General features: G+C 44.8%; 97 protein-coding genes, 1 tRNA gene, 1 pseudogene and 3 riboswitches. Of the genes and pseudogenes, 63 read left to right on the top strand and 36 right to left on the bottom strand.

Going from position 1 to position 115,343, the window contains the following annotated elements; translation table 11 throughout:
• Positions 1–65: 65 nt before the first annotated feature.
• Complete coding sequence (gene infC / locus PAENI_RS18250; RefSeq protein ID WP_149646245.1) at positions 66–584, bottom strand: translation initiation factor IF-3; 519 nt, start codon at positions 582–584, stop codon at positions 66–68.
• Between the two features lie 60 nt (positions 585–644).
• Positions 645–1,550 (bottom strand): LysR family transcriptional regulator, encoded by a 906-nt coding sequence (locus tag PAENI_RS18245; RefSeq protein ID WP_149646244.1) that lies wholly within the window; start codon positions 1,548–1,550, stop codon positions 645–647.
• A gap of 111 nt (positions 1,551–1,661) precedes the next feature.
• Here PAENI_RS18245 and PAENI_RS18240 point away from each other — a divergent pair, with 111 nt between their 5' ends.
• The 3 genes from PAENI_RS18240 to PAENI_RS18230 all read left to right on the top strand — a co-directional run bounded on the left by PAENI_RS18240 (position 1,662) and on the right by PAENI_RS18230 (position 4,040).
• A complete protein-coding gene (locus PAENI_RS18240) occupies positions 1,662–2,066 on the top strand; it encodes a tautomerase family protein (protein WP_149646243.1) in 405 nt (134 codons plus the stop codon).
• A 1-nt stretch (position 2,067) separates the two neighbouring features.
• Positions 2,068–2,397, top strand: coding sequence for a carboxymuconolactone decarboxylase family protein (locus tag PAENI_RS18235; RefSeq protein ID WP_149646242.1), 330 nt, complete (start codon positions 2,068–2,070; stop codon positions 2,395–2,397).
• Between the two features lie 86 nt (positions 2,398–2,483).
• A complete protein-coding gene (locus tag PAENI_RS18230) occupies positions 2,484–4,040 on the top strand; it encodes a sigma-70 family RNA polymerase sigma factor (RefSeq protein WP_149646241.1) in 1,557 nt (518 codons plus the stop codon).
• Positions 4,041–4,418: 378 nt separating this feature from the next.
• On the opposite strand, the gene PAENI_RS18225 is transcribed toward PAENI_RS18230, so the two are convergent.
• On the bottom strand, positions 4,419–5,312 hold the full coding sequence (locus tag PAENI_RS18225) for a helix-turn-helix transcriptional regulator (RefSeq protein WP_149646240.1): 894 nt from the start codon (positions 5,310–5,312) through the stop codon (positions 4,419–4,421).
• A gap of 145 nt (positions 5,313–5,457) precedes the next feature.
• Between PAENI_RS18225 and PAENI_RS18220 the strand changes: the two genes are divergently transcribed.
• The 3 genes from PAENI_RS18220 to PAENI_RS18210 all read left to right on the top strand — a co-directional run bounded on the left by PAENI_RS18220 (position 5,458) and on the right by PAENI_RS18210 (position 10,252).
• Complete coding sequence (locus tag PAENI_RS18220) at positions 5,458–7,710, top strand: glycoside hydrolase family 127 protein (RefSeq protein WP_149646239.1); 2,253 nt, start codon at positions 5,458–5,460, stop codon at positions 7,708–7,710.
• A gap of 310 nt (positions 7,711–8,020) precedes the next feature.
• Positions 8,021–9,736: an ABC transporter ATP-binding protein gene (locus PAENI_RS18215; RefSeq protein WP_149646238.1), complete on the top strand. Its 1,716-nt coding sequence runs from the start codon at positions 8,021–8,023 to the stop codon at positions 9,734–9,736.
• A 33-nt stretch (positions 9,737–9,769) separates the two neighbouring features.
• Positions 9,770–10,252 (top strand): NUDIX hydrolase, encoded by a 483-nt coding sequence (locus PAENI_RS18210; RefSeq protein ID WP_149646237.1) that lies wholly within the window; start codon positions 9,770–9,772, stop codon positions 10,250–10,252.
• An 86-nt stretch (positions 10,253–10,338) separates the two neighbouring features.
• Here PAENI_RS18210 and PAENI_RS18205 read toward each other — a convergent pair whose 3' ends face one another.
• Positions 10,339–10,914, bottom strand: coding sequence for a TetR/AcrR family transcriptional regulator (locus PAENI_RS18205; RefSeq protein WP_042184333.1), 576 nt, complete (start codon positions 10,912–10,914; stop codon positions 10,339–10,341).
• Positions 10,915–11,157: 243 nt separating this feature from the next.
• Here PAENI_RS18205 and PAENI_RS18200 point away from each other — a divergent pair, with 243 nt between their 5' ends.
• Positions 11,158–12,342, top strand: coding sequence for an MFS transporter (locus tag PAENI_RS18200; protein WP_262495652.1), 1,185 nt, complete (start codon positions 11,158–11,160; stop codon positions 12,340–12,342).
• Between the two features lie 85 nt (positions 12,343–12,427).
• On the opposite strand, the gene PAENI_RS18195 is transcribed toward PAENI_RS18200, so the two are convergent.
• Positions 12,428–13,324, bottom strand: coding sequence for a LysR family transcriptional regulator (locus PAENI_RS18195; RefSeq protein WP_149646236.1), 897 nt, complete (start codon positions 13,322–13,324; stop codon positions 12,428–12,430).
• Positions 13,325–13,667: 343 nt separating this feature from the next.
• Here PAENI_RS18195 and PAENI_RS18190 point away from each other — a divergent pair, with 343 nt between their 5' ends.
• Together PAENI_RS18190 and PAENI_RS18185 are read left to right on the top strand one after the other, a co-directional pair.
• Positions 13,668–14,339, top strand: coding sequence for an O-methyltransferase (locus PAENI_RS18190; RefSeq protein ID WP_149646235.1), 672 nt, complete (start codon positions 13,668–13,670; stop codon positions 14,337–14,339).
• 69 nt (positions 14,340–14,408) lie between these two features.
• Positions 14,409–14,954 carry a GNAT family N-acetyltransferase gene (locus tag PAENI_RS18185; protein WP_149646234.1) on the top strand — a complete coding sequence of 182 codons (546 nt, stop codon included), beginning with the start codon at positions 14,409–14,411 and terminating at the stop codon, positions 14,952–14,954.
• A 58-nt stretch (positions 14,955–15,012) separates the two neighbouring features.
• Here the strand turns inward: PAENI_RS18185 and PAENI_RS18180 are convergent, their stop codons facing one another.
• The 5 genes from PAENI_RS18180 to PAENI_RS18160 form a co-directional block, all read right to left on the bottom strand.
• On the bottom strand, positions 15,013–16,959 hold the full coding sequence (locus tag PAENI_RS18180) for an FtsX-like permease family protein (RefSeq protein ID WP_149646233.1): 1,947 nt from the start codon (positions 16,957–16,959) through the stop codon (positions 15,013–15,015).
• The gene (locus PAENI_RS18175) at positions 16,949–17,710 is read right to left on the bottom strand and encodes an ABC transporter ATP-binding protein (RefSeq protein ID WP_149646232.1); all 762 of its coding nucleotides are present in this window, start codon (positions 17,708–17,710) and stop codon (positions 16,949–16,951) included. Before PAENI_RS18175 ends, PAENI_RS18180 begins: the two co-directional genes overlap by 11 nt.
• 114 nt (positions 17,711–17,824) lie before the next feature.
• Entirely contained in the window at positions 17,825–18,829 is a 1,005-nt protein-coding gene (locus tag PAENI_RS18170) for a sensor histidine kinase (protein ID WP_149646231.1), read from the bottom strand.
• Positions 18,826–19,515, bottom strand: coding sequence for a response regulator transcription factor (locus PAENI_RS18165; protein WP_042193184.1), 690 nt, complete (start codon positions 19,513–19,515; stop codon positions 18,826–18,828). Before PAENI_RS18165 ends, PAENI_RS18170 begins: the two co-directional genes overlap by 4 nt.
• A gap of 26 nt (positions 19,516–19,541) precedes the next feature.
• Positions 19,542–20,432: a TetR/AcrR family transcriptional regulator gene (locus PAENI_RS18160; protein WP_256716355.1), complete on the bottom strand. Its 891-nt coding sequence runs from the start codon at positions 20,430–20,432 to the stop codon at positions 19,542–19,544.
• A 192-nt stretch (positions 20,433–20,624) separates the two neighbouring features.
• Between PAENI_RS18160 and PAENI_RS18155 the strand changes: the two genes are divergently transcribed.
• Positions 20,625–22,148, top strand: a complete 1,524-nt coding sequence (locus tag PAENI_RS18155) for a DHA2 family efflux MFS transporter permease subunit (RefSeq protein WP_076285163.1) — start codon at positions 20,625–20,627, stop codon at positions 22,146–22,148.
• 67 nt (positions 22,149–22,215) lie between these two features.
• Here PAENI_RS18155 and PAENI_RS18150 read toward each other — a convergent pair whose 3' ends face one another.
• Positions 22,216–23,259 (bottom strand): YncE family protein, encoded by a 1,044-nt coding sequence (locus PAENI_RS18150; RefSeq protein ID WP_149646230.1) that lies wholly within the window; start codon positions 23,257–23,259, stop codon positions 22,216–22,218.
• 182 nt (positions 23,260–23,441) lie between these two features.
• On the opposite strand from PAENI_RS18150, the gene PAENI_RS18145 reads away from it, so the two are divergent.
• The 7 genes from PAENI_RS18145 (at position 23,442) to PAENI_RS18115 (ending at position 31,082) form a co-directional block, all read left to right on the top strand.
• Positions 23,442–24,326, top strand: coding sequence for a nucleotidyltransferase domain-containing protein (locus PAENI_RS18145; protein WP_188114612.1), 885 nt, complete (start codon positions 23,442–23,444; stop codon positions 24,324–24,326).
• A gap of 78 nt (positions 24,327–24,404) precedes the next feature.
• Complete coding sequence (locus PAENI_RS18140) at positions 24,405–25,154, top strand: WecB/TagA/CpsF family glycosyltransferase (RefSeq protein ID WP_149646228.1); 750 nt, start codon at positions 24,405–24,407, stop codon at positions 25,152–25,154.
• A 237-nt stretch (positions 25,155–25,391) separates the two neighbouring features.
• Positions 25,392–26,069 (top strand): helix-turn-helix transcriptional regulator, encoded by a 678-nt coding sequence (locus PAENI_RS18135; protein ID WP_042184354.1) that lies wholly within the window; start codon positions 25,392–25,394, stop codon positions 26,067–26,069.
• Positions 26,070–26,105: 36 nt separating this feature from the next.
• Positions 26,106–27,281, top strand: a complete 1,176-nt coding sequence (locus tag PAENI_RS32270; protein ID WP_149646227.1) for a MalY/PatB family protein — start codon at positions 26,106–26,108, stop codon at positions 27,279–27,281.
• 78 nt (positions 27,282–27,359) lie between these two features.
• Entirely contained in the window at positions 27,360–28,847 is a 1,488-nt protein-coding gene (gene nhaC, locus PAENI_RS32265) for a Na+/H+ antiporter NhaC (protein ID WP_149646226.1), read from the top strand.
• A 14-nt stretch (positions 28,848–28,861) separates the two neighbouring features.
• Positions 28,862–29,251, top strand: coding sequence for a RidA family protein (locus PAENI_RS18120; protein WP_410477476.1), 390 nt, complete (start codon positions 28,862–28,864; stop codon positions 29,249–29,251).
• Positions 29,252–29,531: 280 nt separating this feature from the next.
• Positions 29,532–31,082, top strand: coding sequence for a flavocytochrome c (locus PAENI_RS18115; RefSeq protein ID WP_149646225.1), 1,551 nt, complete (start codon positions 29,532–29,534; stop codon positions 31,080–31,082).
• A gap of 114 nt (positions 31,083–31,196) precedes the next feature.
• Here PAENI_RS18115 and PAENI_RS18110 read toward each other — a convergent pair whose 3' ends face one another.
• From PAENI_RS18110 to PAENI_RS18085, 6 genes are all read right to left on the bottom strand, one after another.
• Entirely contained in the window at positions 31,197–32,039 is an 843-nt protein-coding gene (locus PAENI_RS18110) for an ABC transporter ATP-binding protein (protein WP_149646224.1), read from the bottom strand.
• 16 nt (positions 32,040–32,055) lie between these two features.
• Positions 32,056–32,817 carry an ABC transporter permease gene (locus tag PAENI_RS18105; protein ID WP_076300092.1) on the bottom strand — a complete coding sequence of 254 codons (762 nt, stop codon included), beginning with the start codon at positions 32,815–32,817 and terminating at the stop codon, positions 32,056–32,058.
• Entirely contained in the window at positions 32,814–33,107 is a 294-nt protein-coding gene (locus tag PAENI_RS18100) for a thiamine-binding protein (RefSeq protein ID WP_036682688.1), read from the bottom strand. The genes PAENI_RS18105 and PAENI_RS18100 overlap by 4 nt, the downstream gene beginning before the upstream one ends.
• An 80-nt stretch (positions 33,108–33,187) precedes the next feature.
• Positions 33,188–34,237 carry an ABC transporter substrate-binding protein gene (locus PAENI_RS18095; protein ID WP_149646223.1) on the bottom strand — a complete coding sequence of 350 codons (1,050 nt, stop codon included), beginning with the start codon at positions 34,235–34,237 and terminating at the stop codon, positions 33,188–33,190.
• A 160-nt stretch (positions 34,238–34,397) separates the two neighbouring features.
• Positions 34,398–34,508: riboswitch (TPP riboswitch) on the bottom strand.
• A 149-nt stretch (positions 34,509–34,657) separates the two neighbouring features.
• Positions 34,658–36,109: a hypothetical protein gene (locus PAENI_RS18090; protein WP_149646222.1), complete on the bottom strand. Its 1,452-nt coding sequence runs from the start codon at positions 36,107–36,109 to the stop codon at positions 34,658–34,660.
• A gap of 80 nt (positions 36,110–36,189) precedes the next feature.
• A complete protein-coding gene (locus PAENI_RS18085; RefSeq protein ID WP_042184370.1) occupies positions 36,190–37,404 on the bottom strand; it encodes an MFS transporter in 1,215 nt (404 codons plus the stop codon).
• Between the two features lie 161 nt (positions 37,405–37,565).
• Between PAENI_RS18085 and PAENI_RS18080 the strand changes: the two genes are divergently transcribed.
• The 5 genes from PAENI_RS18080 (at position 37,566) to PAENI_RS18055 (ending at position 42,705) form a co-directional block, all read left to right on the top strand.
• A complete protein-coding gene (locus PAENI_RS18080) occupies positions 37,566–37,985 on the top strand; it encodes a pyridoxamine 5'-phosphate oxidase family protein (protein WP_042123646.1) in 420 nt (139 codons plus the stop codon).
• Positions 37,986–38,133: 148 nt separating this feature from the next.
• Complete coding sequence (locus tag PAENI_RS18075; protein ID WP_042184374.1) at positions 38,134–38,808, top strand: response regulator transcription factor; 675 nt, start codon at positions 38,134–38,136, stop codon at positions 38,806–38,808.
• Positions 38,805–40,220 (top strand): HAMP domain-containing sensor histidine kinase, encoded by a 1,416-nt coding sequence (locus PAENI_RS18070; protein ID WP_149646221.1) that lies wholly within the window; start codon positions 38,805–38,807, stop codon positions 40,218–40,220. Before PAENI_RS18075 ends, PAENI_RS18070 begins: the two co-directional genes overlap by 4 nt.
• 864 nt (positions 40,221–41,084) lie before the next feature.
• Positions 41,085–41,660: a sigma-70 family RNA polymerase sigma factor gene (locus PAENI_RS18060; protein ID WP_149646220.1), complete on the top strand. Its 576-nt coding sequence runs from the start codon at positions 41,085–41,087 to the stop codon at positions 41,658–41,660.
• Positions 41,650–42,705 (top strand): hypothetical protein, encoded by a 1,056-nt coding sequence (locus PAENI_RS18055; RefSeq protein ID WP_188114611.1) that lies wholly within the window; start codon positions 41,650–41,652, stop codon positions 42,703–42,705. Before PAENI_RS18060 ends, PAENI_RS18055 begins: the two co-directional genes overlap by 11 nt.
• Before the next feature lie 393 nt (positions 42,706–43,098).
• On the opposite strand, the pseudogene PAENI_RS32960 reads toward PAENI_RS18055, so the two are convergent.
• Positions 43,099–43,592: pseudogene (locus PAENI_RS32960) on the bottom strand (Rossmann-fold NAD(P)-binding domain-containing protein); the annotation flags it as partial.
• Positions 43,593–43,706: 114 nt separating this feature from the next.
• Between PAENI_RS32960 and PAENI_RS18045 the strand changes: the two are divergent.
• The 4 genes from PAENI_RS18045 (at position 43,707) to PAENI_RS18030 (ending at position 46,543) form a co-directional block, all read left to right on the top strand.
• On the top strand, positions 43,707–44,618 hold the full coding sequence (locus tag PAENI_RS18045) for an ABC transporter ATP-binding protein (RefSeq protein ID WP_042184378.1): 912 nt from the start codon (positions 43,707–43,709) through the stop codon (positions 44,616–44,618).
• Positions 44,615–45,331, top strand: coding sequence for an ABC transporter permease (locus tag PAENI_RS18040; protein ID WP_076285176.1), 717 nt, complete (start codon positions 44,615–44,617; stop codon positions 45,329–45,331). Before PAENI_RS18045 ends, PAENI_RS18040 begins: the two co-directional genes overlap by 4 nt.
• A 2-nt stretch (positions 45,332–45,333) precedes the next feature.
• Positions 45,334–46,068 carry an ABC transporter permease gene (locus PAENI_RS18035; protein ID WP_149646219.1) on the top strand — a complete coding sequence of 245 codons (735 nt, stop codon included), beginning with the start codon at positions 45,334–45,336 and terminating at the stop codon, positions 46,066–46,068.
• A gap of 109 nt (positions 46,069–46,177) precedes the next feature.
• Entirely contained in the window at positions 46,178–46,543 is a 366-nt protein-coding gene (locus PAENI_RS18030; protein ID WP_042184384.1) for an ArsR/SmtB family transcription factor, read from the top strand.
• Between the two features lie 57 nt (positions 46,544–46,600).
• Here the strand turns inward: PAENI_RS18030 and PAENI_RS18025 are convergent, their stop codons facing one another.
• On the bottom strand, positions 46,601–47,362 hold the full coding sequence (locus tag PAENI_RS18025; protein WP_149646218.1) for a CPBP family intramembrane glutamic endopeptidase: 762 nt from the start codon (positions 47,360–47,362) through the stop codon (positions 46,601–46,603).
• Positions 47,363–47,594: 232 nt separating this feature from the next.
• On the opposite strand from PAENI_RS18025, the gene PAENI_RS18020 reads away from it, so the two are divergent.
• Positions 47,595–49,841, top strand: coding sequence for a heavy metal translocating P-type ATPase (locus PAENI_RS18020; RefSeq protein ID WP_149646217.1), 2,247 nt, complete (start codon positions 47,595–47,597; stop codon positions 49,839–49,841).
• Between the two features lie 71 nt (positions 49,842–49,912).
• On the opposite strand, the gene PAENI_RS18015 is transcribed toward PAENI_RS18020, so the two are convergent.
• The 3 genes from PAENI_RS18015 to PAENI_RS18005 all read right to left on the bottom strand — a co-directional run bounded on the left by PAENI_RS18015 (position 49,913) and on the right by PAENI_RS18005 (position 52,041).
• On the bottom strand, positions 49,913–50,875 hold the full coding sequence (locus PAENI_RS18015; RefSeq protein WP_149646216.1) for an L-lactate dehydrogenase: 963 nt from the start codon (positions 50,873–50,875) through the stop codon (positions 49,913–49,915).
• Positions 50,876–51,044: 169 nt separating this feature from the next.
• A complete protein-coding gene (locus PAENI_RS18010; RefSeq protein ID WP_149646215.1) occupies positions 51,045–51,545 on the bottom strand; it encodes a CcdC family protein in 501 nt (166 codons plus the stop codon).
• A 235-nt stretch (positions 51,546–51,780) separates the two neighbouring features.
• Complete coding sequence (locus PAENI_RS18005) at positions 51,781–52,041, bottom strand: GlsB/YeaQ/YmgE family stress response membrane protein (RefSeq protein ID WP_042123669.1); 261 nt, start codon at positions 52,039–52,041, stop codon at positions 51,781–51,783.
• 249 nt (positions 52,042–52,290) lie between these two features.
• Between PAENI_RS18005 and PAENI_RS18000 the strand changes: the two genes are divergently transcribed.
• The gene (locus tag PAENI_RS18000; RefSeq protein WP_149646214.1) at positions 52,291–53,340 is read left to right on the top strand and encodes a lactonase family protein; all 1,050 of its coding nucleotides are present in this window, start codon (positions 52,291–52,293) and stop codon (positions 53,338–53,340) included.
• A gap of 129 nt (positions 53,341–53,469) precedes the next feature.
• Here PAENI_RS18000 and PAENI_RS17995 read toward each other — a convergent pair whose 3' ends face one another.
• Positions 53,470–55,737 (bottom strand): alpha/beta hydrolase family protein, encoded by a 2,268-nt coding sequence (locus PAENI_RS17995; protein WP_188114610.1) that lies wholly within the window; start codon positions 55,735–55,737, stop codon positions 53,470–53,472.
• Positions 55,738–56,125: 388 nt separating this feature from the next.
• Between PAENI_RS17995 and PAENI_RS17990 the strand changes: the two genes are divergently transcribed.
• The 5 genes from PAENI_RS17990 (at position 56,126) to PAENI_RS17975 (ending at position 59,932) form a co-directional block, all read left to right on the top strand.
• A complete protein-coding gene (locus PAENI_RS17990) occupies positions 56,126–57,253 on the top strand; it encodes a sulfate ABC transporter substrate-binding protein (RefSeq protein ID WP_149646212.1) in 1,128 nt (375 codons plus the stop codon).
• Positions 57,254–57,354: 101 nt separating this feature from the next.
• A complete protein-coding gene (cysT, locus tag PAENI_RS17985) occupies positions 57,355–58,209 on the top strand; it encodes a sulfate ABC transporter permease subunit CysT (protein ID WP_076285184.1) in 855 nt (284 codons plus the stop codon).
• 222 nt (positions 58,210–58,431) lie between these two features.
• Positions 58,432–58,608 (top strand): hypothetical protein, encoded by a 177-nt coding sequence (locus PAENI_RS32260; protein ID WP_223178968.1) that lies wholly within the window; start codon positions 58,432–58,434, stop codon positions 58,606–58,608.
• Positions 58,609–58,732: 124 nt separating this feature from the next.
• Positions 58,733–59,596 carry a sulfate ABC transporter permease subunit CysW gene (gene cysW, locus PAENI_RS17980; protein WP_149646211.1) on the top strand — a complete coding sequence of 288 codons (864 nt, stop codon included), beginning with the start codon at positions 58,733–58,735 and terminating at the stop codon, positions 59,594–59,596.
• A gap of 111 nt (positions 59,597–59,707) precedes the next feature.
• On the top strand, positions 59,708–59,932 hold the full coding sequence (locus PAENI_RS17975; protein ID WP_042184406.1) for a YezD family protein: 225 nt from the start codon (positions 59,708–59,710) through the stop codon (positions 59,930–59,932).
• A gap of 107 nt (positions 59,933–60,039) precedes the next feature.
• On the opposite strand, the gene PAENI_RS17970 is transcribed toward PAENI_RS17975, so the two are convergent.
• Positions 60,040–60,348: a hypothetical protein gene (locus tag PAENI_RS17970; RefSeq protein WP_076285185.1), complete on the bottom strand. Its 309-nt coding sequence runs from the start codon at positions 60,346–60,348 to the stop codon at positions 60,040–60,042.
• A gap of 401 nt (positions 60,349–60,749) precedes the next feature.
• On the opposite strand from PAENI_RS17970, the gene PAENI_RS17965 reads away from it, so the two are divergent.
• The 9 genes from PAENI_RS17965 to PAENI_RS17925 all read left to right on the top strand — a co-directional run bounded on the left by PAENI_RS17965 (position 60,750) and on the right by PAENI_RS17925 (position 73,015).
• Positions 60,750–62,867, top strand: coding sequence for a helix-turn-helix domain-containing protein (locus PAENI_RS17965; protein WP_188114609.1), 2,118 nt, complete (start codon positions 60,750–60,752; stop codon positions 62,865–62,867).
• Positions 62,868–63,148: 281 nt separating this feature from the next.
• Complete coding sequence (locus PAENI_RS17960; RefSeq protein WP_262495641.1) at positions 63,149–64,069, top strand: ABC transporter permease; 921 nt, start codon at positions 63,149–63,151, stop codon at positions 64,067–64,069.
• A 10-nt stretch (positions 64,070–64,079) separates the two neighbouring features.
• A complete protein-coding gene (locus tag PAENI_RS17955) occupies positions 64,080–64,940 on the top strand; it encodes a carbohydrate ABC transporter permease (RefSeq protein WP_149646208.1) in 861 nt (286 codons plus the stop codon).
• A gap of 58 nt (positions 64,941–64,998) precedes the next feature.
• Positions 64,999–66,621, top strand: coding sequence for an extracellular solute-binding protein (locus PAENI_RS17950; protein WP_188114608.1), 1,623 nt, complete (start codon positions 64,999–65,001; stop codon positions 66,619–66,621).
• A 79-nt stretch (positions 66,622–66,700) separates the two neighbouring features.
• Complete coding sequence (locus PAENI_RS17945) at positions 66,701–68,656, top strand: alginate lyase family protein (RefSeq protein ID WP_149646206.1); 1,956 nt, start codon at positions 66,701–66,703, stop codon at positions 68,654–68,656.
• 42 nt (positions 68,657–68,698) lie between these two features.
• Positions 68,699–69,838 carry a glycoside hydrolase family 88 protein gene (locus PAENI_RS17940; protein ID WP_410477475.1) on the top strand — a complete coding sequence of 380 codons (1,140 nt, stop codon included), beginning with the start codon at positions 68,699–68,701 and terminating at the stop codon, positions 69,836–69,838.
• A 245-nt stretch (positions 69,839–70,083) separates the two neighbouring features.
• Positions 70,084–70,497 carry a GNAT family N-acetyltransferase gene (locus PAENI_RS17935; protein WP_149646205.1) on the top strand — a complete coding sequence of 138 codons (414 nt, stop codon included), beginning with the start codon at positions 70,084–70,086 and terminating at the stop codon, positions 70,495–70,497.
• Positions 70,498–70,713: 216 nt separating this feature from the next.
• Positions 70,714–71,346, top strand: a complete 633-nt coding sequence (locus PAENI_RS17930; protein WP_149646204.1) for an NAD(P)-dependent oxidoreductase — start codon at positions 70,714–70,716, stop codon at positions 71,344–71,346.
• Between the two features lie 46 nt (positions 71,347–71,392).
• Positions 71,393–73,015, top strand: coding sequence for an NAD(P)H-hydrate dehydratase (locus PAENI_RS17925; protein ID WP_149646203.1), 1,623 nt, complete (start codon positions 71,393–71,395; stop codon positions 73,013–73,015).
• A gap of 7 nt (positions 73,016–73,022) precedes the next feature.
• Here the strand turns inward: PAENI_RS17925 and PAENI_RS17920 are convergent, their stop codons facing one another.
• Together PAENI_RS17920 and PAENI_RS17915 are read right to left on the bottom strand one after the other, a co-directional pair.
• Positions 73,023–73,478 carry a hypothetical protein gene (locus tag PAENI_RS17920; protein ID WP_076300113.1) on the bottom strand — a complete coding sequence of 152 codons (456 nt, stop codon included), beginning with the start codon at positions 73,476–73,478 and terminating at the stop codon, positions 73,023–73,025.
• A 32-nt stretch (positions 73,479–73,510) separates the two neighbouring features.
• Positions 73,511–74,410, bottom strand: a complete 900-nt coding sequence (locus PAENI_RS17915; RefSeq protein ID WP_149646202.1) for an SDR family oxidoreductase — start codon at positions 74,408–74,410, stop codon at positions 73,511–73,513.
• A gap of 129 nt (positions 74,411–74,539) precedes the next feature.
• On the opposite strand from PAENI_RS17915, the gene PAENI_RS17910 reads away from it, so the two are divergent.
• The 3 genes from PAENI_RS17910 to sdaAA all read left to right on the top strand — a co-directional run bounded on the left by PAENI_RS17910 (position 74,540) and on the right by sdaAA (position 77,007).
• Positions 74,540–75,121: a DUF4269 domain-containing protein gene (locus PAENI_RS17910; RefSeq protein ID WP_149646201.1), complete on the top strand. Its 582-nt coding sequence runs from the start codon at positions 74,540–74,542 to the stop codon at positions 75,119–75,121.
• 300 nt (positions 75,122–75,421) lie between these two features.
• A complete protein-coding gene (gene sdaAB / locus PAENI_RS17905; protein ID WP_076285196.1) occupies positions 75,422–76,132 on the top strand; it encodes an L-serine ammonia-lyase, iron-sulfur-dependent subunit beta in 711 nt (236 codons plus the stop codon).
• A complete protein-coding gene (gene sdaAA / locus PAENI_RS17900; protein ID WP_042184434.1) occupies positions 76,129–77,007 on the top strand; it encodes an L-serine ammonia-lyase, iron-sulfur-dependent, subunit alpha in 879 nt (292 codons plus the stop codon). The genes sdaAB and sdaAA overlap by 4 nt, the downstream gene beginning before the upstream one ends.
• A 28-nt stretch (positions 77,008–77,035) precedes the next feature.
• On the opposite strand, the gene PAENI_RS17895 is transcribed toward sdaAA, so the two are convergent.
• Entirely contained in the window at positions 77,036–77,338 is a 303-nt protein-coding gene (locus PAENI_RS17895; protein WP_042184436.1) for a hypothetical protein, read from the bottom strand.
• A 61-nt stretch (positions 77,339–77,399) separates the two neighbouring features.
• On the opposite strand from PAENI_RS17895, the gene PAENI_RS17890 reads away from it, so the two are divergent.
• Positions 77,400–77,597 carry a YwbE family protein gene (locus PAENI_RS17890; RefSeq protein WP_042184438.1) on the top strand — a complete coding sequence of 66 codons (198 nt, stop codon included), beginning with the start codon at positions 77,400–77,402 and terminating at the stop codon, positions 77,595–77,597.
• A 104-nt stretch (positions 77,598–77,701) separates the two neighbouring features.
• Here PAENI_RS17890 and PAENI_RS17885 read toward each other — a convergent pair whose 3' ends face one another.
• Positions 77,702–78,427: an HNH endonuclease gene (locus PAENI_RS17885; protein ID WP_149646200.1), complete on the bottom strand. Its 726-nt coding sequence runs from the start codon at positions 78,425–78,427 to the stop codon at positions 77,702–77,704.
• 364 nt (positions 78,428–78,791) lie between these two features.
• Here PAENI_RS17885 and PAENI_RS17880 point away from each other — a divergent pair, with 364 nt between their 5' ends.
• The 11 genes from PAENI_RS17880 to PAENI_RS17830 all read left to right on the top strand — a co-directional run bounded on the left by PAENI_RS17880 (position 78,792) and on the right by PAENI_RS17830 (position 94,394).
• Positions 78,792–79,274 carry a hypothetical protein gene (locus PAENI_RS17880; RefSeq protein WP_149646199.1) on the top strand — a complete coding sequence of 161 codons (483 nt, stop codon included), beginning with the start codon at positions 78,792–78,794 and terminating at the stop codon, positions 79,272–79,274.
• A gap of 52 nt (positions 79,275–79,326) precedes the next feature.
• Positions 79,327–80,346: a LacI family DNA-binding transcriptional regulator gene (locus PAENI_RS17875; protein WP_149646198.1), complete on the top strand. Its 1,020-nt coding sequence runs from the start codon at positions 79,327–79,329 to the stop codon at positions 80,344–80,346.
• A 311-nt stretch (positions 80,347–80,657) separates the two neighbouring features.
• On the top strand, positions 80,658–81,995 hold the full coding sequence (locus PAENI_RS17870) for a glycoside hydrolase family 30 protein (protein WP_149646197.1): 1,338 nt from the start codon (positions 80,658–80,660) through the stop codon (positions 81,993–81,995).
• A gap of 28 nt (positions 81,996–82,023) precedes the next feature.
• Entirely contained in the window at positions 82,024–85,251 is a 3,228-nt protein-coding gene (locus PAENI_RS17865) for a cellobiose phosphorylase (protein WP_149646196.1), read from the top strand.
• 217 nt (positions 85,252–85,468) lie between these two features.
• Positions 85,469–86,455, top strand: a complete 987-nt coding sequence (locus PAENI_RS17860; RefSeq protein ID WP_081382970.1) for an ABC transporter permease — start codon at positions 85,469–85,471, stop codon at positions 86,453–86,455.
• 18 nt (positions 86,456–86,473) lie between these two features.
• Positions 86,474–87,364 (top strand): carbohydrate ABC transporter permease, encoded by an 891-nt coding sequence (locus tag PAENI_RS17855; protein WP_076285202.1) that lies wholly within the window; start codon positions 86,474–86,476, stop codon positions 87,362–87,364.
• Between the two features lie 110 nt (positions 87,365–87,474).
• Complete coding sequence (locus PAENI_RS17850; protein WP_076285203.1) at positions 87,475–89,175, top strand: type 2 periplasmic-binding domain-containing protein; 1,701 nt, start codon at positions 87,475–87,477, stop codon at positions 89,173–89,175.
• A gap of 105 nt (positions 89,176–89,280) precedes the next feature.
• Positions 89,281–91,206: a cache domain-containing sensor histidine kinase gene (locus PAENI_RS17845; protein WP_262495640.1), complete on the top strand. Its 1,926-nt coding sequence runs from the start codon at positions 89,281–89,283 to the stop codon at positions 91,204–91,206.
• A complete protein-coding gene (locus PAENI_RS17840; RefSeq protein ID WP_149646194.1) occupies positions 91,203–92,765 on the top strand; it encodes a response regulator in 1,563 nt (520 codons plus the stop codon). The genes PAENI_RS17845 and PAENI_RS17840 overlap by 4 nt, the downstream gene beginning before the upstream one ends.
• Positions 92,766–92,913: 148 nt before the next feature.
• Positions 92,914–93,717 (top strand): AAC(3) family N-acetyltransferase, encoded by an 804-nt coding sequence (locus PAENI_RS17835; protein ID WP_149646193.1) that lies wholly within the window; start codon positions 92,914–92,916, stop codon positions 93,715–93,717.
• A 38-nt stretch (positions 93,718–93,755) separates the two neighbouring features.
• Complete coding sequence (locus tag PAENI_RS17830) at positions 93,756–94,394, top strand: histidine phosphatase family protein (protein ID WP_149646192.1); 639 nt, start codon at positions 93,756–93,758, stop codon at positions 94,392–94,394.
• An 83-nt stretch (positions 94,395–94,477) separates the two neighbouring features.
• Here PAENI_RS17830 and PAENI_RS17825 read toward each other — a convergent pair whose 3' ends face one another.
• A complete protein-coding gene (locus PAENI_RS17825) occupies positions 94,478–100,735 on the bottom strand; it encodes a 5'-nucleotidase C-terminal domain-containing protein (RefSeq protein WP_149646191.1) in 6,258 nt (2,085 codons plus the stop codon).
• A 435-nt stretch (positions 100,736–101,170) separates the two neighbouring features.
• On the bottom strand, positions 101,171–102,457 hold the full coding sequence (serS, locus tag PAENI_RS17820; protein ID WP_149646190.1) for a serine--tRNA ligase: 1,287 nt from the start codon (positions 102,455–102,457) through the stop codon (positions 101,171–101,173).
• A 147-nt stretch (positions 102,458–102,604) separates the two neighbouring features.
• Between serS and PAENI_RS32255 the strand changes: the two genes are divergently transcribed.
• Both PAENI_RS32255 and ssuE read left to right on the top strand, forming a co-directional pair.
• Positions 102,605–102,808, top strand: coding sequence for a hypothetical protein (locus PAENI_RS32255; RefSeq protein ID WP_143759521.1), 204 nt, complete (start codon positions 102,605–102,607; stop codon positions 102,806–102,808).
• A gap of 146 nt (positions 102,809–102,954) precedes the next feature.
• Positions 102,955–103,503, top strand: coding sequence for an NADPH-dependent FMN reductase (ssuE, locus tag PAENI_RS17815; protein WP_042184465.1), 549 nt, complete (start codon positions 102,955–102,957; stop codon positions 103,501–103,503).
• A gap of 171 nt (positions 103,504–103,674) precedes the next feature.
• Here ssuE and PAENI_RS17810 read toward each other — a convergent pair whose 3' ends face one another.
• The 4 genes from PAENI_RS17810 to PAENI_RS17795 form a co-directional block, all read right to left on the bottom strand.
• Positions 103,675–104,706 carry a ribonucleotide-diphosphate reductase subunit beta gene (locus PAENI_RS17810; RefSeq protein WP_036682584.1) on the bottom strand — a complete coding sequence of 344 codons (1,032 nt, stop codon included), beginning with the start codon at positions 104,704–104,706 and terminating at the stop codon, positions 103,675–103,677.
• A 278-nt stretch (positions 104,707–104,984) separates the two neighbouring features.
• Positions 104,985–107,318, bottom strand: coding sequence for a ribonucleoside-diphosphate reductase subunit alpha (locus PAENI_RS17805; protein ID WP_042184468.1), 2,334 nt, complete (start codon positions 107,316–107,318; stop codon positions 104,985–104,987).
• 55 nt (positions 107,319–107,373) lie between these two features.
• Entirely contained in the window at positions 107,374–107,889 is a 516-nt protein-coding gene (gene nrdG / locus PAENI_RS17800; RefSeq protein ID WP_149646189.1) for an anaerobic ribonucleoside-triphosphate reductase activating protein, read from the bottom strand.
• Positions 107,886–109,871: an anaerobic ribonucleoside triphosphate reductase gene (locus PAENI_RS17795; protein WP_149646188.1), complete on the bottom strand. Its 1,986-nt coding sequence runs from the start codon at positions 109,869–109,871 to the stop codon at positions 107,886–107,888. The genes nrdG and PAENI_RS17795 overlap by 4 nt, the downstream gene beginning before the upstream one ends.
• Before the next feature lie 217 nt (positions 109,872–110,088).
• Positions 110,089–110,322, bottom strand: a riboswitch (cobalamin riboswitch).
• A gap of 374 nt (positions 110,323–110,696) precedes the next feature.
• Between PAENI_RS17795 and PAENI_RS17790 the strand changes: the two genes are divergently transcribed.
• The 3 genes from PAENI_RS17790 (at position 110,697) to PAENI_RS17780 (ending at position 112,030) form a co-directional block, all read left to right on the top strand.
• Positions 110,697–111,005: an MTH1187 family thiamine-binding protein gene (locus PAENI_RS17790; protein WP_076285946.1), complete on the top strand. Its 309-nt coding sequence runs from the start codon at positions 110,697–110,699 to the stop codon at positions 111,003–111,005.
• A 95-nt stretch (positions 111,006–111,100) separates the two neighbouring features.
• Positions 111,101–111,172 (top strand) — tRNA-Thr (locus tag PAENI_RS17785).
• Positions 111,173–111,487: 315 nt separating this feature from the next.
• Positions 111,488–112,030 (top strand): NAD(P)H-dependent oxidoreductase, encoded by a 543-nt coding sequence (locus PAENI_RS17780; protein ID WP_149646187.1) that lies wholly within the window; start codon positions 111,488–111,490, stop codon positions 112,028–112,030.
• Positions 112,031–112,094: 64 nt separating this feature from the next.
• Here the strand turns inward: PAENI_RS17780 and PAENI_RS17775 are convergent, their stop codons facing one another.
• Together PAENI_RS17775 and PAENI_RS17770 are read right to left on the bottom strand one after the other, a co-directional pair.
• Positions 112,095–112,469: a winged helix-turn-helix transcriptional regulator gene (locus tag PAENI_RS17775; protein WP_149646186.1), complete on the bottom strand. Its 375-nt coding sequence runs from the start codon at positions 112,467–112,469 to the stop codon at positions 112,095–112,097.
• Positions 112,470–112,913: 444 nt separating this feature from the next.
• The gene (locus tag PAENI_RS17770; RefSeq protein ID WP_042184484.1) at positions 112,914–113,306 is read right to left on the bottom strand and encodes a YhjD family protein; all 393 of its coding nucleotides are present in this window, start codon (positions 113,304–113,306) and stop codon (positions 112,914–112,916) included.
• Positions 113,307–113,798: 492 nt separating this feature from the next.
• Positions 113,799–113,889, top strand: a riboswitch (cyclic di-GMP riboswitch).
• Positions 113,890–113,999: 110 nt separating this feature from the next.
• Here PAENI_RS17770 and PAENI_RS17765 point away from each other — a divergent pair.
• A partial coding sequence (locus tag PAENI_RS17765; protein ID WP_149646185.1) for a choice-of-anchor A family protein occupies positions 114,000–115,343 on the top strand: 1,344 nt, incomplete at its 3' end.

Genomic DNA, 115,343 nt, shown 5'->3' with positions numbered 1-115,343 from the left:
AAGGCCATCCCACAGAGGATGGCCTTTTTACTAGCTCTATATGATCGGAACGAATAGAGCACTCTTCAACGTGGATTTAATTTCACCTGAGACCCTTTACCACCTGTCTGGATGCCAGTGTCCTTCGTTCCAACTTCCTTCAAGTCAGTCACTAGTCGCTCCAATACGGCCTTGGAAGCCGCAGCTTCTTTGGCACCGGATGCCTTCACGACTAATTGGACTGGCTTGCCAGAGCGGAGATGCTTCTCTGCCTGGCGAAGCTTTGTATCGTAATCATGCTCTTCAATATGAGCCGTGAAGCGGAGCTCTTTAACCTTTTCCTTGCTGCCTCCCTTTGCTGCCGAGCCTGCGCTCGCCTTGCGTGTTGCTGCTGCTTCCTTCTGTGCAGCTGCTTTTGCCTTGCCCTTTGCGGTCAGGCTGCAGGGTGGAGGGCTACTCATTAGTGAGGTGCATACCAGATCAGCACCTGCTGAACGAGCCATGGCCAGCGCCTCTTCTCTGGACACAATCCCCAGCTGCTCACCTCTAAGTCCAGTAAGTACTACTTCGGATGCTCTAATTTGTTCGTTAATTAATACGGCCACTTGGGTGAATCCTCCCTGAGAACAATGATATAGCTATCATATATGGAACTAGCTTGAGGTTCAAATATGGAGCGTAGGATTAGCGTTGCTAATCCTCTCAATTTCCCCTTTTATGATTTGTATGAATAGTTTTTTAGATGATGTTGCTAAATATTCTCGGTTGCGCCGCTGCAATAAACCCACTTGAATGAACGGCTCGCTTAGTTCAACATCGATTTTTACGATATCTGTCATTAAAGATGTCGAATCAAGCACTACCCCCACCCCAGGGTTCTTTCTTATAAAATGAGGAATAGCAGAAATTTGACTTATGGTGGATAGAGTGGGCTTTGATTCGAATCTCGAAAATTGCTTAGCTAACCGAAGGTAATATAAGCAGGTGCGTCCTCCAGCTATAATTGGATATTCAAGAATTTCTCGAAATGAAATATCGTCTCGTCCGCTTAAAGGATGATTGTGATCTACTATAAAAGCTATTTTCTCGTGATAGAGCGGTTCGAAATAAAAGAAAGACAGGTCGGACGGCTCACCGCAGATGGCGAAATCCAGTTCACTTTGTAGAACAAGTTGTGAGAGCGAATCAGTGTTACCCTGAATGAAGTTACATGCCATCTTTGGTTTTTGCTCATGAAACTTTCGCAAGGCGTTCGGTAGGACGGATTCCATCATGGATTCAATGCCTCCGATATGAAGTGTGCCAATTTCGTCATGTTGTAAAGCCTTGGTGAGTTCTGATACATAGTTCCAATGTTGAATAAGGTCATCGATTTCCGCTGCAAAAACTTGCCCAGCACTTGTCAGTTCTACTTCCCAGCCTCTGTGAAAGAGTTGTATGCCAAGTTCTTTTTCAAGACGTTGAATTTGGTTTGTAATGGTAGACTGCGCATAATTCAACTTCTCGGCAGCGCGTGAGAAAGTGCCTTCTTGAAGGATGGTCTTAAAGGCCATCAGTTCTTTTAGATCCATCGATTGTCACCTCCATCGGTATAATTGATTAAGATTATTATCTTATTCAATTATATAAATCAAAATACTGAGAGTACAATAAAAAGAATTCCAAAGAAGGAGTGAATTAAAATGCCATTCATTAGAGTCAGTTATCTGGAGCAACAATACGACATTCATCAGCTAGAAGGAATATGCAGAGCGATTATGAGCGCGTTAATTCAGCATTTCCATGTACCGGAGGATGATATGTTTCAGGTTTTTCATGCGCATAAAGCGGGGGAGTTTTTTTATAGTAAAGATTATTTAAATATTGAACGAAGCGACGGACTGATATATATCCAAGTTACGCTAAAATCGGGAAGATCAACAGAGCAGAAAACAAGCTTTTACGCGATGCTAGCCGAGGAATTATCGATGACGCTAAACATCAGAAAAGAAGATATATTCATTGTGCTCGTCGACACGGAATTCGAAGATTGGTCGTTTGGTAACGGTGTTGCTCAAATGCTACAACCTCCGCTTAGGGAGGTGTAATATGGCGCATCGGAAAATCGTCACAAATGTACGGGAATCGTTAGGGGAGTTCGCTCCAGCATTCGTCGACTACTCGGAAAATGTGTTATTTGGGGACTTATGGAAACGGGAGCAATTATCACTTCGGGATCGTAGCATGATTACGATTTCTGCTTTGGTGATGGGGGGCATGACCGAACAACTCCCCTATCATTTGCGCTTGGCTTTAGAGAACGGATTACAACTTGAAGAAATCGTGGAGGCCATTACCCACCTTGCTTATTATGTAGGCTGGCCGCGAGCCTCTTCAGCTTTAGAGGTTGCAAAGGATGTAATAGGAAAAAATAAATAACGTCTGACTTTTTTAATCTCATCCGTAACCTTTGGGAACTTCATTGGCACTTGTATATAATACGGAAGAAGGGAGCGAGCGAAGGTATGCTTCAGTATATTGAAGAGGCAGGGCGAGGAGATCGTCAAGCTTTTGAACAGATCGTTAGGCACTTTACACCGATGGCAAATGCAGTTGCGTTCGAAAAGCTGCGTGACTATCAATTAGCGGAAGATGCTGTGCAAGAAGCCTTCACAGAAGCCTTCCTGCATTTGAATAAATTAAGAGAAGTAGAGGCATTTCCAGGCTGGTTTAAAGCGATTGTGGCAAGGCAATGTTATCGTATTTTGCGAAGAAAGCAGCATCCTGCAGTACCTTACGATGAAGCAGTGGAATCGAGAGAATCTTCATTTAATGTGACAGACATTATTGAGAAAAAAGAAGCGCGGCGACTGCTTCACGAGTCTATAGCTGCATTGACATCCAATATGCGGATCGCCGTTCAATTATATTATTTTCAAGGCTACTCACTACAAGAGATTGCTGACTTTCTGGGGACTTCGGTTTCGGTATTGAAGAAGCGACTTTTTGATGCCCGCCGCAAACTGAAAGGTGCATTGCCTGTGGCAGATGTTCTTTCCGTATTCAACCATTTGTACGAAGGGGGAAAAGATGTGCTTCACATTGTAAATGGAGATGTAGTGGGAGAGAAGCTGCGGCAAGGAATCGTGAAAGGTGATGTACTAGTGTGGAGAGAGGTCTACTCTCATGGGCCGGTCTTTTTAGAGCCTGCGGAACAGAATAACCGCTTAGTAAGAGCGCATTATTTAGAACAAACGATGGGGATTCCGCAGAAGGAATTTATACAGATCAGTAAGGAACAGGAAAAGATCTTAGCTGATTTTCATAAATATGATGAAGTTGTATTATGGTTCGAGCATGATCTATTCGACCAGACGATGCTGTGCTATTTGCTCCATTGGTTCTCGAAGCAAAAGAAGGGATCCACGAAGCTGAGTTTATTGTGCATTGGAGAATATCCCGGTATTGAGCTGTTTCGAGGACTTGGACAACTATCTGTAGAGCAAATGGAGACTTTATCAGGAACGTGGAAGTTAATCGGCGACAAGGAGCTAAAGGTAGGCCAAGAACTCTGGGAAGCCTATGCTTCGCCTAATCCAGAATTGTTGCAGCAACGATTAACTACAGATACATCCGCTTTACCATTTGCACATGACGCCTTCATAGCGCATTTATCACGTTTCCCATCGACCTATAATGGACTTGGGATTGTGGAACAGATGACTCTGGAAATGATTCATGAGGGAATAAACTCACCCTATGAGCTGTTCAAAAATGTGGGAGATAAGCTTCATATACTAGGCATGGGCGATTTGCAATATTGGCATATTCTAAGACAGATGGCACAACGCCCGTACCCTTTGCTGCAAACCCATGGGTTCAATGATTTTCCTGGTTATAACGATCCAGTAATGCCATTCAAAGACTGCGAGCTTGCATTAACCGAGCTAGGCAAAAGTGTATTGGCTGGAAATGAAGACTGGGTTCAGAAAAAAGGAATCGATGAATGGTATGGAGGGGTGCATCTGCAAGGATCGACTCCGCGCTGGCGATGGAATTCGTCTTCGCAAGCGATTCAATAATTTAAAGATTGTAAGTTAGAGAAGGGGCTGTCTCAAAAGTAGTGAATGCTACTTAGAGGCAGCTTCTTTTTTTGAGAATAATTAGGGAAAAAATCCCTGAAAAATACTGATTTTTGCTTTAAACGAATGGAATTAGGGAATTTTTCCCTAAAATCGAGGTAATATCTATACTTTTCAACAAATTGGTCGAATTTTAGGGAGATATTCCCTAATCACTAGACAAATGAACAGAATATCAGATTTTTTAGGGAGAAATTCCCTGATTATCTATCGGAGGATCCGCTTCCCCCTTCTTCAACCCATGGCGAGGGGGCTCCGCGGACGGAGTGTTGTTTCAAACTCTTTTCAAAACGTTGAAGCCTGCCGCAGTTTTTTACTTCAATCATTATTCATAAACGTCTTATGATAGGCGTTACGATATTGGGTCGGTGTCATGTTTTCGTATTTTCGGAAGAGGCGCATGAAATATTTATCGTCGGTGAACCCCGTCTCTGTCGCGATTTCCCTCACGCTGAGGGCGGTTCTGGTTAGCAGCTCCTTCGCTTTAGTCACACGTACTGAATGAATATACTCCAAGGGTCCCATCGAGGTGTGCTGTTTAAATAGCCGAGCTAAATAATCCTTGTTGTAATTGAATTTCTCCGCGATGATTGCCACCGTAAGAGGTTCGCTTGCATGTATTCTTGTCCACTCGGCTATTTTTACAAAGGTGACATCTTGCTGCGCACGGATTAGCTTACTGGCGAACGGCTGAAGTGCATGCTCAGATAGCTCAATTAAGAGTGAGGTCAACAAATAATTAACACTGGAATAGGTCAAATATCCCGAGTTGGCTACATGGAGGATTTGATTCGCCAGAATATGAATCCGGTCACTGTGCTCGATCTTTATGAACTGTGGTAGATATAGATCATGTACGGACCATAAGCGCTGTGTGCGCGATAAGATTTTTTCCGCCTCAGGCTTCATTTCCTCCTCACTCAGCAATACCCCTTCGCTTTTCAGCTCGAAATGAAACCAATAAAACTTAACCCCGGGTCGTGACTCTCTATAGCCGACATGTGTGCGATTAGGCATAAGCAAAAGAGCTTCGTCAGGACCTACTTCAAATTGTTTGTTTTCCTCACTCAAATATACCGTTTCGTTCACGCCAATGATTAGTTCGTAGTTCCCCATAACACGCTCCACATGTTTCCATGGCGTTTCTGAGATGAATTCACCTGCCGCAGTAAAATGAACAGGTATATCTGCATTTATTTTCAAATAGGTCATGCGGTCCTCCTAGCAATTAATAAGTCGGATTTGTCCACCATTTGTATGGCTGATCTACCGACAAATCAACGTTCCGATGTTATCTTATGGATACAAATATACACTTGTCATATCACCCTGACAAGATTGCGAGGGAGCGATTTCATTGAAGACGCAAGCTTTTGATTTGCAGAATGTACACATTGATTCAGGTCCACTTCTCCATGCGATGGAGTTAAATACGGATTATTTACTCAAGCTTGAGGCAGATCGGCTTCTGTCGCGTTTTCGCCAATATGCTGGCTTAGAGCCTAAGGCTGCTCACTATGAAGGCTGGGAATCCCAAGGCATTAGCGGCCATACGCTAGGCCATTATATCTCTGGATGTGCGTTAATGTATGCCTCGACAGGGAATGAAGAGCTGCTCACCCGCGTGAATTATGTAGTAGACGAATTGGAGCATTGTCAGGATGCGCATGGTAATGGCTTCATTTCCGGTATTCCTCGTGGCAAAGAGCTGTTTGAGGAAGTGAAGGTAGGCGACATTCGCTCACAGGGCTTTGACCTTAACGGTGGCTGGGTACCGCTGTACACGATGCATAAGCTGTTTGCGGGTCTTCGTGATGCTTATCGATTGGCCGGAAATCAGAAGGCGCTCGTTATTGAAACGAAGCTTGGAATGTGGCTTGAAGATATTTTTGCAGGGCTGAATAAAGATCAGATCCAAGAGGTGCTGCGTTGTGAATTCGGCGGTATGAATGAAGTCCTCACAGATTTGGCAGAGGATTCTGGCGATGACCGTTTCCTCACCTTAGCCGAAAGCTTTTACCATGGAGAAGTCCTTAATGATCTTGCCGAAGAAAAAGACACATTAGCAGGAAGACACGCCAATACTCAGATTCCGAAGATTATTGGAGCGGCAAGACAGTATGAGGTAACGGGACAGGAGCATTACGCAGGCATCTCTCGCTTCTTCTGGGATCGGGTCGTGAATCATCATTCATACGTGATTGGCGGCAACAGCTATAATGAGCATTTCGGCGAGCCGGATAAGCTGAACGACCGATTGGGAGAGGGGGCATGTGAGACGTGTAATACCTACAATATGCTGAAGCTGACCAAGCATATGTTCCAGTGGGATGCTTATGCCGCATATGCGGATTACTACGAACGTGCAATGTATAACCATATCCTAGCTTCTCAGGAGCCGGTTGATGGACGTGTGTGTTATTTTGTATCCCTCGAAATGGGTGGACATAAGTCGTTCAACTCCCAGTTTGAGAGCTTTACATGCTGTGTAGGCTCAGGAATGGAAAGCCATTCTATGTATGGCTCGGCGATTTACTTCCATAGTGAAGATGAGCTGTATGTGAATCAGTACGTACCTTCAACAGTGACTTGGAAAGAGCAAGGCATTAGTTTGAAGCAAGAGACCAAGTTCCCTGAAGAGGGACTAGGCACCCTGCGTATCAGCACGGAGAAACCAACTAAATTCACATTGAAGCTAAGATACCCCTACTGGGCTGAGCAAGGCATGAGCGTTAAAGTAAATGGTGAAGACATTCAAGTGAATGTGGGCAAATCCAGCTACCTAGCTTTGGATAGAGTATGGCAGGATGGAGACGTTGTCGAATATGATATTCCGATGTCGGTAAGAATCGAGTCCATGCCGGATAATCCAAACCGAATTGCATTCCTCTATGGACCGCTTGTGCTTGCAGGTGATTTTGGACCTATAAATGCTGAGCTAGGCAGTGATCGCGCCCTTGCTTCTGTATTAATTGGAGATCGCGAGACGCTAACGGATAGCCTGATTCAGTCTAACGTTAGCAAAAATGTGTTCCGGATGAAAGGTTTAGGATATGCAGGAGACCATGAGCTTCGTCCATTCTACCCTATGCATGATCATCGTTATTCCGTGTATTGGGATTTGTTCACGCCGGAGGAATGGAAGCTGATAGAAGTTGAATATCGCGAAGCCGTGGAGAATAACTTGCTGCTTGAACAGCTAACCGTCGATTCGGTACAACCTGCTGAAATGCAACCTGAACGTGACCATAACTTCGAAGGAGAGTATGTAGGCTTAGGCAAAATCTACAATCGCAAGTATCGCGATAGCTGGATCAATGGCTGGTTCTCCTTCACGATGGAAGTCTTGCCAGAGGAGCAAGTGGATCTGGTGGTAACGTATTTGAAGTCCAACGATACTTCGGTGGCTTTCGATATTACGGCAGATGGGGAACAACTTGGGCTAGGCGTCCTTGAGTCTGAAGAGATGAACAAGCTGGAGACCATTCGTTACGAGCTTCCGCAGACGATCACGGGCAGCAACTCAGCGGTTACGATCAAGTTCGCTTCGCATGAAGGACATAAGGTGGGCCAAGTGGCAGGACTACGTATCGTCAAACGTAATTCTTGAAATATATGGATTAGAGAATTATAATAGGAACAATTCTTTTAATTGGGGTGAAATGGATGTCTTTCCGTATCGTTCGAAGTAACTAGTTATCGGGCTGGGTCAAACGCGTACCAGCTATCAAGGGGGGAGTCTACCCTTTTGATTACATTAACTAGAGCTTTGAACGGTGCCATAGGCAGCTTTTTGTATAGAGCCAGGCACTTAACCTATTTAACTTTGAGAACCGATTATTTGTGGATGGTTTTTAATAGTTGGATGGTGGGGTTGCCTGGCTTTTTTGCATTCAATTAAAAGATAGGGGATTAACGATATGTTGAAAAAGAGTCTAGCTCACCTGAAATGGTGGATATGCGGTTATATTTTATTGGGTTTTACTATTCAACTGCTGAGTAGTTTAGGCATTGTAGTGTTTCAAAAAATATTAGACAAGGTCACGGTGATCAACAGCTTTGGTGAGATATTTAATTTAATCTTGGTGTACGGCGTTTTGCTGGCTGGGGTGGTGATCCTAAATTATGTGGATGAATACCCTAGTGTGTATTTATCGAACAGCATAACGGAGAGGTTAAAGATACTTGCACTATCTAAAATATCCAAAATCGACTATCAAGCCTATCAGGATATGGGCACAGGTCAGATGATTAAAGTGATCGAGAATGGAGCCGCAGCTGGAAACAGCATGATATTCTCCTTTTTCCTCAAAACATTACATGAGTTATTGCCCACTCTTCTGTTCAGTCTTATCTTTATCAGCTTCTATGATTTAAGGATCATGGTAGTGATTGCTGCTGGCTATGTGGTCGTCTTTTTGATAACGAATCTGCTGTTGAAATTTCTGTATGCGATGAAGGCGGCCATTCTAGAGGAACAAGAAAAGATGTCCAGATTCTCTATCCGTGGATTTATGGAATTAGTCGTCTTCCGAACGAACAAAAGATATGAGAAAGAGATCGATAAATTAAGCCAGACTGCACGCACTATCATTCAAAAAAATGCTCAGTTACAAATGATCCATGAAGCTTTTTTCGCGATATTCGAGTTGTTTGTCACGATTATTAAAGTCGTTGTCTTAATTTACGGTGTGAAAAGCATTGTCGCAGGTGAGACGTCACTTGGTGTTGTGGTCGCTTTGTTTATGTTTATTGATAAGATTTATTCGCCGATTGCTATCTTCAATGTCCTCTTTGTAGATTACAGACTGAATAGAGTGACCTACAAGAGATTTGAGGAGTTTATTCATGCCCCAGAAGATAAGAATCTAGAACGAGGAGAAGTTATCACTGAGATCCACGGTAATATTGAATTTAAGGATGTATCTTTTGACTATGGACAAGTGAAGATTTTGAATAATCTATCCTTTTCGATTGCGCGAGGAACGTCGGTTGCTATTGTCGGATTAAGTGGGGGCGGGAAATCAACTCTGATTAAGTTAATCGTAGGCTTATTAAAAAAGGACAAAGGTGAACTCTTATTGGACGGTAAGGATATCGATGAGATCCATCTGGATAGCTACTATGATCATATCTCTTACTTATCACAAGACACGCCGATTTTTGACGCTACGATTAGGGACAATATTGTATTTGATGAGCATTCCTTGTCCGATGAAGAGTTGTATGAGATTTTGGAAAAGGTTCATCTGCAGGAAAAGGTAAGCCAATTACCGGATCGTTTAGATACTTTGGTAGGTGAAAAAGGGGTTAAATTATCAGGCGGGGAGAGACAGCGATTAGCTTTTGCCAGAATCATTGCTCAGAAAAGAAACATTCTAATTCTAGATGAACCTGTTTCTGCACTTGATAATATTACGGAGCAAAGCCTTATGGAGACGATTTTGCAGGAATTTAAGGATAAAACCATCATTATTGTTGCCCACCGACTAAATTTTATAAAAGACGTTGATAAGATACTGGTAGTGGACCAAGGGTCGGTCGTGGGTGAAGGAAAGTTTGATGATTTAATAGAGCATTGCGAAGCTTTTAAAGCGTTATGGAATAGAAAAATATCGTTTACAAATGCTGATTAAATTGTTAACCTCTTCTAAAAAGAGGTGCATTCTATGGCTTGGCCAACACATATTGTAGCGGCAGGTGGATTCGCAGAAAATGAACAAGGAGATATCCTTTTAGTAAAGACTCATGATGGTGGATGGGTATTTCCTGGTGGACAAGTAGAGGTCGGAGAGAACCTGGTGGATGCATTAATTCGAGAGGTTAAAGAGGAAAGTGGAATAGATGTCACGGTATCTCAATTGATTGGTGTGTATTCCAATACAGGCATTCATAAATGGTATGATGGTGTAACCGATGTTCCTACTAAGGTCATGTTTGATTTTATCTGCAAGCCCGTGGGTGGGGAATTATGTACCTCGGAGGAAACCTCTGAAGTGATGTGGGTGGCAAAAGAGAAAGTACTTGATTGGATTACACAACCGGCTATTCGTACCCGCTATCAAGCTTATTTGGATTACGATGGGAATACGAGGTATATGGATTATGTAACTGGAGACACGTTTGAAGTTAACTTAGATCGAACGGTGTAAATATAAGTGATAGGCCATCCTGCAAAGGATGGCTTTTTAAAATATAAAAAAGTATAAGTTTCACGCGTCAAAGGCGTTTATGCTTGTTATGCTTTGATGCCCTCAAAGGCAGAGGTAATCAAATATTTCACAAAAGCTTCGTCTAGCTCATCCCCTGTGATCAGAAGCCGATAAAATATCGGTCCGTACAGCAGATCAATCGTGATCCCAATATCCAGATCCGCTTTTAATTGGCCCCGGGTCACCCCACGCTCCAACAACTGTCGTGCCTCTTGGCGGCGGGGAGCGAAAAACCTCGCACGATAGGCCTCAGCAAGGCCGGCATCAAATTGACCTTCGCCGATCAACTCGGTAATGATCTTTCCTTCTCGGCTGCGAAGAAAATTAGCCAGGTTTGTGGCATGCATCATAATATCGTCCATGACCGAACCGGTGTCCGGCACTGGCAATCTTGCGGATGCTGCAGAGAGGTAGCCGTCCATGACCACAGCTGCTTTGTTAGGCCACCATTTATAAATGGTCGCTTTACTTACCTTGGCCCGTTCCGCGATTTTCTCTACGGTCACCGCACCAAATCCAGTCTCCAGTAGTAGATCATACGATGCTGCCAGAATAGAAGCCTCGGCTTCGCTATTGCGCGGCCGTCCTCTTTTTTTATCCATCAGAGATCCCTCCCGATTAATCTATCCTTTATTTAACTTGCGATCTAAAAAGAAACTATACGTTCATTATACAAAAGGTTGAACGAAGTAGCCAATCGCCTATTTACAAAACTGAACGTTCAGTATATAATTAAATTAATTAATGAACGGTACGTTCAGTATTTATAATCGAAGGGTGGAGATCTTATGAATCAAGGAAGACGAATGAATCCTGTAAGTTCAGGAAGTTCAGTGAATTCAGCGATGGAACATGCGGAAGGAAAGACGATCCCTGGATGGATTACATTTCTATTAGCGGCGTCCTGCGGACTAATTGTGGCCAATCTGTATTACGCCCAAACCCTGATCGGACAGATCGCCCAAGCTACGCAGCTTTCTTCTGGGGCAGCGGGTCTGATTGTAACTTTGACCCAGGTAGGATACGTTCTTGGACTTTTGTTCGTAGTACCGCTTAGCGATATTATTGAAAATCGCCGCCTGACAGTGGCGTCACTGGCTGTGGTGGTGGTGTCACTGGTAGCAGCCACACTAGCTCCGAATGCAGCGATCTTTCTGGGAGCGTCTCTGTTCATTGGCCTCGGTTCCGTAGCTGCCCAGATTCTTGTGCCGTATGCGTCTTTTCTGGCTGCTGAAGAACAGCGCGGCCGGGTGGTCGGTAATGTAATGAGTGGGCTGCTGCTCGGTATTATGTTCGCCCGGCCACTGGCTAGCTTTGTCTCTGGATTGTGGGGTTGGCATGCGATTTATGCCATATCCGCCGTAGTGATTGCCTTATTAACACTTCTATTGTCCCGTGTGCTGCCGCAGCGCCAACCTGTGCCTACAATGAATTATGGCGGATTGATCCGTTCTCTAGGTACTTTACTGAAGAGTACGCCAGTGTTACGCCGCCGGGCGATTTATCAGGCTAGCCTGTTTGGAGCTTTCAGCCTGTTCTGGACGACGGTCTCTTTGCATCTGGCCGATACGTATCATTTAAGTCAGCAAGGCATTGCCTTGTTTGCGCTAGCCGGAGTGGCTGGGGCTATCGCTTCTCCCATCGCTGGGAGATTGGCTGACCAGGGCTGGACCCGGCCGTTGACCGGACTTGCGTTTGTACTGGCAGCTGTGGCTTTTCTTCTAGCTTACTTGTTTCAAGAGAATTCGAGAGTAACACTTGGATTGCTGGTTGCAGCAGCTATTATGCTGGATATGGGGGTATCGGGTAATCTGGTGCTTGGACAAAGGGCGATTTATTCCCTTGGCAACGAGGCGAGAGGACGTTTAAACGGATTATTTATGGCGATATTTTTTGTAGGCGGAGCCGTTGGCTCTTCACTAGGCGGCTGGGCTTATGCGTACGGAGGCTGGAGTCTGACCAGCTTGATCGGTCTGGCGCTGCCGATCTTGGCTTTTCTGTACTATTTAACGGAGAAGAGGCAAGCGTAAGGCGTTCCAATAAAGCCGGTACTTACAAGGACTGCTCTCCGGGCTGGATATAGTCAGCCTAAAGAGCAGTCTTTTTTAAAAAATGCTACATCGTATAAGGATTTTGGCGAATCATTTGAATAAGGTTTGCCGCTGAGGCGGATAATGGTTCATTTTTTCGCGTACAGATCGCAATGCTGTTCTTCAGATGTATGCCTTCAACATAAACTCGGCATAACTCTCCACGTTCAACATATTCGCGAACAACGAGTGAAGAGACGAAGTTGGCGCCATACCCGGCGATAACGGCTTGAATCGCTTCATGAAGTCCGTTAAATTGCAAAGAGATCGTGGGAGCTGGCGTATTATATGTACGGCATAACGATAATAATCTCTCTCTCGTCGAACTCCCTTCCTCACGCATGACAAAGGGCTCCTTCATCATTTCGGATAAAGAAATTTGCTGATTCGCATAGGGGTGATGGGGTGCGACCACAAACCATAACTCGTCCTGAAATAACTCCTCTGTCTGGATCGTATCTGGATATGCCTCAGTAATCCCTCCGTAAATCGCCATATCCACGTCTACATTTAACAGCTGCTTCAGGGCATCGCTTGAATTGGTGGTAGTAATCACCATTTCCACTTGCTCATATTGTTGCTTGAACTTTGCGATCCAGGTAGGGATAAGGAAATGAGCAGGCAAATACGTCGCGGCTAGACGGATACTTCCATTCGTGCCGTTAACATAATCCTGAGTGAATTGTTCGATCTGCTGTTCGACAGCGAACAGTCTTTTCGCGAGTAGGGCAAGCTCTTCACCCGCATCCGTTAAAGCAATTCCTCTACCTTGAGGCTTAAATAGGGTGAAGGATATTTCCTTTTCGAATTTCTTGATCTGAGCCGTAATCGCAGGCTGACTGATATTTAAAGTTTCGGAGGCGCGTGTCACACTTCCTGTCGATGCGATTACATGGAATAAGCGCAAGGCGTGTAGATTCATGGTTAAGCTCCTATCTGTTATCGTTTAATTCATATATTTAATATATAGTTTAGATTTAAATATATATTATATTTATGATTATAACTGATTTACAATACAGGTATGAAGTTGAAGTTGAAGTTGAACTTGAATCTTTAGTTAGGGAAAAGGAGTACCGAAGAGGAGGTTTGGAACTGTAGGAGCGTCAGCGACCGCCTTTGTCTACGGATTTCAACCACGAATAGTGGTTTTAATCGAAGAAATCTGGAGACAACAGCGGCCGGAAGTCCAAACACTCCTCGTAGTTACGACCGATCCCTAATTGTGGAAATGAAAATTTTATTTCAAAGGAGAAGTGATAAATATGAATCAACCGACTACATGGGATAAAGTCGACCAGTACATTACAGAGCGCTTAATTCCGCAGGACTCCGTGCTGGAGGAAGTGTTGTCCGCGAATCAACAGGCAGGGCTGCCGCCCTTTGATGTCTCACCTAGTCAGGGTAAATTCCTTAACCTATTGGTTCAAATGAAAGGTGCACGCCGGATTCTGGAGATTGGCACTTTGGGTGGGTACAGTACAATTTGGATGGCAAGGGCGCTCCCGTCTGACGGACATATCGTTACCTTGGAGCTAGATCCATCGCATGCTCAGGTGGCTGGGGTCAATTTCGCGCTTGCTCAAGTAGATGATCTGATAGAACTTCGTATAGGCGACGCTTTGGGGCAATTGTCTCAGATGAAACAAGAGGGTGTGGAACCCTTTGACTTTATATTCATTGATGCCGATAAACCCAACAACCCTAACTATTTACAGTGGGCGCTTCAATTTTCCCGGCCCGGTACGGTGATTATAGGCGATAATGTGATTCGTGAAGGCGAGATCATTAACAAGAATAGCAAAGATCCTCGTGTAGTAGGCGTACGGGAATTTTATGATCTGTTGGCTGAAGAGCCTAAGATTTCGGCTACTGCCATTCAGACAGTGGGAAGTAAAGGGTACGATGGTTTCGTATTGGGGATTGTGAATAGCTGATATATGTATTGCAATATCCAACAATTGTAATATAATCTATTGAAAATCCAATAGTGAGAGGTACTTTCTATGCAACCTACATTTGAAACACAAAGGTTAATACTAAGACCGTTTCAATCCACAGATGCAAGTAAAGTTCAAGAGCTTGCTGGGGATATAGAAGTAGCTAGAACAACGCTGTCTATTCCTCATCCATACCCTGATGGAGCGGCTGAATCTTGGATTGGTGCCTGTAGGAAAAGCGCAGACGAAGGGGGAGGATTTCCTTTTGCTTTAATTAGTAAAGAGAGTAATACCTTAATAGGCTGTATGAGTCTAAATATAGACAAATCGCATAAAAGAGGTGAGCTTGCTTATTGGGTAGGAAGATCTTTTTGGGGAGATGGCTATGCGACTGAAGCAGCTAAGCGATTAATTGATTTTGGATTTGAAGACCTCGCATTAAATAAAATATGGGCAGCGGCAATGACTAGAAATCCTGCCTCCTCTAACGTTATGAAAAAAGCTGGAATGAGATTTGAAGGGGAATTTAAACGGCATATTTTAAAATGGGATAAATTCGAGGATATAGTCTTCTACGGGTTAACTAGAATTGAATATGAAGATAGGAGATAGAGGTATGATAACAACAAGGGGTTCCTAAGCCATGCTGGCTTGTGGAACCCCTCTTTTTTTAAAGTGACTCTTTAATTACCTTTTTATAATAGAAGACGGAGAGTACTGCAAAGATTGAATACAAAGCCGTGTATAAGAGCATCACCAGAATCATCGGTGTCATGAGCTCTGTACCGAAGAAGAACCATCCTGATTTTACGGCGAAGTAACTGTGAAGCAATCCAATGACTAATGGAATCCCAAAATTAAATAATTGTTTCGCCTGAATCCCTCTAAGCAGATCCCCTTGCGTGAAACCAAGCTTTCTGAGGATCGTGTAGTTGGGCTTTTCATTCTCACTTTCATCCATTTGTTTAAAGTAAAGAATGCATCCAGAGGTAATCAGGAAGGTTAGCCCCAGAAAGGCCACGATAAACATGATAAGTCCCATAGTTTGCTTTTGATTGTTCTTCGTCTCCAGTTGAGAGTCGTATTTGCTGTCTTTTTTAAATTTCATGCTCTGAAAAAGCTCATTAGCTTGTTCAACGCTTGACCGGTCCTTCATATCGATGCCGATATTAAGAGAGGACTTTCTTTGAAGGGCTGGATCTAGATCCTTCTTTAAGCGTTCAAAGGTCGTACCGTCTACAATAGCAAGGGGTAACCCTCCACCCGTGAAATAAAACAAAACGGGGGCTTCTATATCAATTCTTTTATAAAACTGCGGAATGACTTCATGTTGTCCCTTGAATTCAATGCCACCCTGGTCCTTCATAGAAATCAGATTCTCCATTGCACTACTTGTCTTCGTAAAATAGGCCTCATCCGGGGATAGATCAATGCCCTCCAGCGAATTTTCACTGATGACGGGAAGAGTCATATTATTCGACATCATACCGAGCGCCTTGGAATTTTCTGCCAGAAGCTTCTCTATATTTACATCCACTTGAATGACTTCGGTTATTTTTTCCGTAAACAGCAAATTTTCAGTCGTTAATGCCTCTTTAAATTGTTTAGCATCTTGGATATCCGTAAGAATAAAATCTGACGGAACATAGAGCTTCGCACTTTTCTCAGCAGAGTAGAACGAAATATAACTCAAGGATAATAAACCCAGCGCCAGAGCTGATACCGTTGTAATGATGGTTAACAGTACGGCATTTGATTTCATTCGGAACATAATGGAGGAGAGAGACAACACCTCTTTAATATTCAGATACCCGTTTTTCTTTTTACGAATGAGATGAAAGATAAAGCTTACCGAGCCTTTATAAAAAAGATAAGTCCCGATGATAACTGAAGCCAGAATAGTGATCATGGATATAGATAGCTCAGTCATTGATGTTAAGTCTCCGCTAAATAATCGGGATGAAATCGAATAGCCAAGCAGAATCAATCCAATCCCAGCGATCCCTATAATCATTTCAAAGAAGGACAGCTTTTTCACGTTGCCTTCTGTGGTTGAGGTCACCCGGAATAAGGATAGAATGCTTTGTCTTTTAATAAATCCATAATTCATCAGCATGATCAAAAGATAGATTACAAAGAATACGATCAGCGTTTGAACCAGGGCAGGGGTAGAAAAACGAAGGGATGCTATCGCATCGATCCCCATTATTTTAAAAAGAATCATAAGAATTAATTTGGAAATAGAAAAGCCTACTGCTATTCCTAGAATTAAAGAACCAAAATATAGGATGAAATTCTCTGCCGAAAGGATTCGGAATATTTTACTTTTGGTCATCCCTATTAACTGGAACAGGCCAATTTCTTTTCCCCGGCGTTTGATGAAGATAGTGTTGGCATATAACAGGAAAATGGATACAATCGCGACCAGTAAGACTGAGGCAGCCTTGATTGCTGCGCCACCTTTGATCGAGCCTTCTACCGCATCCATCGAAGGATCGTATTGCAACGTAACAAAGGCGAAATATAAGGCCACGCTAAAAACGAGAGCAAATACATACAGATAGTAATTTCTGATGTTTTTTCGCAGATTTCGAAGCATCAGTACATTAATGCTCATTCTGCACACCACCCAGTACACCTTGTGTTTTTATGATGTCATTAAAGAAGACTTGTCTTGATTGTTCTCCTTTATTTAATTGCGTATAGATCGTACCATCCTTTATAAAAATAACTCTACTGCAATAGCTAGCTGCCACTGGATCATGTGTAACCATAACGATCGTTGCTTTTCGTCTTTGATTTAGTTCACTCAGCTTGTTTAACAAATCAGAAGCAGATTTAGAGTCCAAGGCTCCTGTAGGTTCGTCAGCAAAAATAATGCTTGGATCATGAATGAAGGCTCTAGCTGCAGAGGTGCGTTGTTTTTGACCCCCAGAGATTTCATTCGGGTACTTATTTTTCAACTCTAAAATCCCTAGCTCCCTCGCGACGTTTTCGAATTTCTCATTGGCAATTTTCTTAGGGGTGTTGGTAATGGATAGAGGTAACAGGATGTTTTCCTTCACCGTCAGCGTATCTAAGAGATTGTATTCTTGAAAAATAAATCCTAAATGATTTTTCCGAAATTCAGCTAATTGCTTTTCTTTCATATTAGAAATTTCAGTACCCTCAATGGTAATCGATCCGTTGCTGATCTGATCAATTGACGAGAGAACGTTAAGCAGGGTGGTCTTTCCTGAACCGGAAGAGCCCATGATCCCAACAAATTCGCCTTCTTCTATAGAAATATCCAGTCCACTCAACACGGATTGTTTGTTTAATTTATTTCCGTAGCTTTTATGAATTTTAGTGGCTTCAAGAATTACCATAATGATTCACTCCCTTTTTATACTCGTTCTTTTTGTATAGCTTTATTATAAAAGGCTTTGCCGTTCTTATCCTTCGATTGCCCGAACAAAATAAAAAAGCATGTGACATTGTTGTCACACGCTTGAGAGCTTCACAAATTCATTTTTAAGCGGAAAGGTTAAAGTGAACGTCGTCCCTGATCCGGGCCTCGATTCAACTCCGATGATGATCAACAAGGATTGCGCCGCTTTTTTGGCTAAATATAATCCCATACCTGTGGCGGCATTGTCGCGATGCACGGTGGTGGAAGTAAATCCTCTATCAAATATCCGAGGCAGATCCTTTGGATCTATCCCGCGCCCACCATCCTTCACCTCAAGAACGATATGCTCAGCTTGCTGATAGCTACTCACTGTAATATCTGAAGCCTCACTATATTTTACGGCGTTGGTTAGTAGTTGTCGGATAATAAAAGCCAGCCATTTGGCATCACTAAGCACTTCAGCTACTTCCAAGTTCAGCTCAAAGCCGATTCCCTTCTGAATACACCAGGATTGCAACGTCTTAATCTCCCCGAAAATAAGCGTTTCTAAATCGATATGTTCTATATACAGATCATTTTCGATAAAGGGAATTCGCCTTTGATGTAGCTGTTGATCCAGCAGAAGATGTATACGCAGCCATTCATAGGTCAGATGTTTCCTCATTACATCATCTTCGATTCGCTCCATCATTAGATGCATCGCTGTCAGAGGGGTCTTCACTTCATGAATCCACGATAATAGTTCATCTTTTTCCTGTTCTAACGTCATTTGATTGTTCGAGGCAGCCTGTTTTAACCATTTAGCTTGATTGATAATGCTCTCTTCAATAATATGCTCAAACGGGCTTTCGGGGGTGGCGATACTCGTTACATCCAGATCATCATCTCGCTCAACCAAGCTTTTATAGAACCTGGTTTCTCTGGGATAGCGAAGGATTAAGAACATCACAAAAAAAAGCATCGACAAGGAGACCAGATAGAGAACTGAAGAGAATGGGATTGATGAATCCATATAGGTGACAAAAAGTATAAAAAGATTGGTAAAGAGGACTAGTAGGATCCAGCTACTTCTTTCCAAGAGATACTTTTTAATCATAGTGCTTCCTCTTCGATGGCCATATACCCTTGTCCTACTTTTGTTTCAATGAAACTACCTAAGCCTATCTCATCCAGCTTTTTTCGCAGCCGGTTTACGTTGACGGTAAGGGTGTTGTCACTTATAAAACGTTTATCATCCCACAAGCTATTGATTAATTCCTCGCGGGTGACGATTTTATTTTTTTTCTCAATAAGCAATTTCAATATAAAAATCTCGTTTTTCGTAAGCTCAATCGATCCCATATCATGCGTCAATACATTTCTCTCATAATCCACGGTTGCTCCACACCATGTCTTGAGCTCAAGGTTATCCGTGTTGTAATTGTAGACGCGCCGAAGAATCGCTTGTACTTTGGCAATGAGTACATCGAAATGGAAGGGCTTTTGAATATAGTCATCGGCTCCAAGCTGCATCGACATTACCATATCCGTAGGATGATCCCGGGATGATAAGAAGATAATCGGAAGGTTAGAGTGGGAACGAATCATTCGGCACCAATGAAACCCATCAAATTTAGGTAATTGGATGTCGATGATGACTAAATCAGGTTTGATCTCTATAAATTCCTGGGTGACATTGCTGAAATCTTGAATGCCATACACATCATAAGACCACTGGGTAAGTCGCTCCTTGATCTCATTAAACAGCGTTGAATCGTCTTCGATTAATAATAGCTTGAACAAATGTTTCACCACACTTTTAGTTAGCTTTACAGCATTTTAGATAATACATCCTGATAATGCTTAAACTCTTTGGCTTCATTTAGATTAGGACATGTCCTTAAGGATAGTAGAGCACTTTCGATTAAGAACTGTCTCGGTTCCTTGTTGTTCATGATTTCTTCCTGGATAAAGTATAACAGCTTTAGATAATTAGTGAGATTCGCATCACCAGTTGTAAATGATCTCTCTATTACTTTTTTTAAGCTGATGGTCGCAAAGGATAAATCATTATTGAAAAAATCACTGTATTCCGCTGCGGGTAATAATTTGCCCACATGCTCTGGTGAGATGAGTTGAATGCCCATTTGACTTACTTCTTCAACAATGGTTTGGATAAGCGTAGTGCAATAATCAATGATTTGCTTAGAGGTGATGACTTCATTCATAGCGCTGTTGATTTGTAGCATATTTTGCAGAATTCCGGTAAAAATGATGGCTCCGTCCAGTAAATAGGGTTTCTTATCCTCAGGGAAAATATGAAGGAAACGTTCATGTACCCAGGTAAGGAGGTTGAACTTTGTTTTTTTGATAAACGTTATTAAGTCTGGGTCATTGGAGACCAAAGCATCTTCTACGAGCTGTAACAATTTATTTTTCTTATTGATTTTCATGACCAGCTGAATCTGCTCGGCAAATATCTTAATGTCAGAAGGATCTTGACCTATGAGCAGGGAATTTCGCCCTTCTTCAAGTCGATCGTGAATGGACGTAAATACAGCCTTAAAGAGATCCCCTTTTGAAGGGAAATAGTTATAAAAAGATCCTTTGGAGATCCGGCTATGATTCAAAATATCCTGAATGGATGTGGCGTGGTAGCCTTTTTCAATAAATAATTCATGCGCTTTATGAACCACTTGCTCTTTTCGTTTATTTATCATCTGAGGTGCCCCTTTAAGCTGAACTCTTTGTTCCAATATAGACTAGCGTATATTTCCACTTAATACAATTTCAATTTTAAATGATTTTTGTCTTGCCAAGCGAGAAATAAGGGAGTAATATATTCTACACCGGATTATAACACGAGTTCAAAATTGAACCGTTAGTATTATTATAGAATGGAGGATTCCAAAATGAAAGCAAAAGAAAGTAAAGCATCTTACGGGATATTGGCAATCCTCATGATTGGTGCATTTGTTGCTTTACTGAGTAATACCCTACTCAATATAGCTTTACCATCGATTATGAAGGATTTTAATGTCAGTGCCTCAACGGTACAATGGCTATCAACGGGCTATATGCTGGTGAACGGGATCATGATTCCTTCAACAGCTTTTTTGATTCAAAAGTATACCGCGAGACGGTTGTTCTTAATCGCGATTGGATTATTTGCGATAGGAACCTTTATCGGCGGATTAGCACCAAGCTTCCCTGTGTTGCTGATCGCCAGAATGGTTCAGGCTTCAGGGGCTGCGATCATGATGCCATTATTAATGAATGTATTATTCACTACCTTTCCACCTGAGAAACGTGGTTCAGCTATGGGGATGTTCGGGTTGGTTATGATTTTTGCACCAGCTATCGGACCTACATTATCTGGATGGATTATTCAGCACTATGAATGGCCTGTACTATTCTTTATGATTGCCCCAATCGCCGTATTGGTGTTCATTCTGGCCTTCTTCAAATTGCATGATCCTAAAAAAGATGTGGCTATTAAGATTGATTTCTTATCTGTAGTTCTATCAGCGATTGGTTTCGGGGGTCTCCTATATGGCTTCAGTTCTGCTGGGAACAAAGGATGGGATGATCCAATGGTCTACTCCGCGCTTATTATCGGAGCGATTGGGTTAGTGATCTTCATTATGCGCCAAATGAAGATGAAGGAGCCTATGCTTAACTTCAGAGTGTACAAATATCCGATGTTCGCTTTATCCTCAGCGATTTCGATTACACTGAATATGGCAATGTTCTCAGCGATGATGCTGATGCCAATTTACCTGCAAAACATTAGAGGGATTTCACCACTGGATTCGGGACTTCTAATGTTGCCTGGTGCGTTAATTATGGGCGTTATGTCACCAATCACAGGTAAATTGTTCGATAAATTCGGCGGTAAAGTATTAGCACTAATCGGTCTAGCGATCGTAGTGATTAGTACGTATTTCTTTAGTGATTTGACTGAAACGACTAAATATTCGACACTCATGATCCTATATTCTGTGAGAATGTTCGGGATCTCTATGGTGATGATGCCAGTTATGACCAATGGATTGAACTCGATTCCAGCCAAATATACGCCGCATGGTACAGCCATGAACAGTACGATTCAGCAGGTTTCAGGGGCGATTGGTGGGGCACTGCTCGTAACCATTATGTCTAACAGTACCACTTCACATGTGAAAGATATGGTCGCTGATGCTGTAAGTAAATTAACGGCTAAACCTTCGGCAGACCAATTGCTTGGTATACAAAATCAAGTCATTGCGAAAGCTACTATTGAAGGAATTAATGATGCATTCTTAGTATCTGTAGGCGTAGCGATTATTGCATTTATTCTAGCCTTCTTTATTAAAAGAGGTGTACAGCCTAAGGAAACGGCAGAAGAAAAAGTGACTGCAAAGAAAGTAGCTGCTAAGCAGGTTACAACGCATTAGTCTATATTCAAAAAGGCGCGCACCTTATAGGTGAAGCGCCTTTTTTGCAAATATAAGAAAGTAAAGATTACTTATAATGATGTGTTAATCTTGGACCATCCTGAATGACTGTGATGGAATTGTCGTTCGCGACATATAACCTGTTCGTTAGTGGATTAAGTGCGATATTTACGCCTGTTACGGAGGGGAATACCGCGATTCTTTTAAACGTACTGGCGTTATACACGGACATTCTGTTCTTATTGAAATTACTGACAAATAAATGATTTGTAATCGGGTTGATGAATGTGCTGGAGGAGGAAGATAACACTCTAGTTGCAATCACCTTATTGGTATTTCCATTAAGCACAAAAAGCTTCCCTTGTTTAACCTGTTGAGCACTGGACACGTAAACACGGTTTGTAAGCGGATTAAGGATGACCTCGCTTTGTAACCGTCCAAGTTGTACATTCTTGAGGAGCTTGTTGGTGCCGCCATTGATCACGGAAAGAAAGCGGCTTAAGTTGTTCGCTACATAAATACGGTTCGTAATCGGATTTAGCGCAGGTGTGATTACTGGGTTGTTGCCAACCTTGATGGTTGCTATTACAGTTTGTGTACTACCGTTAATGATAGATACGGAATTGTTTATCGTATTCGTTACATAAATGCGATTGGTACGTTTATTAATGACGATAGCGGAAGGGCGGCCGCCGATCTGGATAGTAGTCCGAATGCAGTTCGATCTGCCATCGATGACGGTTACGATGCCAGAGGCACTCGACACATAAATCAGGTTCGTTCGAACATTAACGTTAACACTATCAGGGTTCCTGCCCACTTGGAGGGTCTTGATTACACGGTTTGTCCGTCCGCTAATTACAGATACCGTCCCATCGCGGAAGTTGGTGACGTACACACGGTTTGTTCTTGGGTTGATGGCAAGCTTGAGCGGAAATCTACCTACTTGTATGGTTGCAATGATCCGATTGGTCAGGGTGCTTAATACACCAACAGTTCCGGCTGTGGTGTTAGGATTTACGAAGTATACCCGATTGGTGATGGGATTTACCTCAATATCTCCGACAGGTACGGATGTAGGAACTGTGGTTATGATGGTGGGTAACGCCATGATATAACCCCCTCTTCAAATGACTAGATGATTCATTATATTTGGGCAAGGGCAAAAGGGTACTATATATCGTTGCAAGATGTATCTCCAGAGTATAGAATGATATTCCCAAATCCACATTTCGGATTTAATGTAAGCGCTATATTTTTAAGGGAATTGAGATCGATTGGAGGCTGATGGATATGATGATGAAATCAGTATTGTCGGATATTTTACTAACACCTGATAAGTTGCTACTTCATCGCGAATTACTAGAGGAGATTGGAAAGTTCATTACGCAAGAGATCCTAAATCATCCGTTATTGCAAGAAGATCGTCAGAGGGTAAGCATTATCCTAGATGGATCGACCGCACTCGGGGTGGTAGATGGGCAGTCGGATGTAGATATAATCATTATTTGTGAGGATGAGTCTTACAACAGTATTAATCATCGGTTCGAGGAAGCCGGGCTGATTCCGGAGCACAGTAGTTTTTTTATGGATTTAAGGCTTCCGAGTGGGAAGACAGGGCATTATACACTCCATAAAATATCTGATATCAAAGAAGCTTTAATGAGCGGGGATATGGAATGGCTGTGGAATGCATCAGTGTCCTATATTTACTACGATCTGCTGGAGCTGAAGTCACTTTTTCATTCCTATGTTCCACTCCAACCTGAAGTACTAATGAAATTTCGTAAGAATTCATACATACAGCTGAGAAGCTATGCCAGAAGTCTAGATAATCCTGTAGTTCGTGGCGACGCCTTTCCCATCTTGTTCTTAGCGGTTTCTCTTTTTAAAGAGGCTTTACGCTGTGCAATCACTATTGAAGGTTATCCGTATCCCTATGACAAATGGCTTGTTCCCGTAGCGCAGCAAACGGTCGTAGGTCGAAAGATTTTGGAGTGTGCAGGCGATTTTTGGAGTTATCTTAGAGAGGATGAATCCTTTGCTCCCATGTACCAGGAGGACAATAATTTTGTCAAAATGGAAAAACAATTTCGAAAGATACTTTTGGAGGAATTCCGCCTGAGAGAGATCGATGAACCTTGGTTAATAGAGTGGTGGAAGTTTTTAGAGGAATAAACGGAGTAATGACGCTGACTATCCTTCTTGATTACGGTAAGGTATACTGGAATGAACTTTTCAGTAAGAGGTGATTAAATGGCTGGGACAGTCTCTATATTAGGCGTTCCTTTTTCAAAACTAACACTAAACGAGACAACACTTCATCTAACAAAACATATTCAATCCGGAGAACCGAAGCTATTTCATTTGATTACGGCGAACCCGGAAATTACAATAACAAGCCAATCGGATGAGCTGCTTCGAACCATACTCCATGAGGCAGATTTGATTACTCCTGATGGGATTGGCATTGTGCTGGCATCGAGAAGAAAAGGTGACCCTATAGCTGAACGAGTTACGGGGTATGAACTACTTCTTGAGCTGCTCGCGCAAGGAAATAAGCTGGGCTGGTGTTTTTATTTCTTGGGCACGGATGAGCATACCAGCTGTAAAGCGGTTGAAAAGATTACAGAGCTATATCCGAATGTGAAAATTGCCGGAAGACATAATGGTTTTCTTACTAAAGAAGAGGAACCGGCCATTGTGGCAGAGATTCAGCACGCACAGCCAGATTTCCTGATTGTCGCGATGGGGGCTCCATACTCTGACAAGTGGGTTTATAAGCATAAACAGGCGCTTTCTCAGGTTAAGGTTGTGTTTGGCGTGGGGGGAAGTTTGGATGTTATAGCGGGAAAAGTGACTCCAGCCCCTGCGATATGGAAGAAACTCAATTTGGAGTGGCTGCATCGACTCTTATTCGCACCTGTGGCCAAAGGACAAAAGTCGCGCTGGCGCAGGCAAGCAGTTCTTCCTAAATTCGTGTATCGAGCTATGATTAGGAAATAAGGTACAGCAGTAAATATAGTCTTTCACTATTTCTGCAATTTGTAGAAATAGTGAAAGACTTTTTTTGTTATCGCTTTACAAGAAATATGCCCTAAGTATTTAAGAGAGAATATTGGCTGGAACAATTCCAATATATTACTGATTGCTTTTTTAAGAATGTTGTAATAAAATCTTATCAAGATAATAAATTATTATCAAAATAGAAAAGACGTAAAACGAAAGGAGTGAGATGCTCACATGTTAGAAGATCGCAGCTGCCTGGAGTCCTATTTTCCAATCGCTTCTTTTATTGCTTCAATTATAGGTTCAAAATGTGAGGTTGTTATTCATGATATAAGCAATCCAGAGCGTTCAATTATTTTTATTGAGAACGGATACATTAGTGGGCGTAAAGTAGGCGATAGTTCAACAGATCTCGTGCTTAAGCTGTTGAAAGATGAGTCCTACCGTGAGCAACCGTTTATTGCTAACTATAAAGCGCGTGGTTCGCAAGGTCAGGTATTTCGCTCCGCTACTTATTATATTAAAAACAGCAGCAGCGAATTGGTCGGTATGATGTGTATTAACATTGATGTCACGCATATGGAGGTTGCAGCTGAGTGGATACAAAACATTTTGCAAGGAGGATCAACACTTCCACCAGTACCGTTAATACCACAACAAGAGGTTGTAGAGAAGCAGACGGAAGAGTATTTACAAGGAAACGTAGATGACCTGCTCCAGCACATGATTGATTCGGTGCTCGGTAAAATTAATGTCCCGGCAGAGCGATTGTCCTCGAAAGAGAAGATTGAACTTGTGAAAGTACTTAACGAGCAGGGCGTGTTTCTACTTAAAGGTGGAGTTTCTCAAGTCGCTAAGACCTTGATGATATCTGAGCCAACAGTTTATCGTTATTTGCAAAAAATTAAGTGAGAATAAACAGAACTCTCAAGAGAGGAAGTGGGCTAGATGACAATAGACTTTGATAAGGTTGTTAGCCGATATGGGACCAATTGCGCTAAATGGGATGGCATGGCGCAAGTTTTGGGCAGAGAAATGATAGCGCTTTCCGTCGCGGATATGGATCTTCAAGCCCCTCCACAGGTGATTGAGCGAGTAACGGAGATGGCGAAGCATGGCATATATGGATATACCGATCCTTTTCCACCTTATTATGAGGCAGTTCAGGGATGGATTAAAAAAGCTTACGATTGGGAGGTTCCGCAAGAATGGATCGTGTTTTGCCCTCGTATTGTGCAAGCGGTTTCTCTGATCATTCAGAACTTCACTCAACCAGGTGATCAAGTGTTAATCCATACTCCAGCCTATCAGCCGGTTGCTAAATCGGTAGAACTAAATAACCGCGTATTAGTGGAAAGTCCGCTTCGTGAAGTGAACGGGCGTTATGAGATCGATTTTGCTGATATGGAGTTGCGAATGCAAGCAGGGGTTAAAATTGTACTGCTCATCTCACCGCATAATCCGGTTGGACGAGTATGGACACGAGCTGAACTAGAACGAATCGTTAGCTTGTGTACAAAGTATGATGCTTATATTGTATCGGATGATATTCATGCCGATTTTATCCATGAAGGCCATGAGCATACGATAATCGGGAAGATATCGACTGAGGCAGAGCAGCGATCCTTTATCTGTACTTCCCCAGGGAAGACCTTCAATCTTGCAAGCCTTGAAATTGCTAACATCGTGATTCCGAATGATCAGCTGCGTGAGAAATTCAGACATTGCTTACAGCAAGCAGGCTGTCATAACCCAACCTTTTTTGCAGTACCTGCATTAGAAGTGGCTTATACGGAATGCGATGAATGGCTGGAAGAATTACGAGGGTATATCACAGCCAATATCGTTTGGGTGAAAGCTTATATAGCTGAATATATGCCTGAGCTTCGCGTGATCGAGTCAGAAGGAACCTATCTATTATGGGTGGATTGTAGGGCAATTAGCACCAACGAAGCAGAGCTAAAGCAGTGGATTGAGTCCGATGCGAAGGTTAGTGTGAGCTTTGGAACAGGTTTTGGGGCATCAGGAGAAGGCTTTATTCGCTTAAATATTGCAACGCCGCTGCCCATGTTACAAGAAGCTTTTCATCGGCTGTACCGAGCCTATCCATTAAAAAATTCATAATAAAAAACTCTTTATTAATGACCTTGAAAGACCTCGTTAGTAGCCTTTCTCAGATCCGTATCAAGGGGGATAATAATCATGTCCAAATCAGAAACACCAAGAGTCAAGAAACAGCCGACGATGTTCTTAGCGCTATTGCCGATTATTACGATGATTGTGCTACTTAGTTTAGGGTATGTGTTGTTTGAATTACCACCAGAACCACTTATTATTACCTCAGCGGTTGTTGCTGGTATTATCGCGATTATTCTTGGTTATAGCTATAACGACATACTAGAATCTATCGCTGGTAAGATCGCGAAAACGATGCCCGCCATTCTTATTCTGATCATGGTTGGTTTTATGATTGGGGCATGGATGGTTGGTGGAACGATTCCGATGATGATTTACTATGGATTGAAAATTATTAGTCCACAATTTCTGCTTATTACCGCATTTATTGCGACAGCTGCTGTTTCGCTTTGTACGGGCACATCTTGGGGGTCAGCGGGAACGATCGGGGTTGCTTTTATGGGCGTTGGCGCGGGTATGGATGCAAACCTGGCAGCAGTGGCTGGTGCTGTAGTTGCAGGTGCTTATTTTGGTGATAAATTGTCACCGCTTTCAGACACAACCAATATTGCGGCGTTAGCAACAGGTGTCAATCTATATGAGCATATTGGACATTTATTGTATACCACAATTCCTTCCTTTATTGTCGCAAGCGTTGTTTTTATTATAACAGGCCTAAACACAGATGCCGCAGGTGCTATTGTTCCGGAGAAGGTTGGAATAATCATGGGATCGTTGAATACAATTTATGACTTTAATCTGCTGCTTATAGTACCCGTATTAATTATCTTGTATGGTTCAATTACGAAGAAACCGACAATACCGGTCATGCTGATCTCTTCTATGTTCGCTATGGCTAACGCACTTGTATTCCAGGGATTTACTTTGAATGATGTCGTATCTTCTGTTGTTAATGGATTTAATATTTCTATGGTTCAAGTAGCTGGGTTTGATTCTGCCAACGTTATTGAAGATGTACCCCGTCTTCTAAATCGTGGCGGAATGAACTCCATGATGGGTACACTTCTCATTTGCTTCTGTGCAATCACGTTCGCTGGAACCATATCTCTGACGAAGTCCTTGGAATTGATTGTTAATAAGCTTTTGAAGTTCGTCCATTCCACAGGTTCAATGATCGTAGCAACAATTGTTACAGGTCTTACGATGATCGGAGTTACAAGTAATGGTCAGGTATCCATCTTAATGCCAGGTGAAATGCTGCGTGAAGCATATATCCGTCGGGGCTTGCATCCGAAGAACTTGGGACGTACCATCGAGGATTCAGCGGCGATTACCGAGCCTATTCTGCCTTGGACAGCTGCAGGTGCTTATATGGCGGGTACGCTGGGTGTTGCAACGCTAGATTATTTACCTTGGGCTGTTCTCTGTTGGACAGGAATAATCTTTGCGACGATATGGGGCTTCACGGGATTCGGTATCGCGAAGTTAACGCCAGAGCAACAGGCAGAAATGTTAAAGGAATATGACGGTAACACTAATGAACAAGCTGGATAAAGGAGTCTTTTAAAATGACAAATATGGATAAAGAAACTGTAATAACAACGGATGCACCAGGTGCAATTGGACCTTACTCTCAAGCTGTAAAGCTTGGGAACGTCCTATATACTTCAGGACAACTCGGACTAGACCCGGTTAAGGGGACTTTTCCTGCTACGGTTGAGGAACAGACGGAACGGTCGTTGCTGAATGTCAAAGCCATACTGGAAGCGGCGGGTACAAGCATGGATCAGGTAATAAAGACGACCGTTTTCCTAAAGGATATGAATGATTTTCTTAAGGTGAATGAGATTTATGGAAGGTTTTTTGCTCAGCCATACCCTGCTCGCAGCGCTGTTGAAGTAGCACGTCTGCCTAAGGATGGGCTCGTAGAAATTGAAGTTATAGCTTATATACCATAAGTGATCCAGTAGCGTTCAAATTACGGGTTGCTTAGTTAAGCCTGCACACCCTGTATGGAAAAAGGATTAGAAAATAAGGCAGATGGTCGCCCTGAAAAGGGTGGCTTTTTTTGAGTAGTAAGCTGCGGAAATATTGAAAGCGAGAATTTTTATGAAAATTTAAATGAAAATATACATGGAAATGTAACAGTAATCATAACTAATTACAGAAATACCTTCACAAAACATCGACTTTGCGTTATCATAAATGTGAAAACATTCACAAAGGGGCGTTATAAAGATGAAGAAGACAACAAGTACTGCTCTCATTCTCATTCTCTCTGTCATGCTCGTAATCGCAGGCTGCGGTAACAGTAATAGCAACAGCGCAGGTAATAGTAATGGCAACGAGAACAAAAGTAAGGTAAATGAGACGGCCAAAAATGATAAAGCTGAAGCCGTATCAGGTGCATCAGAAGCTAGTTACTCGCCACTGGATCAATTAAAAGATAATTATGATATCGTTATTGTTGGTGCTGGTGGTGCAGGAATGTCTGCTGCACTGGAAGCTAAGGCCAAAGGCTTGAACCCTGTTATTTTAGAAAAAATGCCGGTTGCAGGTGGGAATACAAGTAAATCCTCCTCAGGAATGAACGCTTCCCAAACGAAATTTCAAAAAGAGCAAAGCATTGAAGATAGCAATGATAAGTTTTATGAAGAGACACTAAAGGGCGGCCATGACACGAACGATAAAGAGATGCTTCGTTTCTTCGTTGACAATTCCGCAAGTGCAATCGATTGGTTGGATTCGATCGGAATCAAGCTGAACAATATTACAATCACAGGCGGCATGAGCGAAAAACGTACCCATCGTCCAGAAGACGGCTCTGCGGTAGGCCAATACCTTGTCAAAGGATTGGTTAGAAACGTACAAGAAAAAGAAATTCCACTGTTTGTGAACGCGGATGTTAAAGAAATTACTCAAAAAGACGGTAAGGCTAACGGCGTCAAAGTACTCTTTAACCAAGCTGATGAAAAAACCATTACAGCGAAGGCAGTTGTTGTAACAACAGGTGGTTTTGGATCCAACATGGATATGATATCAAAAGTTAGACCTGATCTGGAAGGATACGTAACGACTAACCAAATCGGCAGTACCGGCGACGGCATCAAGATGATTGAGGCACTTGGCGGAACCACCGTTGATATGGATCAAATCCAGGTTCACCCAACAGTTCAACAAGAAAAATCTTATCTGATCGGGGAAGCTGTACGCGGCGAAGGTTCTATCCTCGTAAATAGCGAAGGCACACGGTTCGTAAACGAATTGACTACACGTGATAAAGTTACCGAAGCGATCAATGCACTTCCTGAAAAAGCGGCTACGCTTGTCTTTGATTCCGGTGTCAAATCACGCGTGAAAGCAATTGAACAATATGACAAAATGGGCTTCGTGATCCAAGCGGATACCATCGAAGCATTGGCGAAAGAAATCGGTGTTCCAGCCGATAAGCTAAAAGCGACACTTGATACTTGGAACAGCGCGGTAAAGAACAAGAACGATGCTGAATTCGGCAGAACAACAGGGATGGACAACGATTTGTCCGCGGGTCCTTACTACGCTATTAAGATCGCCCCAGGGATTCATTACACCATGGGCGGCGTGAAGATCAATACGAACACAGAAGTATTAAATAAAGACGGCGCTGCTATTCCTGGCCTGTATGCGGCTGGTGAAGTTACAGGTGGATTGCACGGTCAAAACCGGATCGGCGGTAACTCTGTAGCAGAAATCATTATTTTCGGCCGTCAAGCAGGGATTAAATCTGCTGAGTTTGTACAAGCACAATAAGATTTAACTGCTATTCTGTTTAAAACAAAAGAACCGCTTGGGCTAATTGAAGCCCGGGCGGTTCTTTGTTTAATCTCTCGTTTAAAATGAGTGGAGTAACCTCTATTCAAAAAGCTACTTCTCGCTTTTAGCTTGTTCTTCTCGCATCCACTGTGACAGCTGGCGTTTGAGTTTAAGGAATTCCGGGGAATCCGTAATCTCATCGCGGCGTGGCCGTGGAAATGGCACATCAACAGTATGTAGGATGGAGCCGGGGCGACCCGAGAATACATAAATACGATTCGAGAGCAGCAACGCTTCTTCGATGTTATGGGTAATGAATAGCACGGAGCGGCGATTCTCCTCCCACAGCTCCAGCAGCCAGCGCTGCATTTCACTGCGAGTTAGTGCATCCAGTGCGCTGAAAGGTTCATCGAGCAGCATCAACTCCTGCGGAGCCAGCAATGCTCTGAGAAAAGCAGCACGCTGCTGCATCCCACCAGACAGCATATGCGGATAAGCCTGTTCGAATCCATTCAAGCCAACCTTGGCGAGCCACTGGCGCGCTTCTTCACGAGCTCCATCCTGCAGAGCGCCTTTAATTTCCCCGGCTAGCAGTACATTATCTTCAATCGTTCGCCAAGGAAAAAGCGCAGGCTGCTGCGGCATATAACTGATTTCACCACGTTGACCCGTAACGGCTCTGCCGTTCATGCGGATCGTTCCTGCATCGGGCTTCACTAGTCCGCCGATCATATGGAATAAGGTGCTTTTTCCGCAGCCGGAAGGACCGACGATCGAAACGAACTCTTGCTGCTCTACCTTAAGAGAGACGTTGTTAAGCACGTTCGTCTCGCGGCGACGATGGGTGAAGGACTTGGAGATGCCGCTTACTTCAAGAGCAGGTGGTGCAGTATGAGCTTCAGGAGAGCTTATGATTTCAGTTGTTCTTTGCTCTATTTGCGTCGCTTGAGACATACAGGCATCTTCCTTTCTATGAGTTACGGCGCGGTTTCCAGCGAACTAACCATTTTTCGAGCAAGGCGATAATCGCAAAAAGCACAAGACTAAGGAGCACAATAATAACAATAGCGACAAACATCCGATCCGTACGGTAAGCCGATTTTTGCAGGAGCATATAATAGCCAATCCCTTTATCCGCGCCAATCCACTCAGCGACCACGGCTCCCATAACCGCATAGGTAGCTGATATTTTCACACCGGAAAATAGTGCCGGGATAGAAGACGGAAGCTCCAGCTTGGTGAAGATTTGCCACTTGCTTGCGCCCGCCATTTTCATATAATTCATCATGACCTGATCACTTTGAGACAAGCCGCCCATTGCAGCGACAGCTACCGGGAAGAAGCATACCAGTGTAATCAGCACGATTTTGGGCAAAAGACCGAAGCCAAACCAGATGATAAGCAGTGGTCCGAGTGCGATAGAGGGAACATTTTGACTCAGAATAATGAGTGGATAAAAAGCCCGTCTAGCCCAAGGTAAAAGATGCAAAAGTAGAGCGACGATCAAGCCTACACCTGTACCAATAGGAAAACCGATTAATGTGAGTCGGAGCGTAGCCATCGTATGAGCCCAGAGACCTGAGGCATTACTGGTGGATTCGCGAGCAATATCAGCAGGACTCGGCAGAATCCAGGATTCGATATGGAATAGAGAAACAGATAACTGCCATACGGTTAAAAAGAAGACGACCGCCACAAGGGGCGGCCATATTAGCTTCCAGGTCGATCTCACGGCCGATATTTCTCCGTCAATTTATCCATGCTGATTCCGTTAGGGTTATGAGCGATTTTGATTTGGGAGATCACGCTTGGACTACCTGCTTCGATCAGCGCCTCTTGCATTTGACGTACAACCTCCAGGAGCTCGCTCAGTTCACCTTCCATAGTAGTTTCCAGTGGATTCACCTGATGTTTAACGCCAGATTTTTGAATAACTTCAATCGCTTTATCTACGTAGGGGATGGAGTCCTCATTGTTTGGAGTCTTAGGAATTACTTGAATGCTTAATAATGTGTTAGCCACAATAATCAATCCTCTCAAATTGTATAGGTAAGTTCAAAAAGCCAACTTTGATAACGATGTAATTCATTAATAATTGTTATTTACTCCGCCGGTAAAAAATCATTCGTGAATGCACTAGCTGCATCCAGCGGTTTGTCCAGCAGCTTCAAATCATACATCCAGTCGCCGTAATTCTGCCAGACCTCGGTTTTTTGCTCTCCCCAGCGTGGGGCGTCGTCCTTATATTTCGGGCTAAGCCATTTTTGGCTAGCTAGGACAAGCTCTGCATCAAGGTCAGGCACAGCCTTGGATAATGTAGCGGCAGCCTTTTCTGGATGATCAATCGCATATTGATAACCCTTCGATGTGGCTTTCAGGAAAGCCTTCACCAAATCTGGATTCTCAGAAATCTGCTTCTCACTCGTGGTCAGCACAGGGGTGTAATAATCGAGCTGAGGCGCATAATCCTTCAAGTAGAGCATATCCAGAGGCTCACCACGCAGTTCGGCTTCAATACCTGTCCAAGCGTAGAAGATCCAAGCGAAATCAATGTCACGTTTGACTGCGGTAAAATAGTCAGCTTCACCAATACTGATTAGCTTCACCTTTTTCACATCGCCACCAACAGGGTCCATGATCGCCTTCATGGCTGCTTCTTCAGCAGGAGAGCCCCAACCGCCGTAGGTTTTACCCTCAAAATCTTTTGGTGATTTAATATTGCGGTCTACTGGAGCGGCGAATCCCGAAGTATTATGCTGAATAATGGCTGCAATCGAGACAAGGGGAACGCCTTGTAGACGGGCTAGAGTCAATCCTTCCTGAGCGCTGATCCCAAAAGCGGCTTCGCCAGAGGTAACCATAGTATCAGAACCCGCTGCGCCAGGTTGAACGATTTCTACATCCAGACCTTCTTCCGCGTAATAACCAAGATCCTTGGCTACGTATAGACCGGTGTGGTTCGTATTCGGTGTCCAATCCAGTGCAACCTTAACTTTGGTAAGCTCTTTCGGAGCATTTGATCCGGTCGCTGCATTCGAATCCGCAGCATTTCCTTTGTTTCCGGCTGTATTCCCATTGTTGCTGCCGCATCCGGCAATCGCAAGAATGAGCATACAGGTGAGGCTAAGCATAAGTGCTTTTTTGAGTTGCATGTCTTCTTCTCTCCTTTAAGGTTGCCAGATCCCGTCATCCAACATGAACCATAAAGTGTAGTATGTACATTTCTTCTACATCTTTTGTGATCTACACAAAAAAAGCGCCCCGAGTGATCGGGACGCTGGCTTGGCGCAAGGTTAGTAAAGGTCACAGGGACCAAAACCAATTGGCGATTCCTACGCTGGCATTATCCAGATCAGGTATAAGGGTCAGTATCTTGTGGGATACAATCTCAGCCGGCCAATTCCAGCACCCCTGGTTCTATGAAGTTAACGGGTATTTCTCGCTTAAACGCTAATCGTCTTTATAAGGACGCTGAAGGCGTTTATGCTTGCATACGGTGTATTATAGACGGCTGTTCTCGGAATGTCTAGTAGCACGCTCCTAAATTTTTCAAATCTCTCCGTCCGTTTTCATTAATCCAGATCTTTATGTTTCTTGCGATGACGCCGCTTAAGCTCAGTAACCAGAGCACCTAGCGTAAGGACAACACTGATCATTATCCCGCTCATAATCACGAAAAGAGCAAGAAACTCAAAGGGGGAATAGCTAACCATCTTACTCCATTGAATCTTTCCATCCAGATCGTCAATGACTTGATTCATGCCATAAATCCCGCTTACCACCGTAAATACAGTGAGGATCATCAGCAGATTATCCCGGCGCTTCGACTGGAATTTGTCTTGATACTGAAACAGGTCAGTCAAGGTTTCTTTCACTTCCTCGAACAGAGCGTCGTTTCCGTATACTTTACGCAGCTGAAGAAAAATCTCCCGTCCTTGCGACTGTGAAATCAGCTCCAAGAAATAAAACTTTGCCGAGAATTTATTAATCGAGTAGATTAAATTATCGATCTCATCATAATCGTGGTTTATGCGTAGTCGGGAATGCATATTTGCCAGCTTTAGCAGAACAATTTTGTGGAAAATATTGAGTAGAAATCCGTAATAATATTGCCCGTACATCTGGTTGGCCAGGCTAACGGCGATCTTTGGTTCAGCTCGGGTCAGACAGCAAAAGGTCTGCTCATTCATCATATAATACGAGTCTGGGCCCCATCGATTATAGGAATGCTCATGACAGTAGTTCGCAATATACGCTGGATCGCTGGCACTGGCATAGGGCTTCCCGTTCAGATCAATTCCATCAAGCTGAGAGGCGCGATAGCGCATATTTATACTAATCTCATCAGAATCTCCTTCACTCTGAAAGCCATAAAAGGCTTGCACCTGCATTCTTTCATCTACGAAAAAGGGAAGGGTCTCGAAATAAGCCCCATTAATATCCGAGTGATCCAGAAAAGGCTCCAGTCCATCCACCAGATTTCGGAAGACAAAATCCTCTACCATCTCATAGGTCTGTTCTCCGCAATGGATATAGGTGTAGTCATCCTGTACGAAGGTATTCTCAAGCGTCCGGAAGCGGTCCGCGAATTCCAGTGCAATACTAAAGGGAATCGAATCCCCCTCAAGCTGGACACGTATCGTCACAAATCCAAGCTGAAAAGGACATATGAATATATCCGTCGAGAGAATTTTAAAAAATATAGACTGCTGAGGAATCTCTAGAATACAGTCCAGATTATTGACTCTGGAAAAGCGGCGGAAAGAGTCAACATCCTTCTTGCGTGGAAAAAGAATGTGTGCAGCAAACGGTAAATAGGTGCGCTCCATCCGTTCATGGGAAACACAGTGGCCTTCTCCGTAATAGGCATTTTCTAGCGCTTTATTATCCAGAAAAAAACGTGTGAAGCCATCATCCTGCAATTGTTGGATAAGCTTCTTAGAATCGCCCTTTTTTATTGAAAAGGGAAAAATAAACTGCATAAGCGCAGTATGTAATAAAGGCTCAGTTGAAAGCTTATCCATTCATCGTCCATCCTTGTGCTCAGAATATGCTTATAGATGACATTACCCTAAAAGGATTAGGTTGATACCATTCTAACATTCTAAATACTGGAACTCTTTCTTTGGACTGCTTGCCTGGATTGGAACCTCCATGCGGCAATGCTCAGCAAGAACAAGAAGGCGGCAAAACCGGCAAGTAACCCAGCAGTTTGTGCCACTTTTAGATGGTCCATAGACCAGCCCATAAATAGGGGCAGCAGAGCTCCACCGACACCTCCAGCAGCGATCATTATACTGGGTGTTGATTCTTCGGCTCCTGGCAGCATCTTGCTGGAGAAGACTAGAGCTATGGAGAAAATACCGGACATAAATAGCCCAAGTAGCATAATTACGATGAATGCAGCTAATCGATTATCTGTGAACGGAAAAAGAGCCAGCAGTAACAAGGTCAGTAAACAGCTACTTAAAATATATACACGGTAAGAAATTTTCTCTGCAATCACTCCAGCAAACAATCTTCCCGTAGACATAGCTAGCCAAAAGAAAGTGACTGTCAGCGCCGCCGCAGATTCTGTCATCCCTAGCTTGGCGATAAAGATGGCGGGCATAAAGTTGACCAGACTCATCTCCGTACCTACATAAAGAAAGAAGAAAAGGATGAAGATGCCCAGCAGAATCCATTGTTTCCCTTTATACGGAAGCTGTGTGCTGGACTGCGAGGAATGTGCGGATGCTGAGACTTTGCGAGGTGCTCGCTCGTCCAGTATGCGCTGCAGATTCCCAAAATGGCCTCTTCCCCAGAGAATGAGGGAAAGTAATGAGAAGCCAGCGACAATTAGGAATGCCAATCTCCATGCTCCGGTAGCAATGAGCGGACTGGCGATAAGAGGCATTACAAGTGCTCCTATCCCAAATAGGACTTCAAGTCGGCTCATCGCAATCGCGGTTCCTTCTGTCACAGCTCCGATAATGATGGTGCCGATGACGGCTTCGATCATACCGAAACCAAAGCCAGCCGCAACAGCAATGACATACATCCACTCCCAAGGGGGTAGAAAAGCATACGCAATCTCAGCAGTCAGGAGAAGAGCGGTGGCGATAATGATGCCTCCTCGTTTCCCAAAACGGCGATTGAGTAGGGGAGAGACAAGCACACCAGCCAGAAAACCAGCAAATTGACTAAAGATTAATTGCCCGCCGGCACTATAATTTTGGTCATAATGCTGTAGCAGAACGGGAAGAATAGATCCCAGCACTACATGAGCAAGGCCAATGACAAAGTAGGAAAGACAGCCGATCCAGATCAGTTTTTTCACGAAGTAAGCTCCTTATATTGAAAGTAGTTTATGGAGTAAGGTCGGATTCAATGTGAACCGGAAGGGTACATTATAATAAGCACCATTGTTATGATAAATCCAAACGGTGAGCTTGGATATATAAACTTTTGTTTACATGCTTGAAGGGAGAGATTTACGTAATGGATAACAAACAACTGGAGCAACTCATTATTAGAGCATTGGATGACAACAAGTTTGGTTCCTTTGGTACGATCGAAGAAGGAAATAAGCCGAAAGTACGTTACATGGCCATTTTCCATGAGGGTTTGAAGATTTATTTAGCTACGAATCGCAAAACTCATAAGGTGGAGGAATTATCTAATAATCCGAATGCTTTTTTACTGCTTGGATATGAGTCAGGCGGAAGCAAAGACGTGCTGGAGATTGAAGCCACCGTTGCCGTTTCTAAAGATGAAGGGCTGCGCACAAAGGTGTGGAACAAAGAGCTGGAGCCATGGTTTACAGGGCCTGATGACCCTAATTATGTGATTCTTGAACTTACTCCAACGCGTATTGAGTATGTTGGCAGTAATAAAGAGCACGGCGTGTGGACTCCCTAAACCAATTTAATATCGATTCCGAAAGCCTTCCTATCCCCCACGGGTTTAGGAGGGCTTTTTTAAAAGATAAGTCCCTGAGTGTCCTGTTAAAACATGTTATAATGACTTCAACTTTTTACGTAATTTCTCAGGGGAGGACTTAAAATACATGAGCGTTACTCTGTTATATATTGAAGATGATCATGAAATCGGCAGCGTCGTGTCTGCGGATTTAAGTGAGCGTGGTTATAGTGTACGATGGCTGCGGAGCGGGGAGGGAGCGACGGAGGAAGCGGCGCCTTGTCAATTGGCCATTCTGGATGTAATGCTTCCTGGCCTGGATGGCTTTACTGTCGGACAACGATTGAAGCGGGCGTACCCTAAGCTTCCGATCTTGATGCTCTCTGCGCGAACCTCTATTGATGATAAACTGCAGGGGCTTGAATTCGCGGATGATTATTTGACGAAGCCTTTTCATCCGGATGAATTGGCAGCCAGAATTGAAGTGCTGCTCAGGCGGAATGGGGCATCTGTTCAGGATTCGCTCACGCTTAAACACCTAGTCGTATATGAAGGGGATAACCGAGTAATAAATGCTCAGACACAGGAAGAAGTCATGCTTACGGGTAAGCAATTTCAGATTTTTTCTTATTTACTGCGTCATCTCGGCCAGATTATGACGAAGGAGCAGATTTATGAAGCCGTCTGGGGAGAAGCCTATCTCGAAGGGGATAAAACTTTGATGGTACATATACGATATTTGCGCGAAAAGTTAGAACTTGATCCGGGCAATCCGGAAATTATAGAAACTGTCCGGGGGATCGGATATCGGGTAAGAGCATGAGGGGGTTAGGGCGCATTCGCAAGCAGCGTAACTCCTCTTTGCTATCGGGATATTTGCTTATTATCGTTTCTGCACTGCTTTTTATCCCTGTGGTCCTGCCGTTATCTTTTGTTCTCTACAATATGGTTAATGAAGTGACTAAAGGGGCTCCGCCTGTAGACACTTCTCTGTATTCGAGTGTTGCAGCGCTGGAGACCATGTGGCATAAAGAGGCGCTTCAATTGGAAGATGCTTCTTCGGAAGGCATAAATGAGCGGCTACATGAACTGAGCCGGAAATACACTGAGGCTACTATGTTTTGGGTAGATGGGCAGGGAATGACCCAGTTGATTCTCACACCTGATGAAGGCAATCCGGATCATGGCAGCGGAGTTCCGGAGCAGTGGACGGCGGCTGAGGCTATTTTTTTTATGAAAGAAAGTACAAAGCGTGATCCTTTAGCCATCGTCGCCTTTATGGGAGACCGAGTGGATGCGGGTAAAGGGTTTATGGTAATGCAAATTCCAAACAAGCTGCTCAACAAAGGGGCTTATGGGGGAGTCGGGGCTTGGGCTTTGTATTACTTTGTGCTCTTTGTACTTTTTGGAGGGTTCGCACTGGTTTCTTTGCTGTTCTTTAGAAAAATACGCAAACGGCTACTACAGCTGCAAACCGCGATGACGATTACGGGACCGGATAGAATGCCTAAGTCTATTATGACGGGCAAGCTGGATGAGATTGGCAGACTGGAGGAAGCTTTTAACACGATGGTGGCGAAGCTTGACGAAAGTCGAAAGAGGGAAATCGAAGAGGAAGAGCTGCGTAAGCGTCTAGTATCTAACCTATCTCATGATTTACGTACACCACTAACGGTTATTCGTAGCCACATCCATGTAATGACTAAAGAGAGCTTAACCCCGCAAGGACAACAGTCCTTAGAGCTAATGGATAAGCGTATAGCAGATCTTAGCGTCTTGATCGAGAATCTTTTATCCTACAATCTCCTCAACAGCGGACGGATCACTTTGAAGAAGGAGCGTAAAGATGTCTTGCGCTTGTTGCGGGAAAGTGCTGCTGCTTGGTACCCCGTATGGGAAAAAGAGAACTTCGAGATCGATATTGACCTGGAGGCTGAACCGCTGTTCTGGATGGTGGATGAGGTCTGGTTCCGCCGTATTCTTGATAATCTGTTTCAGAATATTGTACGTCATGCCAGCAGTGGTCTTTATGTAGGGATTTCTACGGAGTCCCGTAATGGGCAACGTGTTATTTTGATTACGGATCACGGCAGAGGTATCCAGAGTCCATCCGATTACAAAGGGGCAGGATTAGGGCTGTCCATCGTGGATCTGTTAATGAAGCATATGGAGTTAGAGTGGGATATGGAGAGTACAGGAGATGGCACTTCCGTAGTAATCTTTAATCCGCTGTAGAAAGAAAATAAAATCTTAGACTTACCATCGTCATTAAGCTCTCACGGGAAAAAATAGTCAATAAAAACGAGCTCAACGGCACCTGTTTTAACAACTAACGAGCAGAATAGCGTAATATATTTGGTTGTAGTTATAATGTTTAATAGGGCCATTTAATGGTTCCAATTCTCAGGAGTTACCAATGACCTGTGTTGAAATATTTCGAAAAGGGGCAAGTTGTGTGAAAAAGGCTGAAAAAATATACAATACTGCAGTAGAGGCAACTTTAGAGGTGATGGTGGGAAATGGAAACCTGTTATTCTCTTTCATCTGACATTCGGTAAGAAACGTAATAATGAATTTAAGAGCTGGAGTCTAAAGGAACTCCTACATCTGATGTGCCGTTGGGGGGATTCGCATATAGAGAGAAAGTACGAGGGAAAGGCTACCGTTCTGGCTAATTCAATGCTTACAGGGGCCCCGCCAACATTTTAACGAAAATATACGCTAAGGACTATCCAATAGTTAAAAAGCCGGGTTTTCCTACTCTAAGGAATCCGGCTTTTGTTTTATTCTCGTAGTGGACGTAATGTTTGTTTTGCGTTAAATGTATATTTGCCACATGGAGCAAATCGGAAGCAAGTATATGAGTCAATCCAAATACTTAGTATCCCTTTACGACAGCCAGTGATCAGTGTGATTAGACTGAAAAATAAAGCACTAGACAGGCCACGGCTGCCATAAGGTCGTTGCACTCCTGGTAGTCTTCCTGATCGATGGTCGTCGACACTCAGCCTTTTGCAAAAAAAAACAAAGAAAACCGAACCTTTTTTTGATAGAGAGGCAATATAGTGTGTAAGCAGCTTACTTAGGAGGGCCCTCTGAATGCAAAGTGAATACATGTACCAATTACTCATAAAAATGAAAGATGGTGATCAACAGGCGTTTCATACGATGTATGATGCCACCTATCAGGACGTCTACCGGACAGTCTCCTTTCTGGTGGATCATCAGCAGGATCGGGAAGATGTCATGAATGAGATCTATATGCAAATGTGGACATCACTTGCTAACTACGATACGAACCGACCTTTCCACTTCTGGCTACACGGCTTGGTAATCCGTCAAGTGCAGAGATTTCGGGTCAAGAGCTGGCGGAGATTCCGAATTTTTGAACGCATTCGTGCCTTCTCTCGGGAAGAGTCTCATTGGGATCAACCTACTGTGTTGATGGATGGGACGAATCAAATGATATCGAAGGCAATCCAAAAACTGACCGACAAACAGCGAACGGTGATTATCCTCCGCTTTTTTCACGACTATACTCTTGAGGAAATCGCGACATTGCTCGATATTCCGCTGGGTACAGTCAAGTCCAGATATCATGCTGGCCTTCAGGCGCTTCGAAAAAACTTATGGAATCTCCCCCCAGAAAGGATGGAAAAGATCAATGCTAACTGAACGCAAAATCCGTGAACATCTGCACAAAGAGGCAGAAACTATGGAGTGCCCTCCGGCTATTTCCAAACGAATAGAACAATCCTATTCTCAATATTTGCAACCAAAAAGGAGCGGAATAACCATGAAAAAACGATTAATTGGTGGAATAGTTGCTGCTGCGATTTTAATTCCAACCGCAGCATATGCGGCCCCTACCCTGATTGAAATGTTTACTAGAACACCAATGAATGCTGAACAAGTCAAGGCGGATGAGGTTGGCAAAGCAACACTTGAGAAGCTGTATAGCACATTTCCCGAAACAAAATCGTTTGAGATAATCGATGCAAGCAACGTTCAAGGTGTCCAAACAAGCATCATACTGCAGGAAAAAGAAGGAACCGGCAAAAAGATTACCCTTCATACAAACGGTATTACGGGTGCGATTGAACACGTGATTCAAGAGAATTGGGAGCCTAAGGAGAAGCCACTCACTACTTTATCCGATCAGGAAATCAAGTCGAAGGTAGATTATCTAATTGATAAAATGTATGGCAACATCGAAGAGTACGAATTTGCTATGGAGAAAATGGAGAACCCGGATCAAAAAACGTTTATGGTGAATTACACCAAAAAGGGATCAAAAACACCGTTCTATCAGGTATTTGTTCAGAGCAATACAATCAGTGTTTCTCTGATCGGAGGTGAGACTACACCTTCAAACATTAAAGTAGAAGGTTTTTTCTCTAGAAATGGTAAGCCTGATTATTCTGCTGATGCCTATCTAAATGATGCAAAACTGTTTTCTTTACTAAAAATTAGCCCAGAAGAATTAAAACAAGAATTAGCAAAAGGTAAATCTGTTGTGGAGATTGCAGCATCTAAAAATGTCTCTAAACAACAAGTGATTGATGTCATTGCAAAAACACAGGTTGATGGACAAATTCAAGGTGAAATTAATGGTGAAGTTCCTAAAAGTAATCGTTCAAATGAACAACAGTTAAAAGCTATTGAACCAAAAGTATTACAAATTATTGAACACAAAAATGAAACACCATCGAAGAAATAACAAGTCAAGGCGCATGAGGTATAGAACCCAATGGATAATCCAGAGCCAAAAACGATCATGTTGAATTACACCAAAAAGGACAAGGACTGAACTAAACTGTTCTTCCAGGTATTTGTTCAAGGCAATACAATCAGTGTTGGGTTGGTCGGAGAATAGGAGTACAAAAACCTCAACTCTGAAACGGTGACCCGTAAGATGGAACACTTTTTAAAAGTGTCCCTTCCTGCGGGTCATTTGTGTTTTAATCAAAAGTAGAATGGACAGAACGGAGATTTTTATGCGTAAAATTAGAAACGCTGCAAAGCTTTTTTAACGAACATTAGATAAAACCACATAAAACAAAACCAAATGTTGAGCACGTATAAGGTAGGCATTCTTAATTTATACGGTAATTTACGGGATGACTTTACGCTTGCGGAAGTCGTCAAAGATGTTCATAAACATTTCTTCGGTATCGACGAATTCGTGAAAGCCTAAACGTCGAGCCGTAGTTCCGTCGGCAAAAAAATCGTAATCCCATGCAAACACGAAATCGCCGAATAGCCAAGAGGATACGTCTTTATAGGAATGCCGAGCAAGCCCATGCTTCTCAATCATTTTGTTCCAAAGCTGCTCCTTGTCCGCCATGACAACGTCTAGAGACATCTGCAACGGAGGCGCAGTTTCCATGCCAAAGTATTGAGCGATTTTCGGCTATAACTCATTCCAACGAAACAGGTCGCCGTTCGTAATGTTGAATGCCTGATTCGCACAGCGCTCGTCGGTCGCCGCCCATACTGTTGCCTTTGCGAGAAGCCGCAGACTACAGAAGGACGGAGTGGCGACCAAGTCCAAGCCTTACCCTTATGCCGTTGTTCTAAGAAATCTTGCTGATTAAACAGCGGCGGTCTAGGACTTTATTTTCATTGAACATCCATATCGTCAAATTTAAACAAAACTTAAACTTCGTGCCGCCTTGTTCTTAACCTTGGGACGTTATGCTAATTACCGAGGTGAGGAACATGAAAGAAACAGTGATTGAAACGAAGGATTTATTAAAAAAATACCGTGGCCGGGCTGCGGTGGAAAATTTAAATTTGAACATCCGCAAGGGAGAGATCTATGGCTTTCTTGGCCCGAACGGGGCAGGGAAAACAACAACAATTCGTATGCTGCTTGGACTGATCACTCCAACATCAGGAAGGATTGAAGTCTTCGGCCAGGATCTTCGCAAGCATAAACTGCAAATTTTGCGGAAGGTAGGGTCGCTTGTCGAGTCTCCATCCTATTACGGGCACTTAAGCGCTGTGGATAATCTTGAAGCCATCCGGCGTATCCTTGGTGCTCCGAAGTCACGGATTGCTGAGGTGCTAGATATTGTTTCCTTAACAGGGGAAGAGAAACGTCCAGTTAAAGGGTTCTCCCTTGGGATGAAGCAGAGACTAGGTATTGCTGCTGCCTTGCTCGGGGAACCGGAGCTGCTTATTCTGGATGAGCCGACGAACGGACTTGATCCGTCAGGGATTCAGGAAATTCGCGGACTGATTAAACGATTGCCGCAGGAGCAAGGGATTACCGTCGTAGTATCCAGTCACTTGCTTAGTGAAATTGAGCAAATGGCGGATACCGTAGGGATTATTCGTCAAGGGCAAATGGTGTACCAAGATAGTATAACGAATCTGCAGCGGCAAGCCGGGGGAGAAATGCGGTTAGCAGTCTCGGACCCGGAGGCCGCGCTGCGTCTTGCTGAAGAACGGGGGTACACAGGGATACTTCAAGACCAAAAGCTAGTCTTCTCCCGGATGATCGATGCAAGAGTTGCCTTGCTAGTCAAAGCGTTGGTAGAGAATGGGCATGCTATTTATCGTGTAGAGGAGCGGAGACAATCACTTGAGGACTTCTTCCTGCAGGTTGTAGGAGGAGAGGAATCATGATGTGGCGGGCACTGTCGGCGGATTGGCTCAAAATCCGTGGCAAGGGACTCTGGTTTCTAGTGTTTCTTGGACCGCTTGGACTTGTAGCCATGCAAGGCTTGAATTTCGGCCTTCGTTATGATTATCTTCGCGAGCAGTATAGTGCGGATTTATGGGGTGGGCTTCTGAACAATGTGGCTGCATTTGTGCCCATTGCTCTCTTTCTTGGAGGGACCTTAGTATGCTCGTTGATTGCAAATGTAGAACATCAGATGAGCTCGTGGAAGCAGCTCTTGGCACTACCTATCTCACGTACTTCAGTATTTATGGCTAAGCTGGTGTTATGTTTGGTGCTAGTGGCGGTTTCTTGTTTGTTGCTCTCGGTGGGTACAGTTGGTTTAGGGCTTGTTTTGGGCTTCAAGGTCGAACTGATTCCGTATTTGGATGTGTTACGAATTGGCTTTATGTCCTATATTGCAGCATTGCCGGTTATCGCTTTGCAGCTGTGGCTTTCTCTGGCTAACCGTAATCAGACATTGCCAGTTGCTCTTGGAATAACCTTATCTCTGGTGTCTATCTTCTCCATGTTACTTTCGGAGTGGGTTCCTTTAACATGGCCATATATGGCTTGGGAATCTTCGCATCGTCTCTTATTTAGCGGTGCAGGGTTGCTGCTGGGGCTGCTGATTCTTTTGCCGGGTGCACTGCACTTCGCACGAAAGGATGTGGATTAACGATGAATTCATTTTGGAGAGTGTTGTCGGCAGAACGATTAAAAATGTCTAAATCATATGTCTGGCTTTTAGTTATAGGCAGTCCGATTTTAGCATTACTTCCCGGGGCATTGGCGGATAATCAAGGGGAGAAGATGAGTTGGGAACTGTTGTTAAATGTGATGTCTATGATGCATGCCTTGCTGTTTCTACCTGTGCTCTCGGGTATTTTCGCAGCGCTGATCTGTCGTTATGAGCATCATGACGGAGGCTGGAAGATGTTGCTGTCTCTGCCTGTGACTCGGTTATCAGTGTACCTCTCAAAATATGTGATGATTATCGGATTGCTGGCTGCGGTTCAACTAACGTTCCTGGTGATGGTGCTGGGAATGGGTTTTTTCCGAAATATTCCGGATTCGATCCCTTGGTCGCTGCTGCTTAGCTCGGTATTTGGCGGCTTTATTGCCTGTCTGCCACTCGCTGCACTGCAACTGGCTATCTCTCAAGGCTGGAGCAGTTTTGGCGCACCGCTGGCGCTGAATGTGAGTCTGACCATTCCTAATATGCTGATCGCCAATTCTTCAACCTATGGCCCCTATTATCCTTGGGTACAACCGATGTTGGCTATGATGCCGTATGGTGATGACACGTTTGGGGCTTTTAATTTACCGTTCGAAACGCTGATGATGGTAGTGGGCGGTAGTTTTATTGTGTTTTTTGCGGCAGGACTACTCTCCTTTTATCGTAAAGCGGTCTGATTTACAGCGATTCTTATAAACGCCTTCTCCATGGACATCCAGAGCTGGTTTTCATATAATTGAGGAAAACAATCAGCAAAGCTGACTAGCTGGTGGAGGAGGCGATAGCATGGAGCCAACGGCATTAGAAGATTGCGATAACACATGCAAGGGTTCGGAGCTTGAACCGGAATCCATTGCATTGATTCTGCCTGACCGAGAAATAACGGATAAAATGGCAGAGATGTTCAAAGCGTTGGGTGATCCAACACGAGTGCGGCTCATTTACGCTTTGTCCCAGAAAGAACTATGTGTACACGATTTGTCTGTGATCCTTGATATGGGCCAATCTGCGATATCCCATCAGCTCCGTTATTTACGGAATTTACGAATTGTGAAGCGTCGTAAAGAAGGGAAGACGGTATTCTATTCGCTTAACGATGCGCATGTAGAGCAGATCTTTCTGCAGACACATGAGCATGTCCGTCACGAATAGTTGTATTTTTCAAAAAAAAGAGCGGTTCTCCGATTATTGGAGAACCGCTCTTTTGCGTTAACTAGATTGATTTAGGTTGCTCGATAGGGTTGGTTTTCTAAAGGATAGAGCCAGCCAGAGACAATGCACAGCGAGTACGAGAAGGATGAATAGATCGATCCCCATATATTCGCTTGTATTATCATTTCCAACAAACTGAATCAGATTATGTACAAAATGAAACAATATCAGCGGTAGAATATTATTATTTTTCAGCATCAACAAGGTAAGCACAAAACCGATCAGAAGAGAATATACGAGCTGTAGGAGGATTTGCGTCATGTCTGTACCGGATAAAGCATTAAGCAAGTGGGTAATAGAGAAGAGTATGCTTGAAGTAATCACAGCCGTTTTAGCGCCCTTAGTGAGTAAAGTCTTGAAAATCAATCCGCGGTAAATACTTTCTTCCACAAAGGCTACAAGCAGGGTGAAGAAGATAAAGAACAACACCTCAGACGTACTGATCTCACGAAAACCTTTAAAGGATATGGTGATCAGGACGACAGCTAGAGGTGCGTAATAGATCCACTTCCCAGAGGAAATGGTATTCAGAGGACGGAAGCCAAGATCACTCCATTTGTTCTTAACCGTGAAGTAGATGATCAGTACAAGCGCGATTGGAATAAAGGAGATCAGTACAGGGGCGGTATACGAAAGCTCTTTAATTGTAGCGTAAGTCCCGGCGGCAGATACAGCTAGAAGTAACAGTACCTCAATAATAACAACGGTCCAAACAGGGTGTTTCTGTGAAAAAGAAGACGTCTTGGCTAGCTTTGACATAGTCTACATTCATCCTTCCTTCTGTGTAATTTAGTTGCCAATTCATCTCGGGTGCGATCATACATCATTTACCATATTTTCACGAAAAGATCAATTTATTTAATTTTTATGAGGGCGGAGAAAAATGGTGTATATGACGTATTGACCTTCAAAAATAAAGGGAATATAATAGCAATAAGAAAACATATGAACAAGTGCTCATATATGGTTTTTATTTGAGGAGATGTGCCGTATGGATACGATGCAAGGAAAAGTAAAACGTCAGTGGGAATTAGAAGGCTTAGATTGCGCCAATTGCGCAAGGAAAATCGAAGATAAAGTGAAGAAAATTGAGGGCGTATCGTCTTGTTCCGTTAATTTTGTTACGAAGACAATGACGATGGAAACCGCCGCAGGTTATGAGGAATCGGCGATTGTAGAAGCAAAGAAAACGGTGAAGGCACTTGAGCCCCATGTAAATGTAAGAGAGAAGACTCAGGGCAGTCGCAAGCTGCAGAATAACAGTAGTCATACGCATGGAGAGGATCACAAACATGGCCATGAACACGATCATCAGGCTGCAGACGGACATAAGCATGATGGTGCGGATGGTCACGGCCATGGCCACAGCCACGAGCATGGAGAAGGCGATACCCGTAAGATTCTACTGCGGTTAGGTGGCGGTGGGATACTCGCGCTTGCCGGAATATTCTTACCGGTGGAGGGTGTAGTAGAATTGCTGATTTTCTTAGCAGCCTATCTCATCGTGGGTAGTGAGGTTGTCTGGCAGGCGGTTAAGAACATTATCAGGGGTCAGGTATTTGATGAGAATTTCTTGATGGCTCTTGCAACCATCGGTGCTTTTGCGATTGGTGAGTATCCAGAGGGCGTAGCGGTTATGCTCTTTTACCAAATCGGAGAGTTGTTCCAAGGTCTAGCAGTAAACCGTTCACGTCGATCTATCACGGCACTTATGGATATCCGTCCCGAATTTGCTTACCTTAAGCTTGGAAATGATCTAAAACGAGTCTCCCCTGAGGAAGTAGCGATCGGTGATGTGATTGTTGTGAAACCGGGTGAGAAGGTACCTCTGGACGGAACGATCCTTGAGGGAAGCGCCATGATGGATACATCAGCACTTACCGGGGAGTCTGTACCGCGTTCGGCTGGACCGGGAAGCACAGTATTAAGTGGGTTTATTAATCGGAACGGCGTTATTACGATGCAAGTTACACAGACCTTTGGTGAATCAGCCGTATCCAAAATTCTGGAGTTGGTACAGAATGCTTCAAGCAACAAAGCCAAAACAGAGAACTTTATTACTAAGTTTGCACGGGCTTACACACCTATAGTAGTGATCACAGCTGTGCTGCTAGCTGTCGTTCCTCCGCTAGTGATTAGCGGGGCAACCTTCTCAGATTGGATTTACCGGGCGCTTGTATTCCTCGTAATCTCCTGTCCATGTGCGCTTGTGGTCTCGATTCCACTTGGTTTCTTCGGAGGAATTGGAGCAGCTTCACGCAGTGGTATTCTGATTAAAGGAAGTAACTATCTTGAAGCGTTAAATGACGTGAAAGTAGTTGTCTTTGATAAGACCGGAACGTTGACTAAGGGGCAATTTAAGGTTACAGGAATTTATCCGTCAGGTGGCAAGTCTAAGGATGAATTGCTGCAGACAGCTGCTTATGCGGAGAGCCATTCGAACCATCCGATTGCCGAATCGATTAGGGCGGCTTATGGAGAACAGATTTCTAAGGAAGCGATCTCGAATTACAACGAAATCTCCGGTCATGGAATCGAGGTTTCGATTGAAGGCAAGACCGTACTTGCAGGTAACGCGCGTCTGATGGAACGAGAGGGCATAGCTTATGAGGTGCCAGCGCAAAGCGGTACAGTTGTTCACATCGCGGTGGATCATCAGTATGGGGGTTATCTGGTGATTGCTGATGAAGTGAAGGAGGACTCGCAGCAGGCTATTCAGAGCCTCAAGAAGCTTGGCATCCGTAAAACGGTGATGTTAACTGGCGATGCTTCTTCTGTAGCTGAAGATGTTGGGAAGCAGTTAGGTGTAGATGAGGTTCACGCGGAGCTTTTGCCGCAGCATAAGGTAGAGGCCATCGAAAAGCTGGATCGTGAAAAGTCACATCGCGAGAAAATTATTTTTGTCGGTGATGGAATTAACGATACCCCAGTACTAGCTAGAGCAGATGTTGGGATCGCAATGGGCGGACTGGGCTCCGATGCTGCGATTGAAGCGGCAGATATTGTAATTATGACCGATGAACCTTCGAAGATTCCTGTTGCTATCGGCATTGCCAAGCGTACACGGATGATCGTATGGCAAAATATTATTTTCGCTTTAGGTGTTAAAGCTATATTTCTTATACTCGGCGCATTTGGGATTGCCACGATGTGGGAGGCTGTATTCTCAGATGTTGGGGTAACCGTGCTGGCTGTACTGAACAGTATCCGAGCATTAAAGGTTAAAGATCAAGGATAAAAAAATCGCTCTTTAGGGTATTGGTGTTATCTACCGATCCCCAAAGAGCGATTTTTTCTGTTTGCAGGAGATTAAATGCTGTCTTCCAAGTGTAGGCTCTCAATGCCTGAGCGAACAATGCTGCAGGAGGCGTTGAATTTCTCCGCTTCTTCGGTGTTTAGGTTAAGCTCCAGTAGTTCTTGAATTCCAGTGTTGCCAATAATGGCAGGTACGCCGGTACATATACCACTTTGCCCGTACTCTCCATCCAGAATTGCGGATACGGCAATGATCTTATGCTCATCATTCAGAATGGAATGAGTAATGTAAGCCAGTGCGCTGCCAATACCGAAATGTGTGGAGCCTTTTTTGGTAAATATCTCCCAGCCCGCATCTTTGGTCTTGCGGGAGATATCCTCCAGATCCAGATGCTGGAACCGCTCACGATGCTGATCCATAATTTGCAGGATGGGCTTACCGCCAATCGTCACATGTGACCAAGCTACAAACTGGGATTCACCATGTTCTCCAAGTGCGTAGCCGTTTACGCTGCGTGGATCGATGGAGAAAACATCAGATAGTAGTGTCTTTAGGCGCGAGGAGTCAATGGAGGTTCCTGTACCAATAATTCTGTGGCGAGGCAGCCCTGATATTTTCCATACCATATAAGTGACAATATCGACCGGATTAGCGGCGACTACGAATATTCCATCGAATCCCCCAGCCATAATGTTGGTAATAATTTCTCTAGTAATGACTGCAGAGGCTTCCAGGACGTCAAGTCTTGTCTGCCCTGCCTTTGGATTAGCGCCGGCTGTTAAGATAACTACATCCATTCCTGCGCAGTCGCTATGGGTTCCGGCGTACACCTTGGTGCGTGTGTTTGTGAAATCCATGCAGTGTGAGAGATCAAGTGCTTGTGCCATAGCGCGGTCATAGGTGCGGTCGATCATCATGATCTCGTCGCAAATTGCCTGATTGACCATGGAGTAGGCGCAGCTGGAACCGACCATCCCGGCACCGACGATGGCAACTTTTCTTGATTTACTTTTCAATTGCCTTGACCTCGCTTTCTATTGTTAGGTATGCATATATTTTAACGTATCCCTCCACAAGTTACCTAACATCGGACACAGAAAAATATTTTTTACTTCAAGGTATTCATCCACGTCAGAAGCCATCTCAATCGTATGAATTGAGATGGCTTCTTAGAATAAAATATACTTATGACTGTAAGGACTGAGCCTCCGAGGAGGTCATACCTTTATAACGTTTGTACATAAAGAATCTCCAATGAAGAATCATTCCGAAAGCCAAGATGAAGAATAATCCACCGGACTGAGGGATACTGACATAACTATTAATAAATTCATGAAGTAAGGTGCGAACTAAAAGGAGTCCGAGCAGAATGAAAGCAAAGCTCTTAGAACGCTGAGCATAAATTTGTCCATCCCGTTGTTCGAAGTTTGTGCTGCGTATTAGAGGATACGCGAAGATGAACCAGCCAATCAAAAAGGCGAGTGCTGCCCACCATAAAGGAAACCTAACTTCAGGTACAACGAACATGGCAAAGCCAGTCGACATCCCGAGAGGTGGAATCCATATTTTTCGAATGGTAACCGGACGTGCGCTAGCTTTTAGACGAATAAAAATAACCATTAGCGCCATGAGCAAGGTCCCTATAGTGGAGCCGATATGTAGGAGTGAGGGGTTAATGCTACCCATGATTCACGACCTCTCTATGATTTGAGTCACTTGTATCTTCATTATAACAGAAAAACGATGGCAGAACATTGAAGTGTAGCCGCTGTCTGGAGGTAGTAGCTCCGTGAAAAGCACTGCATACTACTTTAAGTGGAAAGGGGCCGAAAACACCAAATAGCAGGTCAAGGTAGTTAACCTTGACCTGCTATTTTTTTAATAATATAAGTAGTCCAATAATTATTGGTTCAGCCTAAGCTTATGAACGGCTACGTCCACTTGTTGAGCGAAGAATAAGGCTGACGATAAAGATCAGAACAACGGCCCCGATCAAAGAAGGGAAGAAATAGAAATCACTTACTTTAGGTCCCCAACTTCCCAGAAGCACGCCACCGAGCCATGAACCGATAATACCTGCGATAATGTTACCAATTACCCCGCCTGGAATATCTCTGCCCATAATCAGACCCGCTAACCAACCAATGATCCCACCAACAATTAACATCCATAAAAAACTCATGTTACTTCAACTCCTTCGTTTTGTTGTTTTCGATGTCTACTATTAACCTTGCCAATCATGTTTAAACCACTTGTAAAAACTTACTATTGCCGGGAGAGTTAGGAAATGGCTTCAAAATTGAACTCGATAATGTATTACAACTATAAACATGCTATAGTGAAAAAATATTATAAAATACTGAGTGAGTTGCTATCAGTAAAGGGTAATTAAGAAGTAAATACAATTTATACAAACAAAGGAGTCGCTACTATGGAACGGCCTAATGAGGTATTGTTTTATGTGGGAACGTACAACCCTGAAGGTGAGGAAGCTATTCTACTCTGCTCACTTAGTCCTTCATCAGGGGAAATGAAGATTCTTGAGGGTACTAAGGGCATTGAGAATCCATCGTTTTTAGCAGTAAACAGCACAGGCAGCGTGCTCTATGCGGTTAGTGAGAAGGATGAGGGCGAGGTCTATGCTTTTGCTATTGATCCTGTTACTAAAGCGTTGAGTCCACTTGGAAGTCGTCCTACGGAAGGTGGCGCTCCTTGTTATGTCTCGATCAGTCCTAAGCAAGATTACATATTCGTCTCTAATTATTCCGGTGGCAATGCCAACGTATTTCCTGTAAATGAGGATGGTTCGCTTCAGGTCATGTCTGATCAAGTGAAACATGTAGGTTCAGGAATTCGTGAAGACCGTCAGGAAGCTCCGCATCCACACTCCGTCATTCCGGATGGAAGCGGCAAGCATATACTGGTTTGCGACTTGGGACTGGATCAAATCCTGATTTATCGCCTTGAAGAAGGTAAGCTGTCTAAGCATCGGGAGATTAATCTTCCACCAGGTTCAGGCCCACGCCATCTCGCGGTACACCCTTCAGGACAATGGATTTATCTGGCGAATGAACTAAACTGTACCGTAACGGTATTTGCTAATGATGAGCAGAATGGAAACCTCAGCATTTTACAGCTTGTGAGCACGCTTCCAGAGCAATATAATGCGGGTAGTGACGATACAGCTTCCGATATTCATGTATCGCCATGTGGTAAATTCTTGTATGTCTCAAACCGGGGACAAGATAGTATCGCCTTGTTCCATATTGAGGGTTCAACAGGTCATCTTGAAGCGGTAGATTGGCAGGTTACAGGCGGACGTACTCCGCGTAATTTCGCCATTATTGGTGGCAAGCTGCTCGCTGCGAATCAAAATAGTGATATTATTACTTCATTCTCCATCGATAGTGACAGTGGCAGATTAATTCCTACAGGGAACGAGCTGAAGATTAAGACACCGGTCTGTATTCAAGCCGTGTAGGCTGGGAATAGGTTATTGTATGTTTCAATATTAGGGGCTATTCCCCGAAATTTATCAAAATAAAAGGCCTTCCAATCAGCTGTACATGTGCTGAGGGGAAGGCCTTAAATGGTATAATGGCAAGTTACCTTAAAACATATTTCGAATTCCTAGATCGTAAAAGCCTATGTCATCTAGCATGATTTTATCTCCCTCGGCTTCAAGGTAGAAGGTGATTTCCGTCAGGTTCTCAGGCTCTAGCTCAGGTTCTTCCTCCTGAAACTGTTCAAACGGCATCTCATAGGTCTGAAATACAGCTTCGGACAGATCACCGTACTTCCCATCATTAATCCGTTCTTCAAGCCATGGGAATAACGTGAACTGAGTTTGCGGAAGTGGAAGAATATCCATTACCTCACTTAACGGCAAGCGTGCTGAGGTATCATTTTTGTCGGTTAACTCAACCTCTACATTGGGAGGTAGCGGAATACTTAGTTCATCTTTGATATCACCATTGAGGTTTGCTAAGGAAAATGTAAGGCCATCTGCGTCTGAAAGGGCCATTTCAGTAACAACACTGTCTTTAAGCTTAATGTTGTAATAAGCTTCCTCGTCTTTTTTGGCTGTGCGTTCAAGAACGACACCATATGTGGCTTTGCTCTTCGATTCACGATCCTTTGCGAGCTCTTCCGACCAGGATAATCCGGATGCTTCTGCTGTTCCGAGATTAACGGTATTCTTGTTGCGGTCCTCGTCAAATGTGGCTACTGGCCGATATCCCCCATCCTGGAATCGATTGTAGTAAGTGGTCTCCGGTAGCCATTTCAGTCCGCTGCGGTAATCCCGGAACAAGCTCTGGTATTCGTCTTTTCCATGCAAAGTGGTCTCCAGAAAAGCTGACACATACACTTTAGAGATTTGCCGCTGCTTGTCTGCATCCATAATTTGCGCTCGATTTAAAAAGAGGCCAGCAGGTAAGGTCTGATCATACGCGCCCCAATCGCTGTTGAATTGACTGTGATTGGCGTCCGCAATATACAGCGAGCTTTTGAAAGCAGAGGACCCTTGGGAATAGGAAGTACGTATATACTGCCGGTCACCATAGAAATCATGTACATCCCCATCACGAGCCCCTTGCAGAGTCAAATAGTTGACATCCTTGAGACGGGCTTGCTGATCGTCTATCGTTTTGTCCGTAGGGGCAAGGGCGACCACAGAGGCTATATTAAAACGATCTACTGCCTTCATAACGGGATCATTTTTGAACCAACGTTCGGCGTCTGCTGCCATAGCAACAGCTTGTCCTCCACGGCTATGGCCGAGCAGGGCGGTTTTTGTGAAATCTATTTTTTGATAAAAAGGATTGTCTGGTTCATCCGAGAAAGCTGTTAGCTGTTCCAGGTGTTTCAGGATGATCCAGGTCCGTACTTTGAAATCATTGTCCGGAATACCGGACCAAGCAGAATAGTTCAGGAAATTCTCATCCAGTGAAATTGCGATAAACCCCCGGCTGGCCAAGAGTTCACCGAGATAAGCGTACCCTCCGTCAGAGTAATCTTCCATCATATGATTTCCGTGCACCATCAGAACTACCGGATAGGGACCTTCGCCTTCAGGCATCCATACTCGGCCGTTCAGTGGAAGTGCATTATAATCGAAACCCCAGAATAAAGTGCGGAGTTTTGACCAATCCTTAATATAAGCAGAAGCATCTACTGTAGAAGAGATCACATTGGTATCCTTGCCGTATTCGGTCCGATGCAGATCCTTACCGCTGGCATAAGTGAAGGTCTGATAGGCTTGATTGCCAGGTTGTGATGGACTTGCGGCTGTCAATGGAATCACATCGGAATCACTGATATCAATGGGTTCCAAAGTAGGTATTTCCTGCACTCCGTTTGCCAGAGCAAGTTGGGAAAAAGTCACTGTAATGGTAAGCAGAAGTCCCATGGTTATTCTTTTGCTGCGCAGCAGACCGATGGCTAATCCGCCCAATGCACCTAATACGGATAGTAGAACAGCAATGAGAACCGCAGCCTCAATCTCAAAATCTGCGTAATATAAGATTAGTAGAATCGCTCCAACATCGCTCAATACACAGCCTGCGAATAGTCGTGGGATGCGCAGTCCGGTCAACGCGATCAGTACAGCAATGATATTACTGGCAATGGCCAGCAGAATGGTACTCGTACCTGCAGCAAGTGCAATATCAGTTGGCACCCCTAATCCAGTGGGTATACCTAATACGGCAGTGGTGAAGGCCAAAAAGCAAACGATCCAAAGACCAGCGATTGCTGTCCTCCAGACCGTTGTATCATAACGGTAAGTTCCCCTAATCCTTCGATTAATTTCTTGAGTCATTCTCCTATGAAGCCGTGGTCTTATCGGCGCAGGGACGTACTCTAAATCCATACCCATGATTCTCACTCCCGACATTAAGCGGTAATTTCTCTAGACCATAAGCTGTAGCAATAATATTACTTTATAGCATCAATAACAAGTGGATCTTACAGGAACCCACACCATTGCCTGTATAGCGTGGGATTTGAAAGATTCCTTTGTCATTGGTTGGAAAAAAAGGTTTGACACGGTTAAAGGGTTTCAGTATTATATCCATATAAACCAACTAAGTAGATAGGAATAATTGAAAAAAGTTCTTACCGTACAGACGGAGGAACGCCTGCATTAGGCTCGCAGACACGTGTCATAGGACCGGTTTGACCTGCCATACGTGGGCTTTCCTCCGTTCTTTTTGTTACCCACAGGAAAGAAATGATGGCAAGAAAAACATGGGGGAGTGGAAAAGATGAAGAAAAAGATGAATAAAGGGCTTCTTGTAGGGTTTAGCTTGTTGCTGACGGCAGGGCTTACTGCTGCTTGCGGCAGCAATAACAACAACGGAAATAGTGCTAGTTCGGCAACAGACGCACCAGCAACAACCAATTCACCGGAGGCCACAAATGCGGCTGAAGCAACAAAAACTCCATCTAAAGATCCAGTAGAACTACTGAACGTATCTTATGACCCTACTCGCGAATTGTACGAGAATTATAATAAAGCTTTTGCTGCCTATTGGGAGAAAGAAACAGGACAAAAGGTCACGATTAAGCAATCCCACGGTGGATCGGGGAAACAAAGCCGTGCTGTACTTGATGGTCTGGAAGCGGATGTTGTGACATTAGCACTTGGTTATGATATTGATGCCTTGCAGGAAAAGGGACTTATTAATGAAGGCTGGCAAAGTAAATTTGATCATAACAGTTCACCGTACACCTCGACGATCGTATTCTTAGTACGCAAAGGAAATCCAAAAGGAATCAAAGATTGGCCGGATTTGCTTAAGGAAGGCGTAGAAGTGATTACACCGAATCCGAAAACATCAGGTGGCGCACGTTGGAACTACTTGGCGGCGTGGGGTTACGCGCTAGACCACAACAATAACGACGAAGCTAAGGCTGAGGAATTTGTAAAAGAATTATTCAAACATGTTCCGGTGCTGGATACGGGTGCGCGCGGTTCTACGACCACTTTTGTAGAGCGTGGAATTGGCGATGTGCTGATTGCATGGGAGAATGAAGCTTACCTTTCTGTAGAAGAGCTTGGTCCAGATAAATTCGATATCGTAAATCCATCTGAGAGCATTCTGGCTGAACCGCCGGTAGCAATAGTAGATAAGGTTGTGGATAAAAGAAATACGCGTGAAGTGTCCGAGGCTTACTTGAAGTATCTCTATACGGAGGAAGGACAAAAAATCGCGGCTGAGAACTACTACCGTCCAACGCTAGAAAGCGTGAAAGAACAATATAAAGATAAGTTCCCGGAAATAAAGCTCTTCACATTGGCTGATAAATTCGGAACCTGGAAAGAAACGCAAGAGAAGCATTTTAACGATGGCGGGATCTTTGACAAGATCTATGTGCCGGGTGCTAAATAACAGATTAATAAAACGAAAATTATATTTTTTCTTTAAGAGATTTGTCCCTAGTAAGGGGCTGATCGGCTAACCTGCCGAAGGCGAGAAAGGATGAATAGGGGATGAATGTCACCGCAACGACTACAGCTGTATCGGCGACAACGCGGCGAAAGATACTACCCGGTTTTGGGATAACGATGGGGTACAGCGTACTTTACCTGAGTCTCGTGGTACTCTTGCCACTTTCAGCATTGTTGTTCAATTCTACTGGGCTGAGCTGGGCGAAATTCTGGGATGTAGCTACCGATCCGCGTGTATTGGCTTCGTATCGTGTCAGCCTGTCTACGGCAGCGGCTGCTGCTTTTGTGGATGCTATTCTAGGTCTCTTGCTGGCGTGGGTACTAGTGCGTTACGAATTTCCGGGCAAAAGAATATTTGATGCGCTGATCGATCTTCCGTTTGCTTTACCGACAGCTGTAGCTGGTGTCTCCTTGACGGCTCTTTATGCCACAAATGGCTGGATCGGGGCGTGGCTTGAGCCACTAGGATTAAAGGTGGCATTTACTCCGCTTGGCATTACCCTTGCCTTAATGTTCATCGGGATACCGTTCGTCGTGCGAACGGTACAGCCGGTGCTGGAGGATTTGGACCGAGATATGGAGGAAGCCTCGGCAACCCTCGGTGCAGGCCGCTGGAGAACCTTTCGTTCAGTAGTACTGCCTGAGCTGTTCCCGCCGTTGTTAACAGGCTTTGCTTTGGCATTTGCCCGTGGTATTGGTGAATTCGGCTCTGTCGTGTTCATCTCCGGCAATATGCCGATGAGAACGGAGATTGCTCCTTTGCTTATTATGTCCAAACTGGAGCAGTATGATTACGCTGGTGCTACCGCCGTTGCGTTGCTCCTGCTGCTCATTTCCTTCTTAATGCTGTTAGTCATTAATACACTCCAGCGTTGGGTGCGTAAGACTTCTCGTTAGGTCTTTCGGTTTTACTCAGATTTTATTCCCTATTCTCTAATCTTTTTGTATTAGAACTTGCTGAGCGAGTATTAGCGAGGCTACATCTAACAGGTAAATGACGACTTTATTTTACGAAGCATACTTGCTTCCGTAAAATGCGGAATCCTCCGTTAGATAAAGTACTCGAAGAGTAATCTGGGTGTTGGAGGAGCGATAGCGATCTCGAAGTTTTGAAACCAGATGGCTGGTAAGAAAGGAACGGAGAGGAATATTGGAACTGGAGAAGCGTTAGCGTTCGCCTTTATCCTCGGATTTCTACCGCGGAGAGCGGTTCAAATCAGGAAATCTGAGGATAACAGCGATCGGAAGTCCAATATTCCTTGGAGTGACCCATTACCAGTAATCTTGTTTCATTAAATTTCCGAGACAGCAACCGATCGGAAAACCAAGATTTCTCGAAGACACTTCACATCTACCGAAATACGGCATTTTTCAGAAGCTAATCATGCTTTCGTAAAACCCTTTAAAGGAGGAATAACTTGTGGCAGGCACCATCCCACTCCAAGCCCCCCGGCTACAGAAGAATACGTCCTCGCCAGCGACAACGGAAACCAAGGCTGTAAAATGGGTGTTGATCGGAGCTGCTGGACTAGTCCTTTTTTGGCTGATTGCCTTGCCTTTGATTGTTGTGCTGACAGAGGCGCTGAAAAAGGGCTGGGATGTATATATAGCTGCTCTGACCGATCCGGATGCCCGTTCCGCTTTGCGGCTGACGTTGCTTGTTGCAGCGATCACTGTACCACTGAATACCTTTTTTGGCGTAGCGGCTGCATGGGCAGTAACCAAGTTTCGTTTTCGCGGCAAAGGGTTTCTCATTACCTTGATTGATCTCCCCTTTGCAGTATCGCCTGTCATCGGCGGTCTGATCTTTGTGCTCGTCTTCGGCGCCAACGGTTGGTTTGGCCCTTGGCTGAGCGCCCATGATATCAAGATCGTATTTGCGCTTCCAGGCATCGTGTTGGCCACGCTGTTTGTGACCTTTCCCTTTGTGGCACGTGAGTTGATTCCACTGATGGAGGATCAAGGGACACAGGAGGAAGAGGCAGCGATTACCCTCGGAGCACATGGGTGGCAAATCTTTTTCAGAGTCACGCTTCCTAATATTAAATGGGGTTTATTATACGGCATTATTTTGTGTAATGCGCGGTCCATGGGCGAGTTCGGCGCAGTCTCTGTGGTGTCCGGGCATATACGTGGGGAGACAAATACACTGCCGCTGCACGTTGAGATTTTGTACAATGAATATCAATTTTCAGCCTCTTTTGCAGTAGCTTCACTGCTCCTGTTGTTGGCTTTGGTGACGATGATTATTAAAAGCTGGTTATCACGAAAAAATGCCCATTGACAGTACTTTTGGTTCCGTGCTAAGTTAATTCATAGTATACGGGTTGGTAATAACGGAATTGTGAAATTTAGGCGGATATAATCCTTTGGATGGGGAAAGGGAGGCTAGAGAATGGCTAAACCGCTGAAAGTGGATGATTTATGGCTTACGCGGATTGCAGGGCTTCTGGATGATATGGAATTTGGCTCCTTGCACATCGTAGTGCATGAAGGTCAGATTGTTCAGATGGAGCGTACGGAACGCAAACGTTTTGAGAATGGCAATGGCAACGCAAATGGGCGTTACATTAATGAGAGTGGAACCCGGCGGGCCGATTCCCAATCGGCAGGACGTTGATACAATCTCGGGCAATCATAAAGGTATATATCATATTTAAGAATAAACGCTAATAACCCACTCCTGAATAGGGGCGGGTTATTTTTCTGACGATTTAGGTGCTCTTATTAATAACGATTTGCCTGACGTGAAGAGGAAATCCCTTCAACCAACAGTACGAGCGCAGTGATGCCATGCATGATCCAACCTAAGAGTGGGATAAACGCTAAAATCGAGGTGATAATGCCTAGAACATTCCCTACGATGGGTTTCCGCTCTCTTTGCAGGATTACAATGGCTACAGCGTGGAGCAAAAAGGCAACGGCAAGTGGGACCCAACCATTCGCTATAATAAAGAGACCGCCGAGGACAGGCAGAGCCAGAAAAGCCTCATACACACACGTTCCCCATTTAAACAGCTTTGCTACAGGAGACATTATGCCACCAACCTTTTTAGAATATTGTTATAAATACTATTCCACACAGTGAGTAATAGGATTCAAGAATATAATACTTACCACTTTGGTGGATGTGTATGAATTTTGGGAATGGACGGTATTTTCATATTCATATATAGTGTGAGTTAGATATTTCCAAAAGAGTGTAAAGATATACGCTCACCCAATAAGGATACAAATTTTACTATTGGGTGATTTTCAATTTATAAAGGAATCATCAAGGGGAGATCACATTGCTTAGAAAATCCTTTTTCACAAAACTACTTATCGCTTATCTGGTTATTATATTCGCTTACACTATGATTGCTGTCTGCCTTTCTTTTTTTAAGGACAGCCAAAACGTGCGATCGGAATTAAGCCAAAACCAGCAGAATTTTCTCATGCAATCGCGCGACAAAATTGACACGAAACTCGGCGTTTCTTTCAATTTAATTGCGCAATTGAGACGTAATGATCATGTTGTTAAATTCGCTGAAAAAGAACGCAATTACTATGAGATTACACAAACCTCTTATGCACTGCAAAATCATATAGACGCATTCTCTGAATTCGGATATAGCATTGATTTAATGAAGACTAACGACGATCTGGTCATAACGCCGCAAATTTCGTCGGATAGAAGACGCTATATGGAAGATATGGGAATGACGAATGAGGATTTGGCACAATTAGGCACAGACAGCACGAGTCCAAACATAACGATATCGAGCAGCCAAAATATAACGTCGACAAACAATGAAAGCGCATCCATACGAATCGTTAATCCGGAACGGGTAGGAATAGGGAATTCATTATTTTTTGTTGTCTCATTCTTTGAACAATTGCTGCTGCCACCCCTATCACCTGATGCGCAAGAAGCTTTTGCCATTATCGAGAATGGCCGATACGTAACGCTTAAATCAAGCTTTGACGATAAACGGGAAAAGCAATTGCTTGCCTATCCACTGGGACAACTGGATGAACAGGCAACTGTGGATTATAAGAAGCTATCCAATGATGAATTCGATTTCCATTTAATCCGCTCGAATACAATGCCGCAATGGTCGTATATGTATGTTACACAGAACTATTCTTTGGTGGATTCCTTTTCCCCAAATTTAAAAGGGACTGTACTTTTATTAGCCATTCTTATCTTTGTGGGACTTGCGTTCGCCTATACAGTTTCCAGGCGCATGTACCGGCCTGTGGGTCATCTCGTCGGATTGTTCAAGAGCTACGGTGAGCCTGCGGGAGCAGACGAATTCGCTTTCTTGAACGAGACAGCGACGAGTATAAGTAAAGCTAATGAACAGATGAAATCCGCGCTACATGAGCACAAGCTTTCGATGAGAGACAAGTTCCTGCGGGATTTGCTCCATGGACTCGTTCCACCTGAGAAGGTGGATGACCTGCTAAATGCACATCAACTGCAAAGCCTTTCTAGCAACTTGAGCGTTTGTGTGATTTCATTCTCGAACGCTAAGGAATTGGAGGAGCAATATTCGAAAGATGCGATTCTTACGATAAAATCAAAGACTTCCTTGATTATTCATGAGCAGTTGAAAGTTCATTTCCCTTGTGAGCTGCTTGATCACGATTTCACCAAATTTGTCTTCATAATCAGTGAATCCGATACGGAATCCATTCAGAAGAAGCTCATGAAAGCGATGGCTCAAATCGAGGATGCACATGCATACGGATTGACTGCAGCAGTAGGTCAGCCCGTAGCCTCTGCTGGCGAAATTGACCGCTCCTTTATCCAGGCGCTTGATATTCTGAAGAGGAGATCGGCAGTGGACAAGACTTCCGTCATTACTTATAAACAACTCAGTCAAGTTCAGATGGTCAGCTATTATTATCCTATTGATACGGAACGAGAGCTGATCAGCTATGTGATTCGCGGCAAGCGGGAGAATGCTTTAAATACGCTAAACCGCCTGCTATCGGAAAATCTGGAGCAAAGGCAGTTAACCAGGCAGCAGCTCGACCAGTTCAGCCTGCTTGTGTTGGCTACGCTGAGTCGAATTATACAGCAGTTGAATATGCCTTTCGAAGAGTTCGTTCAAGCTCATAAGGAATCTCTGGACATCGTACAGCACGGCGAATCGAAGGAGCTGATGGTCTCCGCCATTACTTTCTTGTTCGGTGCCATGATGGATACGATTGATCAGCAGAATGAAATGATGGATAACAGTACGGTAAAGCGGATGATTGAATATATTCATGACAACTACAATAGGGATTTATCGCTTAGTATGATAGCGGAGGAGTTTAACTTCTCTCCTGGTTATGTCAGTATCGCGTTCAAAAATCATTCCGGAGAAAATTTTAAAGATTACTTGAATTTTTATCGTGTGCAGCAAGCTAAAGAAATTATGCGCCAGCAGAAAGATATCAAAATTGGAGATTTAGCACTAATGGTCGGGTGCAACAATGCGAACACGTTTATTCGCATGTTCCGCAAGTATGAAGGGTTAGCTCCTGGCCAATACGCAAAGAAGCTTAACGAGAAGGAATGAGGCTTCAAGTAATGAGAACCGTTGATTCAAAACAAAGCCGCCTAGCTTAATTGCCAGGCGGCTATTGTATGTTCGACAGGCGTTTCTCTATATAACGAGAAATTGTTGATACATAAAATAATGCACATTATGAACCCAGACATAAAGAGTTGACGCTAGATGAAATAATGGCGATAGACAGCGCTTACATTCATTCTTATAGTTTAAATTGCAACGCTGACCTTTCAAATGGGAGCGCTCCTGAAGGGATCAGCTAAACATCGTTGCGAGAGGAGAAGAGGGTGCTGCTTAACTTTAAAGAAATAAAAACCAACCTGATCAGGGACCGTTATCTTTACCTGCTCCTGATACCGTTTCTGGCTTGGTATATCATCTTTGCGTATAAGCCGATGTACGGCCTGCAAATCGCCTTTAAGGATTTCAGTGTATATAAAGGAATTGAAGCGAGTCCCTGGGTGGGGTTTGAACACTTCGAGAGCTTTTTTAAAAGTCCATATTTCTGGCGGCTATTAAAAAACACAGTATTGCTCAGTTTGTATCAATTGCTGTTCGCATTTCCTGTGCCGATTATCCTCGCTTTGTTATTTAACGAATTGAAGAACGGGATTTTCAAATCAACGGTGCAGACCTTTACGTATTTGCCCCATTTTATTTCAGTCGTTGTCGTAGCTGGGATTGTTACCAACTTCTTGGCTCCTAGTAACGGTATTATCAATATCCTGATTGAGATGATGGGTGGCGAAAAGCAATACTTTCTGACCAATCCCGATTATTTCCGAACGATTTTTATCGGGTCCATGGATATTTGGAAGGAAGCGGGGTTTGGTACCATCATCTATATAGCCGCTTTGTCCGGCGTCAATCCGGCCTTGTACGAAGCGGCGGTTATCGATGGAGCTAACAAATGGAAGCAAATGTGGCATATCACACTTCCCGCCATCATTCCAACGATCGCAATTATGCTTGTCATGAAGGTGGGTTCCATGCTGGAAGTTGGCTATGAGGCAATCATCCTTCTGTATCAGCCAGCCACCTATGAGGCAGCCGACGTTATTAACACCTACGTGTACCGGTCCGGTCTGCAGGATGCACGTTACGACCTGGCGACAGCGGTGGGGTTGTTCAATGCCGTCGTTGGATTTATTCTCGTCGTATTTGCCAATAAGATGAGCAAGAAGTTAACGGATACTGGATTATGGTAGGTGATGGAAGATGAAAAAAACCAGAGGCGAAAAGCTATTTTATATTTTTAACTGTGTATTTCTTGGAATTATTGCTTTGCTTGCATTGTACCCTTTTGTGTATGTCTTATCCGCATCCATCAGCTCCTCCGACGCGGTTGTTACCGGCAAAGTGATCTTGTTGCCGAAAGATATTAACTTTGACTCCTATGCAAAGGTATTATCGGAAAAGGGAATTTGGATTGCCTACTTAAACACGTTCTATTACACCATATTCGGCGTAATGGCCAACTTAATTCTCACCATTTGCGGTGCGTATGCCTTGTCTAAGAAACGGATTATGGGGCGCACGGCCATCAGCTTCTTTATCGCGCTGACGATGTGGTTCCAACCGGGCATGATTCCGATGTATCTTAATTTCCGAGATCTGAACATGCTCGATAGCAGGTTTACAATTGTTATCGGATTCGCGATTACGACCTTCTATGTGTTCCTCATGAGAACGTTCTTCCAGGGCATTCCGGAGGAACTCGAGGAAGCGGCGAAGGTTGACGGAGCCAATGATCTGACGATCCTATGGAAGGTGTATCTGCCGCTGTCCAAAGCAGCCCTTGTGACGATCGGATTATTCTATGCGGTACACCGCTGGAATGGATACTTCTGGACAATGATCCTACTGAGCGACGAGAGCAAGGTGCCGCTACAAGTCCTGCTAAAGAAGCTGATCGTTGAGATGAATGTGAATGATGAGATGGGCAATATGGCGTTATATTCAAAGGAAACGATCATCTATGCGACTATCATCATTTCCATTATTCCGATTGTTGCAGCCTATCCCTTCATTCAGAAATATTTCGTCAAAGGGACGATGATCGGCTCAGTCAAAGGCTAGTGGCTGTTTCCAACTTTTTATTATGAAAGCAAGAAACCAATATTGGGAGGTCATGAATGTGGGGAACAAAAAATGGATGAAATCATCTGCAATAATCATAATGACAGTCGGTATGCTGCTGGCAGGCTGTAGTAATAATAACGCTCCGCAAAAGAGCGGAAGTGCGGCGAATGATTCAAAAGAGTCAGATACAACCCAGTTGTCTGGGCACCTGATCGTCAAAGACCCGCTTGAACTGACGATCCATATGCACTACACAGATACGTTTATATACGATGATAACTGGCCTATTTTTAAAGAAGCGGAAGCTATGACCAATATTAAGCTGAAGGGAACCGCATCTAAGGCCTCGACGAATAGTAAAGAACTGTTCAATACAATGATGGCTTCAGGGAAAATTCCGGATCTGGTTCATCATCAAATTAAAGAGCAGTACGACAGCCTTGGGATTGAAGGGGCCTTTCTCGAGCTAGATGGATTGATCGAAGAACATGCACCGAACATTAAAAAGTTCTTGTCCGAACATCCAGATGCAGCCAAATTTATGAAGGCTTATAACGGCAAGACGTATTTTCTAAACTTTACTCCAGATGGACCGGCTGCCAAGGGCTGGTTTGTACGCCAGGATTGGCTGGATAAGTTGGGACTTGAGCAGCCGAAAACGGTAGATGAGCTGCATGCACTATTAAAAGCATTCAAAGAAAAAGATCCGAACGGTAACGGAGTAAACGATGAAATTCCATACTTTAGCCGAACGAAGCTGGATGGGATTTACGATTTGTTGATCCAGTGGGGCGTGCGGGGCGGGGCCGATGCAGCTAAACGCGGATTTTACGCGGACAACGGTGTCGTCAAGTACGGCATGTATGAGCCGGGCTATAAGACGGCAATCGAGAATATTGCGAAGTGGTACAAGGAAGGCCTAATCGATAAAGAAATCTTCACCCGCGGAGCGAAAGCGCGTGACATTTTGCTCGGAGACAATATAGGTGGCATAACGCACGACTGGTTCGCCAGCACGGCTAACTTCAATGACATTCTTGCGACTAAGATTCCTGGCTTCTCCTTTGGTCCGATGACGCCTCCAGCGAATACCGAGGGCAAAGTCGTCGAAGAGAGCTCCCGTAAGCAGACGCATGCGAGCGGGTGGGGAATCTCGGCGGCAACTAAGCATCCCGTCGAAGCGATCAAATATATGGATTTCTGGTTCTCCGAGGAGGGCCGGAGGCTGATGAACTTTGGCATCGAAGGAAAACACTACGATCTTGTGGACGGCAAGCCGAAGTTTAAAGAATCCATATTGGATAATAAAGAAAAAACAGTGATTCAACAGCTTCAGGAAGAGGGAGGACAAATTGAGCTCGCCTTCCATCAAGACTATGCTTACGAAGAACAATGGACAAACGCGACTGCATTGAAGGGCATCAAGGAATACATTGACAATGGCTATATTATGGAGGCTTATCCGCCGATTTCGTATACGGATGAGGAACGGAGCAAATTTGAAGAGTTAAATGCTGGCGTACTGACTTATGTTGAGGAAAAGCTGCAGAGATGGGTGCTAGGTGTGGAACCGGTCAACGATGAGACATTCAGTAAGTATATCAAGGAATTGGAAGACTTAGGCATCAAGGATTTACTTGCGTTAGAGCAAGTTGCATACGACCGTTACATGAAATAGTTGGCATCGCTCCTTCCGGAGTCTAGATGATTTCGGAGGGAGCATTCATAATCGAAAATAACATAACGGAGATGGATAAATGAATCTGCAATCATTGCTGAAAGAGCAGATGACTACGACGGATCTATTAGCTAACTTGCGATCGCGGCTTGAGCCGATGGATGAGAAGGCCGCCTATATCGCAGCCCATATGCCTGATCATGTGCGCGAGACGATCGCGAATGCTGAATTCGCTTATCAAGGAATGATCATGCTTCCTGGTACAGGGGGAGTTAGGGAGTTTGTCGGGAATCCGCCCAGCTGGCTGGAACGCAGACATAATGACAATGAATATTTATGGCAGCTGAATCGCATGAATCATTGGCAGGATTTGCTGGAAGCCTACTCGCTCACCAAGGACGCGAAGTACGGGCTCAAGGTCATCGACGAAATGCTGGACTGGATTGAGACGGTCTCTATTCCCGAGGATTTGCTCGATAAGCCGATTGACTATTTTACGGAATGCCATCCACTGAGGGTCTTGGAGATTGGTATCCGGGGCTACAAAATTTGGCCGCTTGTTCTGGAGCATCTAGGCCCTTCGGAGTTGTTCACGGAAGAGATTTTGGAGAAGTATTTAACAGTCATTTACAAGCAAGTAAAAGCTTTGCGTAACGTGTCGCCTCAGCTGTGGCCTAAAGCGGATCATAACCATTATTTAATGGAATGTTTGGGCCTTCTGACGACTGCCCTTTACTTTCCCGAGCTGAAAGAAGCTGAGGAATGGAAGGCTTTTGCGATCGAGGGCATCGAAAAGTGCAGCATGGCGCAACTGACAGAGGATGGCGGTCAAATTGAAGGCTGTCCATCGTATCATAATGGCTGCATGTTCTGGTTCGGGCTGGCTGTCGTTCTGGCTAAACGTTTCGATTTTGAGTTCTCTGCGGAGTACATGGAACGGTTCAGAAAGAATTTGGATTACTCGATCTACTCGTTAAGACCAACCGGGAAATGTGTACCTGTCGGAGACTCTTTTGCAAATCCGCTTGCGGTAATGTCTGGCGTTTATGGGTATTATGCCTTGAATGATAGCTCCTGGCTAGGGCTTGCAGCGAATTTGATTGATGTACACGAAGTTGTAAGGGAAGCTAGTAAGCATGTATGGAGAGCGCTCGATGTCCGCCAATTTGTGGAGGAGCTGTATTCCTTGCAGGATAGAGAGTTTGTATTGGATAAGCCCACGACATTCTGGAATCGTACGCTAGATCAAGCGATTATCCGCAGCGGATGGGATTCGAAGGCTCTTAGCTTTTTATTTACATGTAAAAGCCCAATACAGAATGCCCATGCCCATATCGATTTGATGAGCTTTGATTTTACGGCGCTTGGAAAAGACATGATTTGCGATCCCGGATTTTTTTGTTATCGGGATGATGAAGACCGCAAACAGTTTAAGAGCTCAAATTATCACTCCACACTGCTGATCAATGAGCGAGATCATTTCGAGTATATTTCTCCGTTTAAATTCGGGCCGCAAAAGCCCGGTGGAATCTACAATGTAGAAGATAGAGGCTTCTACCGGCTCGCCAGTGCTTGTCATACCAACTACGATCCGGTTGTTCATTACCGGCATATTTCGCTAGTGGATAATCGATTCGTGCTTATTGCCGATCGGGTAGAAGGCCTGAATGACCATAGCGTTCAGCGCTATTTTCATCTAGATTTTGTCGAGGTGGAGGAGAACAAGAACGGTGTGATCGCGACAAGTGATATTGCGAATCTGGCGATAGCGACAAGCCATACGGGAGAATTGAATCTCTTGGAGGGAAGATTATCCGATGAGACCGATCTCTCAAGGCCTTCGACAAGGGTCCGCTTTCAGGATAGGTACAGCGGTACTATGACTTTCTTGACCGTGCTTATTCCTTTTCAAGGGGGGCAACAGCCTGCCGTTCAGATTATTGAAGAAGAGGAAGGTGTATTTAGCTTCGAGCTTGGAGATCAGTACTTGGTTTCGATAAACGAAAGAGATATGCACATAAGCAAACGGGCTTGAAAAGGGTGGACCCTTAGAAAGTTAAAAATAGGAGTGAGCAGATTGTTGAACCTTAAGGCTGATGATCAAATTTGGGTAGATAATGTCATTTCTAAACTAACGGACAAAATGGACGCCGTATGTGAACGATCAAGAAACAAAATTCCATACACGACAAGAAATGGCACGCACGACAATCAGATCGAAAAAGATATCAACTGGTGGACGAATGGATTTTGGGGCGGTATGATGTGGCTCATGCACCATGAAACCGGCGCTGATAAGTACAAGGAAATCGCCAATTTCACGGAGGATGCATTGGATGCCTGCTTCCATCAATTCTACGGTCTCCATCATGATGTCGGATTTATGTGGTTGCCTACGAGCTTGGCCAATTATAAAGTGACCGGAAATCTGGAATCTCGTAAGAGGGCAATGCATGCCGCCAACTTACTTGCTGGACGATTTAATCTGGCAGGCGGATTTATCCGCGCTTGGAACGATGATACGGCCAGCGAAGATACAAGAGGGTGGGCGATCGTGGACTGCATGATGAATCTCCCGCTTCTCTATTGGGCGAGCGAAGAGACTAAAGATCCGCGATATGCGCAAATCGCAATGAGGCATGCGGACACTGCTCTAGAAGCTTTTATCAGGCCGGACGGTTCCGTGAATCATATCGTGGAGTTCGATCCGTTCCATGGAGGCGTGGTCCGAACTTACGGCGGCCAAGGCTACGAGGATGGCTCGTCCTGGACACGTGGGCAGACCTGGGCTTTATACGGCTTTATGATCAGTTATACGCATACGGGAAAGCCGGAGTATTTGCAGGCGGCCAAACGGGTGGCGCATTATTTTATGGCTAATATTCCGGATAACGGGGTTATTCCAATCGATTTCCGGCAACCGAAGGAGCCCGCTTACGAAGACTCCACGGCAGCGGTGATCGCAGCTTGCGGACTGATCGAGATCGCCCAAGTTGTTGGCGAGCACGAAAAGGAGGTCTACCTGAACGCCGCGCTGAAGCTCGTGAAAACAGTGGACGCTACTCGCTGCGAATGGACGACCGATTCCGATCATCTTTTAATGGGCGGTTCAGCAGCGTATCATCATAAAGACATTCATGTTTCAATCATTTATGGCGATTATTATTTTATGGAAGCTATTTTTAAGCTAAAGGGGAACGACTTGTTCTTGTGGTAGTAAAACGATATACCAGATCAGTTAACCAGATTATTGGGAGTAATCGCCTATTTAATAAGAAGATAATACTTCATAATAATGAAAATCGTTGATAAAAAAAGCCGCCTAGCCTATGTGCCAGGCGGCTTTTGTATATTCGACGGAGGCGAGTCTTGCCTGTGCACCATTGAGTCGTATATAGTTGGAACAGCAATGCTGAACGGCGCTAATTCTATTTTATTGTAAGATGCTAGGAGGAGAACGGTATGGGGACAACAGGAAAGCTGGATATACGTCATGAATGTCCTTCAGTGGAACAGTATTTAGCGCTTAGAAAAGAGGCTGGACTGAGTCTAATGAGCGCGGAAGGGGCTGCGATAGGGCTGCCTCGTTCTATTTTTGCGGTAACCTTGTATGAGAAGGATACCTTGGTCGGGATGGGCAGGGTGATTGGCGATGGGGGATGCTTTTTTCAGGTTACGGATATCGCAGTGAAGCCTTCTTATCAGGGTCGCGGTTTAGGAAAATTGATCATGCAAGAAATCAGGGAGTTCCTTCATACTATACCGGACAAGGCTTATGTCAGTCTAATTGCGGATGGGGAAGCCTTTAAATTATATGCACAATATGGCTTTGAATCGGTCATGCCCCGTTCTCAGGGAATGTTTTTGCGTCGTTAATGCGAGTATATGCGCTTAGTAGGGAGTGCCCCTTGTATTGGTGAAGGGGTTTTTCGTTTGGAAGTTAACGTATGCGATTTGATTTCAAATGGACCGCAGGGGATAAATAATGATTAAAGGTTGTAAGGAAAAGGCTATTGAGACGAGTATTGAAAAATATAAATAAGCAGGAAGGCCGCACGCTGGCCTTACCCGGAAAAAGTGAGGAAAAAACAGATGGATGTTGTAGTATTGGGTGCATCAGGAACGATTGGAAAGGCGATTGTACAGGAGGCTTTAAAAAGAAAACATGAGGTAACAGCTGCGGTACGGAATCCAGAATCAGTAACTCTTGAACATGAACGTTTGCATATCACGACTGTAGATGTTCTAGATCCTGCTTCAGTTGCAGCTGCGGTCCGTGGACATGAAGAGGTAATCAGTGCATACGGTCCAGCACTCGGCCAAGAGAAGGATTTGCTAACAGCGGCTAAGGCGATTGTTGAGGGGATGCAAGAAGCTGGGCTCAATCGACTGCTAGTTGTGGGTGGTGCAGGTAGTTTGAAGACTGAAACTGGAGAGCTGTTGATGAATACGGCAGACTTCCCAGCTGAGATTAGACCATTGGCAGAGGCTCATGCGGAAGCTTATGAAATTTACAAAAACACAGAACTGGATTATACGTATGCCAGTCCTGCTGCGATAGTTCATTCAGGTCGACGTACAGGCCAATTCCGCATTGGACTCGACCGTCTCGTTTTTGATGAGAACGGCGAAAGTATTATCAGTGTAGAGGATTTTGCTGTAGCTATGGTGGACGAGCTGGAGGAAGGGAATTTTAGCCGGACGAGATTTACTGTAGCTTATTGATATCAAGCTAGTTGTGGATTGAAGTGTAGCGGAAAGGGGCCGAACCATGTATCTGGTAACTGCTGAGCAAATGCGGCGGCTGGACGGAGAAACGATCCAGCGGCTGGGGATTCCAGCTATTGCGCTGATGGAGAATGCGGGAAGAGTGATCGCAGAGGAGATCATTGCGCTGTGCCGGCGGAGAAGTGGAGAGGGCTGCAGAAATGCAGCTGGATGGGAAGACGCCGGGAAGGATGCATTTCAGGTCAGCGCAGATCATGCGCTGACCCTGGACAATGCCGCCGCCGAGCGATGGTTCATCCTCGTCGGCAAAGGCAACAACGGCGGCGATGGCCTCGCCGCCGCACGGTATCTTCGCGAGACCGGCATCGCCGTCACGCTCGTTTATGCGGTGCCGCCGGAGTCGCTCTCCGGCGAGGCCGCCCTGCAGCGCGATGCGGCTGCAGCCATGGGCCTTCCTGCCGTGGTATACGGCAGGGATCGGCTGGACCTTGCCGAGTGCAGCGGCATCTTGGATGCGCTGCTCGGCACTGGCGCCGCGGGAGCCCCGCGTGGCGCCTATGCGGAGCTGATTGCCGCAGCGAATAGCAGCGGCAAAGTGATCGTGTCCGCGGACATCCCGAGTGGTCTGAACGCGGACACCGGTGAGACGCATGAGCCTTGCATTCATGCGTCGGTGACGGTTTGCCTCGCGTTTCTCAAGCGAGGCCTCCTGCAATACCCCGGTGCAGGCGCAGCGGGGTATGTGAAGGTCCGGGCCATCGGCATTCCGTCTTCTTTGGCCCCTGAAAGCGGTGTGCAGGTTCACCTGCTGACACCGGAAGTGCTGCATGCCCATCTGGGCGTAGATCTGGCCCGCCGGCGTTCGCCTGAAGGCCATAAGGGTACTTATGGGCATGTCCTTCTTGCTGCCGGCACCTTAAGAATGAGCGGCGCCGGACTGCTCTCTGCCCGTGCTGCGCTCCGGGCAGGCTGCGGATTAGTGACATGGGCGCTTCCTCAGAAGCTGCTGCCCTGTATCATCGGTTCTGCCCCTGAACTCATGTTAGCCGATGTTGGGGGCAATGAAGATGGAACCTGGCAAGCAGGGAGCGTTTCAGAGCTACTGAGGCTAAGTAAAGAGCGAGATGTTCTTGCCATTGGTCCCGGTCTTGGTCGATTCGAGGCTGATACAGAATGGCTTCGCAATCTCTGGGAAGGGACGGATTGTCCTCTGGTGATCGATGCGGATGCTTTAAATATATTAGCTGACGCTGATTACAAGAGCTGGGCAAGTAGACGCCATCCGGTGATTCTGACGCCTCATCCAGGTGAGATGGCCCGTCTTGCTAGTATAACAACAGCTGAGGTGCAACGGGACCGCATCAGTCTGGCTATGGGATATGCGAAAGAGCATGGGGTTACGCTTGTATTAAAAGGAGCACATACGGTTATAGCAACGCCTGAAGGGCAAGCTTATGTAAACACCACAGGCCATCCCGGCATGGGTACTGGTGGAGCCGGTGATGTGCTAACGGGCATCATTTCCAGCCTGCTGGCTCAGGGACTGAATGAGGCGCAGGCAGCAGCTTTTGGTGTATATCTACACGGATTAGCAGGGGAGAGAGCCGCCCGTCAGCGGAATAATCCAGCGGCTATTATTGCCGGTGATATCATAGAAGCACTCTGAGTGCAGCTTATAACAGCAGCAAGCAGAGCAGCGGTAGAAATAGTGCAAACACAGGCAGTAACAGAGGGGAACGCTCTACACCCAGTTGCGTCACTCGTAGCAGCAACAGTCCCAAAATTCCAGCCAGGCCCCACAGCAGTAGCTCTGCACCTTGTTCTGCTGCCAGCCATAGACCTGCACCGAAACCTGCGGCTACGTATACAACAAGGGAAACGATGTGGGATGTGGTACGCAGGAGGCGCAGCAGAACATCGGCTACTAGTGCGGCTGGCAGTCCATAAGCGTAAATCGCATAGGGGATCGAAAGTGGCCAACCCTCTGGTATGCCGTTATGTTGTGGAAACCCAAGCATAAGTAAGGAGATAAGGACGTACGTTAGCCCAGCGCAGGCTAATTTTGTTAAGGCATACATGCCGCTTGTTAAACGGACAGAAGGAATATCATAATCGGGCATCTTATTCATAGGTATACATTCCTCTCGTGGTGAGTTGTGTATCAGCTGGTGACCATATCTCCACCGTTGACATGTATACATGTCCCGGTAACATATGAAGAATCAGGGCCCGCTAAAAAGAGATATGCTCCTGCTAGCTCATAAGGCTGTGCAGCACGTTTAAAGGGTGTATCTGTACCAAAGATACTAACTTCCTCTGCAGAGTAGCTTGAGGGAATCAGTGGGGTCCATACCGGACCGGGGGCTACACTGTTGACACGGACGCCAGCGTCTACGAGAGATAAGGCTAAAGAGCGGGTAAAAGAGACCACCGCCCCTTTGGTGGAGGAATAATCTATGAGCTCTTTATTTCCTTGATAGGCAGTAATGGAAGCGGTATTAATGATGGATGCACCTTTTTTAAGATGTGGAAGTGCGGCCTGAGTGAGGTAAAAGAATGGAAAGATATTCGTCTGGAACGTCTGGTACAATTGCTCTTCTGTGATATTCAAAATACTTTTTTGTGGATATTGGACACCGTGATTATTGACCAGAATGTCCAGCTTGCCGAAGGTGCGAATCGTATGCTCCACAGCCCTGAAGCAATTCTCCTTATGGCGTAAATCAACTTCAATCCTTAGATAGCGTTGCCCTAATTCTTCGATCCGCTTTTGAGTGACTTCCGCATCTGAGGCTTCGTATAAATAAGCTATAGCAATGTCTGCACCTTCTTTTGCAAAAGCAATGGCTGCGGCTTTACCAATTCCGCTGTCGCCTCCGGTGATGAGTGCAACCTTTCCCTTCAGTTTTCCACTGCCGATAATTTCCGGGTTTTCACTGATGGGACGAGGATTCATCAGACTCTCCAGGCCCGGCTGACGATCTTGATGCTGTGGAGGAAAAGCAATAGGCTGCTCTTTACATACTGTCCGCTCCCCATAATAGGGGTAGATGGGATTCATTTTTTTGAAATAACCTCCTTGCGTTCTACCTTCCGTATATTTCTATGCATCCGCCCAGAAAAGCGTGCGCTGTCATCAATACATACATATGCGTTTATAAACCCGAGTCGGAGGAGGCGCTTGTCCAAAATGAATGATTGGCGAAATATCGATGATTTGATTCATGGAACCGCGGTTCAGAAAGAGGTCTATAACCTTCTTTTAGAGCTCAATATTATGAATTTGCTAAAGGACTATAACCCTTTGTTGGTTGGGACAATACCGCTTGGAATTCAAGTGGAAGGCAGCGATTTGGATATCATTTGTGAGGTTTATGATCCTGTGAAGTTTAAGGCGCTAGTTGTTCGATATTTTGGAGCCATGGAGGGGTTTGTTAGCGAATCACGAGTGGTTCAAGGCATTCCTCGAACGAAAATTAACTTTATGGTAAAGGGCTGGCCTATCGAACTGTTTGGACAGCCGAGGCGAACGGAGCTCCAGAATGGTTATTTGCATATGATCGTTGAAGCTGAAATTTTAGCTCAGATGGATGATGATTTTCGCGAACGGATCATTCTTTTGAAATCAAGCGGATGGAAGACAGAGCCTGCCTTTGCGAAAGCTATGGGATTAGAGGGCGATCCTTACGAAGCGCTGCTGGAGCTGGAAAAGCTTCCTCGGAGCGCTCTTCATGCTTTATGTCATTCTGTTCAAGCGAGGGAACAAGTATGATCTTGTCTTGAGAATCTCCGCGCAGCCGGTATTGCCAAGTGCCACCTGATGGTTATTGAAACCAATGAACATGGAAGAGGGTTCTGGGAAGGGATGGGCTGGCAGTATAGAGGTGGAATTATGCTGTGCTCCCAGGATATCTTGTGATACTCAGGACATGAAATAGAAATACTAGCCTTTGAATACGCAAAGTCAGGCATTTGGATATCACAGCAAATGTCACGGTGAACTCCGACTGCTAGTGCAGTATACTATATAGGAGTACGATAATTGCCTATTCTTGCAGGCAGGAGGTCTTTTATGCGTTTTAAGGATGTATTTTCAATTATTGGTCCGGCGATGGTCGGTCCTTCAAGCTCACATACCGCTGGGGCGGCACGGATCGGGAGGGCTGCAAGGCAGGTGTTGGGTGAAGTACCGCGTGTGGCTGAAGTAACGTTTTTTGGTTCTTTTGCAGCAACTTATCAGGGACATGGCACAGATCGAGCGATTGTTGGAGGGTTACTTGATTTCACTACCGACGATCATCGGCTTCCAGATTCCCTAGAACTGGCGGTCGAAGCCGGGATGGAAGTTTCTTTTAAGCAAGGAACAGGTCTGTTCCCACATCCAAACACCGTTAAGCTGCATCTCATCGGACAAGAAACAGGAAGTGAACTGACACTAACAGGGACATCTATTGGTGGCGGAAACATCGAGATTGTTGATATCGACGGTTTTGGAGTGAAGCTTACGGGGATCTATCCGACGGTTCTGATTAATCATATGGATTATTTAGGTGTTCTGGCGAGTGTTACGGAAGTGATGCGTAACGGACAGTTTAATATAGGGCATATGTCTCTGGATCGTAAGAATCGTAGTGGTGCAGCCTTAACGGTGCTGGAGCTGGATGAAGCGGCTACACCGGAGCTTATTGAAGCGCTTAAAGCGCTCACTGCTGTGAAATCCGTGAAGTTGGTTAATTTAAACGAAGGTAAGCAAGATGAGAAGGGGAAGGAAAGTTTAACATGAATTTTCAAACACTTAGCGAGCTGGCTGTATTGTGTGAGGAACGTGGTCTCACGATTGGAGCACTTATGCTCGAAGAGCAAAGTGCGGAATCTGGACGTTCCAGTGATCATGAATTTTCCACGATGCGTGAATATTATGGCGTGATGAAAGAGGCTGTTCATCGCGGGATGCATGAAGATACAACTTCGCGCAGCGGCCTTACAGGCATGGATGCCCAGCGTGTAGGAGCATACAACGCGGCTGATGAGCCATGCCTAGGTGGACCTGCAGGTCAAGCTATGGCTTACGCGCTGGCTGTATCCGAAGTGAATGCTTCTATGGGCCGGATCATTGCGACGCCTACTGCTGGTTCATGCGGGATTATTCCGGGTGTATTTCTCAGCTGTCAGGAACGGTTTGGCTGGGATGATGACTACATGGTATCCGGATTGTTCGCAGCCGGGGCCATCGGTTATGTCATCGCCAATAACTCCTTTGTATCGGGTGCGGAAGGCGGCTGTCAAGCTGAGGTAGGTTCTGCCATTGGGATGGCAGCAGGCGCGTTAACCGAGCTACGCGGCGGAACGCCTGCACAAGCAGTGCATGCTGTCGGGTTAGCACTTAAGAACACTTTAGGCCTGATTTGTGATCCGGTCGGCGGACTTGTTGAGATTCCTTGTATTGTTAGAAACGGATTCGGTGCAGTTACTGCACTTGCCGCCGCAGATATGGCACTGGCTGGTGTTCGTAGTGTGATTCCTTCTGATGAAGTTATCAAGGTCATGCTCGAGGTAGGCTCAGCTATGCCAGAGAAACACCGTGAGACTGCAGGGGGCGGTTTAGCACAGACACCTACCGGCCGTAAAATCATGCAGGATTTACGCAAAAAGAAGTAATTAATACGTCTCAAATCACAATTTGTATTTAGAGCAGTTTGAAACGTTCCAGCTGATCCCATTGACCTTCTTGTCGAAGGATTTCTGCCTGCCTAGGTCCAATGAGGTCAAAGTGGGGAAACGATGAACGATTATGAATATATTGGGCAGGCAATCCATTCTCCTCGCACCAGTGTTTCAGTGTGGTAAGATCACTACAGCCCACCTTGGTGACGGTAGTGATGCCGGGAAAGCGTGGATCCAGCCAATAATGAGTCAAGAAGGCGATCTCTCCTGCGGAGACCGCTTTTTTCCACCGGGATAATTCTTCTCTATTGATGCCGAAGGCCATAACGTCTCATCCTTATCTATTGTAGTTGACAACATTATAACCCATGAAAGGGGATTACATCATGAACGGACAAGTAAGAGCGGATATTCGTCCTGGGCTTGAAGTAGATATTGTACTTAAGCAGGATCAGCCTACAGGCAAGCTAACACACGGTACGGTGAAAGATATTCTCACGAACTCGCCTCGGCATCCGCATGGCATTAAGGTCAGATTGACTAGCGGACAGGTAGGACGAGTTAAGAATATTACAGGCAACTAAATAAACTACACTTCTCCACATTAAAAAGCGACCCTAACCTCGGAGGCTGTTCTGTTCACGGAAACAGAACAACCTCCGAGATTAGGGCTTTTTGATTTAAGTTGTTATATTCGGCCCATAAAATCCTCAACAGATTTATCAGCTTTAGTCTGATTACATAACGTGCAAGCACAGACGCAATTATCTGGGGTTGTATGACCACCTTTAGCACGAGGTAGTAAATGATCAATGGTGTCCCCATAAGCGCCGCAGAAGTAGCAGGTGTAATTGTCTCTGGCTAGTATATAAGCGCGAAAATCCTTATTACTATACAATCGTCGAATAGTTCGACGGTTTACAACGATAGCGGCATGTTCCCTGACCAGGGTAATTGCAAGCACTAGATCAATCTCCTGATGCCAGCGCCGTCCCTTGTCGCTATGACCGCGCATTAGAATCATCCCTTTGGTAGAAGGAATCAATTGGGTTGGATCTTCGGGATTTAGCTTTGTGCCTTGAGAATGCGGCCGTTTTCTTCGCTGTTCCAAACCTCGTACGCGTCGGTTCGGATTAGATTGTCCTGAAGAAGCAGCAGCGGAAGACGGTTTTCCCTCTTTGGGACGCTCCAATAGAGTGTGCTGATGGGTTTGGATCGTATCAAGCTTCACCAATAAGGGGTTTGCTGTGAGTTTTATATTTAGTGTTTCCCGTTGTTTGCGACATTCACGGCAGGCACCACGGCGTGACTGCCCCTTGGAACGTTTGCCTGTACGTCTGCGAAATTCAGTGAGCGGCTTCAGGTTGTGGCAATAAGCACACTGTTTGGTAGATAGAAGGTCGGTATCGTTCATAGGTATGTTAGGTGCAGCGCATGTGTACGCATGTCCTGTCTCCTTGTTTTTGAAATATAATAAACTATAGGTTCCACACCATACTTTATGTCTTGGATTTCTCGCTTATAAGGACGTAGAAGTTGTTTATGCTTTGGATTCAATGATGTTTATTTATGAGTTCCGTTAGGTGAAATGTTAGCTTCTAAACTTAGTATAACGTAAAGTGCTACTGTTCACATCGTACGTAAAAAAACGTAAACACAGCCAAATTTGTGATATGCATCTCGGTGATAAACAGGGAAAACTTGTAAAATAGAAAAAAGGGCAGATTCGTTATCTAGATAGGGTTGCTCTAATTCTTATTTGGAAATGGGGAAGTGAAATGGAATTAACGAAGGGAAGGCCAGGTACAGTAACATGGCTTTATATTCTTCTTATTTTTTTGGGGGTTGGAGCGTTAGGAGGGGGCGGTGCTCTTGTAATAGATCCAAGCGGGGATCTAATGAAAATGCCGACTTCTATGCTGGAAAGATCGCCCTTCTCAGATTTTTTATTCCCTGGTATTCTGCTATTTATCGTATTTGGTTTACTGCCCCTCCTCGTTGTTTATGGTCTGATCAAGAGACCTCAGTGGCACTTGGTGGAACGATTAAATCCGTTCAAGAAATTATATAGCTTCTGGGCTTTGTCTCTGTATATCGGGTTTGGGCAAATCATTTGGATAACGGTGCAGACGTACATGCTGAATAGTGTTGCAATTATACATCTGATCTATATGAGTCTAGGGCTGTTGATTCAGGCCGTTACAATACTCCCCTCTGTACAAAGTTACTTTTCGCTGGACGGCGGTACGGAAAGACGTTAAAATTGCAGTGAACAAAAGGCATTTCATTTGTCAGGGCAAGGAGCGAGCCGATTTGACAACGATATACGATATTGCCAAAAGAACCGGTTACTCTCCAACAACGGTTTCTAAGGCGTTTAATAATTATTCCGACGTACGTGAGAAAACTCGTCAGGAAATATTCCGGGTTGCCCAAGAAATGGGATATTTGCCAAATTCACATGCCCGTACATTGACCACTAAGAAATCGTGGACCATCGGCGTGCTGTTCGTAGAGAATACGGGATTTGGTATTCGCCATCCTTTTTTCAGCGCTGTGATCGAGAGCTTTAAGAAGGTTGCTGTTGAAAAGGGTTATGCCCTCATGTTTATCTCCAAAGATGTCGGTGGTAAGCAAAGCGGTTATTTAGAGAATTGCAGGATTCGTGGCGTAGACGGCGTTGTTGTCTTCTTGTCCGATTATGAGGATCCGTATTTCCGTGAACTGCTTGAGAGTGATATTCCTACCGTTATTATGGATTTTGAGACTTCTGAGACGCATACGGTATGCTCAGATAATACTTCTGGAGCCCAGCTGGCAGTGGAGTATCTAGCCTCTTTGGGGCATCGCAAGATTGCCCATATATCCGGAGGCATGAACACATTTCCAGGTAAAATGCGGGAGTTGGGTTACAAGACCGCTATGAAGCAACAAGGGTTTAAAGTGCCTAAGTCCTATGTTGTAAACGGAGCCTTTTATTCTCGGGAAAGTGGCTATAGCGCGATGCTGGAGCTTCTTAAGCTCCCTGAACGTCCAACCGCCGTCTTTGCTTCTGGTGACTTACTAGCCTTAGGGGCTATTATGGCCGCTAAAGATAGTGGACTTTCCGTACCGATGGATATTTCAGTTATGGGTTACGATGACATCGATCTTGCCGAGTACGTTACACCTGCATTGACAACGGTGCGTCAGGATACGGAGCTTCTTGGAAGCCAAGCGGCGGACATTCTTTTAACATCAATTGAAGGTAAAGTATTAGATAAGGAAGCGATTTTAGTTCCGGTGGAAGTGGTTGAACGGGAATCCTGTGCACCTCCGATTAGCGGAAAGTAGTCTGATAAATCTTGACGAACTGAAAAGAGTCCTGCTAAAGTAAAAGACAGTATAGCTTTCAATTGTTCTTATGAGATGAGATAGTGGTATTTGGCACATCTTATGTAGTGAGATGGAGCTATAATAGACTCATTGTTATAAATGCTAATGCTCTTTCAAATGATTTGGAAGATCATTTTTTTTCGAAACAATCGAAACCGGTTTCGATTGTTTCGATTTGATGGTTCATTGCTCCGAATCTATAACATCGGAAGATGATCCAGGAAAGACTAGTGCTTTGGTAAGAAAACAATTCAGAGGAGATGGATGAAATGGCAAAAGTTCAAACTGTGGTAACTGCAAAAGATACAGGGGAACGCTTAACTCCAAAAGATGCAATTGTTTTTAGCGCAAGAGTAGGATCTGGGTCTGCCGATGTGGAGATTAAGCCAGAGCAGGAGTTTCAAAAGATGATTGGATTTGGCGGCGCTTTCACTGAAGCTGCTGCGTATACGTTGTCACGTCTGAGCTCCGAGAAACGAGCAGAGGTTATTCATCGGTACTTCCATCCAGTAGAGGGATTAGGCTATAGCATGGGTCGTGTTCATATTCACAGCTGTGATTTTGCCCTCGGAAATTATACGTATGTTGCTGATCATGACACAGAGCTAGCTACTTTTGATATCTCACATGACCATAAGTGGGTACTTCCGCTGATAAAAGATGCCATGGAAGTAAGAGGCGGTGCATTCACGATGCTGGCTTCTCCTTGGAGCCCTCCGGCATGGATGAAAACAAATGGAGAAATGAATAACGGTGGATCACTGAAGCCGGAATACGCAGAAGTTTGGGCACGCTACTATACGAAATTCATTGAAGCTTATGGAAAAGAGGGAGTACCGATTTGGGCAGTTTCCGTGCAAAATGAGCCGGCTGCCGTTCAGGTCTGGGATTCATGTATTTATAGTGCGGAAGAGGAACGGGATTTTGTTAAAAATCATCTTGGACCGGTGATGCATCAGACCGGCCATTCAGATGTGAACATTGTAATCTGGGATCATAACCGCGATATTATGGTCGAGCGTGCTTCGGCAGTATTATCTGATCCTGAGGCTGCAAAGTATGTGTGGGGTACAGGTATTCACTGGTACGGAGGCGAGGAGTTCGACAAAGTAGAAAAGGTACATGATTTATTTCCTGACAAGCATCTGTTGTTCACAGAGGGCTGCCAAGAGGGCGGCGTTAAGCTGGGGGAATGGTTTACTGGCGAACGTTACGGCAGAAACATGATTGGAGATCTCAATGCATGGACAGAAGGATACCTGGATTGGAACCTGGTACTGGATGAGACTGGAGGTCCTAACCATGTAGGCAATCTCTGCGATGCGCCGATTATTGCAGATACGACAACAGATGAATTGCATTATAACAGCTCCTATTATTACATTGGGCATTTCAGTAAATTCATTGCGCCAGGTGCGGTACGGATCGGATTTACATCTGAAGCGGAAGGTATCTTAACCACAGCATTCCGTAATCCTGACGGTAGTATTGCTGTCGTACTGATGAATGAAAGTGAAGAAGAGCACAGTGTAACGCTAGGTCTAGGCGAAGAGATTGCAAGCTGCGAGCTATCGCCTCATTCCATCGTAACGCATTTGATTTCATAAATAATCTACAACTTAGGAGGACATAAATATGAGCAACTATTATTTCGAATCAGGTACATTTGTAATGGAGCAATTTGATGAAGGAAAGCCTTTTTCCAGTTTCTTACCGGGTCTTGCCGGACTGAAGGGAATTCCGATGTGGACTTTTTATGTGAATCGGGGTCAGGCCATTTGCAGCTTCGGGGTACGCGATAAGAATTCGCCGATCATGGAATTCTCTCCTGCAAATATCTCTTATAAGAACGTAGGGACGACCGGTTTCAGAACCTTTATCAAAATTAAAGGCGAGCAAGATATTTATGAACCGTTTCAATCTGCACGTCCAGATCCTGCTGCAAAGCGCCTCATGACCATTTTGCCTAATGGGCTTACTATTGAAGAAAGCCATGCCGGACATGGTCTGAAGACGACCGTACACTATTTTAATTTGCCTAATGACGATTATGCAGCATTGGTACGTCGGGTAGAGATTGAGAACATCGGCGGTAAAGAGATCGAGCTGGAGCTGATGGATGGTCTGCCTGAAATCTTGCCTTACGGCGTAGAGAACAGTGGATACAAGGAAATAGGGAATCTGCTGCGCAGCTGGATGGACGTATACAACTTAGAGAATGGCATTCCGTTCTATAAGCTGCGTTCCAGCACCAATGATGATGCACAGGTTAGCGAAATTACCAATGGCCATTTCTACCTGTCGTTCACTGGAGAAGGAGAAAAAGTCTCGCCAATCGTCGATTTCGAGCTAGTCTTTGGTGGCAATACCTCGCTTACGTACCCGGACCGCTTTGCGGGATTAACCCTTGCCGAACTGGGCGAGCTTCCGCAATACCCGGTCAACAAGGTTCCGTGCGGTTTTAGCGGAGTGGCAAGACGTTTAGCACCAGGTAGCAATCTGATCCTGAATACACTGGTTGGACATGTAAATGACATCGACAAAATCAATAAGAAGGCGGAGCAGTTATGCCGCGATGAATATATCCTGTCTAAATCTCAAGAGGCCGCAGGTCTGACGGAGGAATTAACGGAAGACATTGCTACTCACACTTCATCGGCTGTGTTTGATGCGTATTGCCGTCAATCCTATCTCGATAACTTCCTGCGTGGAGGCTATCCTTTTGTCTTTGACAATGGTGGTGATGGCTTTGTAGTTCACTTATACTCGCGTAAGCACGGTGACTTGGAGCGTGACTACAATTTCTTCTCACTCGCCCCAGAATATTATTCACAGGGGAACGGAAACTTCCGTGATATGAATCAGAATCGTCGGAATGATGTGTTTTTTAATCCGAAGGTGGGTAGCTTTAACATCAAAATGTTCTATAGCTTGATTCAGGCGGATGGTTACAATCCACTGAGCGTGCAAGGAACAACCTTTGAAGTGAAACCGGATAGTAAGGCACAAGCTGCGGAGTGGATTGGAGAAGCTGCGGCAGATCATCAAGCTGAGCTTGTAAAGCTGTGCAGCACTCGGTTCACACCAGGTAGCTTAGTGAACTATATTGCGGATCATAACGTTACCTTGAAGGTAAGCGAGCAACAATTTTTGTCGGGATTACTTGCCCTGTCACAGCAAAACATTGAGGCAGCTTTTGGCGAAGGCTTCTGGTCGGATCACTGGACATATAATATGGATCTGGTAGTAGGTTACTTGGATATCTTCCCTGACAAAAAGCAGGAGCTTCTATTTGGGGATAACACCTATGCGTTCTATGACAGCCCAGCGTATGTGCTGCCACGCAGTGAGAAATATGTAATCAGTGACGGAAAGGCCCGGCAATATGGTGCACTCCTTGAGGATGAGGAGAAGCTGCACAAGCTGAAATGGAAAGCTGGAGATACCCATTGGCTGCGTACTGAAGGCGGTCACGGCGCCATTTACCACACCAATCTGTTCGTGAAGATGTTGTCTCTTGCCTTGAATAAATTTGCTACGCTTGACCCTTACGGTATGGGTGTAGAAATGGAAGGCAATAAGCCGGGCTGGAACGATGCTATGAATGGACTGCCTGGATTGTTCGGCTCCGGAATGAGTGAGACTTTTGAGCTGAAACGTACCGTAGTCTTTTTGTTAGATGCTCTGAACAGCAAAGAAAGCGTCCGAGGAGCTGTAGATCTGCCAGAAGAAATTGCACAGTTGCTTGAAGAGGTATATCATGCGGTCACGGCGGTTCTGTCGGGAGATTTGGAACAATTTAATTATTGGGATACTGTAGCTTCGGCGCGTGAGGCTTATAGAGCACGTATCCGTTTCGGTATTACTGGAACTGAGTCTGAAGTAACCTTAGAATACATTCGTGAGGCCCTCTCCAAGTTCTTGGTCAAAATCGACGAGGGAATCAATAAGGCAGTAGAACTTGGTAACGGACTTACCCCAACCTATTTCCGCTTTGAGGCGAAGAAATTCCAGCAGGTAACAGATGCTGAAGGTCAACCAGTACTTAGCGGATACGGCCTCCCAAAAGCTGTGGTAGAGGAGTTTGAGGTCTATGCATTGCCATACTTCCTTGAGGGGCCTACTCGTTGGCTGAAGACGCTGAAAGATCCGGTGCAAGCCAAAGAAATCTATAATTTGATTAAGCAAACAGAGCTATATGATCCGACTACGTCTATGTATCAAACTTCGGTTAGTCTAGAGGGTGAGTCTCATGAGATCGGACGAATGAGAGCCTTTACGCCAGGCTGGCTAGAGCGGGAGTCCAACTTCCTGCATATGTCCTACAAATATTTGCTTGAGCTGTTGAAGGGCGGGCTTTATGAGGAGTTCTACGGAGAACTGAAGACCTCGCTAGTTCCGTTCCTAGATCCGGCTGTCTATGGACGCAGCACGCTTGAAAATTCATCCTTTATCGCTACCGGAGGTAATCCTGATCCGAACAATCATGGTAGAGGGTTCGTTGCAAGATTAAGTGGGTCGACTGCTGAATTCTTGAGTATGTGGAGAACGATGATGGCCGGAAGCCATGTTTTCAGAGTAGAAGATGGACAGCTTACATTATCTTTGGATCCGGTTCTACCAGGCTGGCTATTTGATGAACAAGGCAATCTCTCTTTCACATTTCTAGGTGGCACGGAAGTAACTTATTCGAACCCACAATGTGAGAATACGTTTGGGGAGAAGAAGGTTGTTATTCAGAGCATGACGCTCGTCTATCACGATGGAACAGTGACCGAAATTTCAGGAGCACTCGTTCGTGGCGATGAGGCAGAGGCTCTGCGGCGTGGAGAGATCAAGCAAATTCGAGCAATAATGGCATAGAAAATAAGGGAGGGCCTAGGCCCTCCCCTATTTTTTCTCCAAATATAAGAAATTCCTTACAGGATACCGAAGGCGTTTTAGCTTGAACCCGAAAAATGGAACCTATAATCCGAAATTCAATACCTTACGGAGACAGGCAAAAGCAAATACAATGAATATATAATATTTGTAAGCGCTTTATACAAGAGCGGATATAGAGATTCTGGAGGTCCATATGATGGAGAAAAAAACAAATGGGGAATTAAGCCCAGCGATGAAGCCTCAATTTTCGGGCAATTTCGAAACCGGTAAAGTAAATCGTACCCCGCTTTGGAAGAAGTTCATTACCCAACGTCATTTGCAGACAATGGCACTGCTCGGTGTAGTATGGATGATTATTTTTAACTACATTCCGATGTATGGCATTATTATCGCCTTCAAGGAGTACAACATCGTCAAGCCAATCTCAGAAGCTCCTTGGGTCGGTCTCGCGAATTTCAAAGAGTTCCTGGCGGACGATAATTTTGTGTATGTAATGAAGAATACGCTGGGCATCAGCTTAATCAAACTATTGATCTTTCCGCTGCCAATCATATTCGCTCTCTTTCTGAATGAAATCCGATCCGTTCGCTTTAAGAAGAGTATTCAGACGATATCGTATCTGCCCCACTTCCTGTCCTGGGTCGTCCTTGGCGGGATTCTTGCCACTTGGCTGGCAGATATAGGCATCATCAACAATATTCTGATGGCGCTGCATGTGATCGACCAGCCAATTTCGTTCCTGGCTGAACCAAAATATTTTTGGACTATTATTATTACCTCGGATTTATGGAAGGAGCTGGGCTGGTCAGCGATCATCTATCTGGCTGCCATTACCAGCATATCTCCCGAAATGTATGAAGCGGCCACCATCGATGGTGCCGGAAGATTCCAGAAAATGTGGTATGTTACCGTACCGACCATTAAAGGAACGATCAGCATCTTGTTTATTCTGGCAGTCAGCGGTGTACTGAACTCCAATTTTGACCAGATTCTGGTACTGCGCAATTCGCTGAATGACAGCGCGAGCAATGTGATTGACTATTATGTTTACTATACCGGTCTGCTTTCAGCCCGCTTCTCGTATTCAACTGCAATTGGGATGTTCAAATCGGTTATCTCGCTCATTCTGTTGCTGATTGCCAACCAAGTATCCAAAAAACTCAACGACACCTCGTTGTTTTAGGCCAAGGAGGACCTGTATATGATTACACTGAATCGCAGAACCAAGGGCGAAGTCGTCTTTGATATAGTCAACAATATTGGAATGCTTTGTATTTGCTTCGTTACGCTGTATCCGATCTGGTACGTGCTGATTAATGCTTTTAATGACGGAAAAGATGCTATGTTGGGTGGGATTTACTGGTTTCCGCGCAAGTTTTCATTGGAGAACTTTAGTGCTGTATTCAATAGCCCGGGTATTATGAGGGCGATGTGGCTTACCGTAGCCAAAACACTTCTCGGCGTAGGTCTGCATGTGTTCTTTACGGCGATGGTTGCTTATGCGTTTTCCCGCAGGGAACTGATTGGGGGCAAATTCTACATCCTGTTAGGCACGATAACCATGATCTTCGCAGGAGGACTTATTCCGACGTACCTACTCATCAGAGATCTTCATCTGCTAGAAAATTTCCTGGTCTATATTATTCCGGTCATGTTCAGCTTCTTCGATCTAATCATCTTCATGACCTTCTTCCGGGATATTCCTGATGGTCTGGAGGAAGCGGCGCGTATTGACGGAGCTAATGACTGGTCCATCTTCCTGCGGGTTGTCCTACCGGTATCCTTGCCCGTACTGGCTACCATTGCGCTATTCCATGGCGTTTACCAATGGAATGATTATTTTACCGGAATGATTTATATGAACAATGAAAGCATGCAACCGATTCAAACATTCTTGTACCGGGTTGTTGCTCAGTCTAGTTCCAATTTGATGATGACTGCCGTACAGGGAAGCGCCGTGACTAGGACGGTGACCTCGCAGTCCATCAAGCTGGCTACCATGGTGGTTACAACACTTCCGATTGTCTTTGCTTACCCGTTCCTGCAACGTTATTTCGTCAAAGGGATGATGATTGGCTCCATCAAGGGCTAAGTGCCGGTCGCACTTCACCCGAACTAGTGGTATCTCCTCCAGACTGCTCCCGCAGTCTTGGAGTTGCAAATTATAATCATTAATCAATCTCAGAAAAGGGGTAAACAAGCATGGACATGAAAAGAAAGCCAAAGAAAATAATGCTGCTGCTTATGGCAACAATCATGGTTCTGTCCGTAGCGGGCTGTTCCGGCAACAATGGGAACGCCGCAAACAAAGGTAATACCGCAACCAAGACTGAAGGTAACACAGCAGAGGCAACAGCTACAACAGCGCCAGAAGCTACAGCACTGTCCGCTGATGAGCCGGGTTGGAAATCCGACACATCACCAATTACGTTTGACTGGTACCTGAACTTTGCCTGGTTCCCTAATAAATGGGGTGTGGATCCAACTTCCCAATATATCACTAAGAAAACCGGTGTTGACATTAACTTTATCGTTCCAGCCGGTAATGAAAATGAAAAGCTGAACACATTGATTGCTTCCGGTAAACTGCCGGACTTCATTACACTGGGATGGTATGAAGATGCCGTTAAGAAAATGATTGAAGGGAATCTCGTGCTTCCTCTTAACAAACTGGCCGAAGAATATGATCCTTACTTCTTCAAAGTATCCGACCCTGACAAACTGGGCTGGTACACACAAGCTGACGGCAATGTATACGGTTATCCGAATGCTTCTTCCTCCCCTAAAGATTACGAGAAATATGGCGACACTTATGTATCCAACCAAACCTTTGTAGTCCGCAAAGATATTTATGAAGCGATTGGCAGTCCTGATATGCGCACACCGGAAGGATTCGTGGCAGCGCTGAAGGCCGCTAAAGAGAAATTCCCTGCAATCGATGGTCAACCGATAATTCCGCTCGGTCTGCACGAATTTACCGCAACCGGTAACGATTCTCTGGAACAATACATTCAGAACTTCTTAGCTATTCCAAGAGAAAAAGACGGCAAGTTATATAATCGTGAGACTGACCCTGAATATATCCGCTGGATGAAAACTTTGCGTCAAGCGAACCAAGACGGCTTGCTTTCTAAAGATATCTTTATTGACAAACGTCCTCAAATGGAAGAAAAAATCGCTCAAGGCCGTTACTTCGCGATGCTGTACCAACGTACTGACTTTGGAACCCAACTGGGAACTCTGTACCAGCAAGACCCGAACAAAATTTATATCGCCGTTGATGGTCCGGCTAATACCAACCTGGATGCGCCTACTCTGAACGGCCCTGCTATTTCTGGCTGGACAGTAACGCTGATCTCCAAAGATGTTAAAGATAAAGCACGCGCCATTAAATTCCTCAGTTACCTGAACAGTGAAGAAGGTAATAAAGACCTCTATCTTGGCGAAAAAGGCGTCAGCTATGATACCATTGACGGCAAAGACCAATTTAAACCAGAAGTCTTTGATCTGATGAATAAAGACCGTGCGGCATTCGACAAGCAATATGGTTCTTCCTTTACGTTCTGGATGCTGATGAATACCAATATTACAGCTCAATGGACACCAAAAGCTGTAGAGCCTTTCAAACAGCTTGAAGACTGGACTCGCGGAAAAACAAAGAGTATTTCCGAGTTTGATCAAATCGATCCGTTGGCAAGCTCCCCAGAGGGCGTCATCTTATCTAAAATCAAAGATTTGCGCAGCAAAACGCTACCGAAGCTTTTGATGGCCCCATCCGATGCTGAATTTGATTCCATCTGGACAGATTACATCAAGAAGCAAGAGGATCTGGGTCTGGCTAAAGTGCAAGCCTTCCAACAAACAAAATATGAAGAGAATAAGCAAAAACTCGCAAAAAAATAAAATAAACAGGACCCAATCGCCCGCTAATGCGGGCGATTGGGTTATTTTCAATCTATAAATATGGTATAGATATTAAATAGGTTAAGTATTCACTATTTTAGCGAGGTGGACAGAACAGAAGTGTATAGTGTGAACAGGCGTGAGCGAGCTAGAGCATTATGGCATTCTTTTAGTTATTGGTGGGGAAGAAGATCTCTCCAGAGTCGTTTAATTGCAGCCTATGTTTTTATTATTTTAGGCCCGTGCTTGCTGGTATCCGTCTACTTCTATGAGTCTATCAATAATACCTATCTCAGAGATGCCGTCGAGAAAAATGATTATTTGCTGCAAATGGAAAAATTACATATCTATAATCAAATTGAGGCGATGGAACGTGCGGCGCAGATGGCTTATTCTGATACCGATGTAGAAGAATTCCTTGCGAATGAAACTGAACCCCAGCTAGTAGATTTGATTAATTTCAATACAAATGCCTATGTGAATATGACTCGTATTCAATTTAATAATCCGAATATTGAGCATTTGAGGCTGTATTCGAAAAGCAATAAAGTGCATGAAATTTGGCCGATTATCTTTCGGGAAGAGCGGGTTTCTTCCAAGCCATGGTTTCAGAAAGCGCTTCAATTGAAGGGACAGGAATACTGGTCTTTTCAGAAAAGTGATCCTGATCTGATGCAGAGATACTTGGAAGCACCGGCGGAAAGTCTGCCAAAGGTTTCGTTGTTGCGTGAGAAGAGTCGTCCAGCAGACAATCATATCGGTATGGTACAGGTGGATATGCTGCTGAGTCGTTTTACACCCAAGACGTATACAGACGTTCGGGATAATCAGACCCAGATGTTCCTTGTGGATAGTGAGCTGCAGGTTTTCACCAGACCGGACCATTCTTTTTTGCAGGATAATCTGAAGATGTCCGATATGATTGCAGAACGGTATAAGCATTTTCGGGAAACTGGAGCATGGGACAGTGAATACTCGGAGAATGGTCGATCGTTTTTGTTGATTAACACTCCGCTAGAACGTATTGATGCTTATTTGTTAAATGTAGTGTCCATGGAGGGAGTTATGAAGGATATCTCCCGAACGCGCAACTTAATCATTGGAGCCAATGTCGGGTTTATTACCTTGCTAACGCTGATTGCTTATGTGACAAATGCCTTTATTCTAAAAAATCTACGTAGATTGACCGAAACAATGAAAAAAGTACGGAGAGGTGAGGCCTACAGTGGAATTATGATTCGTGGTGGAGGGGAAGTCGGTGAGCTTGCCCATCATTTCTCCAAACTGATGAACACGATCAATACATTGGTGGCTCAAGCAGTGAGCAAGCAGGCATTGTCAAAAGAGGCTGAGCTACGTACGCTGCATAACCAGATTGACGCACATTTTTTGTATAATACGCTGGAAAATATTAAAATGCTGGCTGAAATTGAGAACCAACGAACGATCTCGGATGCATTAACCTCACTAGGAGGGATGATGCGTTATAATTTCAAATGGTCCGGAGAGTATGTGAAGCTGCGAGATGAAATTCGTCATATTGAGAACTACATTGAAGTGATGAATATTCGTTTTGAATATCCGGTTAAGCTGGTGCTTCATATTGAGCCTCGATATTTGGAGCTGGAGGTGCTTAAAATGTCACTGCAGCCTATTGTGGAGAACAGTGTTAAGCATGCTTGGTGTGGTGAGAAAGAAAATTTACAGGACCCGAGCATTCATATTCATATTTCGGAAACGGAAGGCGATATTTTCATAGAGCTTCGTGATAATGGCATGGGGCTGACACCAGAGCGTCTGCATGCTTTAAACGAGGCGATTTATGCAAAAGATGAACGCTGTGAGAGCACTGCTGAACTGAGGGAGGCTGACCGCCGAACAGGTGGCATCGGACTGAGAAATGTGCATCAGCGTCTGCAAATTTTTTATGGCGATGAATATGGGCTTGTAGTACAGAGTGAAGCAGGAAGTTGGACAATGGTACGTCTGACCTTGCCGAAAGTTCTTTTGACGGGAGATAAACAACTATGAAGAAGCTACTGATCATTGATGATGAGAAGAATATCCGTTACGGTCTCAAAACTATGATTGAAAGAGAATTTCCGTCCGTGTATACCATCACAATGGCGAGTAATGGCGCAGAGGGGTTAGATATCTTTAAGACCGACGGTGCAGATATTATTATTACAGATATTCGTATGCCAGTAATGGATGGAATTACGTTGTTGGAGCGGTTGTCTTCGGCGACAGGGGGCGAGAAAAGTCCGGCAGTGTTAATTTTAAGTGGGTATGACGATTTTGAATATGCCAAAAGCGCGATCCGTTATCGCGTGAAGGATTATTTACTTAAACCGATTCGTAGAGATGAATTATTCGAAATCTTGAAGTGTATAGACAAGGAGCAGGAGGAGCAGAATCTCAGCGCAAGGCAGCAGGAACAGGAAGCAGAACGTTTTCGCCGAGAGCTGCGTTCTAGCCGTTTACGCGAGCTGCTTATGCAGCAGGAAGTTCAGTTGGAGCGAGGGCAGCAGGAGAGCCTAGATGACTTGGAGGTTCCTTTTACAGTAGGTGTGTTGAATTACTATTGTAATGACGGAACAAGAATGAAGCCTGGGGATGTTCAGGGGCTGGTTGAACGATTGATGGGACCATTTAAAAAATGTTTTTCGGAAATCACAACGGACTGGGACGGTAAGCTAGTATTGCTCGGAACCAGAAAACAGGACTTTATTGAGCTGTCCAGACAAGCTGAAGCCAAAGAAATAATGGGATTGTCGATTGGAATAAGTAGCGAAGGAAGAAGTCTTGCAGATCTTCGTTCCTGTTATAAGGAAGCATGTCGGGCATTACAGTATACTTTTGTATATCCGCAAGTGAACTTGTTGAATTACGCGGATGTGAGTCAAGAACGGTCTAATTCCCCTTTACCGAAGGAGGAAATTCGCAAGCTGCTCAATATGCTTGGAACAGAACGCGAGAAGGAGATGAAGCATCTTCTGGCTGAGATTTTTCAGACCGAGCATTTGAAGGCGCTTGACCTGTCTTATTTGGAGTCGGTGGGACAGAATATCAATGAATTAGTGCTGGATGAAGTATTTCGGGTGCATGGGGAAGCCTCGGTTGAGGTATTAAAGCTATATCGTACGGTTGGTAACATGTATAACTATCGCCATTTCCATGATTATTATCGTGCGCTTGAGAATTTGCTCCTGAGTGTGAGTGATTATATTGTAGGGGTGCGCTCTGCTCATACGGAGCATGCTGTCATGGAGGAAGCGCTGAACTATATTGAAACGAACTATGCTCGTCCACTAAATATGGCTATGGTTAGTAACCATGTTTCTTTGAATTATTCTTATTTTAGCGAAGCCTTCAAAGCATATACTGGTGAGAATTTTGTCATTTATTTAAAAAAGGTACGCATCCGTCATGCTAAAGAACTGCTAGCGAAAGACTGTGGCAAGCTTGCTGAGGTTTCGGAGAAAGTAGGTTTTGAGAACAGTAAGCAATTTGCCCGTGTATTCAAAGAGTTGGAAGGGATCTCTCCAGGGGATTATAGAGCCAAAATGCTGTCTGAAGATTTTTCGTAAACGGCAGGATAAGTAGCTTTAGTATAAATATCATTGCTGTACTGTACCTTGATGGGTGTTAAGGGTGTCGTTAGAAGTGATCCTCCTATATAATGGCAGTGAGAAGCTTTGCTAGGATTAGCAGCAAGAGAGTTTGGAGGAATGAAGGGTGGAAGAAATTCAAGGCAATTTGATTACAGTTCAGACGTTGGCAGAGGACTTTCGGCGACTGGGTGTACAGGCGGGGATGACGATTATACTGCATTCGTCCTTCAAATCACTAGGCCAATGGGTGGCAGGTGGCCCGGTTGCCGTTATTTTGGCGCTTGAGGAGGTCCTTGGAGAGTCAGGTACACTTGTGATGCCCACGCATTCTAGTGATCTGACGGACCCTGCTGGCTGGAGTAACCCACCGGTGCCCGAATCTTGGTGGCAGAGTATCCGTGAGCAGATGCCGGCTTATGATCCAGACCTGACCCCACTGAGGGGAATGGGGGTTATTCCGGATTGCTTCCGTAGACAAAAAGAGGTAAAGCGCAGCGATCACCCCATTCATTCATTTGCGGCTTGGGGCAAGCATAGGGATGAGATTATATATGGTCACTCCCTCGAATACGGTTTGGGGGATGACTCTCCATTAGCTCGTATTTATGATCTGGGGGGAAGTGTGCTGCTGCTAGGCGTAGGAAATCTGAATAATACTTCATTACATCTTGCTGAATGCCGGGCCTTCTATGAAGGAAAGAAGGAAGTCATTGGCGGGGCACCTATACTAGTGGATGGTCATAGACAGTGGGTGGAATTCAAGGAGCTAGATTGGAACTCTGACGATTTCGTTGAACTTGCTGAGCAATTCGGGCAAGAGACAGGGCTCATTACAAATGGTCATATCGCCTCAGCTGCAGCTCAATTGATTCCACAGCGTGAAATTGTAGACTATGCGGTGAACTGGATGGAGCAAAACAGGAAGTAGACTATCTCTGAATTTGGGATTAGGAGGAGAAGCAACGGATGAGTACTACAACGATATATCTAACGCGTCATGGACAGACAGAATGGAATGTGCAGAATCGTATGCAAGGTCATATGGATTCTGCGCTGACGACGCTTGGCGTACAACAGGCGGAATGGTTGAGCCGGGGAATGCAGGCTACAAATCTGGATGTCATTTATGCAAGCTCTAGCCCAAGGGCGCTGCGTACAGCTGAAATTATACGCGGAGAGCGGGATGTTCCGCTGAAGATTTCCGATGCATTTAAAGAAATTGGCATGGGCGTATGGGAAGGTAGAGATTCTGCTGAACTGGCAGCTCAGTATTCAGACCAGCATCGTTATTTCTGGAAGGAACCCGACCGGTTTAAAGTGGAGGGCAGCGAGACCTTCGCAGAGGTGCAGACAAGAGCACTGGAGAAGCTTCAGGAAATTCTCACTGCCCATCAGGGTGAGACGATTCTTATCGTAACGCATACGGTAGTGATCAAGCTCTTGATGGCTTATTTTGAGGGCAGAGAGTTGCCTAAGCTATGGGATCTGCCTTACATATATCCAACCTGCTTATCCAGGATTGATTTTACGGATGGCGTGCCGGAGATCCTGCTGCACGGGGATACAAGTCATTATGAAGAGAATGAGGCTGGGATGGAATCCTAGGGTTATATGAAAAAGAGGCGGTTCCTCGAGTGCATTATGCACCCTAGGAACCGCCTTTTTGTCCTCAGAGCTGTGGGCCTTTATTAATTGATGAACTGAAGAGATTTCAAGGTCTTCTCCAGCATCGTAACGGCTTCAGCACGAGTTGCCAGCTTTTGTGGAGCAAAGGAACCGTCTTTCGCTCCTTGAATGATGCCCTCAGCAGCGATTTCTGCTACTGCTGCTTGGGACCAAGCAGGAATGCTTGCTGCGTCACTGAATTTAGCTAGTGCTGCAGGATCGGTATTTAAGGTTTTGCCCGTGTACTTGATGGCTTTAGCTAATACAGAGGCCATTTCTTGCCGAGTGATCGGGCTACCTGGCTTAAAGCTGCCATCGGTATAACCAGAAATCAATTCGGCTTCTGCAGCAGTGCGAATAGCATCAGCATACCATGCACTTGGATTTACATCCTTAAATGTTGTCTCGCCACCCGTTGTCACAAGTCCAAGAGAACGCGTAATTAATGCTGCGAACTCAGCCCGTGTGATCGACTGTGAAGGAGAGAATGTATCGCTATTGGTTCCACTAACGATCAGTTTGGAAGCTAACAGATCAATGGACGCTTTAGCCCAGTGTCCGCTAATATCTCCGAACGTTTTGGAAGATTTAACAACGGTGTAATAGCTGTTGCTGTTCCGTTTAATCGTAACATCTGTTGTTCCATTAGCCTTAGGGGCAAATACCGCAGGCACGAAGGAAATCTTGCCTGTAGCAGGATCGAAGACGACTGCCGTTGCGTTATTTGAATTTAAGGAAGTAGGTACATTGATCGTCCGATTAACATAAGTACTGCCGAAGTTGTTCAGCGGTACACGCTTAGATCCGGCTACTGCTGAAACACTAAATTCGATTACTGGAGCAGCTAAAGTAGCATTACCTAGCTGTGAAGCGATAGCTTGGTTTGTGCTGCTTAGCGTTTTCGAATCCGCTAATAGAATGGATACCGTAATTGTAAAGTCGCTGGTGCCTAATTGAGCGGCAAGCGATACACTGTTTACAACACTGAGCGGCAAGGAATACGAAGCGCCATCAGTAGTAAGGGTAAGAATGGTGTTAGGCTGTGCAGCAGCTTGTTTTACAAGCACACTGCCTGGGAGTTCTACTTGAGCGCCGCCAGTAGTCGCTTTAACCGGAATAACCAGTTCATGTTTACCAGTTGGCAGCTCAGCAAGTTGTTTGGTCAGATCAGCAGCATCAATTGTTGTTACTTGCGGTGCAGTCGTTGGTGCTGTTGTTGCAGTAGGTGTTGGTGCTACTGTTGCTGTTGATGTTGGAACTGTTGGTGATGTTGGCACTGGTGTTGGATCTGGTGTTGGCACTGGTGTTGGGTCTGGTGTTGGGGTTATCTCCGGCAATGGTGCACCTTTCAGATCCACAATCCGGCCCTCAACAGCGGAAGTGTTCGCAGTGACAGTTCCAACTTCTTTAAGATACTTCGTAAATACATCAAAGTCCGGCAGGTACAGCAGATTCACACGGCCTTCTTTATAGGCCTTCTCAAGGGAAGTATAGAAATCTCCACCTTTAGCTGTGAAAGCATTAGTAGCTACTTCATAAGATGCTTTTAGATCTAGAGGAACGTATTTGTCTCCGTTCTTCACTTCGATACGTAATACACGTTCGTTCACAGGCTTCGTAGAGTCATAATAGAATTTCAACCCTGCAACATGCGGGAAACGTCCGTCTGCTGCTGGAGTTTTGGAAACCCCATTCTCCATTGCATCTTTAATTTCTTGTCCGGTCAAAGTGATCGTAACCAGATCGTTGTTGAAAGGAAGTACTCCGAGTACTTCACCTTGTGTAATCGGTCCTTCATTGATGGACTCGCGAATACCGCCACCATTTTGCAGGGCGATTACGGCATTAGTGCCAGCTTTCTTGGCTGCAAAAAGCATACCATCGGCAATCAGGTTACCGAGGTTGGTTTCCTTTGTGCGAACATTATCACGAACGCCGTTTAGAACAACCTCTGAGTTTCCTACTACCTCATTGCTCAGTTCTAGAATACCTGGCTTATATTTGGTATCCAGGATCTTTTTAGCTTCAGGATCTTCTGCGATAACGTAGTTAGCGCCGTTCTTAGCGTCGATGGAGATTAATTGGTCTTTCCAATTTGTCAGTACGCCATCTTTGTTAAATTTAACTTCAAGCTGTCCAAGGAAAAGTCCCTTTTCACCGGTCTGTACAATAAGCTTCGGTGCATTAGGATCGCTGTTATCTACAACCGCTTGATCTAATTGCGTGTGGCTGTGACCACCGACAATAATATCAATGCCATTAACCGCTTTGGCTAACTTGAGATCCTCTTCGTAACCAAGGTGTGAGAGAACAATAATCTTGTTAATCTTTTCTTTTTGCAGCATAGCGACAGTTTCTTTTGCCTTCACTACAGCATTCTCAAAAGTCACTTTACCTGGTGAAGCAATGTTGGCAGTATCTTCTGTCGTCAGACCAATGATACCAACCTGTTCTCCGTCAACTTCTTTGATTAGAGCGGGGTAGATGGTTGCCGCATTATCCGATCGACCAATTTCGTTGGTGAACATTTTGCTTAGAATATCATCTGCAGAGAAATTCACATTAGATGAGACAAAAGGGAACTTAGCGTTGCCGATAAATTTGGAAAGCGTATCAGAATCTTTATCAAATTCATGATTACCGAAAGTCATAGCGTCATATTTGACCAGATTCATAAAGGCCAGATCTGCTTGACCCAGATACTTGTTGAAGTAGAGTGTTCCGGAGAACACATCACCCGCATCGAGAAGAATAGGGTTTTCTGTAGTCGCCTTAGCATTTTTGATTGCCGTTACACGGCGTAGAATGTTATTTGGTGAGCTTACAGTATCTAGTCCTGCATGCGTATCGTTGGTGTGTAGAACTGTTAATGGGAAATCTTCAGCAGTACTAAAATCAATCTGTGCTACAACCGCATCATGATCGGATACCCGACCTTTCGATGGAGAGAAGTCGGCATTTAGATGGACGACATCTACTTTGGAAGAAGCCGTTAGATTTTTACTGACAAGAATATGATCCAGTACTTGAGAGTTTCCGTCATAGGTGTACGTATACTGCTCATTTAAAGGCAATGTGTCGATCAAATTGTCCAGCTCTGTACCTTTTAAAATAGTTGCAGTTTTAGTGAATTGGAAATCATTCAAATCGCCAAGAGCTACGACGTTGGTTTCAGGATTTGCAGTCAGAACCTCTTTGACAAATCCGTTTACGACCGCCGCAATTTTATGACGTTGTGTTTCACTGGACAATACCGGTGGCTGAACGTTCCCGAAAGGACCATTATCGCCGCCTTTTGAATTGAAATGGTTTGCGATCACGATCACTTTTTCGCCGCCGAAAATAAATTGTGCAGCAAGTGGTTTACGTGAACTAGCAAATGCAGCATTCGTTGGATCAATTCGTCCCGGATTGTAAGTCAGCTTGTCTGTCGCTGCATCATAAGCAACGGATTGCGTAGATGTACCTTTTTGACCGTTTACACTATCCGCAAGCTGTACTCTTGCTGGATTGTACAAGAAGCCTACGCGAATGTTTCCGCCTGGAGCTCCGCCATCCTGATTGTTGACTGGAGCGATGTCTGTGTATTTATATACAGGACCGCCAGCAGTTTCAATAGCCTTAATCAGTTCGTCAGCACTTGCTTCAGTGATTCCATTGTTGGTTTCACCATTGCTATCCTGCATTTCGACCACGCCGATAATGTCAGGCTTTTTCATATTATTCGTGATGGAGTCGGCAAGTTTCTGGATTTTTGTTGCTCCGACGCCTGGGTAGAAGTTCTCAATGTTGTATGAAGCGATTAATAGCTTGTCCTCATTAACCTCAAGAGTAGTTGTCTCTTGTTTAAAAGTACTTGGGGTAATGGTTGGCAGCTTACCGTTCTCCGGAATTACTTTGAAATTGCCATTGTTGTATCCGATGACTCCTGTAACATCTCCAGCGAACTTATCTCCGGTGATGACTTCTTGACCCGGATTTCCATAAGCAATAATAAGGCGCTGAGGATTGAATTGGTTATATTCTTTTAGAACTAGTCCACCGGCTGGTGTGATGACATCAGGAGTATCATTTTCTACTCTTGTAGGGATGTTATAAAGCATGGAATTTCCGCTACCACTTGTCCAGTAAGGACTAATAATCGTAGGGGTAGGGAGTTTTACAAGCATACCTTCTAACGATTCATAAAAATCTATGGCATCTTCACTAGGTTCAAAATCAGTCATGCTGTCATTATCAATGATGGAAGAAGGAATAGCTCTTCCACCTTTGCCAAGTACGATAGGTTCAGGCACAGTATAACTAGAAGAGGAATCTACTGTTAGTGATGTCATATTAATTTGAGTGGAGGTTAGATTGCTCGCACTTCCTTCGTTATACTCGGAAACGGCTCCATTAACGCGCACTAAATCTCCAACTTTAGGTTTAAGGGATGCATTTGTGCTGTAAACGAAAATACCTTCCGATGTGTTCACATTATTGTCCGGCTGAGGGTCCTGCATAAAGAAACCTCTATAAGCGCCAGTTGCGAATGTGTATCCGTATTGGGTAACGATACCTTCTACGTCAGTAACGTTCTGACCTACATACTCAGAGGCATGAGATTCTCCTTGAATATCATGTATACGAGGGAGATCAGAAGCTTTATAAGCAAAGGTATACACCTTACTTGTCTTGCCATCTGCTACGACAATTGCATTAATGGTAAGATCTTTACTAACTGTAATTGGATCTGAATAAAGCTTGCTTGCTGCTGTCGGTTCAGTTCCATCGGTCGTGTAATGAATTTGTGCTCCAAGGGTAGGGCTGGATAGGGTCACAGCACTTCCTTTAATGATGCGACCTGCACCAGGGCTCGCCATTACGGAAAAGGTTTCTTCCACCAAAGCGTTTTCGTTAAGTGGAATGAATTGATAAGTTGTATTATATTGCTCGATAACCCCAGTGATACTATCAAAGGTTGCACCCTTCACTAGTTTAGGCAGGGTTGAGAAAATTGTGAATTGTTGTCCGCCTTGACTTGCAGTCACTGTATTTCCATTTACATTATCTATAGTGACATTATTCATAGTTACCAGCTGAGCTTCATGGTTTTCGCCGTTCGCTGCAGACAAGTCGGTTGCTGTAATCAATTTAGGTGCGGGTACACCTACATCATTCGCAACGACAGAGTATTGAAGTCCGCTTTGGAGTTTGAGCTCTTGCAGGTTGCTGTAGATATCCATCTCGCCACTAACTGCAACACGATCTCCAACGTTTGCGAACTCTGGGAATCCATAAAGTACGATCCCGCCGGTTCCATCCTGAATATACATTTTTGCTGCGTTAATGTGAGTTACGATACCTTCTGTTGAAATATTCTGACCTTTATTACCAAGGCGTGCTGTTGCGACGTCTGTTTTGGTCAGAATCGTGTAGTCAAAAGTCGTTATTGCGCTGTTTGGCATATTCGGTTCTGAAGCATACGCTTTAATCGTAGTGTCCTCAGTTAAGGTAATAGGCCCTGTGTAAGGTTGAAAATCAGTTGAACCACCTGATCCATAAACAGCTGAATAGACGGATGCTCCAACTGTCGGAGAGTTCAGAGAAATTTCAGTGCCTACCGGCCAGGCATTAGCGGCTGGTGAAGCTACTACGGAGCTAGCTGTCTCTGGTGCTTTACCATAACTACTATTGCGTGGACTTGCTGCTTGAACAACAAAATCCGTAACGTTGTTATCCGTATCTAGACCACGGCTATCAGCTGGTGCACCAGCTGCAGCTTTACGAATAGCGGCTGTTGCGTTGGTGAGAGCAGGGGTTGGAGTTCCCTCAACACCTGTAGCTGTACCATAGCCAACTAAATCTATCGTATTATTCGATGGGTCAACCAAGTCGACTTTACCGTTTGTCCCACTCATAGCTAGGATACCTGCGGCATCAGGAGTAGGTAGTGCAGCAGTTCCTCCTGTTCCTGCAGCCTCTTGGACGAGGTAGTATCCATTTGCAGGAATAGTTCCTGTTAATTCTGTTCCGCTGCTAAAGGTTCCAGTTGCGGAAGTATACCGAACTTTCCATCCAGTCAAAACTACTGGTTTGTTGGTAGGATTGTATAATTCAATAAAATCATTCTTAAACTCTGCTCCGCTGTTTCCACCACCGCCATAGACTTGTGAGATAACAATATTGCTATTATCCGGTGCTGCCTCGGCAGTCTGAATAGCTGGTAGCACACTGCCGACAAGCATTAACATTGCCAGTCCACTAGCCCACCATTTCCTTACTCTTGAAGAAATAATCATTTGGATAAGTATTCTCCCCTCAAATCTTTTATTAGAAACCTACTAAATCTTATCATTCAAATGTAAAATGAAAGGTTGGTTTGCATTAATATAAATTAAAGGTTCTATAAATTAAAATAAAAAAATAAAAAATTATTGTTTTCGCATAAGAATAGGGGCTGAAAATAGTGCATAAATACAATAATCCTTAAAATCTAGTGTTTATTGGATGATGAATAGTCCCATATATGAATTGATTTTTATAGTTGAATTATCAAAGGATTACAACAAATGTATTCTATACTTCTGTTAAATTTTACATTTGAATAACAATAGAGAAGGAGTTATTGGGCTCGGCTATTCGGGAGGTCTTAGAACAAAAAAAAATGCCCATTCAGCTTCTTGTTGAGAAGTGAATAGGCATTACTTATTTTAAATTTACTTGGATAAAACAGACTACTGTTGTGGAAGCTCTAGCCGCTCTAATCCGTCCATATATTTGCGCAGCGCCTGAGGGATGTAGATAGAACCATCCTCTTGCTGGTGATTCTCCAGCAGCGGAATTAGAATTCTTGGCGTAGCCACTGCGGTGTTATTTAAGGTATGGCAGTATTGTAAGCGACCATCCGCATCCCGATAACGGATGCCCGAACGGCGGGCTTGGAAATCGAGTAGATTAGAAGCCGAATGGGTCTCACCGTATGCGCCTCTGCTAGGCATCCATGTCTCGATGTCATACTGCTTATGCGTCTTCAGGGACATATCCCCTGTGCAGACAGCCATGACTCGATAGGGGAGCTCTAAGAGCTGAAGAATGTGCTCAGCATTTGCGAGGATCTCGTGAAGCATATGGTCCGAGACACCTTCGTCATTTCGGCATAAGATGACTTGCTCAATCTTCGAGAACTGATGTACGCGGTACAGTCCGCGCACATCTCGCCCCGCTGATCCAACTTCACGGCGGAAGCAAGTCGACATTCCGGCTAGTCGCATGGGTGTGTCAAGCTCTACAATCTCATCGCTGTAGAGTGAAACTAGTGACACTTCAGATGTGCCTACCAGCCAGCGATTATCTCCGCTGAGCTCGTACGTCTGATCCATCCCACCCGGGAAGAATCCGGTTCGCTCCAACGCTTCAGGGCGGACAATCACAGGAACATCCATCACGGTGAATCCGCGTGCAGTGAGCACATCTAGGGCTAGTCTCTGTACAGCAAGATGTAACATCAGTCCGGCTCCTTTAAGCACATAGCTGCGAGGACCGCCTGCTTTGACGCCACGTGGGATATCGATGATATCGTGGAGTTCACCTAGCTCTACATGGTCACGAGGCGTAAAGTCGAATTCCGGCACCGCTCCGTTCAACCGCAGTTCTACGTTATCGTTATCATCGTGGCCGATGGGTGTATCCTGCGACACCGGATTCGGTGCGAGCAGCATGAGCTCTCTACAGCGGCGTTCAGCCTCGTTCAGATCTGCTTCCAGCAGGCTCAGCCGATGATTGAGTTCTCGTACCTGTGCTTTGACGATCTCTCCAGCAGGGCGGTCACCCTGCCGTAATAATCGTTCAACCTCTTTGGTTAGCCCATTACGTTCGGCTCTCATTTGTTCTGTTTCTTGTCGCAGGCCCCGGCGCTTCTCATCCCAATCCAGCAATTCATCCAGTGGGAAGTCGATTCTTTTCCAGGTGGCAGTGTTTCTTACAAGTTCTTGATTATCCTTGATCCAGCTCATTTCCAGCATATCGCTCGCTCCTTTTTGTTTAAAAGATAAGAGAGTGTAAGTTTCACACTTCACTTTATCCTTCTATTTCTCGCACAAACACTTACCGTCCTTATAAGGACGCCGAAGGTATTTATGCTTGAAAAAACGCAAAAAACGCCCTCATCCATGGGACGAGGAGCGTCAGCTCGCGGTGCCACCCAGGTTGATCGAATCTCCTTAACAGCAGGAAAGAATTCGACCCTCTTTGGTCTTCGCGGTAACGGGCGAAACCCGGTGAACTTAGGGAGTCATTATAGGCTCCGGTCGCAGACGCCTCACGGTTGGATGCCGATCATTGGCCTGATTGTTGGATTTAATATTGTTGCTTAGTATATCGCAAGAGTGGGATGAGCGCAAGCGTTTATGGTTTGACAATAATATCTAATCTGCGATAGGATTAATATTAATTTAAAGTATTCCTGTCGGGATAAATATTTGCAGTGTGAGCTGCTTAATGGGATGAAAGAGGTGGAGAAGTGGCTAAAATTGTTGTGATTAACGGAACACCTTCCTTGGTATCGCGCATCAATGCAGTTATAGAGTATGCGGAGGCAAGCTTAACGGATCAGGGCTTTGAGGTTGAGCGTATTAACGTTGCAGAGCTGCCAGCGGAAGATTTGATTCATACCAAGTTTGAGAGTGATTCTATCGTTAAAGCGAATGGCCTTGTAGCCGAAGCGGATGCGGTAATCGTGGTTAGCCCGGTTTATAAAGCCTCTTATACAGGCGTGCTGAAGACCTTCTTGGATCTAGTTCCACAAAAGGGATTGGCCGGTAAAATCGTACTCCCGCTCTTCATGGGTGGCAGTCTTGCACATCTACTTACGATTGATTATGCATTGAAACCTGTATTGTCTGTACTCGGTGCACGCTACATTCTTGGTGGAGTGTATGCCGTGGATTCTCAGGTGGTTCGTAATGATCACGGAGTGGTAGAGCTTGCTGAGGAGCTGAAGCTGCGACTGAATGATGCGTTAGCTGAGCTGGCAGAAGAAACTACACATCGTGTGGAACGCAAGGCTTAAGACTAAGTAGCAAGCATTCTGTTTCGGATGGATTCATACCAACTATATAAGCGTCTCATTCATACCTGATCCAAGGGGTGAAGAGACGCTTTTTGCTATAGTAAAAAGGCCATCTCACTGTGAAAGTAGAGAATGGCCTCTTTTTTATATAGGGTTCGTTATAATCCTGTCTTACAAATCGTCGAATCCGTTATCGTCGCCAACCTTACCGTAGTTACGGGATTTAGCTTCGAAGAAGTCGGTTTTGGTGGCATTAAGCGCATCATCGGAGAAAGGTTTGATCCAAGGCATGCAGTTAACGTCAACACCTTGGTAGGCTTTTTCCATACCCATCAAGGTTAAGCGCTTGTTCGCTGTATATTTGATGTAGTCACTAAGCTCGTTAAGATCAATACCGCGGACATTAGTAAGGGTGTAGTAAGCCCAGTTGGTTTCAAGCTCTACCGCGCGGTCGATCGTACGATACACGTAATCCATGTTCTCTTTAGTGTTCAACTCAGGGAAATCTACAAGTAGCTGCTTAAATACTTCTGCGAAGAAATAGCAGTGCTGATTCTCGTCACGTTGGATATAAGAGATCATTTGGCTGGTCGCCATCATCTTCTGGTCACGGGCCAGATTGTAGAAGAAGGCGAAGGTGCTGTAGAAGAAAATTCCTTCCAAGATGAGATCCGCTACCAGTGCATGGAAAAAGGTTTGTCTCGTAGGGTTATCACGGAACTCTTGATAAATATCAGAGATAAACTGATTGCGTTCCAGCAGGACAGGGTCTTTTTTCCAATATTCAAAAATTTCTTTCTGCTCACTTTCCGACACGATAGAGGAAAGAACATAGGAATAGGATTGGTTATGCACCACTTCTTGTTGTCCGATAATGGCAGAGATAGCTTCTAGAGAAGAGTCAGTAAAATAGCGCTTTACGTCGCTTACGAACATCGTCTGCATCGAGTCTAACACGGCGAGCAGGGAGATGTTGATCTTAAATACGCGTTGCTCCTCAGCATCGAGCATAGGGAATTGTTGCGCATCTTTGGACATTGGGATTTCATCCGCGATCCAGTGATTAAGCAGCAGCACCTTGTACAGCTTGTACATATGCGGCATGCGAATATCGTTCCAGTTCAGAATACCGGAGCACTCACCGTCGATGATGCGTGTGGATTGGTTAGGTGCTTCAGTGTTAAAAATCTTTTGTAGTTGCATTTATTTTCCCTCCATTTTTTTGCGCGGGTAATTCGTCTTGTCTGGTCTTTAATTAAATTAGGTTGATGAAGTAACGGAGAGGAAGTTTGGAGCTGTAGGAGCGATAGCGTTCGCCCGAAAGCTTTCCGTAGGAAAGCTCGCATCGAAAGCATATGCTATCCTCGGATTTCTACCGCAGACGGTATAAATCAATAAATCTGAGGATAACAGCGACCGGAAGCCCAAACATTGCTCGCAGTTACGATTAAATCACCGAATTTTTTAAAGCAGTAAGACTCTTAGCTAGCGCAAGAATCACACTCTTCTATTGTCAAAGCACGGCTACGCACATAATAAGTTGATTTCAATCCGCCCTTCCAGGCGTTCAGATGCAGCTCAAGGAACTCGGTAGCCTTGATGTCAGGACGAACATACAGGTTGAAGCTTTGGCCTTGATCGACGTGACGCTGACGAGCAGAAGCCATGCGGATCGACCAGTTTTGGTCAATTGTAAACGCAGTTTTATAGTACCAAATCGTCTTGTCGGACAGATCCGGTGCTGGGTTAGCGATCTTGTATGTTGTTTTCTCTTCATAGGAAAGCAGTTCATACAAAGGATCAATGCTGGCTGTGGAGCCGGCAATAATCGATGTGGAGCCGTTCGGTGCAATTGCGAACATCCATGCGTTACGAACACCGTCTTTAGCCACTTCTTCTTGCAGCTCGCGCCATTGTTCAGTGGTTACATATTTACCTTCTTGTTCACCGCTAACGTAGCCACGTGAAGTAAAATATGCACCTGTCTCCCAATCGGAACCGGCGAACTTCGGATAACGGCCTTTTTCACGGGCAAGCTCCATGCTCGAACGTACCAACAGGTAGTTAATATGTTCATACAAATGGTTGTTATATTCTACGGCTTCATCAGATTCCCAACGAATGCCCTTGAGTGCCAATAGGTGATGCAAGCCGAATGTGCCGAGACCCACTGCGCGGTATTGGCTGTTCGTGTATTGTGCTTGCAGAACTTCAATATTATTAATGTCGATTACGTTGTCCAGCATACGTACTTGGATAGGTACAAGTCTTTCCAGCACACCAGCTGGAATCGCACGTGCCAAGTGAATCGAATTCAGGTTGCAGACTACGAAATCGCCAGGGATTTTGGAGATAACAATCCGGGTCTTGCCATCTTTGGTTACTAATTCTTCCTGTTCAATAACGGTAGCGGATTGATTCTGCATAATTTCTGTGCACAGGTTGGAAGAGAAGACCATACCTTGGTGACGGTTCGGGTTCGTCCGGTTAACCGTATCACGGTAGAACATATATGGAGTACCTGTTTCAAGCTGTGATTTCATAATCCGTTTCATGATGTCGATCGCAGGAACGGTAATACGGGACAATTCCAAATTGGCTGTAGCTTCAGCATATTTTTCACGGAAAGTGCCTTTACCAAGCTCTTCATCGTAGAAGTCTTCCAGACCAAGCGGACGACCGTTCTCATCCGTCCAGCCCATAACCTTCTTCACTTCATGTGGGCAGAAGAGGTTCCAGTGGCTGCGTGATTCAACGGCTTCCATGAACAAGTCCGGCAGGGTTACACCGTGGAATACGTCATGTGCACGCATACGCTCGTCACCATTATTTAGTTTAAGATCGAGGAAAGCGAGAATATCTTTATGGAATACATCAAGGTAGACAGCGACAGCACCTTTACGTGTTCCGAGCTGGTCTACACTGACTGCTGTATTGTTCAATTGGCGAATCCAAGGAATTACGCCGGAGCTAGTGTTCTTATGGCCACGGATATCCGAACCCCGTGCCCGTACTTTACCAAGGTAGACGCCGATACCGCCGCCCATTTTGCTAAGGCGCGCTACGTCTGTATTAGAGTCAAAGATACCCTCTAGGGAATCGTCTACCGTATCAATGAAGCAGCTGGATAGCTGTCCAGCGACCTTTTTGCCGGCATTGGACATTGTAGGGGTAGCAGCTGTCATGTAGATGTTGCTCATAGCCCAGTAAGCTTCTTTTACAAGCTCAAGACGTTTCTCAGCTGGTTCACGGTGCATCAGGTACATAGCAATAATCATATAACGTTCTTGTGGAAGCTCCATTACACGGCCGTCAAAATCATGCGCCAAATAACGGTCGGATAGCGTAAGCAGACCGATATAGTCAAACAAAAGATCGCGTGTATAATCGATACACCCACCTAGTTCGATAATTTGTTCTTTGGTGTAATGACTTAGAAGCTCTTCACGATAGATTCCTTTTTTTACGAGATCCGTAATTAGCGGGTACAGCTCACCGTAAGGCTCTTCTGGATAAGCTTTATAGCGGCGATGAACGGCTGCTTTTTTATAAAGGGTAGTCAGAAGGGCACGGGCAGCTGCAAACTTCCAAGTAGGCTCTTCTTTCGTTACAAGCTCTAGAGCACTCATGGTGAAGGCATTGCTAATTTCTTCTCCGCTTACGGAGTCACGACGCAGTTTGGAAATTACTCCCCGCAGCAATGTTTCTTTATTTAGTTGATCAAGACCTTCTAAGATACGGTCGGCGTATACGGAAAGGCGCTTCTCATCAAAAGCCAGTTGGCGATTATCTGGTTTTACTACGAATTGTGGCATGGTTATTTCATCCCTTCTTATTTTGGGTTAATTTTGAATATCAAAAATTGATATATTATAGCGCAGTAGGCTGCCACAGAAAGACCTCCGAGCCGTTCGTACTGGCCGGAATGTCGATTATGCGTTGGTTAGAGCTTCCTCGGTAAGGAAGTGTAGTATCTTTCAATTCTTCTATAAAACGTCCATCTATTAATACCTGACACTGTGTAAGTAGATTCCACTCCGGCGAACCGGGAAGGGCGGTTAGTTCCTCATACGTATAACCACTGTAAATCCAGATGGGGAAGCCTGGGAGCACGGTGCGAAGCTCATGAATGAACCCAAGTACCTCTTCTGCCGAGAAAAAAGGATCGCCGCCTGCCAGTGTTAGACCATCCAGCAAAGGGTTAGCGGCGATTTCTGCAATGATTTCATGTTGACGTTCTAAGGTGAAGAATTCTCCATATTTAAAGTTCCATGTCTCGGGATTAAAGCATCCCGGGCAACGATGGCGGCAGCCGCTGATGAAGAGGACGGCCCGCATGCCCTCTCCCTCGTTAATCGACTCCGGATAGTATCCGCAAATATTCATAGATGCTTAACGCGATCCCGTACTTCGGCTTGTTTGGCGGCATTGAAGCGGGTCTGATAGTCGCCAGTTAAATAACCTGTAACTCTGCGCAAACGACGGATATGCACGTCATTCTCATGTGCGTTGCAGGAAGGACAGTTTGTCCCAATTACGCCTTCGTATCCGCAGCTGGAGCAGCGGTCAATCGGATGGTTAATGCTGAAGTAGCTGACCTGTTGTTCTAGTGCATATTTAATGATTTTGATAAAAGCAGATGGATTGCTGCGGGCATTGCCATTTAATTCGACATAAGAAATAGCCCCGGCATTGCAGTATTCATGGAAAGGAGCTTCCAAGCTGATCTTCTGAGCAGCACCTAGATCGTAGTATACAGGGATGTGGAAAGAGTTCGTATAATACTCACGGTCAGTTACGCCCGGAATAGAACCCAGTACCTTGCGATCAATCTTGGTGAATTTGCCGGACAGGCCCTCTGCTGGTGTTGCGAACAAGGTAATGTTGAGATTAAGTTCCTCACTTTTAAGGTCGCAATACTCCCGCATGTGACGCACGATAGCGACAGCCTTGGCATGGACTTCCATATCCTCGCCATGGTGTTTGCCGTACATAGCTTTCATGCATTCCGCCATACCGATGAAGCCAAGCGACAGACTACCATGTTTCAGCAGTTCGCCTACAGAGTCTTCAGGAGCGAGATTTTCGCCGCCTTCCCAGACGCCTTCTCGCATCATGAAATCGGATGCTTTAGCTTTTTGCGCGCTTTGGATGTGGAACCGATGAAGAAGTCCTTCCAGCGCAATATCCATATAGTGATTTAGATCCTCATAGAAGCCAGCTTCGTCTGCGACGGTACGTCGGCCTGTTACTGTGCCGTGTGCCAGACCGAGCCGAACCAGATTCAGTGTATTAAAGGAAAGGTTGCCCTTCCCGGAGCAATGATTACGCCCAAAACGGTCACCGAGCACTCGGGTGCGGCAGCCCATTGTAGCAAATTCCGTATCAGGATCACTTGGATCATAATACTGCAAGTTTAGCGGAGCGTCCAGATTAGCGAAGTTCGGATATAGTCTGCGTGCAGAACATTCCGCCGCTTTTAGGAACAATTCATAGTTAGGATCGCCTTGCTGTTGATTGACTCCTTGCTTGCATTTGAAGATTTGAATCGGGAACACAGGTGTTTCTCCGCTGCCAAGTCCGTTCATCGTTGCTGTTAGCAGGGAGCTGATCACAAGCTGACCTTCTGGTGAAGTACAAGTACCATAATTGATGCTGGTAAACGGAATTTGCCCACCGGATCGGCTGGACATGGTATTGAGATTATGTACCATACTTTCAGCCGCTTGCAGGGTTTCGATTTCGGTTTCCTTTAGTGCAAAACGGAACGCTTTTGGATATAACTCCGCCAGATCGGTCCGGCTCATTGTAATCTCGCCCAAAGATTCATTAGCTTGTCCCTCATCAAAATAATCCAGACCCTTGCGGAACAGCTTAGCGAAGGATTTGGTTACATAAGGTGCCAGATCATAGTCGAGCTTATTGGCGGATACGCCGCCATATTGAGCATTTTGCTGGGATTGAAAAATAATTGCTACCAGTGACATAGCTGTCATTATGGAGTTCGGAGGACGAACACTGCCGTTGCCGGTGTTGAAGCCTTCGCGGAGAAGCTTATCAAACGGGATAAAAATGCAGTTAGTCGTTCCGATTGCGTATTGATCCAGATCATGCACATAGACGACATTGTCATCAATGGCTTGCACTAGCTGCGGCGGCATCGTAAAGTTGCGGGCGTACCATTTTGAATATTCACTGCCGAACTTGCTCATTTTACCGGAGAAACTCTCTCCGTTCAAATTGGCATTCTCGCGCAGCAAGTCCAAATCCCGGCTGTCGATAATATCGCGTCCTAAATCAATGAGCTCTTCTAAAAGAACTTCTCGTGCATTTGTTGTACCGTTAAATTGTCTCTCCAACAACGTCATTGTATAGCTCTCCTCTCAGTCTATCGTCCTATCATTAAGAAGTTGGACCGCATAAGCGGCCGTATATTCATTGTGATCTCATAAAAAAAGCATCCTCTAGCGAGGATGGCAGAAAATGCCCGATGCGTTATGTAAATATCCACACAGATATTTGCAGTGGCCTCTAAGAAGATGACCGCATGCGGACACCGTTCCTGTTCCTCGCAGGCACTCATAGTTGGTGTCGTCGAAACAGGCAGGTCTCCTGGCTTCCGTAGGACCTCTCAGCGCCTTCCCAAGGGGTTCTTACCCCTCAGTGGCTTCTGCCAGGAGATCTGCCCATCTTAAGCTTCTAAAAGCTTGTAAAGGGCATCCGGTTACAGTGGCGGGACCGCAGCGGATTTTCACCGTACTTCCCTATTAAGCTCTAATTCCGATAAAGGATCAAAGCGCCTGTCTCCACTATATTTTGTTGTCGTTAGATAAAAATAACCCAAGATGTTGTGTTTGTAAACAGTTTTTTAGAAAACCCGCGCGGGGAGCGGGTTCTTCAAAAGTACTCCACAAATGATCCACAGGCTGTCCATAAGTAATCCACAATTGATCCACAGGCATATAAAAAATGATTCATAAATTGTCCGAAAAGATGCCACAAAGAGTCCATAAATGTAGTGCAGATGACCCTAGAATTCATGTTAGAAAAAATACTTGTGGCGAAAGTCATATTTCGGAGAATTTTGGGGAAAGAAGAAGGGGCATAATAAAGCTGAGATCATTTGTGGGAGAGCGGTGGAGTTGTTACAATAGAAGGAGACACATACTTTAAAATTCCGAGGAGGTATTCTCATGCCTATTGCTGAAGTAACCGTTATTCCGATTGGAACAGGTAGTACGAGCCTTAGCAGTTATGTTGCGGATATGCAGCGAGTGCTGAAGACGGTAGAAGGGATTACTTATGAGCTTACATCCATGGGTACAATCATTGAAGGGCCTCTTCAGCGTATTTTTGCTGCAGTCGAAGCGCTGCACGAGTCTCCTTTTGCCGCAGGTGCAGAGCGTGTCTCTACCTCACTTAAAATAGACGACCGCCGCGATAAACCCTCCACTAGCCGTGGAAAGCTGGAGTCTGTGGAGCGTAAACTACAGGTGGAATAGCAGTTCGGGAGAGTAGGGAAATAGGGAGAAATAGGCTTGCGTTTCTGGCTGAAAGTTGTATAATATTTTTTGTTTGACAGAAAAATCAGCCTTAAGCTGGTGTAGCTCAGGGGTAGAGCAACGCACTCGTAATGCGTAGGCCGGGGGTTCAATTCCCTTCACCAGCATATCTAAGAATTGCGCAATGGCACGGTTTCCGGGATTTCGGGACCGTGCCATTTGTCTTGAAATCACCTATCTTCTAACATTCGTCTAACCTTTACTCAAGTAAAATGGCGGAATGACCCAGTCTCTCTTGTGTGATATTTGGTGTACACCGAAGACGAGATTCGCCCCGAAGACTATACATCAATCATACGTGCAGGCAGGTTGCAGTGCTTACCTTTAGGTAAGTACGTGAACTAAAAGTGCATACTTACGCGATGGCATGGTGGGAGGTATACTCAAGTCCTAAATCTGATTCAAACATGGAGGATACACCATTGAAAACACTTATTGTCGTCACGCACCCAAACATCGAAACATCCGTCGTTAATAAACGCTGGATCGAAGAACTCCGTAAATATCCAGACAAATATACGGTGCACGAGCTGTACAAAGCCTATCCCGATGAAAAAATCAACGTGGAAAAGGAACAACAACTGATTGAAGCGCATGATAAGCTCGTCTTACAATTCCCTGTCTACTGGTTTAGTAGTCCACCTCTGCTTAAAAAGTGGTTGAACGAAGTATTTACTTACGGATGGGCATATGGTTCGAAGAGTGATAAATTAAGAAATCGAAAAATCGCATTAGCTGTAACTGCCGGAGGAAGTGCAAAAGACTTTAGTGAAGAAGGTAAACTCGGCTACGGGCTTGACCGTATTTTATCTCCCTTTGACACGACTTTTTTGTACTGCAACGCTGATTATCGTTCCTTCTATGCCATTTATGGCACGGAATCTGAGACGGTAGGAAGTACGGATTACTTAAAGAAATTGGATATTAGTTCGCAAGGCTATGTTGAATTTATCGAAAATATGTAATTAGAATTGAAACAAAAAGCAGCATTTTCATTAATGGAAATGCTGCTTTTGTCATAAGTTGTCGTTAAATCGTAAAAGGTATGCTTATCTCTTGCGCGGCTGGAACGAAGTTTTTCTCTCCCCAAGTGCACATCATATCCAGCACCGGAATAAGCGATTGGCCCTTCTCGGTTAAGGAATACTCAACTTTAGGGGGAATCTGGGGGAATTCCTCGCGCCTGACGAGACAGTCGGCTTCCAGTTCTTTCAACATAACGCTTAACGTCTTAAAAGGTATTGTACCGATACCCCGTTGCAGTTCATTGAACCGCACGATCTTGTTTTCAGAGAGATGGTAGAGAATAGTCATTTTATATTTACCACTAATGATAGACAAGGTGTAGCCAAAGCTAGTGTCCTTCTGCTGAATGCCAGGTGGTATACAGATTTCATCACTCATGGGCTAGTACCCTCCTTCAGAAAATATTCAACGAAAAGGCAAACGCCTGTTGTCGCTCCGTACTCAGGTCCCGACTTTATTATGTTTTCAACCTGCTATCAAGTCATCCTGCGAGCAACGAACTCACTATATCATTTTGAAACAATTAGTTCAAAGCACTCATGGCTAACTATCAATCGGTCGATTTTCTCTGTCGGCGAAGAGGGCCTCTTTGGTTGGAGATCAAAAGTGTCAAGCGGATAGCCTAAGCGACGAATTGAAGTTTTTTAATGTAATTTTCATGTGAGCATCATCTTATTTTCAGGTTCAAGGTATATATTGAAGACACCAAACACCCCCCAGTGTTTTGTGGTATAAATCTCTCAGGTCTTGCCAACTCCCATGGTAAGGCCTATTTTTTTGTTCGCTAATTAAATGGGGGAGGGGGGCAGCTTCTTCGCTACTTCACTTAATCTGATACTGCTCTTCATAGCTCTTAAAAGATGAAATATCCAGACCGAGATATCTGCGCATATGAATGGCAGCTTGGGCAGCGACAATGTCGTTTAACAGCAGCATTCGTTCATGGTATCCACGACATATAAATTTGGCTTCTATCCCCGTGTTAAGTCTGTTCTGCTCATAAACCTTGATTCCACGTTTTCTCATCTCTGAACGAACATCTCTTAGATCTGTTGTAGCAACTGCTGCGGCTGTTTCAAGAACCTCCAGATAGGGGGTGGGTGTTCGTAAATGTGCAGATAGAATGGCGGAGTCCCGTTCGAAAGCTGATAAAATCATCGGAAGCAATAAATAAGATTTCACCAGCATGTTGTCCCTGCTTTCAGCTCTATTCATGAATCTCATCACCTCTAATGGGAACGTATATTCGTATTCTACCCCGATATTCCAAAAATAATCAATGGTATTTCTAAACAGCTAGTCCAATGTGATTGAATTCACAACTAAATTAGAAAGAATAAAATATATTAAAATTGTAATAATAAAATATAATGCTTCAGACTTATATAAAGGGAGAATTAGGATGAAAGAGGAAGGAAGTCTCCACCGTGGAATGGTATTTGGTTTGATTCTAAGTATTCCATTATGGATATCGATATTAGGTTGGATAAAGTTACTTTAAAATTAAAGGAAAACCTTTGTGTGAAGCGCATTTAGGCGCTTTTTTTTGTGCTTGCTTACGCGTATGAATATCAAAAGGAATTGATTGACAATTGTGGGGATGGAGCGCTAAACTATTATTAGTTCAAAAGTATTAAAAGTCATAGACTATTATTTAATAGGATGCTTAAAATGCTAGTTCTAATCTGCAAGTCAATACATATATTATCATGATAATAGCAAACCGCCTGAAAGGGTGGGACGCAAAGTCCAGGAGTCTAAAGTGTCTTAAATGCGCTATGACCGTCCGACTGCCATGAGAAGGGAATTCCACTTCTTTTTTGGCGGTCTTTTTTGTTGTTAGGTCCTTTAGAGTTTCTGGTAATTATTCTGATTAAATATAAATCATAGATTTAGGAGGTGTGCTTTTTGAAAAGAAGAATGAAACCGCTGCTTGCACTAGTATTAGCGGGGATATTGACGGTAGGTAGTGGGCTTTCTGGAGGTCATTTGGTAAATGCGGCTGGGGAGGTGCTTCCCTATACTCCTACACCTGTGTTAGGTATTGCAGGGAATTTTAATACTTTTATTTTTGGGGATTTCAAACAATCTAATGATCAGGTTCATGGGCGCCTTGCGGCCAAAGGTAACATTACTTTGCAGAATTACGGTGTATCCAAGGATAATCCAGGCGGAGATGTTCTTATTGCTGGTAATGACATCAGTTTTACTAATGGGACTGTTCATGGAGCATCCGTTTATGGTGGTGTTTTTTCCGGCAACGGTGTAGATCTTAAAGAACCAGCGAGAAAAGGGACTCCTATTGATTTTGATGCTGAAGAGCAATTTCTTATTGGACGTTCTAATGATTTCTCTTCGCTTGCTACAATAGGAACTTTCAAAAAGGAATATGGGAAAATAACGATTGATGCTCCGGAACCATTTAACGTTCTTAATCTTAGTGCTGCCGATTTCGCTGGTGCTAATGGCTTACAGTTTAATATTGCAAATAGCGCCACAGTTATCATTAACGTTAGCGGAAGTTCAGTTAACATTCCAAGCTTTCAAATCTGGGGAGGTAGCCCTAACAAGGTATTATTTAATTTTTATGAAGCTAGCACTGTTGATATTGGAAGTTTAACAATAGAAGGAACTATCCTAGCTCCGCTTGCAAAAGTAACTTATAATTCCGGTGAACTGCATGGGACGCTGATTGCAAAGGGATTTTCTGGTGGGGTGCAGATGCATTGGTATCCATATGGAGGGGAAGAACCACCTCCGACACCAACGCCGACCGTGACACCAACACCGACGCCGACCGTGACGCCAACACCGACGCCGACCGTGACACCAACACCAACGCCGACCGTGACCCCAACACCGACGCCGACCGTGACGCCAACACCAACGCCGACCGTGACCCCAACACCGACGCCGGCCGTGACGCCAACACCGACGCCGACCGTGACGCCAACACCGACGCCGACCGTGACACCAACACCGACGCCGACCGTGACACCAACACCGACGCCGACCGTGACGCCTACGCCGTGCGTGACACCGACACCGAAGCCAACACACACACCAAAGCCAACACCGACACCGAAGCCGACACACACACCAAAGCCAACACCGACACCGAAGCCAACGCACACACCAAAGCCAACACCGACACCGAAGCCAACGCACACACCAAAGCCAACACACACACCAAAACCAACACCAACGCCGATCGTGACGCCAACACCAACGCCGATCGTGACGCCAACACCA

This window comes from Paenibacillus sp. B2(2019), assembly GCF_008370385.1.
Taxonomy (GTDB): Bacteria; Bacillota; Bacilli; order Paenibacillales; family Paenibacillaceae; genus Paenibacillus_AQ.
Note: the sequence above shows the minus strand (reverse complement) of the source record. Positions and strands in the feature narration are given on the sequence as shown.

What these genes read in the sequence shown, in the direction of transcription:
- nhaC (WP_149646226.1), top strand. Translation starts at nt 27,360, where the DNA reads ATGTCCAAATCAGAAACACCAAGAGTCAAGAAACAGCCGACGATGTTC.
- PAENI_RS18035 (WP_149646219.1), top strand. Translation starts at nt 45,334, where the DNA reads ATGAATTCATTTTGGAGAGTGTTGTCGGCAGAACGATTAAAAATGTCT.
- PAENI_RS17860 (WP_081382970.1), top strand. Translation starts at nt 85,469, where the DNA reads ATGGAGAAAAAAACAAATGGGGAATTAAGCCCAGCGATGAAGCCTCAA.
- PAENI_RS17890 (WP_042184438.1), top strand. Translation starts at nt 77,400, where the DNA reads ATGAACGGACAAGTAAGAGCGGATATTCGTCCTGGGCTTGAAGTAGAT.
- PAENI_RS18075 (WP_042184374.1), top strand. Translation starts at nt 38,134, where the DNA reads ATGAGCGTTACTCTGTTATATATTGAAGATGATCATGAAATCGGCAGC.
- PAENI_RS18080 (WP_042123646.1), top strand. Translation starts at nt 37,566, where the DNA reads ATGGATAACAAACAACTGGAGCAACTCATTATTAGAGCATTGGATGAC.
- PAENI_RS18070 (WP_149646221.1), top strand. Translation starts at nt 38,805, where the DNA reads ATGAGGGGGTTAGGGCGCATTCGCAAGCAGCGTAACTCCTCTTTGCTA.
- PAENI_RS18175 (WP_149646232.1), bottom strand. Translation starts at nt 17,710, where the DNA reads ATGGTAATTCTTGAAGCCACTAAAATTCATAAAAGCTACGGAAATAAA.
- PAENI_RS18235 (WP_149646242.1), top strand. Translation starts at nt 2,068, where the DNA reads ATGGCGCATCGGAAAATCGTCACAAATGTACGGGAATCGTTAGGGGAG.
- PAENI_RS17920 (WP_076300113.1), bottom strand. Translation starts at nt 73,478, where the DNA reads ATGAATAAGATGCCCGATTATGATATTCCTTCTGTCCGTTTAACAAGC.
- PAENI_RS17935 (WP_149646205.1), top strand. Translation starts at nt 70,084, where the DNA reads ATGGGGACAACAGGAAAGCTGGATATACGTCATGAATGTCCTTCAGTG.
- PAENI_RS18140 (WP_149646228.1), top strand. Translation starts at nt 24,405, where the DNA reads ATGGCTGGGACAGTCTCTATATTAGGCGTTCCTTTTTCAAAACTAACA.
- PAENI_RS18010 (WP_149646215.1), bottom strand. Translation starts at nt 51,545, where the DNA reads ATGGGTAGCATTAACCCCTCACTCCTACATATCGGCTCCACTATAGGG.
- PAENI_RS17910 (WP_149646201.1), top strand. Translation starts at nt 74,540, where the DNA reads ATGAATGATTGGCGAAATATCGATGATTTGATTCATGGAACCGCGGTT.
- PAENI_RS18225 (WP_149646240.1), bottom strand. Translation starts at nt 5,312, where the DNA reads ATGACCTATTTGAAAATAAATGCAGATATACCTGTTCATTTTACTGCG.
- serS (WP_149646190.1), bottom strand. Translation starts at nt 102,457, where the DNA reads ATGCTGGAAATGAGCTGGATCAAGGATAATCAAGAACTTGTAAGAAAC.
- PAENI_RS18115 (WP_149646225.1), top strand. Translation starts at nt 29,532, where the DNA reads ATGAAGAAGACAACAAGTACTGCTCTCATTCTCATTCTCTCTGTCATG.
- PAENI_RS17955 (WP_149646208.1), top strand. Translation starts at nt 64,080, where the DNA reads ATGAAAAAAACCAGAGGCGAAAAGCTATTTTATATTTTTAACTGTGTA.
- PAENI_RS32260 (WP_223178968.1), top strand. Translation starts at nt 58,432, where the DNA reads ATGGCTGGTAAGAAAGGAACGGAGAGGAATATTGGAACTGGAGAAGCG.
- PAENI_RS18020 (WP_149646217.1), top strand. Translation starts at nt 47,595, where the DNA reads ATGGATACGATGCAAGGAAAAGTAAAACGTCAGTGGGAATTAGAAGGC.
- PAENI_RS18045 (WP_042184378.1), top strand. Translation starts at nt 43,707, where the DNA reads ATGAAAGAAACAGTGATTGAAACGAAGGATTTATTAAAAAAATACCGT.
- PAENI_RS17975 (WP_042184406.1), top strand. Translation starts at nt 59,708, where the DNA reads ATGGCTAAACCGCTGAAAGTGGATGATTTATGGCTTACGCGGATTGCA.
- PAENI_RS18245 (WP_149646244.1), bottom strand. Translation starts at nt 1,550, where the DNA reads ATGGATCTAAAAGAACTGATGGCCTTTAAGACCATCCTTCAAGAAGGC.
- PAENI_RS17925 (WP_149646203.1), top strand. Translation starts at nt 71,393, where the DNA reads ATGTATCTGGTAACTGCTGAGCAAATGCGGCGGCTGGACGGAGAAACG.
- PAENI_RS18190 (WP_149646235.1), top strand. Translation starts at nt 13,668, where the DNA reads ATGAATCAACCGACTACATGGGATAAAGTCGACCAGTACATTACAGAG.
- PAENI_RS18195 (WP_149646236.1), bottom strand. Translation starts at nt 13,324, where the DNA reads ATGAATCTACACGCCTTGCGCTTATTCCATGTAATCGCATCGACAGGA.
- PAENI_RS18180 (WP_149646233.1), bottom strand. Translation starts at nt 16,959, where the DNA reads ATGAGCATTAATGTACTGATGCTTCGAAATCTGCGAAAAAACATCAGA.
- PAENI_RS18185 (WP_149646234.1), top strand. Translation starts at nt 14,409, where the DNA reads ATGCAACCTACATTTGAAACACAAAGGTTAATACTAAGACCGTTTCAA.
- PAENI_RS17970 (WP_076285185.1), bottom strand. Translation starts at nt 60,348, where the DNA reads ATGTCTCCTGTAGCAAAGCTGTTTAAATGGGGAACGTGTGTGTATGAG.
- PAENI_RS18230 (WP_149646241.1), top strand. Translation starts at nt 2,484, where the DNA reads ATGCTTCAGTATATTGAAGAGGCAGGGCGAGGAGATCGTCAAGCTTTT.
- PAENI_RS18060 (WP_149646220.1), top strand. Translation starts at nt 41,085, where the DNA reads ATGCAAAGTGAATACATGTACCAATTACTCATAAAAATGAAAGATGGT.
- cysT (WP_076285184.1), top strand. Translation starts at nt 57,355, where the DNA reads ATGAATGTCACCGCAACGACTACAGCTGTATCGGCGACAACGCGGCGA.
- PAENI_RS18095 (WP_149646223.1), bottom strand. Translation starts at nt 34,237, where the DNA reads ATGCAACTCAAAAAAGCACTTATGCTTAGCCTCACCTGTATGCTCATT.
- PAENI_RS18205 (WP_042184333.1), bottom strand. Translation starts at nt 10,914, where the DNA reads ATGGATAAAAAAAGAGGACGGCCGCGCAATAGCGAAGCCGAGGCTTCT.
- PAENI_RS18025 (WP_149646218.1), bottom strand. Translation starts at nt 47,362, where the DNA reads ATGTCAAAGCTAGCCAAGACGTCTTCTTTTTCACAGAAACACCCTGTT.
- PAENI_RS18145 (WP_188114612.1), top strand. Translation starts at nt 23,442, where the DNA reads ATGATGATGAAATCAGTATTGTCGGATATTTTACTAACACCTGATAAG.
- PAENI_RS18120 (WP_410477476.1), top strand. Translation starts at nt 28,862, where the DNA reads ATGACAAATATGGATAAAGAAACTGTAATAACAACGGATGCACCAGGT.
- PAENI_RS17825 (WP_149646191.1), bottom strand. Translation starts at nt 100,735, where the DNA reads ATGATTATTTCTTCAAGAGTAAGGAAATGGTGGGCTAGTGGACTGGCA.
- PAENI_RS17790 (WP_076285946.1), top strand. Translation starts at nt 110,697, where the DNA reads ATGCCTATTGCTGAAGTAACCGTTATTCCGATTGGAACAGGTAGTACG.
- PAENI_RS17855 (WP_076285202.1), top strand. Translation starts at nt 86,474, where the DNA reads ATGATTACACTGAATCGCAGAACCAAGGGCGAAGTCGTCTTTGATATA.
- PAENI_RS18200 (WP_262495652.1), top strand. Translation starts at nt 11,158, where the DNA reads ATGGAACATGCGGAAGGAAAGACGATCCCTGGATGGATTACATTTCTA.
- PAENI_RS18055 (WP_188114611.1), top strand. Translation starts at nt 41,650, where the DNA reads ATGCTAACTGAACGCAAAATCCGTGAACATCTGCACAAAGAGGCAGAA.
- PAENI_RS18155 (WP_076285163.1), top strand. Translation starts at nt 20,625, where the DNA reads ATGAAAGCAAAAGAAAGTAAAGCATCTTACGGGATATTGGCAATCCTC.
- PAENI_RS18135 (WP_042184354.1), top strand. Translation starts at nt 25,392, where the DNA reads ATGTTAGAAGATCGCAGCTGCCTGGAGTCCTATTTTCCAATCGCTTCT.
- sdaAB (WP_076285196.1), top strand. Translation starts at nt 75,422, where the DNA reads ATGCGTTTTAAGGATGTATTTTCAATTATTGGTCCGGCGATGGTCGGT.
- PAENI_RS17850 (WP_076285203.1), top strand. Translation starts at nt 87,475, where the DNA reads ATGGACATGAAAAGAAAGCCAAAGAAAATAATGCTGCTGCTTATGGCA.
- PAENI_RS18005 (WP_042123669.1), bottom strand. Translation starts at nt 52,041, where the DNA reads ATGAGTTTTTTATGGATGTTAATTGTTGGTGGGATCATTGGTTGGTTA.
- PAENI_RS18090 (WP_149646222.1), bottom strand. Translation starts at nt 36,109, where the DNA reads ATGGATAAGCTTTCAACTGAGCCTTTATTACATACTGCGCTTATGCAG.
- PAENI_RS17995 (WP_188114610.1), bottom strand. Translation starts at nt 55,737, where the DNA reads ATGGGTATGGATTTAGAGTACGTCCCTGCGCCGATAAGACCACGGCTT.
- PAENI_RS17895 (WP_042184436.1), bottom strand. Translation starts at nt 77,338, where the DNA reads ATGGCCTTCGGCATCAATAGAGAAGAATTATCCCGGTGGAAAAAAGCG.
- sdaAA (WP_042184434.1), top strand. Translation starts at nt 76,129, where the DNA reads ATGAATTTTCAAACACTTAGCGAGCTGGCTGTATTGTGTGAGGAACGT.
- PAENI_RS18240 (WP_149646243.1), top strand. Translation starts at nt 1,662, where the DNA reads ATGCCATTCATTAGAGTCAGTTATCTGGAGCAACAATACGACATTCAT.
- PAENI_RS17795 (WP_149646188.1), bottom strand. Translation starts at nt 109,871, where the DNA reads ATGACGTTGTTGGAGAGACAATTTAACGGTACAACAAATGCACGAGAA.
- PAENI_RS17930 (WP_149646204.1), top strand. Translation starts at nt 70,714, where the DNA reads ATGGATGTTGTAGTATTGGGTGCATCAGGAACGATTGGAAAGGCGATT.
- PAENI_RS17810 (WP_036682584.1), bottom strand. Translation starts at nt 104,706, where the DNA reads ATGCAACTACAAAAGATTTTTAACACTGAAGCACCTAACCAATCCACA.
- PAENI_RS18030 (WP_042184384.1), top strand. Translation starts at nt 46,178, where the DNA reads ATGGAGCCAACGGCATTAGAAGATTGCGATAACACATGCAAGGGTTCG.
- PAENI_RS32255 (WP_143759521.1), top strand. Translation starts at nt 102,605, where the DNA reads ATGGGACGAGGAGCGTCAGCTCGCGGTGCCACCCAGGTTGATCGAATC.
- PAENI_RS17965 (WP_188114609.1), top strand. Translation starts at nt 60,750, where the DNA reads ATGCAATCGCGCGACAAAATTGACACGAAACTCGGCGTTTCTTTCAAT.
- PAENI_RS18215 (WP_149646238.1), top strand. Translation starts at nt 8,021, where the DNA reads ATGTTGAAAAAGAGTCTAGCTCACCTGAAATGGTGGATATGCGGTTAT.
- PAENI_RS18110 (WP_149646224.1), bottom strand. Translation starts at nt 32,039, where the DNA reads ATGTCTCAAGCGACGCAAATAGAGCAAAGAACAACTGAAATCATAAGC.
- PAENI_RS18210 (WP_149646237.1), top strand. Translation starts at nt 9,770, where the DNA reads ATGGCTTGGCCAACACATATTGTAGCGGCAGGTGGATTCGCAGAAAAT.
- PAENI_RS18040 (WP_076285176.1), top strand. Translation starts at nt 44,615, where the DNA reads ATGATGTGGCGGGCACTGTCGGCGGATTGGCTCAAAATCCGTGGCAAG.
- PAENI_RS17990 (WP_149646212.1), top strand. Translation starts at nt 56,126, where the DNA reads ATGAAGAAAAAGATGAATAAAGGGCTTCTTGTAGGGTTTAGCTTGTTG.
- PAENI_RS17770 (WP_042184484.1), bottom strand. Translation starts at nt 113,306, where the DNA reads ATGAATAGAGCTGAAAGCAGGGACAACATGCTGGTGAAATCTTATTTA.
- PAENI_RS17880 (WP_149646199.1), top strand. Translation starts at nt 78,792, where the DNA reads ATGGAATTAACGAAGGGAAGGCCAGGTACAGTAACATGGCTTTATATT.
- PAENI_RS32270 (WP_149646227.1), top strand. Translation starts at nt 26,106, where the DNA reads ATGACAATAGACTTTGATAAGGTTGTTAGCCGATATGGGACCAATTGC.
- PAENI_RS18170 (WP_149646231.1), bottom strand. Translation starts at nt 18,829, where the DNA reads ATGATTAAAAAGTATCTCTTGGAAAGAAGTAGCTGGATCCTACTAGTC.
- PAENI_RS17915 (WP_149646202.1), bottom strand. Translation starts at nt 74,410, where the DNA reads ATGAATCCCATCTACCCCTATTATGGGGAGCGGACAGTATGTAAAGAG.
- PAENI_RS17870 (WP_149646197.1), top strand. Translation starts at nt 80,658, where the DNA reads ATGGCAAAAGTTCAAACTGTGGTAACTGCAAAAGATACAGGGGAACGC.
- PAENI_RS18000 (WP_149646214.1), top strand. Translation starts at nt 52,291, where the DNA reads ATGGAACGGCCTAATGAGGTATTGTTTTATGTGGGAACGTACAACCCT.
- nrdG (WP_149646189.1), bottom strand. Translation starts at nt 107,889, where the DNA reads ATGAATATTTGCGGATACTATCCGGAGTCGATTAACGAGGGAGAGGGC.
- PAENI_RS17840 (WP_149646194.1), top strand. Translation starts at nt 91,203, where the DNA reads ATGAAGAAGCTACTGATCATTGATGATGAGAAGAATATCCGTTACGGT.
- PAENI_RS17865 (WP_149646196.1), top strand. Translation starts at nt 82,024, where the DNA reads ATGAGCAACTATTATTTCGAATCAGGTACATTTGTAATGGAGCAATTT.
- PAENI_RS17830 (WP_149646192.1), top strand. Translation starts at nt 93,756, where the DNA reads ATGAGTACTACAACGATATATCTAACGCGTCATGGACAGACAGAATGG.
- PAENI_RS18150 (WP_149646230.1), bottom strand. Translation starts at nt 23,259, where the DNA reads ATGGCGTTACCCACCATCATAACCACAGTTCCTACATCCGTACCTGTC.
- PAENI_RS18160 (WP_256716355.1), bottom strand. Translation starts at nt 20,432, where the DNA reads ATGATAAATAAACGAAAAGAGCAAGTGGTTCATAAAGCGCATGAATTA.
- PAENI_RS17945 (WP_149646206.1), top strand. Translation starts at nt 66,701, where the DNA reads ATGAATCTGCAATCATTGCTGAAAGAGCAGATGACTACGACGGATCTA.
- PAENI_RS17805 (WP_042184468.1), bottom strand. Translation starts at nt 107,318, where the DNA reads ATGCCACAATTCGTAGTAAAACCAGATAATCGCCAACTGGCTTTTGAT.
- PAENI_RS17885 (WP_149646200.1), bottom strand. Translation starts at nt 78,427, where the DNA reads ATGAACGATACCGACCTTCTATCTACCAAACAGTGTGCTTATTGCCAC.
- PAENI_RS17775 (WP_149646186.1), bottom strand. Translation starts at nt 112,469, where the DNA reads ATGAGTGATGAAATCTGTATACCACCTGGCATTCAGCAGAAGGACACT.